The sequence below is a fragment of the Cryobacterium sp. Y57 genome, from assembly GCF_002929505.1.
GTDB lineage: Bacteria > Actinomycetota > Actinomycetes > Actinomycetales > Microbacteriaceae > Cryobacterium.
Map to the genome: position 1 here is coordinate 115,344 of NZ_PJJL01000068.1, position 84,886 is coordinate 200,229.

Genomic DNA, 84,886 nt, shown 5'->3' on the forward strand with positions numbered 1-84,886 from the left:
TTTTCGGCGGACTCCCGCTCCCCTACCTCCTCGGCCGCCTGGTTCCCCCGCCCGGCCAGGCCATATGACGAACCGGATTCCGCGTCATCTCCGGCGGCGTGAAAATAGGAGAGGCGATCGTTGTCGAGGACGGCCGAACCTCGATCGCCATGCACCTGCAGCCTCGCGGTGAGTCCCGGGTAGGCGGCCGTGGTGCAGTGGATGACGGCAAGGGCACCGGATTCGAAACGCACGGTGGCCACAGCGGTATCTTCAACCTCGATGCGTTCGTGCGCCGAGAGCGCGGTGTGGGCGTGCACCTCGACCGGCGTGCCGAGAAACCACAGCAGCAGGTCGACGGTGTGCACGCCCTGGTTCATCACAGCACCACCACCATCCAGGTCCCAGGTTCCCCGCCAGTCCCCTGAATCGTAGTAATCCTGGGCGCGCCACCACGCCAGCGACGCCACCGCCGACGTGACTCGGCCGAACCGGCCGCTCACGATGGCGCGTGATACCGCGACGCTGCCGGCGTCGAACCGGTGCTGGCTGATCACGGAGGTGACCTGCCCGCGCAACCGGGCAGCATCCGCCGCCCTCATCACGGCACGGGCACTGGCAAGGTCGACGTCAATCGGTTTCTCGATGATAACGTGCGCGCCGGCCTCGAGGGCTTGCACGGCGAGCTCTGCATGCAACCCGCTGGGTGTGCAGATGGCCACGAGGTCGATCGTCTCGTGCACCAGGGCAGCAGCCAGATCGGTGTAGAGCTCTGGCCGCGGATATCCGTCGACCTGCGCCGAATCGGCGAGCGCGGTGCCCACCATTGACAGCGGATCGACGAGGACGACGAGTTCGAGGCCGGGATTGGCTGCGATGACACTGGCGTGTTGTCGCCCAATGACTCCGCAGCCCACGATGGCCACGCGCAAAACCGACTCACTCATTTTGTACCCACCCCGGCTTCGAGCAGGATGCGATCGAAGGCCCGCCCGGCCACGCCGAACGCCACCGGTCCGGAGAATCCGCCGAGCTGGTGCGTGTCGGCCAGGTGGGGTTCGAGCGAGGCGAAACCGTCGAAACCGTCGTCCCGAAGCGCATTGATAGTCTGCTGAATCTCACCGTCACCCTTCCCGGCCGGGGTGACCTGCTGGTCGTTCATGCGGGCATCCTTCACCTGCAGATACTCCAGGTAGGGCCGCAGTTTGGCGTAGCCCTCGGTGAACGGCTTGACGCCCACCTGCACGAAGTTTGCAGCGTCCCAGGCGAGTCGGAGCGCCGGGGAGTTCACGCTCTGCACGATATCGAGAACGCGGTCGGGAATATCGCCGAAGATGTCCTTCTCGTTTTCGTGTAGGAGGATCACCCCGTTGTCTTCCGCCTCTTTTGCGAGAGCCCGCATACGCACCATCACGGCGTCGCGAATGGATTCGGGCGTGGTTCCCTGGGAACGATAGAAGGAGAAGATGCGAATATAGCGGGTGCCAAGTACGTGCGCGGCACGGATTGCACGTTTCAGCCGAGCAACCTCGACGGCCACTGGCTCGGTCACATCGACCTTACCAACGGGAGACGCGATGGCTGAGACACCCATTCCACTCTCACGCAGAATCGTGTCGAGACGCGTCAGTTCAGCCTCGCTCAGGTCCACGATATTGATGCCCCAGGCGCTCCGCACTTCGATATGGCGGGCTCCGAGCGCCTGCAGCACGGCGATCTGCACCACAGGGTCTGGGCTGATCTCATCGCCAAATCCGGAAAGAGTCCACTGCGTTGTCTCTGTAGTCACGATCAAGCCTCACTTACATGTTGGGTTGGGCGAAAAAACGGTAGCCGGACGCCGACCGAACGAATCACCAGCGATCTTCTCCGCGCTGCATCATTCGCGGCTTCTCATCGATTCGTCGTCCAGGGCGCGCCGAGCTCGGCGAAGGTACGGTGCTCTCTCCCGGCCCGTGCCACCCACTGTTCAATGTCGCGCACCACGGCGTGGGCGTCACCCCCCTCGCCGGCCCAGACAACGGATGCCTCCGGCATCCGTATCGGATCCGACGCACGGCGCACCGCGTCGAGCACCAGGGTGAAGCCTTCCGTATCGGCGAAATCGCACACGAGCGCACCTGCGACGCCTTGCCGTTGCGCCACCAGATCATCGAGCAACTGCGTGCGGTCGTGCTCGGTGGTGGTCGGCTCTATGCGATCTTCGCGAAAGACCTGCACTAGGTCGAGGGTGTAGTAAAGCACGATGCGACCAGCCGTACCCTGCACCGTCACGAAGGGCTCGGACCGTTCGGCCGCGCAGAGAGTGAGCGCAAGAGTCACGGGCAGTCCCGACACAGTACGGATATGCACGACAGAGGTATCGTCAGCGTCGATGTCATTGGCTCGGTATTGGTCGAGGTCAATGGATGCCACTTGCCCGGCCCGAGTCGCCCCGGCGAGCGTGAGGGCGGTCGCCACCGCATGGGCCAGTGGGTTGGTCACGACCCCGTCGACGACCTCGACGCCGTCCAGCACGCGCTTACCGGCCCAGGCCGCTCGCCGCCAATAGTCCCGGGTTCGCACCCAGCATCCGCTCGCACTGACGCCCACGACATCGCCGATTTCGTCGGCCGCGATCCGCTCGCGGATAGCGGCTATCGCATGCGAGCCAAGGCTCTGGAAGCCAACCTGGCAGAGTCGGCCGGTAGAGCGAAGTAGCTCAGCGAGCGCGCTGAATTCCTCGAGGGAGCGCACGGGGGGCTTCTCAAGGAGTACGTCCACACCGGCGTGAAGGGCCAGCGCGGTGAGCTCAAAGTGGGTGTGGATGGGCGTGCAGATTACGACGACATCCACGCTGACCTTCGCCAGCAGGTCAGCGAGGGAAATAAATTCGCGCACACTCGCATCAAGGGTGCCGGGGTGCGCCGGGCGCAGGTCAGCGACAGCGACCAGCACGGCCTCGCCCTTGCTCTGCAGGTGTTGGGCTCGAACCACGTGGGAGTGGCCATGGCCATGGATACCTACGATCGCCAGGCGCACGGGGTCTGGGCTGCCGGGCTCACTCATGCGCGGCACTGTCCGCTGAGGCCAGCAACGCCGCGGCATCCGTTTCATCTTCGACCCATCGATCGAGTACGATGCCGCGCAGGCGCGTGGTCAGATCGCCACAGTGCTCGATCACCGTGCGCTCGGTTGGCGCGAGCATGGGGCCGCCCCCCACATATTCGGTGGCGCGCAGAAACCAGGGCCGATTTGTTGTTGCTGGCTGGCTCAACAGCAGGCCGACTCGCAGCCCGGCATCGCTCTGGTTGATTGCGAGCCAGGGCGACTCGGATTGGTGTGCTCGGTCTTCGCCAGCTCCGTCGATGCTCAGGATGTGGTTACGCTCGCGCGTGGGCAGTCGCCAGAAGATCCCGCCATAGCCGGCGCCGGGTCGACCGTTGGTGGCCGGTGAACCGAGGGAGACGGTGCGTTCCGTGGCCCGCAGGACACTGGTCCAGGTGAGGGCCCACGCTTCGCCACCCGGAAGGAGTTGCGTGTCGATCGTTCGCAATTCGGCGAGCAGGCGGCTTCCGCGTTCGTCACGCCAGAGTATTTCTTCGGTCAGCAGACCGCCGGTGGTTACGAGCGCGAGGCTCTCTTGCGTTCCGTGATTCGGGAGCAGAGTGGAACCGTGGTCGCGCACGAAAGTGCGTCCGCCCCAATACGATGTTCCGTCTACGTCGGGCACTGCCATGGAGACGCCGTAGTGGTGTCGATGATCGGCGGGGGCAGTCTCGGACATCAGTCGACCACGCAGGGTGCCGACGGGGTTCAGAAACGGGCGAGGCGAATCTTCCGGCGCCAACTCCGCGGCGGTTCGATATTCGGCGACGGGCCGGCCGAGGAGACTGAGGCAGTGCCCGCCAATCTCGGGCGACCAGCGGGGTGACTGTGCGGCGATTCCTGCACCGGCGGCATCCGTTGCCTGCGTGCTAGACAAAGACGCGGCCGAATTCGAGTTCGTGAATATTCACGGGCAGACCGGTTTCGAGGGACTGGTTGCCAGCGATTCCTACCGACACCGCACGTACTCCGTCGAGAAAACCGGCCGGACGGTCGAGGGAGTCACTGGTCACGCGACCAAAGACATCGAAGAGCATCTGCTCGTCGCCACCACCGTGAGCGCCGGCTCCCGCGGAGATGGGCACGATGACCGCTGATTCCCAGTGCCGCTGTACGGTGAGTGTTTCGGACGCCGGACGCACCTCGTCGTCACCGCTCGCGCCCGGCTGCGCACTCGGATCGAGGATCACGACGCCGTTTGCGTCGATCAGTGCCGCGCCCCGCTCGACCACGTTCAGTTCGGCCCGCCCCTGGGTTCCATTGATGACAACCCGATAGCCCTCCCACGGGCTGTGGGCATTGAGCGAGTAACTCATGGTCGCCCCGGTGTCATAGTCGACCAAGAGGGCGAGGTTGTCTTCGATCGTGATCCCACTGTCGAACACGGAACGGTCGCGCAGGTAGCCATCTACGTGTTCAGCATCGAGGTAGAGCGCCTTGAGCCGCTCGTCGCGGGTCAGGTCGAGGGCGAACGGGTCGTGCTCGGCATGCCCGGTGCCGCGCTCGGGTGACGGAGCCAGTCCCCGGGCCGCGGCGTTGTCTGCCCCATAGAAGCGCAACCCACCGCTTGCGTAGACCCGGGTGGGGCTAGCTGCGATCCACCAATTCACGAGGTCGAAATGATGGCTCGCCTTATGAATAAGGAGTCCGCCCGACTTCGTTTTGTCTCGGTGCCAGCGACGGAAGTAGTCGGCACCGTGGACGGTGTCGAGCACCCATTCGAAATGCACCGAGGTGACCTCGCCGATCCGGTCGGATTTGATGACCTCCTTCAACGCGCTGTTGCGTGGGCTGTACCGGTAGTTGAACGTCGTCAGCACCTGCTTGCCGCTCTCGGCAAGCGCGGACTCGATAAGCCGAACCCCGGCCGCGTTGATCGTGATCGGTTTCTCCACGACGACGTCGACGCCGGCCAGCAGGCACCGTGAGACGATCTCCGCGTGGGTGAAGTCGGGCGACGTGACGATGACCCGGTCGAGTTTCTCGTGCGAGATCATCCGCTCGATCTCGTCGGCATCATATCGAGCGGGCAGCAGATGCCCCGCGGCACGCAGCCGTTTCTCGTAATAGTCGACGCGCACCGGGTTCGTGTCACTCCAGGCCATGAGCTGGCCAGCCTGGGCATGAGTGCCAGCAAGCGCGTCGATGTACATCTGGGCGCGGTGTCCGGTTCCGATGAGTCCGTATCGTTCCGTGCGTGCTGCGTGAGGCATGTGCTTCTTTCTAGGGTATTGAACGGGATTGGTCGAACCGGGACTACCCTGCCGCGACTGCACTCTTGAGAGCTGCGACGAAGCCTTCTGCCGCCTGGGCGGGGGTGGCCTGCCCGAACAGCACCTGCTCGGTGAATGGCGATAGCAATCCCTCCATGGCGCTGGCTCCGGCGGGAGTCACGGGCTCGACCTCACCGATGCCGTCGGCGAGGTCGTCGAGGAACTCCACCACGGAGACGTCGTTCGGGGAAAGTTTCGGCTTGATATGTTCCCGAATCTTCTCGTTGGCCGGAACCCCTCGTTCGGTGAGCATGATGTCCCCCGCAGTTTCGCTGTTGGCGAGGAAATCAAGAAAGAGCGCAGCCTCGGCGGGATGTTCGGTGCGGCTCGACACCGACCAGAACATGCTCGTCTTGTAGTACGCGGAACCGTCGGCGCCGCCATCCGGCGTGGGTACGCGCATGATCCGCAACGGCGCGCCGCTCGAATCCGCGAGAGCGGTCAGTTGACTATTCCACCAGGTCGCCATGCCTGCCCGATTCGTCGCCGTCATGGATTCGGCCTGACCCGCACTGAGTTTTTCTACAACGGTTGAGGCCGGAGGCATGACGCCGTCGTCGACCATAGCGAGCATATACTCGAACCAATCCTTCACGGTTTCCGTTTCGATCGACACCTCGCCGTCAGTGTAGAGCGCGTCACCGGCCTGGCGTGCCCACGTGCGCAAGCTTCCGTCCTCGAAGCCCCAGGTCTGCACCCCGAAAGAATCGCCACCTCCACCGGCCGAGAGCTGAGCTCCGAGCGTTGTGAAGTCTTCCCAGGTCCAATCTCGGTCGTCGGGCAGAGCAACTCCGGCCTGTTCGAACAGGTCAGGATTGACCACGATAGCCTGACTGTTGAGCGCCGTCGGGATGCCGTAGCGCCCACCATCGATCTCCCCGGTGGCAAGGGCCGACTCCGGAAAGTCCGACAGGTCGATCGCGTCGCCCGTGCCATTCAAGTCGAGAAGAGCGCCGCGCTCCCCGTACGTCGCGATGTACTTCTCGTCCATTTGCATAATGTCCGGCGTGTCGTTCGCAGCTGTAGCGGTAGCGAGCTTGTCCCAATAGCCAACCCAGTCGCTGAACTGCCCCTCGATGGTGATGTTGGGGTTTTCCTTTTCAAAGGCCGCGATCACCTCATTTGTCGCCGCGGTGCGCAGGTCATTGCCCCACCAGGTGAAGGTGAGTGTGACGGGCTCATCCGACAGCGTCGCTGCGTCAGTCCCTCCTCCGCTTCTGACGCACGCCGTCAGCATCAGGGCAGTTGTGGCGGCGAGGGCGATAAAGACCATGGTATTTCTGGTCGATCGGGTGACTCTCAAGGTAAATCCCTTCGTTGCGATTCGGGGGAACGACCGTCCCATGGTGTAAGGCGGTTGCCGTACGGTCGGTCCGAGCTGTGCGGACCTACGGTACGGATCAGCCGGCCGCTATGGCAGCTTTCAGGTCTCTGATGAAGCCCTGGGCCGCCTCGGCGGGAGTCGCCTGCTTGAACAGGACTTGTTCTGTGTACCGCTTGACGATTGCCTCTATAGCGCTACCACCAGCCGGGGTAAGCGGTGGCGCCTCGCCGACCACGTCGGTCAGCGAGTCAAGGAATGCGACGACACTCTTACCTGATTCAGGAAGCGTCGGTTCCAGGTAGGAACGGATCGCGTCGTTGGCCGGCACTCCGCGGTCGGTACCCAGCAAGGTGGCAGCTTCCTCGGAATTCACCAGGTAGTCGAGAAAGACGGCCGCTTCGGCCGGATGGGCGGTGCGGGCGGATACCGACCAGTACATGGATGGCTTGAAGTAGGCGGAGTCCGAAGCGGCATCTGCCGAGGTGGGAATTTGCAGAAGCTCAAGGGGCGAACCGCTGGCGTCTTGCAGGGCGGTGAGCTGGCTGGCCCATCCGGTGGCGAAACCGGCCGAATTCGTCGCAAGGAAGGATTCAGCCAAGCCGGCATTCTGACGTTCGGTGGTGGCGGATGCCGCCGGGCTGACCCCGGATTCGCTCAGCTCAAGCATGTACTCCCACCAGCTCGTGAGAGTGTCAGCTTTGATCACGACGTCACCGGCATCGTTGTAGAGCGCATCGTCGTGCTGGCGGGCCCAGTTGTTGAGTCCACCCTCCTCGAAGCCCCAAGACTGCACGCCGAAAACGTTACCGGCGCCAGCCGCGCTCACAGCCGCCCCAGCTTTCTCAAGGTCGTCCCAGGTCCACGACTTGTCATCCGGCAGGGTGACTCCGGCGGATTCCAGTACGGTCGGGTTCACCATCACCGCGTATGTCGTCAGGCCCACCGGAATACCGTAGAGCGCACCCTCCGCGGTGCCTAGATCCAACGATGACTTCGAGAAGTCCGACAGGTCAAGCAAGTCGCCCGTGTCGTTCAGATCGAGAAGTGCCCCCCGACCACCATAGGTACTGATGTATTTCTCGTCCATCTGGATGATGTCGGGAGAATCATTTGCGGCAGTCTCGGTTGCGAGCTTGTCCCAGTAGCCGTTCCAGTCCGCGTATTGCGGCTCAATGGTGATGTTCGGGTGTTCCGCTTCGAAGGCCGCGATGACGGCCTCGGTATTAGCGGTTCGCACGTCGTTGCCCCACCACGTGAACCGAAGCGTCACGGGCTCATCCGACAACGCCGCCGGGCCGGAGGTAGCGCCTCCGCCGGCACAGGCAGAGAGCGCAAGAACCGCTGCCGATGCAATCGCGACCAAGCCGATGGCCTTCCTCGCGTGTCGTTTGCCTGTCATGGTGAATCCTTTCAAAGCTGTCTGCGTTGTCATGTCATTTGCCGCCGGTAGTTGAAATGCCGGCGATGAGGAATCGTTGGCCGAATAGGAAGATGAGGAAGATGGGAATGAGCGAGACGACGCTCATCGCGAAGAGTGGACCCCAGGACGTCGACGATGTGGCGTCCATGAAGGCGCGAAGAGCCAAGGGCACCGTGTACATCTCAGGCTTCGTGAGATAGAGGAGCTGGCTAAAGAAGTCGTTCCAGGTCCAGATGAACGTGAAGATTGCCGTTGTCGCCAGGGCGGGTGTCATGAGCGGCAGGATCACTTGGGCGAAGATGCGCGGATGTCCACAGCCGTCGAGCCTTGCGGCCTCGTCGAGTTCGCGAGGAATGCCGCGAATGAACTGCACCATCAGGAATACGAAGAACGCGTCGGTTGCGAGCACCTTCGGCAGGATCAGGGGGATGAACGTGTTCACCCAGCCCAGTTGCGAGAACAGGATGTACTGCGGAACGATGATCACGTGGATGGGCAGCATGATTGTGGTCAACATGATCACGAACCACCACTTCTTGCCGGAGAACTTTAACCGGGCGAAGGCGTAAGCCGCCATGGAGCATGAGACGAGATTTCCGACAATGCAGCCCAGCACCACGAGGGTGGAATTGAGCAGGAACATACTGAACGGATGCGAGAGCGTGGTCCAGCCATCCGTGTAGTTGCTGATCTCAAAGCTGCCGATCACCAGGCCCGGATTGCGGAAGATCTCGTCGGTTGGTCGGAGTGAACTGACGACCAGCCAAAGCACCGGGTAAAGCATAAGGAGGCCAGTCCCCAGGAGCAACAAATGCTTCAGGAACGGACGGACCCAGGACGGGCGGCGTGGGTACCTGCTTCGGGAACGCCGTGGCGTCGGAAGGTCACTTGCAGTTCGCTCGTTGTCAGAGGTGCCCAGCACCCGAATCTGCGTGTCAGTCATCGTAGAACACCCAATACTTTGAGGCCCAAAAGTTGATCGCGGTGAAGACACCGATGATCACCAGGAGGAACCAGGCCATCGCCGAGGCATAGCCCATGTCGAAATTTGCGAAACCCCGGTTATAGAGATAGAGCGTGTAGAAGAGCGTCGAGTCCGCCGGGCCACCATTCCCACCGGAAATAATGAACGCCTGGGTAAAGGACTGAAACGCGTGAATGATCTGCAGCACGAGGTTGAAGAAGATGATCGGAGACAGCAAGGGGAGAGTGATCTTGACAAATGTTTGCCATCGACTCGCGCCGTCGACCTTGGCCGCCTCGAGATACATGGCTGGAACCTGTCGGAGCCCGGCGAGGAAGATAATCATCGGGGCCCCGAACGTCCAGACGTTAAGAGTAATCAGCGTGGATAGGGCCGTCGCCGGATCGGAAATCCACCCATGCCCGGCAATGCCGAACAGTCCAAGAAAGTCGTTCATCAGGCCATTGGTTCCGAACACCTGCTTCCAGAGCACGGCGATGGCTACGCTGGAGCCGAGCAGGGACGGCAGGTAGAACACCGACCGGTAAAATGACAGGCCACGAAGGCCCCTGTTCAGCAACACGGCCAGCGCCAGTCCCATGGCGAGTTGGATCGGCACGGAGACGAAGACGTAGGTGAAGGTGACACCGAGCGAGTTATGCAGCCGCTCGTCAGTCAGCATGCGAGCGAAGTTTCCCAGGCCGATGAACTCGGGAGGCTGCAACAAGTTGTATTTTGTCAAGGACAGGTAGAGAGAGGCAAGCATCGGGCCCCCCGTGATCACCGAGAGGCCAAGGAACCAGGGCAGCAAAAAGAGGTAGGCGGCTTTGTTCTCTTTTTTCTCTTTCGAGCCGCCGGCTATCTTTTTCTGTCCCAGTGTGCGGAGTTCTCCAAGGGCGCTCATGTCGTAATCACTCGCGAGTCCCGCCATCGGGATCCGCGCGTGACGCGATCAGGTTCGTGTTTCACCAAGTACCTCCTGGGCAATCGCCATTGATGTCCTAAATTGGGAAAGCGTTATCCTCACGCTTCGTCTTTTGTATCACTCCTCAAGACTCCGGCGCAAATATTTTTTAGGATGTCGACCTGGATGTAGCCGAGACAAGATCGCTGTTCCTGCCGCATTCCCCGGGAAACGACCGGAAAATTCCACATTTCGACTGTCGAATCCGAACAACTGAATCATTTCGGAATAGGCTTTCCAACGTAGAGCACCTCTCTCGGTCACGAAAGGACACAGCGCATGCCGGAACGGCCGAAGACAGCACCCGCCACCCTCCATGATGTCGCCCGTGAAGCCGGCGTCTCGCTTGCCACTGCATCCCGATCGCTTAACGGAAGCGCGCGCAAAGTCAACGACGATTATCGACAACGCGTGCACGAGGCGGCGGCGCGGCTCGATTACAGTCCCAATCTCTCCGCCCAAGCCGTAGCAAAGGGCGCGTCTTCTACGGTGGCTCTGCTCGTCAGCAACATCGCTGACCCGTATTTCTCGTCCATTGCTGCCGGCGTCATTCGCGGTGCCGAGGCTCAGGGTCTGATCGTGACGATGGCGGTCACTGAACGCAGCTCCGCACGGGAACTTCAACTCGTTCGCACGCTGCGCGGACAGCGACCGCGCGTAATTATTCTCACCGGCAGCCGCTTCGAAGGGCCACGATCTCAGGACGCGCTGGTGGCTGAGCTAACTGCGTTTACAAACACGGGTGGCCGGGTCGTGCTGATCAGCCAGCGCGAGCTCCCATTCAGCGCCGTGGTCGTCGACAACTACGCGGGGGCGCGGCGGCTCGCCAACGTTCTCTTCGAACAGGGATATCGACGATTTGCCGCGATCGGCGGAGACCGCGGCCTCATGACGAGTGGCGATCGGCTTTCCGGGTTCGCCGACGGACTCGCCGAGCACGGCATCGCGATCCACCCTGATCACATCACCCGGGGCGAGTTCACCCGAGACGGCGGGTTCGCGGCAGCTCAGGAGCTGCTCACAAAGGGCATCGAGGCGGTGCAGCTGGTCTTTGCCGTAAGCGACGTCATGGCCGTCGGAGCGATGTCCGCCCTCCGTGAAGGCGGCCGTAGCGCACCAGACTCCATCGCCGTTGCCGGGTTCGACGACATTCCGATGGCTCGGGACGTAACGCCAGCCCTCACTACGGTGAACATCCCCCTCGAAGAGGTCGGCATGCGAGCCGTGGAGCTCGCGCTGTCCTCCACGGCGACAACGAGCGATTCGGTGGTGACCGTTGGCACCCGCGTGATCGTGCGAGCGAGCACGCCGTTAGTACGCGCTGGGGACTAACCCCGACCGTGTCTGTTGACTTCTTCGAGTGGCACTGACAGGGTGGGAAAGCGTTTTCTCCGATGACGACGCTTACTCAACGAAGAGGAGCTTGCTTCATGCACAAGGCAGGAATAACTGCGCTACTCGCGGTCGGACTGACCGCCGCCACGATCACCGGTCCCGTGCAAGCGGAGCCAACCGTGCGGCCTCCCCAACCGCAATCCAGGGAGGCCGCCACCCCGTCCCAGCATGACCTCGGCCAGCAAGTCCTGTCCGACAGTGACGGCTGGGCATCCGCCGAAGGGGGCACGACCGGAGGTGCAGCCGCCGCCCCGGAAAACATCTACCGAGTCAACACCTGGCAAGGCCTGCGCGATGCTCTGGGTGGCGACAGCGCCCGTGGCGATACCACCGATCGCATGATCTACCTCGACAGCACGGTCAACGCCAACGAGACGACGAACGGCGGCCTCCTCACGTGCGCCGCCTACGCCGACCCCAGCTATAGCCTCGAGGCCTACCTGAACCAATACGATCCGGCCACCTGGGGCGCGAACAACCCGACAGGGCCGCTTGAAGAAGCCCGTGACCGTTCCAACGGAATCCAGGACGACCAGGTGCGCCAATACATCGGCAGCAACGTCACCCTCGTGGGCGTCGGAGACACCTCGGGCATCGTGAATGGCTCCTTGACCATCCGCGGCTCCGACAACGTCATCGTGCGCAATCTCGAGATAGCAGATGCCTACGACTGTTTCCCGGCCTGGGATCCCAACGACTTCGGCGGCAACTGGAACTCGGAATTCGACAACATCTCCATCTTTGAGTCGACCCACGTCTGGATCGACCATGTATCCCTCAACGATGGAGAAAACCCGCCAGAGTCCCTGCCGACGTACTTCGGCCAGAAGTACGAGGTACACGACGGCCTTCTGGACATAACGAACGAATCCGACCTCGTGACGGTGTCCTGGAACACCTTCACAGACCACGACAAGGTCATGATCATCGGCAGTTCTGATAGCCGCACGACCGACCGCGGAGCACTGCGGGTCACCCTGCATCACAATTTGTTCGAGAACACCGGCCAGCGCACGCCCCGAGTGCGTTTCGGTCAGGTCCACATCTACAACAATTACTACAACGAAACCAACGAAGGCGGGTACTACCAGTATGGCTGGGGGGCCGGCAAGGAATCAGAAATCCTGGCCGAGAACAACTACTTCGAGCTCGGTGACGGGCTTGAGGCGTCCGCTCTCATCCACAACTGGGGCGGCACCATGCTCGAAGAACGCGGCTCGTTCGTGAATGGCTCGTCGAAGCATCAGCGGGTCGACCTGCTCGCCGCCTACAACACAAACGCCGACATACCTCTGGGCGACTCGGTCACCTGGGATGCGACGCATCACGAGCGCATCGAGCCCACCCAGAGTGTTCCGAAGCTGGTCTTGAAGCACGCGGGGTCCGGCGCCCTGGAGTAGTCCGCTCGAACTCATCGTCCGACCATGGGTCGCAGCCTCCATTCCCCTGCGGCATCACGGCCGCGGCCCCTGGGCGACGAATTTCGACTAAGTTCAGCCATCGCGTTGCCCTCGAGTTACCCGCAACTCCCCCCTCGCATTGCGGCAATTGAAAACGCACTCTAGAGTGTGGGTAAACGCTTTCCAGTCAGCCCGATGCCGCAGAATAGGCCTTCTCGGCCTCGTTCATTTCCCAAGAGAAAGAGGACCCCGTGTCAGAGACGACCATCGGCATCATCGTAAACGGCGCCACCGGGCGTATGGGCTACCGCCAGCATCTCGTGCGTTCGATCCTCGCCATCCGCGAGCAGGGCGGCGTGCTGCTCAAAAACGGTGACCGCCTGCAGGTCGAGCCCATCCTCGTGGGCCGCGATGAGAAGACCCTTCGGGAGCTCGCCGCCAAACACAGCATCGAGCACTATACGACCGACCTCGACGAGGCCCTCGCCGACCCGCGCTGGCAGATCTACGCCGATTTTCTGGTGACAAAGGCCCGCGCCTCCGCCCTCCGCAAGGCCATCGCGGCCGGCAAGGCGATCTACACCGAGAAGCCCGTAGCAGAGACCTTTGAGGAAGCCCTCGAACTGGCCGCACTGGCCGAGGCTGCGGGTGTCAAGAACGGCGTCGTGCACGACAAGCTCTATCTGCCCGGCCTCCAGAAACTCAAACGCCTCATCGACTCCGGCTACTTCGGCCGCATTCTGAGCGTGCGCGGCGAATTCGGCTATTGGGTGTTCGAGGGAGACTGGCAGCCTTCCCAACGTCCTAGTTGGAACTACCGCAAGCAAGACGGTGGCGGCATCATCGTGGACATGTTCCCGCACTGGAACTACATACTCGAGAACCTGTTCGGCCGGGTTGAATCGGTCTATGCCCGCGCCATCACGCACATCCCCACCCGGGTCGACGAGAGCGGCGATCTATACGAGGCCACCAGTGACGACTCCGCCTATGCCATCTTCGAACTCGAGGGCGGTATCGTCGCCCAACTCAACTCGAGCTGGACCGTGCGCGTCAACCGCGACGAACTCGTCGAATTCCAGGTGGACGGCACCCTCGGCAGCGCTGTCGTCGGCCTGTTCGGTTGCAAGATTCAGCCGCGCAACGCCACGCCGAAGCCGGTCTGGAACCCTGACCTGGCCGAAACCCACGACTACGCGACCGATTGGCTCGAGGTGCCCGACAACGACGTGTTCGAAAACGGCTTCAAGACCCAGTGGGAGGAGTTCATCCGCCACGTCGTCGAAGACGGCCCCAACGAGTTCGACCTACTCTCCGGCGCGCGCGGCGTGCAGCTCGCCGAGCAGGGCCTGGTGAGTTCGGCAACCCGCCGTCGCATCGACCTGCCCCTCGTCACCCTGCCCGAAGTAGCCCCGAGCCTCGTCCAGTCATGACCGACCTCGTACTGCTCGACGCGCACGGGGCTACCCGGCGCACGCCGCTGCATTCGTCATCCGCGTTCGCGAAGCCACGCGCGCCGCTCAGGTCGCGCGTGGCGTACGCCGCAGCGCACGTCATTCCACGGAACTGGGCCGACAACGTTCCAGGCTCCCCCGCCGATATCGATTGGGATGCCACCCTCGCCTTTCGCCACCACGTTTGGTCGTGGGGGCTCGGTGTCGCCGACGCCATGGACACGGCGCAGCGCAACATGGGCCTCGACCCCGCAGCCACCCGCGAGCTGGTCACCCACAGCGCGGCCGCGGCCCGTTCGGTCGGCGGCGCGCTCGTGGTCGGCGTCAACACCGACCACGTCGAAGACGAGCAGATCTCCCTCGACGCCGTCATTGACGCCTACAAGCAGCAACTGCACTTCACGGAGGATGCCGGTGCCGGCGTCGTCTTGATGGCCAGCCGTCACCTGGCCCGCGCCGCGACATCCGCTGACGACTATCGCCGCGTGTATCGCGAGGTACTGGGGGCGGCGAGCACGCCGGTCACCCTGCATTGGCTCGGCGCGGCTTTCGATCCGCAGCTCGCCACGTACTTCGGTTCGGCCGACAGTGCTCCGGCCGCCGAGACAGTGCTGGCGATCATCGAGGAAAACCACGAGCACGTGGCTGGCATCAAGATGAGCCTGCTCGATGCCGATGCAGAGATCGCCGTACGCTCGCGTTTGCCCGCGTCGGCGCGCATGTTCACCGGCGACGATTTCAACTACGTCGGTCTCATCGCCGGCGACGGCACTGCCCATTCCGATGCCCTGCTCGGCGCCTTCGCCGCTGTCGCCCCAAATGCCTCGGCAGCCATCCAAGCGCTGGACGCCAACAACCCGGCCGAATACGCCCGCATTCTCGGCCCGACCGAGGCCTTGTCCCGACAGATCTTCGCGGCACCGACGTTCTATTACAAGACCGGCGTCGCCTTTATGTCGTGGCTGAACGGCCACCAGGCCGCTTTCAGCATGGTGGGCGGCCTGCACGCCACGCGCAGCCTGCCGCACCTGTCCGAAATCGTGCGCCTCGCCAACGATTCCGGCGCCCTCGAACGCCCCGAACTCGCTGCCACCCGCTGGCGCGGCATGCTGACCCTGAACGGAATCGACGTATGAGTCTCGTGATCGCACCCCCGCACCCCCGATTCTCGCTCAACCAGGCCACCATTAAATATGCCTCGCTCGCCGAAGCCGTGCGCCTCAGCGCCGAGTCCGGAGCCGAGAGCCTCGGCCTCTGGCGCGAGCCCGTGGCCGAGGTCGGCCTCGACAAAGCCGTTCGACTCGTGGCCGAAGCCGGGCTCCGCGTGTCGAGCCTCTGCCGCGGTGGGTTCTTCACCATGGCGGAAGGCCCCGCGCGCCGGGCCGCCATCGACGACAACCGCCGAGCCCTGGCCGAGGCCGCAGCGCTCGGCGCCCCAACACTCGTGCTCGTAGCCGGTGGTCTGCCCGATGGCTCCCGCGACCTTGCTGGAGCGCGAGAACGTGTGCGCGATGCTCTCGGTGAGCTCGCCCCCGAGGCCCGCGCGGCCGGGGTCACCCTCGCGATCGAACCTCTGCACCCCATGTATGCCTCCGACCGGGCCGTGATCTCCACGCTCGGGCAGGCGCTAGACATCGCCGAGCAGTTCGGAGCGGATGCCGTTGCCGTCGTCGTCGACACCTTCCACGTCTGGTGGGACCCGCAGCTCTTCGCTCAGATCGCGCGCGCCGGCGCCGGCGGCTACATCGCGAGCTACCAGGTCTGCGACTGGGCCACCCCGCTGCCCGCCGACGTGCTGCTCGCGCGGCACTACCCCGGCGACGGCGTGATTGACTTCGAGGCAATCACGCGAGCCGTGCTCGCGGCCGGCTACACGGGTGACATCGAGGTCGAAATATTCAACCGGGACATTTGGGATGCCCCCGCTGCCGAGGTCGTCGCGCGAACCATCGCATCCTTTGGCACGAGCGTCGGTGTGCACCTGCCGAGCTGAACTCGTCACAGGACGCGTTCGCGAAACCCGTCGTCCGTGCCGGGTCCCACGAACGGGCCCTTACAGGATGGCGCTGATCGTCCACCTCGCCTGATGCACAGCTCCAGCCGTCAGGTTCACCAAACTGTCATGGGAATTGAAAGCGTCCGGAGCGCACGTCATCGGTTCGACGGCGAGGCCTAACCGGTCATGACCTCCGCCCGGAAGGTCAGCGGTGTGAATTTGAACCCACGAGCATGAATCATCAAATGTCATGGCCACGCCTGCCCCGTCGCGTTCCCGCAATTCGACGCTGGCCAGTCCGTCGTGGCGACTCAGTGCGGTGAAAGCATGATCGATTTCAGTCGATCCGATCTCGCGCGGCTGACGAAAATCAAAGGTGCTATTCTGCACCGGAGCCAACGCGAGCGGGAGCAACCGGTCGGCACTGACTTCAAGGTATCGATCCGCGGGAAGAGACAGGGTCCAACTGTTCAGGGGTGAGGCACCGGCGCGCAGGTAGGGGTGCGGGCACACCCCGTATGGCGCAGTGGCTGTACCCAGATTCGTGGCCTCGACCGAGGTGCGCAGCCCGGAGGCCGTCACGGAATACGTCACGCTGAACGCAAGGTGAAACGGGTAGCCGATGCTCGGCAGCAGGTCCAGGCCCAGCGTCACTGCATCGGACGTGTGCGCGACGAGGTGCCAGCGCTGGTTAAAAACCAGGCCGTGCAGTGCGCAATTACGGCTCGGTTCATTGATCGGCAGCTGGTGCACGATGCCGTTGGCCTCATACTGCCCATCCGCAATCCGGTTGGGCCAGGGCGCTGCCAAGGCCCCGCGATAAGCGATCATGGGTTCGTCGACGGCGAAGCTGACGATGAGTTCACGACCCAGAAATTCCAGCTCGCGCAGGCACGTACCGAGCTCGGTGATGACGGCGCGGTAGCCGAAGCCCGCGATCTCATGTTGAATGCCGGTGGCGCCGACGAAGGTCCTGGTCGGCTTCAGTCCCTGCGTCATTTGAGGGCGATCGCTGACCAGGAGACCGGGGGTAGCGTCACGGTCAGCACCCCATCCGTGAGAACAGCACCGGCCAGCGCCTGCAGGCCGACCCTGGTCTGATCTGCCAGCGTGTTCTTGGCATACGCGTCGGAATCGTGCAGACTGACCGCCTCATCGACAACGGATGCGCCCAGCTCGGCCACATCGATCGTCACCTGCAGCGACTCGGTCTGGCTGCGGTTCACCAGGAACACCGCAGCCCGGCCGCTTTCCTCGTCAAAGGTCGCCACGGAATCCACCAGCGGAGCCGCGCCGTAAACGGCAGTCTCATACCTGCCGACGTCGATTCGGGGCCGCAACACCTCGCCGCGGGCCAGCCGCGACGTGACCGAAAATGGGAAGAACGTGGTTTGACGCCAGGATGCCCCACCCGGCTCCGTCATGATCGGCGCAATCACGTTCACCAGTTGAGCCAGCGATGCCGACCCGACCCGGTCGTGATTCTTCAGCAACGTGATCAGCAGGTTGCCCAGCACCACGGCATCCGCTACCGAATAGGTGTCTTCGAGCTGGCGCGGTGCAATGCGCCACTCGTCGTTGACTTCCTCAGAGGCCTGATGCTCGTCGAGGTACCAGATGTTCCACTCGTCGAACGAGATCTTGATCGTTTTCTTGCTCTGCAGCTTGTTCTTCACGTGATCGGCCGTCGACACGACGGTGTCGATGAAATACTGCATATCCAGCGACGACGCGAGATACGAACCCAGGTCCCCATTGCGCTCCTGATAGTAGGCGTGCGCGGAGATATAGTCGACGTGCTCGTAGCTATGCTCGAGGACGGTGCGCTCCCAGTCACCAAAAGTCGGCATCGTTGACCCCGAGGACCCACAGACCACGAGCTCCAGGTTCTTGTCGGCGGCCTTCAGCGCCTGCGCCGTGCGGGCGGCCAACTTGCCGTAATCATCGGCCGACAGATAGCCGGTCTGCCATGGCCCATCCATCTCATTGCCCAGGCACCACATACGAATGTCGTGCGGCGCACTCGTACCGTTGGCAATGCGCTGGTCGCTGAGCGCGGTGCCAGACGGATGATTGGCGTACTCCAGCAGATCCAGCGCATTTTCGATTCCCCGCGTACCGAGATTGACGGCCATCATCAGCTCGGAGCCCGTCAGCTTGCACCAACGCGCGAACTCGTCCAGGCCGACCTGATTGGTTTCGAGTGAATGCCAGGCCAGGTCGCGGCGCACCGGACGCTCGTCCTTGGGCCCGACACCGTCCTCCCAGCGGTAGCCGGAGACGAAATTTCCCCCTGGGTAGCGGATGGTCGATGACCCCAGCTCCTTGACCAAATCAACCACATCCAGCCGAAACCCGTCTTCATTGGCCGTTGTGTGACCGGGCTCATAGATGCCGTCATAGACACACCGGCCCAGGTGCTCGACGAAGGAACCGAAGATGCGGCGATTGATCGGGGCGACGAGCATCGTACGATCGATGGCAATCCGTGCCTGGGGCATTGGTGCGTACTCCCTTGATTCGTGAGGTGGATGGAGGGGAGGTTTTTCGTCGTTCATGTTCAGGCCGACACCGATGATCGCACCAGCGCGTCTTGACGAACATCCACCATGCGCAGATTCGCCGCGGTGACCTCATGAACATCGCCGGTGATCGCAACGATGGCGCGGGCCGTTGACACACCGGGAATGCGTCGCACCCGTGCTGTTTTCTCGCTGACGATCGCGCCGTTGGTGGCCTCTTCTGCCCGCGCACCATCCGAGGCGGCCGAGTGCGAAGCGAACCACACCTCGACATCGCCGGGCTCAACGACCTTGACCATGCGCCGGTCGCTGAAAGCGAATCGACTCGCCGGAACCGAGAAGGTCAAACGCACGGACTCCTCCGCATCGAGTTCCACGCGGGAGTAGCCAAGCATTTGCACCACCGGCCGGGCCACCGTGCCGTGCACGTCGTGCCCGTACAGCTGCACTGTCTCGGAGCCACGAACGGCGCCGGTGTTGGACACCGTCACCGCGGCCGTGAAGACGCCGCCGGCCGCCACGGCAGTATCGACGTCGAGGTCAAAATAGTCGAAGGAAGTGTACGACAGGCCGAATCCGAAGGGGAATAGCGGCGTCGAATCGGTCGCGGTGACGTCGGACGGCCCGCCCAGAATCGGGTGCAGGTACGAATACGGCTGCGCGCCGGCCGAGCGCGGCATCGAAACCGGAAGGCGCCCCGACGGATTCACCCGGCCCGTGATGATGTCGACAATTGCCTGACCGCCGCCCTCGCCGGGAAAGAATGCCTGAAGCACGGCAGCCGGGGCTGCGCCCTCAACGGCCCACCCGATCGCGTACGGCCGCCCGGTCAACAGCACCATGATGACCGGTGTTCCGGTCGCGATCACGGCCTCGACCAGTTGGCGTTGCACACCGGGTAGCTCTAGAGATTCGGAGTCGTTGCCCTCGCCGACGGTGCCTCGACCAAAGAGCCCCGCCTGATCTCCCACGACGACAATGGCCAGTTCGCTCGACGACGCAGCGTGCACTGCTGCATCGAAGCCGGAGTCGTCGTCGTCCTCGACGGCGCAACCTTCGGCGTAGACGAACGCCGGAACGGCGAGGCCGGCCGCTTCGAAGGCACCGGGGAGCGAGTCCAGTACCGTCGGGATCTCGAAGCCGAGCGGGAGATCGGGATAGCCGGAGAGAACATGGTTCGCAAAGGAGTAGCAGCCCTGCAGCGCCTCAGCACGATGCGCATTGGGGCCGATGACCGCAACCTTCGAGAGTGGTCGTGCCCGACCTTCCAGGGGGAGAACGCCGTGGTTCGACAACAACACGACGGATTCCTCGGCGAGCCGGCGGGCCAGCTCGCGGTGCCGCGGCGAGTCGAGGTCGATGTCCGTTGGCGCATCACCCTCGAAGGCATCAGCATCGAGCAGCCCCAATTCTTCCTTCTGCGCGAGAGCACGCAACACCGCGCGGTCGACATAGGCCACATCGAACTTTCCCGCACGGATGCGATCAGCTAGGGGCTGCAGGTAGGCGTCGGCGGTTGGCAGTTCGATGTCGATGCCCGCTTCGAGCGCTAGCGCCGCTGCCTCGCCTCGATCGGCCGCGACGGCATGCATGACCTCAAGGAAAGCCACTGCGAAGTAGTCGGCGACGACAACGCCGGTGAATCCGATTTTCTGGCGAAGTACACCGGTGAGGTAGTCGCCATTGGCCGCCATCGGAATTCCATCGATGTCGGTATACGAATTCATGACGGACTTCGCGCCGCCGTCGAGGATCGCCATCTCGAACGGCGGCAGGAAGACGTCCGCGATCTCTCGTGGGCCGGCGTGTACCGGCGCATGATTACGACCGGCGCGCGATGCGGAGTATCCGAGGAAGTGTTTCAACGTCGCATGCACCCCAGCTCCCTGAAGGCCGCGCACGTACGCCGTGCCGACGGTGCCGACGAGATAGGGATCCTCTCCGATGCACTCATCGACCCGACCCCAGCGGGGGTCACGGATCACGTCGAGCACGGGGGCCAGCCCTTGGTGAATGCCCAGTTCTTTCATTGACTCGCCGATGACGCCGGCCATCTCCTGTACCAACGCTGGGTCGAACGAGGCGCCCCAGGCGAGCGGCGTCGGGAACGTGGCCGCCTTCCATGCGGCGAGTCCGGTCAGGCACTCTTCGTGCACGAGCGCGGGGATTCCCAGTCGCGTCTCGCGCTTGAGGCGGCGCTGCTCAGCCCACAGCCAGGCGGCGCGTTCCGCCGGCTCAACCGGGCGTGTGCCATAGACGCGGGTGTAGTGCCCGATGCCATGCCTGGTCACCTCGGCGAGGTCGGTAGACGCCTTCTGCCCCGCAGCCATCTCACCCTGCATGGGTGCGACGACGCCGTTCTGGTCCAGCCAGTAGCCGACGATCTGAGCGAGCTTCTCTTCGAGAGTCATCCGAGCATGGAGCGCGCGTACGCGTTCCGACACCTCGGGCATAGCTAAGACTGTTTCAGTCACGAATTCATCACTTTCATTCAGGGTCAAATATGCGGTTAGTCCACCGCGCGCAAGCAGCACGTCACGGCCAGCACTGCGCGTACGGCTCAGCCCTTGACCGCCCCGGTCAATCCGCCGACAATGCGGCGCTCGAACAGTGTGAAGAAAATGAGCGCCGGAATCATGGAGAGGGAGGTGAAAGCCAGGACGCTGGCCGTATCCACCGAATACTGCGAGGCGAACGCCTGCACACCCAGTGGCAGGGTGTAGGTCGATTGGTCGCTCAGGATGAACAGCGGCAGTAGGTAGCTGTTCCAGCTGGCGACGAAGGCGAGGATGCCGGTGGTCACGACGCCAGGAATCGACAACGGCACGACCATGCGAAAGAAGAAGCCGAGGCGGCTCGCACCGTCAATCGATGCGGCCTCCTCAATCTCATCGGGAATCGCTTTGAGGAACGGCACCAGGATAATGACGGTCACTGGCAGGCCGAACGCAATTTGCGGCAGGATCACACCGGCCAGGCTGTTCATCAGCCCGAGGTCCTTGACCAGGATATAAAGCGGCGTGATTGCAACGGTCATCGGAAACATAAGGCCGGCCGCGAACAGGGAATACATCGCCGCGCGCCCCTGAAAGTGGTAGCGAGCAAGTACAAAGCTGACCATCACACCCAGCACCACGACGCCGATCGTCGTCGTGAGACCGACGATGGCCGAGTTGCCGATCTGCTGCCAGAAGGTCGCACTCGACAAGACGTTGAGATAGTTGTCGAAACGCCACGGAGTCGGAAACCCTGCGGGCGACGAGGTGATCTGGGAATTGTCGCGGAAGCCCCCGGTCACGATGTAGAGAACCGGACCCAGGCTCAGGGCGATGAACAGGAAGGCGATGAAGTAGGTGACGGGGTTGCCCCACTTCTGGCGTTCGCGAGTGCCGCGCACCTCGGGCAGTTCCTCTTCGAGCATTGGCCTCACACTCGTCATTGTGGACATTATTTCTGCCTCTCAGTGAGCGCGCCAGCCGTGTCGCGTCGCAATACGAAGCGCTGATAGGTCAGCGCAATGACGAGTGAGATCAGGAACATGACGACCGCGACGGCGCTGCCGTAGCCGAAGTTGCCCGACGTACGACCGTTCGCGACCATATATGTCGCCATGGTCGATGTTCCCGCTGTCGAAGCGACGTACTGGCCCCAGATAATGAAGACGAGATCGAACAACTGGAGCGACCCGATGATCGAGAGGAATGCCCAGATTCGCAGTGTCGGGCCGAGCAGCGGCAGGGTGATGTGGCGCTGCACCTGCCAGTAGGTCGCCCCGTCAATCGACGCTGCCTCAAAAAGCTCCTCGGGGATGCTTTGAAGTCCGGCGAGGAACAGGATGACCGCAAAGCCGACGTACTTCCAGGTGATGATGACCATCAGCGACCAAATGGCGATCTTGGGATCCGAGAGCCAGTCGGCCCTGAACGCCCCTAGCCCGACAGCGGCCAGGAGGTCGTTCACCGCGCCATTGGTCTGGAGCATCAGTCCCCACCCGATGCCGACGATAACCTCCGAGATGATGTACGGCACGAAGATCAGAACTCGTATAAGGGATCGTCCTCGGATTTTCTGGTTGAGCAGCAGTGCAAGAAAGATCGCGACCGGCAGCTGGAAAACCAATGACAGCACGACGATGATGCCATTGTGCAGCACCACTTCGTGGAATGCGCTGTCTGCGAAGATGATGAAATAGTTGCCCCAGCCGACGAAGTCGGTTGCCGGCCCATAGCCCTTCCAGCGAAAAAAGCCGTAGTACGCGGCCAGGATGACGGGAAGGATCACGAAGCTGACGAAGACGATGATTGCCGGCCCGGAGAGGATCGTGATCTCCAGGCGCTTACGCCAGTCTGCCGTCTTTCGTGTGGGGCGCGGTGTGGCCGGGGACGACGCACGAGGTGCGCCATCCCCAACCTTCTTCGTGCCCGGCATCGGCCGCTCGTCGGTCAACGACGCGGCGCCTGCGGACTCTTTTCTCATGGGTTCGAGTTATCCCTTGGCTGCTGCCGCGTTGACGCCTGAAACCAGGTCCGCTGCCCCACCCTTGCCGGCAAGCATGTCGACGACGCCGGTGTTCAGCGCGGTGCCCACGTTTTGTCCGAACAGAGTGTCCAGCCACACCGTCACGTATGGTGCGTCGTTGTAGGCAGCCAGGATGGACTGCAAAGCGCTATCAGAAACGACGCCCTGGGCTTCGGTGTTGGCCGGAAGAGTGTGGAACGCGTTTGCGTACCCCTCCTGCTGTTGCTTCTGCATGAAGAAGTTGAGGAAATCGGTGCACTGCTGCTTGGGAGCCTGTGCTGAGCAGGTGAATCCGTCCACGCCACCCATCATCGCGCCCGGCGTACCGTCGCCGCCTGTCACCTCGGGGAAGGGGAACCAGCCGAGGTCGGGTAGCGGCTTCTGGTCAGGGGTCAGGCTGGCGATCACACCCGGGTTCCAGGCCCCCATGAGCTCCATCGCTGCCTCGTGATTGGCCAGGAGGCCAGCCGAACTGCCTGCCCCCTGCTGCGCCGAGGTGGTGAGGAAGCCTTGGTTGAACGGCTCGGTCTTCACAAATGTTTGCATGTTCTCACTCGCCTTCAGCCAGCACGAGTCGTCGAACGTCTTGGTCTTGGCGGCCTCGTTCATAGCGTCCTGCGAGCACGCTCGCTGCGCGAAGAAGTAGTACCAGTGCGCAGCGGGCCAGGCGTCCTTCGCACCCACGGCGATCGGCGCCACACCAGTGGCCTTGAGCTTGTCCACCGCAGCGTCAAGCTCATCCAACGTCGTTGGCACCGCATCGATGCCGGCCTCCGCGAAGAGGTCTTTGCTGTAGAAGATGCCACCAGGGAGCACAGCGGTCGGCATGCCGTAGATCTTGCCGTCAATCGCGAACGCGCTGAGTACGCCTTCGGGGACTGCCGCTTTGGTGGCGTCGGCAATGGAATCGGTGATGTCCATGGCCTGTCCGGCCGCTACAACGTCCGCCAGCTTGCCGCCGCCGCGAGCCATGAAGATGTCCGGTGCATCGCCGGAGTTCAGCGCGGTCTGGAGCTTTCCATCCATCTCTTCGTTCTGGATGGACTGCATCTCGATAGTGACCTTCGGGTTTACAGCTTCGAACTCGGCGATCGTCTTTTCCCAGTAGGCCTTGCCTTCTCCGGTCGTTGAGTTCTGCCAGAAAGTCAGGGCGACGGTGTCGCCCTGACCGCTGTCTCCGCCGCTGGCGCAACCGGAGGCGAGCAGTGCGGTACTTGCGGCCAGCGCGAGAATACCCGCGAATCGATTTTTCCGCTTCATTGTGGAATCTCCTTGATAGGGATAGGTGACATTCGTTACTTACCTGGTGCACACAGAGCCTCTCAGGATGGCTCCGTCGTTGTCAATCGATATCGATATCGATTTCGATAACGTTTTCTACTTCGACGACAGCCCACAAAGAGACTCTGCCGACCGTGACTTTGCGGCCGGACCGATGTCCATCGGCGACCACGATCAACTCGGGACCGCGACAGACCTGGGCGGCAAAGCCACCAGGTACACGCCCGGATGGATGTGCCCCCGTGCGTTTCGAATCGACTGCTGCTGAACGTGAACTGCTGCCTTATGAGGTATTCAAGCGGCGTTCCGCAGTGCCTCACGCAGCGCCTCGTACTGCGGCTTGGGATTGGAGTGCACGTCGAAGATCAGCCCGGCACCCTGTCCGGTGAACCAGCCCGGGATCCACGAGTTCGCGTCCGAGACACCCCACGCCGTGAAGGAGTTGCACGCCTCGACGGCCAGGCACGCCTCGAGGGTGCGCACCCAATACTCCACCTGCTCGGCGCCCTCCGCTGCGTCCGCCGGTGTGTTGGTGTAGGTACCGTTCGACTTCTGGGTAACGAAGGTGCGCACATCCACCTCGGTCAGTGCGACCTCGATGCCCTGGTCAGCGAACCGCTGCAGGTTGCTCTGCAGGTCGGGGAAGCCATATTGGGTGTCCAGGTGGCTCTGGAAGCCAACACCCTGGATCGGCACGTCGTCGGCCAACAGTTCCTGGACGAACGCGTACGCGGCGTTGCTCTTGGGCCCCGTGAACTCGAGGTTGTAGTCGTTGTAGAACAGGAGGGCCGCGGAGTCGGCCTCGTGCGCCCAGCGAAACACGTCGGCGACGTATTGCTCGCCAGGCAGACCCAGCTCCTCGTACGCCTGGTACCAGAGCGTCTCGCGAAAGCTCCCCGTGGCATCGTCGTTGAAAATCTCGTTGACGACGTCCCACTGCTGGATATCGCCGGCGAAGTGCTCGGCAACGGTCCGGACGTGGTTTTCCAGGATCGCGCGCAACTCCTCAGCGCTGAACTGGCCGGTCGTGAGCCAGGCCGGCAGCTGGTTGTGCCACACGAGGGTGTGCCCGCGGACGACCTGGCCGTTGGCCTCAGCGTTGGCGATGAGCGCCTCCGCCGGCGCCCAGTCGTACACGCCAGGCGCCGGGTTGACGGCCTCCCACTTCATGACGTTCTCGGCCGTCACGCTGGAATACTGGGTGTTGACGATGTTGCGATACTTGCCGTTCTTCGCCAACAGGTCCGCGTTCACGGCGACGCCGAACTCAATGCCGGCCTCTTCGGCGAGGCCACGCAGGGTGTCCTCCCCTATGACGGCCGAGTGCTGCGAGGCGCTCGGGTCCGCCGGCGGCGCGGGCGCAGCGAACGCTCCGGTGGGGACGACCACCAGTGAAGCCACCGCCAGGGCGGCGACGGTGAGGAGATGGGCAGTGCGCACTTTATGCTCCTTTGCATAGGCCGCCGGTGGCACTGTTTGGATATCGTTATCCACCGGTCAGGTGAAGGCTAGCAGGGTATGTTTAGCGGGTCAACAAATTCTCACGGCGGCAGTGAGTCGGGGGTGTCCCACCGCGCTGTACCCTGAGCATTATGAACAGCGATGTCAACCGATCCCCCCTGCTCGGGCGAGTGACAATCGCCGACGTCGCTCGCGAAGCCGGCGTTTCCGTGCCGACGGTGTCAAAGGTTGTCAATGGGCGCTACGGTGTCGCGCCCGCGACCTTCAAGCGAGTGACAGAAGTCGTCGCCGCACTCGGCTATGAGACCTCCCTCGTGGCGGCGAGTTTGCGGCGACAGCGCACCAACGTGATCGGAATCCTCGTCCCTGAATTCGAGTCGTTCTCGGCCGAACTTCTCAAGGGCATCTCGACGGCTGCCACCGGGACCGGCTATGAGTTACTCGCGTATTCGGCCCTCGCTCCGGGCGGGATCAGTGCTGGCTGGGAACGCCGATCCCTATCCCGCCTGGCCGGCACGCTCATCGACGGTGCCATCATCGTCACGCCGACGTTGCTCATGCCGACGACCTCGATCCCGGTCGTCGCTATTGACCCGCATGACGGGCCGGGCGGACCTTCCACGATCGACTCGGACAATATCGGTGGCGCCCGGGTCGCCACCGGACACCTGATCGAGTTGGGACACCGCCGCATTGCCCATATCCGCGGGCGCACCGACCTTGCATCGGCCCAGTTGCGTGAGGCCGGCTACCGCGAGTCTCTGGAGCAGGCCGGCATACCGTTCGACCCAACGCTTGTCTGCGACGGTGAATACCAGACTGCCTTGACAGCCAAGACGGCCCGCGAATTGCTGATGCGTCCGGATCGGCCGACCGCGGTGTTCGCCGCCAACGATATGTCCGCACTCGGCGTGCTGAACGCGGCACGCGACCTCGGACTTCGGGTACCGGAGGACGTTTCCGTCATCGGGTTCGACGACGTTCCCGAAGCCGCGAGCTCGAAGCCGCCGCTGACGACCATGGCCCAGCCGCTGCACGACATGGGAGCACAGGCCCTGCGCATGCTCGTGAAGTTGCTCGACGGCGAGGACATACCCAACCATGTCCAGCTGCCCGCTGAACTCGTGGTCCGGGCGAGCACTGGCCCCGCGCCAATCGCATTCTAACTTTTCATTTGACACAGAGCTAGATATGTTTGGCGGGACAACATTCGATTCCAGAAAGTGACCCTGCAATGATGCGCTCCACTGCTTTCTCGGCGGCCTCGGCACCCACCCATCGGATCTGCGCATCCGTCGTGACCGTGACGGATGCCTCGGGTGTTCCCCTCGCGCACGCCGAGGTCGTCGTCTCGCAGGTGAGCCACGCCTTTGGTTTTGGCAATATCGGATTCGATTTTCTCCGCCTTGCGAACGGCGAGCCCGACGAGATCGGCACCGAGAGCCTGGCCGAGCTGTATGCCGACCTCTTCAACACGGCAACACTCCCGTTTTACTGGGGCCGCTTCGAGCCCGTGCGCGGGGCACCAGACACCGCTCGACTGCAACAAGCCGCGCGGTGGTTTCGCCAGCGGGGCGTGACCCTCAAGGGGCATCCGCTCGTCTGGCACACGGTGCAACCCGACTGGCTGCTCGGCCTGTCGCTGCAGGAGGTCGAGCGGCTGCAGCGCGAACGCATCCGCCGCGATGTTGCCGACTTCGAGGGGCTCATCGACACCTGGGACGCCATCAACGAAGTCGTCATCATGCCCGTGTTCGCTAACGGCGACAATGGCATCACGCCGCTGGCTCGCGCCAGGGGGCGCGTTGCGATGATCCGCATGGCGTTCGACGAGGCGCGAGCGGTCAATCCCCAAGCCAGGCTGCTGCTCAATGACTTCGATCTCTCAGCCGCCTATGAGGACCTCATCGAGGAGGTTTTGGAGGCCGGCATTGAGATCGATGCCCTCGGGCTGCAGACCCACATGCATCAGGGATACTGGGGCGAGGACGGCATGCTCGAGATGGTCGACCGCTTCGCCCGGTTCGGCCTGCCGCTGCATTTGACCGAGTCATCGCTTGTCTCAGGCCACCTCATGCCGGCCGACATCGTGGACCTGAACGACTACGAGATTCCCTACTGGCCATCCACTCCCGAGGGCGAGGCGCGTCAAGCGGACGAGCTCGTGCGGCACTACCGCTCGCTGGTGTCGCACCCCTCCGTCGAGGCCATCACCTACTGGGGCATCACCGACGCAGGTGCCTGGCTCGGCGCACCGATCGGGCTGGTGCGTGCCGACGGCACTCCCAAGCCGTCATACCAAGCGTTGCACGGGCTGGTCAAGGGCGAGTGGTGGCTGGCTCCCACGACCGTGGTGACCGACGCAGAGGGCAGGGTCACGGTCCAGGGATTCTCCGGCGAATACCAGCTCACTACTGGTGTCAGCTTCGCCGCTGGGGCAGGCCCCACCCGATTCACTCTCGGTTCACCGGAACAACAAATTCGCGTCACCCGTCCATCGATCGGTTGATCTCTCGGGGTCAGGGTGCGATGGGATCCAGCACGTCTTTCACCATGAGGGGTGCCGAGTGCGTAAATCCATGTAGTTTGCCAAATCGTGGTGTCGTGAATTGGCCAGGCTCGCAGACGCGCGATCAGCCCCCGAACACCGTTCGCTCCAAAAAGTCGTTACGAAACGTGCTCGCCGGGTCGAGCCGATCAGCGAGGGCGCGAAAATCGTCGAGTCGGGGGAAGCTGGCCGCGAGCGTCTCGGCATCCGTCTGAAAGAGCTTGCCCCAATGCGGCCGAACCGCAAACGGGGCCAGTGCCGCTTCGAGCGCGGGCAGCAGCGCCTCAACGGCGGCCTGCTCGGGCTTCCAGGTGAAGTGCAGTGCCACGCCGGCCCGTTCGAAGTTCGGGCTGAGCCAGAGGTCGTCGGCCGCGATGCTGCGAATCTCGCTGACCAGCAGCAGCGGCGCGATCCGGGCGGAGAGAGCGCGCATCGCCTCGATTGCTGCGGCGGCATGCTCGCGCGGCACGTGGTATTCGCTCTGCAGCTCCTCGCCATTGCTCGGGGTGAAGGCCAGGCGAAAGTGCGCGAGTCGCTCCGACCACGGCCCGGCGACGCCGAGCTGCTCCGTGCAGTTGACCGCTGAAATACCGGGCAGCGGATGCCGCCCCACGGTCGCCGCCGTCCCCCCGAAGAACTCGCCCGCACCCGTGAAGTCGCCGCCCCGGCTCTTCACCCAGGCCTGATCCACGTTTTCGCCGAGCCAGTTGGTGAACAGGCTCACGCTGTAGGCGCTGCTCATCACGGCGTCGAAATGCTGCAGCACTTTGCTCCACGGCAGGTTCTCGTAGACGAACTGTTGCACCTCAAACGTCGGCTGAATATCGAGCGTGACCCGGGTGACGATGCCGAGGGCGCCGAGTGCCACCACCATGCCGGCGAAGTCGGGGGTCGACCGATCAACCCGCAGCAGCTCCCCGGAGCCGGTGACGATCTCCAGGGCCGACACCGCGGTCGCGAGGCTGCCGTTGCGGTCGCCCGAGCCGTGCGTGCCGGTAGCGATAGCGCCGGCCACGCTGATGTGCGGCAACGACGCGAGGTTGTGCAGGGCGTAGCCCTGCCGTTGCAGCTCGACGGCGAGCGTGCCGTAGGTCGTGCCGCCGGAAACCTCGACGCTCAGCAGGGTCGGGTCGATGACGATGGCATCGTCGACGCGGTCGAGCGCGATCAGCGTGCCCGGGGAATCCGCGATCGCATTGAAGGAGTGGCGCGAACCGAGGGCGCGCACCCGGGTGGCCGCGGCGACGAATTGCTGCACCTCGTCGATGCTCCCCGGGTGCGCGACGGGTGCCGCGTAGCGGTAGTTACCGGCCCAATTGTGTTCGCTCGTCTGGTTCATTCGGACCGCCTCACGGTATTTGGTGTTTAGGACAACATACCAAGGTCGGGGCGGCCCCGCACATACCCGGCCGGGTCGTCGAGCAGCCCGGCAAAGGCCAGCTCGGCCGACCCGACCATCATGAGCCTGGAGCGCAGCTGCGCCCGCTCGAGCAGCACCGCGTGCCCGAGACTGCCGATGGAACTCACACTCACGGCTTCAGCCAGGCGCTCGCGTCCCACCGACAGCAAGGAACCGAGAAAGCCGCCGAGCACGACCATTTCTGGGTCGAACATGTTCACAAAGTTCGAGATCGCCACCGAGAGAAAGTCGATCTGCCTGGCCACTTCGCGCAGCACCGCCGGGTCGCGCGAGACGCCGAGGGCGATGTCGAGTTCGTCCTGATCAGCCCGGGGCAGGCCGAGCACCCTGAGCAGGCGCGGCATGCTCACCTCGGTTTCGAGGCAGCCGATGCGTCCGCAGTGACAGCGCACCCCGGAGGAATTCACCAGGGTGTGGCCGAGTTCGCCGGCATACCCTCTCGTTCCGCGCAGCGGGCTGCCGCCGATGATGAGGCCGCCGCCGATACCGCTCGCACTGCCGTTGAGGTAGACTAGGTCGCTGGTGCCGCGGGCCGCCCCGAACAGGCTTTCGGCGATGGCACCGAGGCTCGCGTCATTGCCGGCGAACACGGGGTAGTGCAGGGCCTTAGTGAGGGCGCCGGTGAGTGCACTATCCCGCCAGCCCAGGTGGGGAGCGATCAGTACTCGGCCGTCGACCGTGTCGACCAGGCCGGGAACGGCCACGCCAACGCCGGCAATCTTGTAGTTGTTCTCGATCTCGCCGCGCATGCCGTCGACGATGGCCTTGACCGCGTTCACCGTTTCAATCACGGTGGGGATACGGGCCGTATCAAAGCGGATGCGACGAATGACCTCACCGCCAAGCCCCACCAGTCCCACGGTGATCGCGTCGACGTCAGGGCTCACCGCGATCGCGGCGATTCTGGGGCTCGGAAAGACTTGCAGGCTCGGGCGTCCGACCCGACCGGGCACGTCTTCCGGTTCACCCTCGAACGCCATGCCCAGGTCGACCAGTTCGGCCACGAGGGCTGAAATGGTCGACCGGTTCAGGCCGGTGCGTCGCGTCAATTCGGCGCGCGAGCATCCGCTCGAATGATGGATCATCGTCAGGATCATCGACAGGTTGAACCGACGCAACTGATCATTGCTCGTGCCACCCCGAAGGCCGAGGGGTGGCGAGGCCAGTCTGGTCACGACTCACCACCCCTCAGGTTTGGTTTCACCGGGCAGAGCACCGCAGGAGTTGGACGAAGTTAACGGCCGCCAGCCCGGCGCTTGTTGAAGATGTCGAAGGCAACGGCGAGCAGCAGAACGAGGCCCTTGATGGTCATCTGCCAGGCAGCATCCACCGAGAGAATCGACAGGCCCATGTTGAGCACACCCATGACCAAGGCGCCGATAACAGCGCCGACGACCGTGCCGACACCACCCGTCACCGCGGCGCCACCGATAAACACCGCGGCGATCGCGTCGAGCTCGTAGTTTTGCCCGGCCGAGGCGACAGCGCCGCCGGCGCGGGATGTCGAGACGATGCCAGCCAGACCGGCGAGCACACCCATGTTGACGAAGATGAAGAAGTCGACCCACTGGGTCTTGACGCCACTCATTTTGGCAGCGAACAGGTTGCCGCCCATGGCGTAGACGTGGCGGCCGAACACGGTCTGGTTGAGCAGGAAGGTGTAGCCGAGAATGAGCATGGCAAGCACGATCAGAATGATCGGGGTGCCGCTGTAGCCCGAGAGCAGCCAGGCAAACCAGACGATGGCCACGGCTGCGATGCCGTTCTTGACCCACAGGCTCACGATCGGTTCGCGCGGCAGGTCGAGCTTGAGCAAGGTAGCGCGGGTGCGCAGCTGCTGCACGATCAGGGCGAGCGCGGTGAGGACACCGAGGGCGATGGTGAGCACGTCCCGGCCGCCGACTTCTCCGAGCCAGGCGGGCAGCCAGCCGGCGCCGATGGCGGTGAATTCGGAGGGCAGGCCGCTGATGGTTCCGCCGGTGAGGAGAACCAGGGTGAGCCCGCGAAAGATCAGCATGCCGGCGAGGGTGACGATGAACGCCGGGATGCCGACGAACGCAACCCAGAAGCCCTGCCAGGCGCCGACCAGGGCGCCGACCAGAAGCGCGATGACCACGGCTGCCCACCACGGCAAACCCCAACTACCCATACTGATCGCGGTGACGGCGCCGACCATGGCGACGACCGAACCGACAGAGAGGTCGATATGGCCGGCGATGATCACGATGACCATACCGATGGCCAGAATCAGTACGTAGGCGTTCTGCTGAATCAGGTTGTTGACGTTGCCGGGCAGCAGCAGACGTCCGTCGGTGAGAATCTGGAACAGCACGATTATGATCGCCAATGCGGCGAGGATTCCATACTGCCTGAGGCTGACCGTGAACCTGGGTTTAGCGCGCTTCACGGGGGTTGTGGTACTCATCGGGGTCAGTCCTTTCCCGCGGTCATGTAGTGCATGAGTGTTTCTTGGGAGGCATCCGCTGCGGCGACTTCACCGGTGAGTTTGCCTTCGGAGATGACGTAAATGCGGTCGGAGAGTCCGATAAGTTCGGGCAGCTCGGAGGAGATCACGACGACGGCTTTGCCCTGGGCGGCCAGCTCGTTGATGATCCCGTAGATCTCGTACTTGGCGCCCACGTCGATGCCGCGGGTCGGTTCGTCGAGAATGAGAATGTCAGGGCCGGCAAAGATCCATTTCGACAGCACGACCTTCTGCTGGTTGCCACCAGAGAGCTTGCCGGTGATCGACGAAACGCTCGGCGCCTTGATGTTCATCTTCTCGCGATAGGAGTTGGCGACCTTGTATTCGCGGTTTCGGTCGATGACGCCCCACTTGGCGAGTTTGCCCAGTGCGGCGGCCGAGACGTTGACGGTGATGTCGCCGATGAGGTTGAGACCGTAGCGTTTGCGGTCTTCGGTGGCATAGGCGAAGCCGTGTTTGATGGCTTCGTCTACCGTGCGCATCTGAATTTCGTTGCCGTTTTTGAAGATGCTGCCGCTGATCTTGGTGCCGTAGGAACGACCGAAGATACTCATGGCCAGTTCAGTGCGGCCGGCACCCATCAGTCCGGCGAAGCCGACGATCTCGCCGGCGCGCACGGTGAATGAGGCGGCATCGACAACTTTGCGCGCCGTATCGACCGGGTGGTAAACGGTCCAGTCCGTCACACGCAACACTTCGTCGCCGATTTTGGGTTCACGTGGCGGAAAAAGGTTGTTGAGTTCGCGACCGACCATGGAGCGGATGATGCGAGCCTCGGTGGCATCCGGCCCATCCATTGCAATGGTTTCGATGGTCTTGCCGTCGCGAATGACGGTGACGGTGTCGGCGATGCGCTTGATCTCTTTGAGCTTGTGGCTGATGATGATGCAGGTGATCCCCTGCCCGCGCAGGTGTTCGATCAGGCTGAGCAGGTGGGCTGAGTCCTCATCATTGAGGGCGGCGGTCGGCTCGTCGAGAATGAGCAGTTTGACCTGCTTGGAGAGCGCCTTGGCGATTTCCACGAGTTGCTGCTTGCCGACCCCGAGTTCGAGTACCTTGGTGGCCGGATTCTCGACGAGACCGACCCGGGCGAGCAGCAGGGCGGCTTCGCGGTTGGTCTTGTTCCAGTCGATGACACCGCGAGTGGAATTCTCGTTGCCGAGGAATATGTTTTCGGCGATCGACAGGTACGGGCTGAGCGCCAGTTCCTGGTGGATGATCACGATGCCGTCGGCTTCGCTGTCATTGATCGTCTTGTAGAAGACCGGCTTGCCCTCGAACTCGATGGTGCCCTCGAAGCTGCCGGCAGGGTAAACACCACTGAGCACTTTCATCAGCGTTGATTTGCCGGCGCCGTTCTCGCCGCAGACCGCGTGCACCTCGCCGCGAACGACATCGATGGACACGCCGTTGAGCGCTTTCACTCCATTGAAGTCCTTCACGATGTTGTGCATCCTGAGGATAGTCGTGTGCTCCAAGGGCAGCCTCCTGCTCATCTAATGCGTGCTGTTACTGGTGGCCCGGACGGGCAGAATGGTCGGCCCCGCTCTCGCGGGGCCGACTGAGAGGGCTCGTTAGAGTCCGACGTCCGATGCCTTGATGAAGCCGGAGTCGACGAGCTTGGACTGCACATCGTCTTTCACGACGACCTCAGGGTCGAGCAGGAAGGAAGGAACGACCTTCTTACCGTTGTCGTAGGTCTCGGTGTCGTTGACGGTGGCGTCTTCGCCGGCCGTGATTTGCTGGATCATGTCGAAGACCTGCTTGCCGAGCGTGCGGGTGTCCTTCCACACGGTCATGGACTGTTCGCCGTCAAGGATGGCGAGCACGTTGGCTTTGTCGGCGTCCTGGCCGCTGATGAGCGGGTAGCTCTCGCCGGGAGTGTAACCGGCGCTCTTGAGCGAGGCGATGATGCCGATGGCGAGGCTGTCGTTGGGCGAGAGCACAACGTCAACGACTTCGGAACCGGAGTAGAACGACGAGAGGCGGTTGTCCATTTCGGCCTGCGCTGCACTCGAGACCCAGCCCTGGATACCGATGGATGCCCAGTCGTCGTTGGACGACGGCGACTTGCCACTGGGCACAACCAGCTGGCCGCTCTCTACGTAGGGCAGCAGAACGTCCCATGCGCCGGAGAAGAAGAACTTGGCGTTGTTGTCATCTGGGCTACCGGCGAACGGCTCGAGGTTGAACGGGCCGGCACCGTCGGCGAGACCGAGCTGCTCTTCGATGTACTGGCCCTGCAGGGTGCCGACCTTGTAGTTGTCGAACGTCGCGTAATAATCGACGTTCTCGGTGCCGTTGATCAGGCGGTCATAGGCGATAACCTTGGCGTCCTGGCCAGCAGCTTCGGCGAGTACCGGCGCCAGTACCTCGCCGTCGACGGCTGCGACAACGAGAATCTTGGCGCCGCCAGCGACCTGGTTCTGAATCTGGCTAATCTGCAGGTCGGTCTTGTTGTCGGCATACTGCAGGTCAGCGGTGCAGCCCGCGTCTTTGAGGAGCTTCTGCAGCTGCTCGCCGTCGTTGATCCAGCGCTCGAGGCTGCGGGTCGGCATGGAGATTCCGACGTTGCAGTCGGCGCTGGCTGCTGCGCCATCATTCGCCGGTGCGGTCGTTCCGGCACAGGCCGCGAGCGACAATGCCACGGCTCCGGTCGCCGCGACGGCGAAGATCCTCTTGGTAAGGGACATCATTGGTGCTTTCCTCTCTGAATGCTGCCGGGTGCAGGGCGGAGTACCGCACGCTGCTGCAACGAGGTGCACTCCGCGTAATCGCCGCGCTGACGCGAAGAGAAGAAGCGGACGTTACCTCGTTGTAAGGGTGTTATGACGTGGGTTCACACCGTCAGGCGTAACGAACCCGGTGCAGGCCGAGCTGTGCGGCTCGTTCTGCGGGGCGGTCTGAATCAGTCGCGGACGACTTTGTTCACGGACAGAACATATCGAATTTGCGCCTCGCTTACTAACTTTTTTTTGATAATGCCTGAAATGTCTCGAAATTGAGAGCTATTCGTTACCAAATCGTACGGTCCACCCCCTGAACGGGGGGTGCCAGATTGCACAATAGTTCTGGCCGCAGGCAAACGGCGACAGTTTCTGCAGACCGTGCTTTTTCATCCGCTCGTGATATATGTTTGAGTAATCAACAAATCATCGACGAAGCTGAATCGGAAGTAGTGATATGACCCTGAGTGACGTGAGCCTGACCCCCACCCGCGACGACAAGTTCTCCTTCGGCCTCTGGACCGTTGGCTATAACGGCAGTGACCCGTTCGGCGGCCCGACGCGTCCCCAGCTCGACGTCGTCGATGCCGTCACCAACCTGGCCGAGCTCGGCGCCTACGGCCTGACCTTTCACGACGACGACCTGTTCGACTTCGGCTCGACGGATGCCGCGCGCCAGTCCCAGATCGACCGCCTCAAGCAGGCGCTCGCCGACACCGGCCTGATCGTGCCGATGGTCACCACCAATCTGTTCAGCGCACCGGTCTTCAAGGACGGTGGCTTCACCTCCAACGACCGCGCGGTGCGCCGGTTCGCCCTCCGCAAGGTGCTGCGCAACATCGACCTTGCTGCCGAGCTCGGCGCCAAGACCTTCGTCATGTGGGGCGGCCGCGAGGGCGCCGAGTATGACGCGGCCAAGGACATCCGTTCGGCGCTCGAGCGCTACCGCGAAGCCGTGAACCTGCTCGGTGACTACGTCACCGACAAGGGCTACGACATCCGTTTCGCCATTGAGCCCAAGCCCAACGAACCGCGCGGCGATATTCTGCTGCCGACGGTCGGCCACGCGATGGCGTTCATTGAGACCCTTGAGCGTCCCGAAATGGTCGGCGTGAACCCCGAGGTCGGGCACGAGCAGATGGCCGGGCTGAACTTCGCCGCCGGCATCGCCCAGGCGCTGTACCAGGGCAAGCTGTTCCACATCGACCTCAACGGTCAGCGCGGCATCAAGTACGATCAGGACCTCGTCTTCGGCCACGGCGACCTGCAGAACGCCTTCGCGCTCGTCGACCTGCTCGAAAACGGCGGCCCGAGCGGCGGCCAGGCCTATACCGGGCCGCGCCACTTCGACTACAAGCCGAGCCGTACCGAAGACGTCGCGGGAGTGTGGACGTCGGCCGCGGCCAACATGCGCACCTACCTGCTGCTCAAGCAGCGGGCGGCGGCGTTCCGCGCCGATCCCGAGGTGCAGGCGGCCCTCGCCGCGTCGAAGGTGCCTGACTTGTCGAACAACACCCTCGCATCCGGCGAAAGCTACGACGATCTGCTCGCCGACCGCAGTGCCTACGAAGACTTCGACACCGACCCGTACTTCGGTGGCAAGGGCTTCGGCTTCGTGCATCTGCAGCAGCTCGCCCTCGAACACCTGCTCGGTGCCCGCTAGCCCCACCGCACCCCGGCAGCTAATTCAGGAGATCCGCACGCGTTCGTGCCGCCCAGCCCCGACAAATAGGGGCTGGGCGGCATTGGCATCCCCACTCTGCTGAATCAGCCACCTGCACCGCGCATAACTCCTGCACATTGGCGACAGGCCGCCCCGGCACCCGCACTAATACGCGGAAGTCGGCCGGTGGCTGCTCAGATTGCAGGAGTTATGCCTCGTATCTCTGCACGGGACGGGTCAGAACGCTGGCGTCAGAGGGCGAGCGACACGACCATGGCCTCAATACGCTCGGGCGAGAGCGCGTGGTGGATGGCCAGCATGCTCGCACCCAGGATGGCGGCATTGGGCCCGGCGCTGGACTGGGTGATCTGCAGGTGCTGGGTAGCGAGCGGGTTGGAGCGCGAGTAAACGATCTCCCGCACGCCCGCGATCAGGTGTTCCCCGGCCTGTGCCATCGACCCGCCGAGCACGATGACCGAGGGATTGATCAAGTTGACACACATGGTGAGCACCTCCCCCATATCCCGTCCGGCCTGACGCACGGCCCGAATAGCCTCGAGGTTGCCCTGCTTCACGAGGTCGACCACGTGCTGGCTCGTTGTCACCGGCAGCCCTTGGGCGGCCAGTAATCGCGTGAGCGCCGCCCCGGAGGCCACGGCTTCGAGGCAGCCATCATTGCCGCAGCGGCACGGCACGCCCAGGCCGCGGGCAATCTGCACGTGCCCGAGGTCGCCGGCAATCCCCTGCGCGCCGCGCTGCAGGTAGCCGCCCGAGATGACGCCGGCGCCAATGCCGGTGGCGACCTTCATGAAGATGAGGTGGTCCGTGCCCGACCAGGCGAATTCCCGTTCGCCGAGCGCCATGAGGTTCACGTCGTTGTCGACGAGCACGGGAACCCGAAAGTGCTGTTGCAGCCAGCCGGGAACATCGAAGCGGTCCCAGCCCGGCATGATCGGCGGGTTGATCGGCCGGCCGCTGGTGTGCTCAACCGGGCCGGGCAAGCCCACGCCGATCGCGAGCAGGTCGGCCGTTGACCGCCTGCTGTCACTGAACAGTCGCGCACCGGCCTCGATGACCCAGTTCAACACGATCTCAGGCCCGTCCGAGATTTCCAGAAAGGCGGAATCCTGCACGAGGCTTCTTCCACCCAGGTCGCTCAGCGCGATCCGAATATGGCTCGCGCCGATGTCCACGGCCAGCACGAATTTGTTGCCGGATTGCAGGGCGAACTGCGACGAGGGTCGGCCACCAGTGGAGGTGGCGTTGCCGGCCGGACCGACGAGACCGAGACGCGTGAGCGCGTCGACGCGCAGGGCGACGGTGGAGCGGGCCAGTCCGGAGAGGTCGGCGAGTTCCGTGCGCGTGCGCGGCTGACCATCGCGCAACACTTGAAAAAGGTCACTCGCGCCAGCCGGACCGAGGGCATTCACGTGACTTATGTCGACCATCAGGCAATTCAACCATACGAATCATTCGAACTTTGGACCATTTTCAACGGATGCGCAGTGGCGACCCACAGAAGACCAGGCACACTCCCACAAGGCTAGCCGGAGTCAACGCCAGGGCGCCGCCACTGACCGCTGGTCGGCGGCAGAGCACGGCGTCGGCTATGAGACACTGCTGCCCGGTACGGTCACTTGCTGCGGCTGCCGCGGGAGGCGAAACGCTGTTGCAACAGCACGGCGGCCACGATGATGACGCCCTTCGCCACGTTCTGCACCGAGATCGAAAGGTTGTTCTGGGTGAAGACGTTGGTAAGCGTGCTGAAAATGAGAATCCCGAGCACGGATCCCACGATGGTGCCACGCCCGCCGATCAGCAGCGTACCGCCCACCACGACGGCGGCGATCACGTCGAGTTCGAGGAGCGTGCCGTGAGTCGAGGTGCCAACCGTGGTGCGGCCGAGGAACATCACCCCGGCGATGCCGGCGGTGAGGCCGGAAAGCATGTAGACGTACACCATGTGGCGCTTCACCTTGATGCCGGCGAGGCGGCTCGCCTCGGCATTGCCGCCGACGGCCACTGTACGTCGACCGAAGGTGGTGCGGTTGAGCAGCACCCAGCCTGCCACCGCCACGACCACGAAGATCCAGATCAAGATCGGCACCCCGAGCAGGTCGGCGCGGAAGAAATCCAGGAATCCCTGGTTGTTCACGATCTGCGTCGACCGGTTCGAGATGAGTTCGGCAAGGCCGCGCGCGCCCACGAGCATGGCGAGCGTCGCCATGAAGGCCACGACGCCGCCGTACGCAATCACCACGCCGTTCACGAAGCCGGCCAGGGTACCGACGGCCAGCGCGACCACGACGATCAGCAGCCAGGACGACTGCGCGGAGGCGAGCTGCACCGCGGTGAGGCTCGCCACCACGCTCGACAGGCCCACCACCGAACCCACCGACAGGTCGATGCCCCCGGCCGTGATCACGAAGGTCATTCCGACGCAGACCACGCCGACGATCGAGGCGAAGCGGATGATGGTGACGAAGTTGTCGAAGCTGGCGAACCGGTCGCCCGCCGTGAGGGTTCCCACCAGGAACAGCAGCGCGAAGGCGATGACCAGCCCGAGGTTGCGGCCCACCGAGCCGCCCAGCGCCCGTTTCAGGCGTCCGGGCGGGGCTACGTGTGTCTGCGGGATCGGCGGGGCCGCCTGAGTGATTTGCTCGCTCATGCGGCACTTCCTCTCATGACCAGATCGAGCACACCGGACTCGTCGATTTCGTTGGAATCGGTAGTGGTGAGAACCTCGCCGTCGCTGATGACCAGCACGCGGTCGGCCAGGCCGAGCACCTCGTCGATCTCGCTCGAAACCACGATGATGGCGGTTCCAGCCTCGGCGAGACGCCGAATGAGACCGTAGATCTCGGCGCGGGCACCGACGTCCACTCCTCTGGTCGGTTCGTCGAGCAGGAGCACCGCGGTACCGTGCACGAGCCAGCGCGCGAGCAGGATTTTCTGCTGGTTTCCACCAGAGAGCGTTCGAGTCACCAGGTCAGGATCGGCCGGCCGCAGCTCGAGCGCCTCGATCTGCTCCCGCGCGGCCTGGCGCTCGCGCCGCTCGTTGAGGAACCCGCCGCGGGCGAAGCGCCCGAACGACGACAGCGTGACATTCTTGAAGATTGGTTCGTCGAGGATCAGCCCCTGGCTCTTGCGTTCTTCGGGAGACAGCCCGATGCCCGCGCCCACCGCGGCCTCAACCGAGCCGGCGCGCAGTACGGTGCCGTTCACGCTCACGGTGCCGCTCGTGCTCCGGCGAGCGCCGTAAATCGCCTCCAGAATTTCGGAGCGGCCCGATCCCACGAGCCCGGCGAGCCCCACGACCTCCCCCGCCCGCACCTCGAGGGAGATATTGCTGAACACGCCGCGCACTCCGAGCCGGTCGCAGGCCAGCACCACCGGCGCATCCGCTGCGATCGGCGTGGCGGCCGGAAAAACGTTGGTCACGTCGCGGCCTGTCATCAAACGGATGAGTTCGGGAGTAGACGTGTCGGACACGCTCAAGCCGTTGGCCGTGCTCTTGCCGTCCTTGATCACGGTGATGCGGTCGCCGATGCGTCGAATTTCGGCGAGTCGATGGGAGATGTAGACCACGGCGATGCCCTGGGCAGTGAGCTCGGCGACGACCCGGAACAGATTCTCCACTTCCTGGGAATCGAGCACCGCACTGGGTTCGTCCATGATGATCAGCCGTGTGTCCCAGCTGAGCGCCCGGGCCATGCTCACGATCTGCTTGTTCGCCGCCGAGAGCTGGCCGACCTCCATGCGCGGCGAGATTTCGCCGTGACCGAGGCGGGAGAGGATTTGCTCGGTTCGGGCATTGGCCGAAGCTACGTGAAGCAACCCGCCCGTGGCCTGCTCGTGGCCGAGAAAGACGTTCTCCGCGATCGTGAGGCCATCGACCACGTCGAGTTCCTGGTACATGGTGGCGATGCCGAGTTCGAGGGCGGCCACCGGGCCACCGATGGTGACCGGGTTACCCTGCCAGAAGATCTCACCGGAGTCGGGCTGGTAGGCACCGGACAGCGTCTTGATGAGGGTGGATTTTCCCGCGCCGTTCTGGCCGAGCACGCAGTGCACCTCGCCGGGCCGCACGACGAGATCGACGCCTTGGAGGGCCTTTACGCCGGCGAAACTCTTTCTCAGCCCGCGCACTTCGAGTAATGGTGCGAAATGGTCGACAGTGATCATGCGGAAAATCTAACACAACGATGGCACTTACGTCGATCAACAGCAATAAGTTGCATGCAAACCGCCATCATCTGCTATCGTTCAACTCGTCAGCGTCGACCACACCTCAACTGATCGACAATTGCTCCGCATCCGTCGCTGGCCGCCATCACAGCGCCATTCCTACTACCGCAGCAATTACCGAGCCAGAGGGAAACACATGCTTGCACCACGCACTGTTCGTCGCAGAATTCTTTTCGCCGCCGGCACCTCGCTGGCCGTCGTCGGCCTCATCACCGGTTGCACCGCGGGCGGCGCAACCACGAATGCCCAGCCCACGAACGCGAGCGTCGAGGGCAACGAAGCCCAGGGCGACACCATCACCATCGGCTATTCGGGCCCAGCCTCCGACCACGGCTGGCTCGGCGCGATCAACAACGCGGCGATCGCCGAAGCGGCAAAGTACCCCGACATCGACCTCAAGATCGCCGAGGGAACCGACGATGCCAACCTGCAGATCAGCCAGGTTGAGGGTTTCATCAACGACAAGGTCGACGCCATCGTGCTGCTGCCCACCGACGGCGCAGCACTGACGCAGGTGGCCATCCGCGCTATGGAGGCCGGCATCCCGGTGATCAACGTGGACCGGGAATTTTCGAGCACCTTCGCCGCCCGCGCCACCATCCTCGGCGACAACTACGGAATGGGCGTCAGCGCCGGCACCTACATCTGCGAGGAACTCGGCGATAACCCCGACGCCGTGATCGCCGAGATCGCCGGCATCGATTCCCTCCCGCTCACCCAGGAACGCACCGCCGGCTTCGCGAAGGCGCTCTCCGATTGCGGACTGTCCGTCACCAACCGCGTCTCTGCCAACTTCACCGTGGCGGGCGGCGAGGCCACCACGAGCCAGTTGCTCGCCGCCGCTCCGAAGATCGACGCGCTCTGGAACCACGACGATGATCAGGGAATCGGCGTGCTTGCGGCCATCGACGCCGCCGGACGCGACGAGTTCATCATGGTCGGCGGCGCCGGATCCGCTAACGCCATGCGCCTGATCCAGGCCGGCGACAGCGTGGTGAAGGCCACCGTGGTGTATCCGTCCACCCAGGCAGCCGACGGCATCCGCCTGGCCCGCCTGCTCGTGCAGGAGAAAGCCATGAGCGACCTCGTCGAGGTGGAGATCCCCAGCCGAATCGTGCTGAACGCCCCCGTGGTGACCAGTGAGAACGTGGAGAAGTACCTGCCGACCGCCTTCGAGTCCTAAGCACCAAGGCGCATCTCACGGGGAGCACGCGAGTCGTGCTCCCCGTGACCATCAACAGGAAGAGACTTCACATGAGCGCACCCCTTCGCGTCGCACTGATCGGCCACGGGTTCATGGGCGCCGCGCACTCCCAAGGCTGGCGCGTCGCCCCCCGCTTCTTCGACCTGACAGCGCAGCCCGAGATGAGTGTTCTCGTGGGGCGCGACGCCGCTCGCGCCAAGGAGGCCGCCCAACGCTGGGGCTGGGCCGAATCCTCCACCGACTGGCGGGCCGTGATCGACCGGCCGGATATCGACGTGATCGACATCGTCACCCCGGGGACCTCGCACGCCGAGATCGCGATCGCCGCCCTCGACGCCGGAAAACATGTGTTGTGCGAAAAACCACTCGCGAACACGGTTGCCGAGGCCGAGGCGATGACGGATGCCGCCGCTCGCGCCTTCGACCAGGGCGTGTACGCCATGGTCGGGTTCACCTATCGGCGAATCCCGGCAGCCACACTCGCCCGCGATTTTGTCACCGCCGGCAAGATCGGCGATATTCGCCAGGTGCGGGTGAACTACCTGCAGGATTGGCTCGTCGACCCGCAGTCCCCGCTCACTTGGCGCCTGCAGAAGGAGCTCGCCGGCTCCGGGGCGCTTGGCGATATCGGCGCCCACGCCATCGATCTCGCCCAGTTCATCACCGGCCAACGGCTCGTGAGCGTTTCGGGCATCATCGAGACGATCGTGGCCGAACGCCCGCTTCTGGGCCTCCGGCAGGGACTCTCGGGTACGGGCACCACCGAGCATGGCCCCGTGACGGTCGACGATCTGGCCCTGTTCACGGGTCGGTTCGAGGGCGGCGCGCTGGGTAGCTTCGAGGCCACGCGTTTCAGCACCGGACGCAAGAATTCCTTCCGCATCGAGGTGGCCGGCTCCCTCGGCGCGATCTCGTTCGACCTGGAAGACCTCAACGCCCTGAGCTTCTTCGACGGCACCACCGCGAGCGGCCAGCAGGGGTTCACCAAAATTCTGGTCACCGAGCCGCAGCATCCGTATCTGGCCGCCTGGTGGCCACCCGGGCATACGCTCGGCTACGAGCACGGTTTCACCCATCAGGCCAAGGACTTCGTCGAGGCCGTCGCGGCCGGCGTGCAACCGACCCCGTCGTTCGCCGACGGCCTGCAGGTACAGCAGGTGCTCGCTGCCGTGGAGGCCAGTTCCGACAATGGAAGCGCTTGGACGCCCACCCTCGCACGCGTACTCGCCTCACAGAAATAGGAGAACTCATGCCCCGCCCAATCACCCTGTTCACCGGCCAGTGGGCCGACCTTCCCTTCGAAGAAGTAGCGCGGCTCGCCGCCGGCTGGGGCTACGACGGGCTGGAGATCGCGTGTTGGGGTGACCATCTCGACCCGAATCGGTGGAACGACGCCGACTATGTCGCCGGCAAGCTGGCCGTGCTCGAGAAGTACGACCTGAAGGTGTGGGCCATCTCCAACCACCTCAAAGGCCAGGCCGTCTGCGACGACCCGATCGACCAGCGGCACCGCGATATCCTGCCCGACTCGATCTGGGGCGACGGCGATGCGGAGGGCGTGCGCCAGCGCGCCGCCGAGGAGATGAAGAACACGGCCCGGCTCGCCGCGAAGCTCGGAGTGAAGACGGTCATCGGGTTTACCGGCTCGTCGATCTGGAAGTACGTGGCCATGTTCCCGCCGGTGTCGCAAGAACTCATCGATGCCGGCTACCAGGACTTCGCCGACCGGTGGAACCCGATCCTCGACGTGTTCGACGAGGTCGGTGTGCGCTTCGCCCATGAGGTCCACCCGAGTGAGATCGCCTTCGACTATTGGACGACGGTGCGCACCCTCGAAGCCATCGGGCACCGACCCGCGTTCGGCCTGAACTGGGACCCGAGCCACTTCGTCTGGCAAGACCTCGACCCGGTCAGCTTTCTCTGGGACTTTCAAGACCGCATCTACCACGTCGACTGCAAAGATACGAAGAAGCGCCTGAACAATGGTCGAAACGGCCGCCTCGGCTCGCTGCTGGCCTGGGCCGACCCTCGCCGCGGCTGGGATTTCATCTCGACCGGCCACGGCGACGTGCCGTGGGCAGACAGCTTCCGCATGCTCAACACCATCGGCTACGACGGTCCGCTCTCGGTGGAGTGGGAGGACGCCGGCATGGATCGGCTGGTCGGCGCACCGGAAGCGCTCGCCTTCGTGCGGGCGCTCGCTTTCGACGCGCCGACGGATGCCTTCGATGCGGCCTTCAGCACGCGCCGCTGACCAGCCGAATCCGTACTGCGCACTGGCCGACCTTCTGCTGTACTCTGCCCGCATCCGAACGGGCAGAGCACAGCTCCCAGTCAGCTTTCAGCCAGTTGGAACCGGACCGTTAGTCGGGGTTGCTAACGTCGTAGGCAACGGCCGCTCCGGTGGCATTGCATCGAACGAATGGTGAACTCCCGCATGGGTACTTCCGGTCAGGCCCGTCCGCCCAAAAAAGACCGCCGCGAGGAAGCCCGCGAACATGCTCGACTGCTGCGGGTCGAACAAGCCAAACGGACTCAGCGCCGTCGCCTCTTTCTACGCGGCGGCATCGGTGTCGGCCTGCTCGCCGTCGTCACCACCGTGACCCTCGTCATCGTGAACAACGTGAATGCCCCTGCAGCATCGGGCCCGGCCAACATGGCCAGCGATGGCATCCTGCTCGGCAGCGACGGCGCCACGGTCTCCGCCGCCACGACGGCCGCCCTCGCCGCCGACGCCGATCCCATCGCGACCGACCAGACCGCCCTGACCGACACGGCCAATATTGTGCTGTACCTCGACTACCTGTGCCCGATCTGCGGCAACTTCGAGGCCACCAACGGCAAGCAGATCACCGACTGGGTGACCGCCGGCAATGCCACGGTCGAAATCCACCCGATCTCGATTCTCGACCGCCTCTCGTCGGGCACCAAGTACGCCACGCGAGCCGCGAATGCGGCCGCCTGCGTGGCCAACTACGACCCCAACAACTTTCTGGCGTTCAATACGGCAATGTTCGCCGATCAACCCTCCGAGAATTCAAGCGGCCGAACGAACGCCGAACTTGCCAGCCTCGCCCAGGGAGCCGGGGTGACGTCCAGCAGTGTCGCCAGCTGCATCACCGACCAAACCTATGCCGGCTGGGTCGAAGCGTCGACGCAGCGTGCGCTCGCGGGGCCGATCCCCACCTCCGATATTGAAAATATCAAGGGAACACCCACAGTGCTGGTGAACGGCGTGAGCTACACCGGCTCGTTTTCCGACCCCGCCGCCTTCGAAGCGTTCGTCACCGCACAGCTGACCGCTGCGCCCGGCAAGTAGCCGCGCGCGTTGTGATGAGCGATTCTGACGAAACGGCCCCAACGGAACTGGGCGTGACGGAAATGGGCGCGCCGACCGTGTACGGGGCGGTTCTCGATGCGGCGACCCGATGCATCCACTTTCACTCGGAGCGCGACATCGTGGCGATCAAATTTGCCTGCTGCCGACGGTATTACCCGTGCTTCCAGTGCCACGACGAGGCCGTGCGGCGCGAGCCCACCCCGCACACGACCCGGCGATGGCCGCAAGTCCAGTGGTCGGAGCTCGCAATCTTGTGCGGTGCGTGCCAGCGCCAGCTCAGCATCTTCGAGTATCGCCGAGTCGATCGCTGCCCGCACTGCAATGCCGAATTCAATCCCGGCTGCCGGCTGCACGCCCACCTGTACTTCGACGAGCCCCAATGAGTACTCACCTTCGCTCCACGTTCCGGGGCGTGAACGCCGGCCCCGCCGTGCTAGCCCGACCCGAGCCCAAGCCCGAGCCCAAGCCCAAGCCAGAGGCCGAGCGCGGCAGCGCCCACGGACACCCCGAGCATGCCGATTCCGTTCAACAACGCCGCCCGGTAACGGCGCACCTGGATCAGCCGCACGGTTTCGAAGCTGGCCGTGCTGAACGTCGTGTAGCCGCCCAGCAGACCGGCACCGAGCACGACGCTCCATTCCGGAACGAGCAGGTGGTTCATTGCCAGGCCGGTAATGAGTCCGAGCAGTAGCGAGCCGCTCACGTTGATGATCATCGTTCCAAACGGAAACGCATCACCCAGCCGGGATCGCACGAGGCCGTCGAGAAAAAACCGAGCGGCCGCGCCCGCGCCGCCGGCCGCGGCGATTGCCAGGAACAGGAGAGGAGTCATGCGGTCTCCTCCCCAGCGACTGCGGGGCCCTCGTGCGTGCGCCGATGCAGCGCCGCACCGATCAGGATGCCGAGCCAGGTGGCGACGCCACCGAATAGAACGGCACCAAGACCAGAGGAAAGGGCCACTCCGGTCGCACCATCCTGCAGCAAAAAAGCGCTGTCGGTTGCGAGGGCGCTATAGGTGGTGAATCCACCGAGCAGTCCGGTGCCGAGCAGCAGGCGCACGGTGCGGCGGCGGCCATCGTCGGTTCCGCGACGCGCGAGGGCCTCGAGAAGCAGCCCGAGCAGCAGGGCACCGAGCAGGTTGATGCCGAGGGTGGTCAGCGGCAGTCGAACCCCGGCGGCGAGATCAACGGGGGGCAGCGCGAGTGTGAGTGCTTCGCGGAGGGCGGTGCCCACGGTTCCGCCGAGAAAGACGAGGCCGAGGTAACCCCAACGCCGGTGCACGGCGCCCGGCGTGATCGTGTCGATGGTTCACCTGTCTCATCGTTGCTGGTTCCGTCACACTCGGTGGGAACCATTGGCCACGGCCAAGTCGAGCGGATGCTCCGACAGGATCGGGTGCCGTGGCCAGAATACAGGTCCAATTCGGCACGCTTTCACGGCAGCGCTGCACGGCAGCGCTTCGGTCGAACGGAAGCGGCCGGTCAGATGGCGGCCGGTCAGATAGCGGACAGCACCCCGGCGACAGAGCCCAGCGAGCCGGGTACCAGGCTGTAGTACGACCAGGTTCCACGTTTGACGCGGCTGACAAACCCCGCCTCCACGAGCACTTTGAGGTGGTGCGAGATGGTGGGCTGGCTCAGAGTGAGCTGGTCGGTCAGGTCGCAGACGCAGGCTTCCTGGTTGGCATGGGCTGAAACGATCGAGATGATGCGCAGCCGGGCCGGATCGGCGAGGGCTTTGAGCGAGTGGGCGAGGGCGTCGGCGTGCTCCGGGGAGGTGGCCGCGCGCGTCGGCGGAGTGGAGCAGGCATCCGCTCGCGAAATGTCGGTCAGGGGCAGGATCTGGGTAAACGTCACGTGAATACACTCTCCTTAGATTGACATTGGTCGATGTATTGCTCTAGCGTAAGTATCGACAACGATCAATGTTAGCGCGAATCGCTGTCATCAATACTTGGAGATTCGTGAGCAACACAGCACTAGCGCCCACCCGGCTCGGCGCAATGGACCGGCTGCTGCCGGTCTGGATCCTCGCCGCCATGGGCCTCGGCCTGCTGCTCGCCGTGTTCGTTCCGGCCGTCGGTGACGTGCTCCACGCCTTCACCATCGGGTCGATCAGCGTGCCGATCGCCATTGGCCTGCTCATCATGATGTACCCGGTGCTCGCCAAGGTGCGCTACACGGACGCCCGGACCGTCGCCGCCGACAAACGCCTGCTGGTCTCCTCCCTGCTGCTGAACTGGCTGGTCGGCCCAGCCCTCATGTTCGCCCTGGCCTGGATTTTCCTGCCCGACCTGCCGGAATACCGCACCGGGCTCATCATCGTCGGCCTCGCCCGCTGCATCGCCATGGTGCTGATCTGGAACGACCTCGCCTGCGGCGACCGCGAAGCCGCAGCCTTCCTCGTCGCCGTGAACTCGGTCTTCCAGGTCGTCGCATTCGGCGCCCTCGGCTGGTTCTACCTGCAAATACTGCCGGGTTGGCTCGGCCTGCCGACCACGAGCGCCGAATTCTCGATCTGGGCCATCACCGCGAGCGTTCTGGTGTTCCTGGGCATACCGCTCCTGGCCGGTTACCTGTCCCGTCGCATTGGCGAGGCTCGGCGTGGCCGCGACTGGTACGAGGCCACGTTCTTGCCCCGGGTCGGCCCGTTCGCCCTCTGGGGCCTGTTGTTCACGATCGTGATGCTCTTCGCCCTGCAGGGCCAGCAGGTCATCGACCACCCCGGTGACGTGGCACGCATCGCCCTGCCGATGCTGGTCTACTTCGCCGTGATGTTCTTGGTCGGGTTTTTCACCGGTCGCCTGCTGCGCATGACCTACGAGCGCACCACGACCCTCGCCTTCACGGCCGCCGGCAACAACTTCGAGCTCGCCATCGCCGTCGCGATCGGAACCTTTGGCGCCCTCAGCGGCCAGGCCCTCGCCGGCATCGTCGGTCCGCTCATCGAGGTCCCCGCCCTCGTCGCCCTCGTCTACGTCGCGCTCTGGCTCAAGCCCCGTCTGTTTCCCGAGCGGATGCCCGCGGCCGACGCGCCGACGACGCCCGCGGCATCCGCTCTCGTTTAGACCACACTCAAGGAAGAAGCGTTCTATGAAACCCTCCGTACTATTCGTCTGCGTGCACAACGCCGGCCGCTCGCAGATGGCCGCCGGCTATCTGACCGCGCTCGCGCAGGGACGAGTCGACGTGTTTTCGGCTGGCTCCGAACCGAAGGATCAGATCAACCCGGTAGCGATCGCCGCGATGGCCGAAGAGGGCATCGATATCGCCGGCAACGTGCCGAAGATTCTCACGACCGAAGCCGTCCGGCAGTCCGACGTGGTCATCACCATGGGCTGCGGCGACGCCTGCCCGATCTTTCCCGGCAAGCGCTACGAGGACTGGCTGCTGGACGACCCGGCCGGCCAGGGCATCGAGAGCGTGCGCCCCATTCGCGATGAGATCAAGGCGCGCGTCGAGGCGCTCCTCGCCGAGATCCTGCCGGTCAAGGCCTAACCATGCTTCCCGGCCTCAGCTATCCCGAAGAGTCCCTCAAACGACTCGCCGGTGACCTGGCCGAGCGCTTTCACGGCGTTTTCGCTACCGAAACTGTCGAACGGTACGTGCTCGAGTCCTACACCGGGTTGCTGCGCACCTCGAGCGTGAAGGCGCACCTCACCACCCGCACCGCGCGGTTTTCGCGTGAGCGCCTCACCGCGCTCGCCCAGGCCAAGGGAGCCATCGAGCGTGCCGTGCCCGAGGTACTGTTCGTCTGCGAGCAGAATGCCGGTCGGTCGCAAATGGCTGCGGTGTTCACCAACGTGCTGTCTGGTGGGGCCGTGCACGTGCGCTCGGCGGGATCGATGCCGTCGTCGGAGCTGGACCCCACGATGGTCGCGGTCATGACCGAGCTCGGCCTGTCGCTCGACGAGTCGTTCCCGAAGCCCCTCACCGACGACGTCGTGCAGGCGGCCGACGTTGTGATCACCATGGGCTGCGGCGACGCCTGCCCGATCTATCCCGGCAAACGCTACGTGGACTGGAAACTCGTCGACCCGGCGGGCCAGCCGATCGACGAGGTGCGGCGCATCCGCGACCAGGTCAAGGCCAATGTCATCGAGATGCTTGCCGACCTCAAAGTGTCCCCCGCGGTCTGAGTCCCGCCTGTTCCAGCTCCGGGGAGCGCGGGTCACTTCTGCGGACGGGGCCCGGGCCCCGTCCCCGGGCCCAGTTTATAAACTGGGCCCGGGGCTACAAGGTGGGCCCAGCGAGTGGATACCCGTCGCCCCGCTCTCTACGCGAGCGTCAGGAACAACTTCTCCAGCTCGGCGACCGTGAGCGAGTTCTCGTCGTCGGGATTCGCGATGCAGTCGCGCATCGCGGTCGACACGATGACGAAACCCGCTTTGTCGAGCGCACTGGACACGGCAGCAAGCTGGGTGACGACGTCGCGGCACTTGCCACCGCCCTCGACCGCGGCAATGACGGCCGTCAGCTGCCCCTGCGCCCGGCGGAGCCGGTTCAGGATCTTCTTCTGCTCGGTCGCCCGGGCATCGTGTGAGATCGTCATCTCAGGCCCCCTGCTCGGTCGGAAGCCCGGCCTGCTGCCAAGCCTTCGTACCCCCGGCAATGTTCACAGCGTCGTGGCCGTGGGCCGCGAGATATTCGGCCACCTGCGCGCTGCGACCGCCGACGGCGCAGATGACATGCACCGGAACATCCGCTGGAATCTCACCCATGCGCTCGACGATCTCACCCATCGGAATGTGCATCACGCCGGGTACGTGGACGGCTTCGTACTCCCCCGGTTCGCGCACATCGAGGACGACTGGCGCATGGAGCACCGAGAGTTCGGTGACGGTGATCTCTTTCATACGGGGACCCTTTCAACAGTGGGGGAAACAACAAGATTAGACGTTCCGGCAAGCCAGGTGCGGTAGCCGCCGTCGAGGTTCTGCACGTCGAATCCGTGCTGGGTGAGAATGCGCGCGGCGGTGTGGCCGCGCTGGCCGACCTGACAGTGCACGATCAGCGGCGCCCGTGGCAACTCGACGAGTTGCTCGCGCAGGTCGTCGAGCGAGAGGTTGATCGCGCCCGGAATGCTGCCCGCGGCAAATTCGCCGGCGGAGCGAACGTCAACGAGCACGGCGCCCGCCGCGCGCGCCGCCGCGAGCTCATGCCACTGAAGGTTCGCGCTCGTGCCCCGCGCCAGGTTGTCGGCGACATAGCCGAGCTGGTTGATCGGGTCCTTGGCCGAGGCATACTGCGGCGCGTAGGCGAGTTCCAACCGGGTCAAAGCGGATGCGCTCAGCCCGGCCGCCATCGCGACCGCAATCACGTCGATGCGTTTGTCCACCCCCGCGCCGCCCACGATCTGCGCTCCCAGAATTGCATCGGACTCGGCGTCGATCAGAAGCTTGATCGACATGCCCTCGGCCCCGGGGTAGTAGCCGGCGTGGTTGGCCGGATGGGTGTGCACGACACGGTGGGCGCGTCCCGCCTCGACAAGGCGCTTCTCACTCCAGCCGACCAGGGCGACGGTGAGGCCGAAGATCCCAAGGATTCCCGCGCCGAGGGCCGGGGCGGCCTGCTCGGCGGTGCCGGCGATGCTGTCGGCGACGGAGCGGCCGTGACGGTTCGCGAGGCCGGCCATGGTGACGAGCGTGCCGAAGCCGTTGACGGCATCCGCTTTCTCGACGCCGTCGCCGACGGCGAAGATGTGCGGATCACTGGTGGCCTGGGTGCCGTCGACCCAGACACCGCCGCTCCGGCCGATGCGCAGGCCCGCCTGCTCGGCGAGGGTGACGTCGGGCCGCACGCCGCTCGCGTCGATCACGAGGTCGGCGGGCACGGTCGTGCCGTCGCTGAGGGCGACAGTGCCTGGCGCGGTGGAACCGGTCACGGTCGTGTTCAGTCGCACGTCGACGCCGCGTTCACGCAGGCGATCACGCACGGGCGCGGACATTTCGGGGTCGAGCGGGGTGAAGATCTGCGGCCCGCGCTGCACGAGGGTCACGTGCACGCCACGGTGCACGAGGTTTTCAACGGCTTCGAGACCAATGAAGCCGCCGCCGACCACCACAGCGCATGCCCCGCTCGTTTTCGCGAGTACCGCGGTGATGTGGTCGACGTCGTCGACGGTGCGGAGGGTGTGGGTGGGGATGGCCGTGTCGTCAATCGCGGCGGAGCGGGCCGAGGCACCGGCGGCGAGCACAAGGCGGTCGTAGCGTTCGACGCTGTGTTCATCGGTGATCAGGTTGCGCACCGAGACGGTTTGGGCGGTTCGGTCGATCTGCACGACCTCGGTGTCGATGCGCACGTCGAGCGCGAAGCGGGCCTCGAGGGATTCCGGGGTCTGCAGCAGCAGTTCATCGCGATTACGGATGACTCCCCCCACGAAATACGGCAGGCCACAGTTCGCAAACGATACGTAGTGTCCACGCTCGAATACGATGATCTCGGCGCTCTCGTCGAGCCGGCGCAACCTGGTCGCCGCCGACATTCCGCCCGCAACTCCGCCTACAATAATGATTTTCACGTGTGCCTCCACTGCAAATATACCCCAGAGGGTATTTGCGCACAAGGTGACGGAGTGGCGGCGGGCGCGGCATCCGCTCGCGCCGGGCCCACCTTATGAACGTGGGCCCGGTCTATAAACTGCGCCCACGTTCCGGGCCCAGGCCCCGTCCCACACGAACCCACCCACTCCGGGCACTCCTCAGGCGGTCGGCAGCGCCCGAAACCCGCGCAGGCGCAGGCTGTTGGTCACCACGAAGACCGACGACAGGGCCATCGCAGCGCCGGCGATCAGGGGGTTGAGCAAACCGGCCATCGCCAGCGGAATCGCCGCAACGTTGTAGGCGAAGGCCCAGAACAGGTTGGCTTTGATCGTCGCGAGGGTACGCCGAGACAAGCGGATGGCGTCGGCTGCGGCCAGCAGATCGCTGCGCATGAGGGTGAGGTCGCTCGCCTCAATGGCCACGTCGGTGCCAGACCCCATCGCAATGCCCAGGTCCGCTGTAGCCAGGGCGACGGCGTCGTTCACCCCATCACCCACCATGGCGACCACATGCCCGTTCGCCTGCAACTCACGGATCACCCGCGCCTTGTCGGCGGGCAGCACCCCGGCGGTCACGTCGGTGATGCCAACCTCAGCCGCGACACTCTGCGCGACCGCGAGATTGTCACCGGTCACGAGTAGGGGCGTCAACCCGAGAGCGCGAAAGCGCGCGACGGCAGCGACGCTCGTGGGCTTCACCGTGTCGGAGACGGTGAGCACGCCGCGTACCCGTCCCTCCCAGGCCACCAGGACGGCCGTCTTGCCGTCCCCCTCGGCCGTACCCAGCACGGCCTGCATCTCGCTCGGCACGTTCAACCCCCACCGGTCTAACAGCCACACCGGACGCCCGACCAGAATCTGCCGGCCGTCAACCGTGGACTGCACCCCGAGCCCTTGTTCCGACGCAAACGCCGACGAGGCTGGCAATGGCCCAAGCCGCGACACGGCGCCCGCCGTGATAGCCCGCGCAATCGGATGCTCCGACCCGCTTTCCGCAGCCCCCGCCAGCCGCAGTAACTCGTCTTCAGAACCATCTTCGTATGCCACCACGGTCGCCAGCGTCATGCGCCCGGTGGTGATCGTTCCGGTCTTGTCGAGAACGATCGTGTCGACACGACGCGTGGACTCGAGAACCTGCGGCCCCTTGATCAGAATGCCCAGCTGCGCGCCACGCCCGGTGCCCACCAGCAGAGCGGTCGGCGTGGCGAGCCCGAGCGCGCATGGGCAGGCGATGATGAGTGTCGCCACGGCCGCGGTGAATGCCATCGCCGGCCCGGCGCCGACCAGTAGCCAGCCGGCCAGCGTGGCCAGGGCGAGCCCGATCACGATCGGCACGAAGATGCCGGAAACCCGGTCGGCCAGGCGCTGCACCTCGGCCTTGCCGGTTTGCGCCTGCTCGACCAGTCGGCCGATCTGGGCCAGCTCGGTATCGGCGCCGACCTGCGTCGCCCGCACCACGAGCCTCCCGCCGGAGTTCAGCGTGGCCCCCACAACGCTGTCGCCGGGCCCCACCTCAAGGGGCACCGATTCGCCAGTGAGCAGGCTCGCATCGATAGCGCTCGCGCCGTCGACGATCACCCCGTCGGTCGCGATCTTCTCGCCCGGCCGCACGACAAACTGGTCACCCACCACGAGCAGGGAGGTACTGATGCGGCTCTCGACGCCGTCCCGCAGCAGGGTGGTCTCCTTCGCGCCGAGCTCCAGCAACGCCCGCAGGGCCGCGCCGGAGTTGCGCTTGGCCCGTGCCTCCGCGTAGCGACCGGCCAGAATAAACACGGTGACAGCGGATGCCACCTCGAGATAGATCTCGTCGGCGCCACTACCCGGGGTGGCCGAGAACGTGAAGCTCATGGTCATTCCGGCCATCCCGGCCATGCCGAGGAATAGGGCGTAGAGCGACCAACCGAGGGCGGCGAGCACGCCGACGCTGACCAGGGTGTCCATGGTGGCGGCGCCGTGGCGGGCGTTCACCCAGGCAGCGCGGTGGAACGGCCAGGCACCCCAGATCGCGACGGGAGCCGCCAGGGTCAGGACCAGCCACTGCCAGTTCGTGAATTGCAGCGCGGGAATCATCGACAGGATGACTACCGGCAGGGTCAGTGCGGCTGAGATCAGCAGGCGCTGGCGCAGGGACGCGACCTCGAGGGAGGCGGCATCTTTTTCGATGACAACGGCCGGCAACGCGGCCGTGTAGCCGGTGGCTTCGATGGTCTTGATGGCATCGTCGACGCTCGTCCCAGCGGGCACGAAAACGCTCGCTTTCTCCGTGGCGTAGTTCACCGTGGCGGCGACTCCGGGCATCCGGTTGAGCTTCTTCTCAATGCGGACAGCGCACGAGGTGCAGGTCATGCCCCCAACGAGCAGGTCAACCTGTTGGCCGGCGGCCATCAGGCAGCGGCTACCAGCTGGTAGCCCGCCTCCTCAACGGCCGCGGCGACCAGGGCTTGGTCGAGTTCCGACGTGCTTGTCACGGTGACCTGCGAAGTGCCGCCCTTGACGAGTTCGACGGTGACGTTTTCGGCGCCCGCGACAAGCCCAATCTCTTCGGTCACGCTCGCGACGCAGTGGCCGCAGGTCATTCCGTCAACGCCGTACACGGTCGTGATGCTCATGGTGATTCCTCACTGTTTGGACCTCGAAAGGGTATTCATTCGAGCATACCCCTTGGGGGTACCGTTACTCCAACTATACCCCGAGGGGGTACAATTGAGGCTGGGGTTCACGAGCAACGCAGAGGATAGGGTCATGAGCGATTCTGAGACCCACGACGGTCCACACGGCTACATCTCGAACAAGGATGCTTACCTCAAGCGCCTGCGCCGCATCGAGGGCCAGGCTCGCGGCTTGCAGGGCATGGTCACCGACGACAAATACTGCATCGATATTCTCACCCAGATTTCCGCCATGACGAGCGCCCTCGAATCAGTCGCGCTGGGCCTCCTCGATGATCACCTCACCCACTGCGTATTGCACGCGGCCATGGCCGGTGGCGCCGAAGCGGAAGCCAAGCTGCAAGAGGCCTCGGCGGCCATCGCTCGGCTGGTGCGTTCTTAGAGGACCGGACCTTTGGCCCTAGTCGCCGGGCCGAGCGGCGCGCGACACTGATGATACGCATGGAGCCAGCGTGCCCACTCGGGAAGGACCATTATGAATCTGCCGCACAGCGCGCCCCAGACGACGGCCGGGGCAACGCCCGGCATTCCCATCCGCGTTTTCATCCTCGACGACCACGAGCTGGTGCGTCGCGGCCTGCGTGAACTGCTCGAGGGTGAGGGTTTCGACGTCGTCGCCGATACCGGCCTGGCGGCGGAAGCCACCGTTCTGATCCCGAAGCTGCGCCCCGACGTGGCCATTCTCGATGCCCGCCTGCCCGACGGCACCGGCATCGAAGTCTGTCGCGACGTGCGCTCGGTCGATCCCGCACTACAGTGCCTCATTCTCACAAGCTACGACGACGAGCAGGCCTTGCGCGGTGCGGTGCTGGCAGGCGCGGCTGGCTACGTCCTGAAAGAGATTCGCAGCACCGACCTGCTCGGCAAGATCCGCCGCGCTGCCGACGGTGAATCCCTGTTCGATCCCGCGGTCAAGGCGGGCATCATCGCCGGCCTGGCCGATCCACAAGACGCCCGCCTCGCGTCGCTCACCGCGCAGGAGCGCAAGGTGCTCGACCTGATCGGCGAGGGCTTGACCAACCGTGAGATCGGTCAAACCATGTTTCTGGCCGAAAAGACCGTCAAGAACTACGTGTCTTCGATGCTGGCGAAACTGGATTTTCAGCGCCGAACCCAGGCTGCCGTGTACGTTGCGAAACGTGGAGACGAACACCAACGGTAACTTCCGGAACCGGTGCCGACCAACGCAGCCGCGTTCCCTCGCCTAAAACGCTGCGCACGGAGAACTTTCCGCCGAGCAGCGTCGCGCGTTCCTTGAGGTTGTCGAGGCCGCTGCGGCGGATGAGTTTACTGAAACCGCAGCCGTTATCGGCGATGACCAGCTTGAAACGATCGCCCTGGGCGTCAACCGAAATGTCGATCGTGCTCGCCTGGGAATGCCGCGCCGCGTTGCTGAGCCCCTCCGAGATCACGGCCAGCAGGTTGCTGCTGAGGTCATCGGACACCGGCGCATCGATCGGCCCCGATAAGCGGATGCGTGGCGCGAACGGTAGGCTCGCCGCCCCCTCTTTGATCACAGTCAGAATGCGACTGCTCAGCGTGTCGGTGTCCTGCGCCATTCCGCGCAGCGAATAAATCGTGTCGCGCAGCTCCCGAATGGTGTCATCGAGCTCCGTCGTAACCGCGTTGATGCGGTCCAGCGCGATCGGGTCATTGGTGAACCGCCGCAGGCTCTGCATGCTCAGCCCGGCGGCGAAAAGCCGCTGAATGACCAGGTCGTGCAGGTCGCGGGCAATACGGTCACGGTCACCCAGCACGGCCTGCTCTTCACGCATGCGATGCACCGAGGCCAGTTCGAGGGCGAGCGACAGCTGGGTGCCAAAGACCGCGCTCATCTCGACATCGGTAAGACTGTATGCAGCGGATGCTGGTGCCCGCGACAGCAGAATCACGCCCTGCCCGTTTCCGGCTGGTCCCAGGGCGGCCATGAGCGTTGACCCCAGGTGCGACCACGCGCCAACCGAGCCGGGCGCGGCATCCGCATTCTGCAGGGGCGGCGCGACAAGCGTGACAGACCGGCCGGTGGCCTGCAGTTCGCGCAGCACGCCGGCCTGCAGCAACACGGTCGTACCGACCAGTGCTGACGCGACAGCACCGGTTTGCGTTGTGCCAGCCGCGGCTGCGCAGTACAGGCTGTCGTCGGTAGGAAACCCGATCACGGCCAGGTCGGCGCCGGACGCCGCGAGTGCCCGCTGAACGACAAGGTCGAGGCCGTTGTCTTCGCCGTCAACGGGTCGCAGCAGGTCGCGGCCCATCGCAGCGACCGCCTCGAGCCACCGTGAGCGGGCGCGGGACTCATCGTAGAGACGCGCGTTCTCGATCGTGACACCGGCGGCCGCGGCGAGCGCGACGGCCAGAGTCTCGTCTTCGTCGGTAAAGTCGCCACCGCCCTGCTTCTCGGTGAGATACAGGTTGCCGAAGACGGTGTCGCGCACCCGCACCGGAACGCCGAGAAACGATTTCATCGGCGGATGATGGGCGGGAAAACCGAAGGAATCCGGGTGGTCGTGCAGGTCATGCAGACGGAGGGGGTGCGGTTCCCGAATGAGCAGCCCGAGCACACCGTGCCCGACCGGAAGCGCCCCGATCTGCCGAACGGTCTCCTCGTCGAAGCCCACGGTGATGAAGTGGCTCAGGGCCTGACCCGTGCCGATTACGCCCAGGGCACCGTACCGCGCCTGCACGAGCTCGCAGGCCGCGATGGTGACGCGTTCCAGCACGGCCTCCAAACTGAGGTCTTCGGCCACCGAAACGACGGCATCGAGCAGACCGCGCATGCGGTCCTGGGTGAGGGCGAGTTCGGCGGCGGTCGGATCCGTCATAGTCGCCCCCGCCCTAGTGCCGCCTGGTGGTCTAACTGTGGCACGACTTCAGGGCGGTGAAGCTATTTACGGGTGGTTCTGGTGACAATTGTCGGGCAGGTGATGTGCAGCAGCACCTCGTGGCTGACCGACCCCATCAGCAAGCGCTGCAGCGAGCCCCGGCCCCGGCTGCCCACCACGAGCAACTGGGCCGCGCGGGCGGCCGCAACGAGCGCCCTGGCCGGCGATTCGTCGGTCTCGAGAACCTGGTGCACCACCAAGTCGGGGTACTGAGTTGTCAGACCCGCGACGGACTCGGCGAGCACCACACGTTCCTCTTCCATGCGCTCGGTCACAGCGTCGGCGGGGATGCTGCGCAGCACGCGGCGATTCGGCAGGTGCACCGCGTAGAGGGCATAAAGTTCCTGACCGGTCCGATCGGCCTCGGCGGCGGCGAACGCCACGGCGGCGATCGAATCAGCGGAGCCGTCGACGCCGACGTAGACGCCGGAGCGTTCGGTGGCAGGCAGCGAGGGGATGACGGCGACCGGACAGGTGGACAGTGCCGCGATCTGCAGGCTCACACTGCCAAACAATTCGCCTTCGACCCGGCCCTTTTGATCCGTTCCGACGACGACGAGGCCGGCGTCTTTCGACAACTCGCTGAGAACGCGCGGCGCACTGCCCGTGCGCAGCTCGGTCTGGGTGGTGACCGCGGGCGCGAGGACCTCGGCGCGGGCAGCGGCCTCGGCGAGCAGTTTCTTCTCGGCATCGAGAATGCTGTCGTAGTAGCCGTAACCGTCGGCCAGCCAGGTTTCGTACACGGTGTGCATGAGCATCACCGGACTTTTAACGTTGGCGGCTCGGGCCATAGCCCACGCGAGGGCGGTCTCGCCGGCAGCCGAATCATCGATGCCGACCACAATCATCCGGTTCATTGCTCTACCTCGTTCTTGATCGCAGGTCGCAGCGGCGGAGTCCCCCGCCACGAAGGAGGAGCTGATGCCCCATCGCCTCGTCTTCATTCTGTCAGCCGCCCGTACCAACACATAGGGCCGGAAGTCCCGATTGGGTGCCCATTCTGAGGCCGCGCCGGGGCGGGACTTTCGGCCCTAGTCGCCGGCGGCCGTTCGGTCATACCGTGACTCCAAGGGGTTTTCACCCGCCCACATTCTTGAGAATCGAGGAGGAACTCGTGAAGGCACTCGTTTATGGTGGCCCTGGCCAAAAAAGCTGGACCGACGTTCCCGACCCGACGCTGCACAGCCCGACCGATGCTATCGTGCGCGTGGACACGACCACGATCTGCGGCACCGATCTGCACATTCTCAAGGGTGACGTTCCCGCTGTCACCGTCGGGCGCATCCTCGGCCATGAGGGCGTCGGCACCATCACCGAGGTCGGTTCAGCGGTCAGTAACCTGAAAGTCGGTGACCGCGTCATCATCTCCTGCATCAAGAGCTGCGGACACTGCAGTAATTGCAGCAACGGCCTCTACTCCCACTGCCTCGGCGACGAGGGCGCGTCGGGCATCGGCTGGGTCTTCGGCCACCTGATCGACGGCACCCAGGCCGAGTTCGTGCGCGTGCCCTACGCCGACAACTCCCTGCACAAGCTGCCGGAGGGCGTCAGCGACGACCAGGGCGTCATGCTCAGCGACATTCTGCCGACCGGTTTTGAAATCGGCGTGCAGTACGGCCGGGTCAAGCCCGGCGATGTCGTCGCCGTCATCGGCGCCGGCCCGGTCGGCCTGGCCGCCATGGCCACCGCCGGCCTCTACGGCGCAGCGAGCATCATCGCGATCGAACTGGACCAGAACCGTCTCGAGCGCGCCCGCGACTTCGGCGCGACCGACACCGTCGTCTCCGGCGCCGCTGATTGGAAAGACCAGGTGCTCGCACTGACCGACGGCGCCGGCGTCGACGTCGCGATCGAGGCCGTCGGCATTCCGGCGACCTTCACCATGGCCACCGAGATCGTGCGCCCGGGCGGCAACATCGCCAACGTCGGCGTGCACGGCCAACCGGTCGACCTCCACCTCGAAACCCTCTGGATTCAAAACATCAACATCAGCATGGGGCTGGTCAACGCCAACACCACCAAAATGTTGCTCAAGCTCGTCGCGAGCAAGAAGCTGCCGGCTGAGAAACTCGCCACGCACCACTTCAACTTCGACCAGTTCCTCGAGGCCTACGACACCTTCAGCCGCGCCGTCGAAACCAAGGCACTCAAGGTGGTCAACTCCCGCTGACCAGGTTTTCCCGGAAGGTTTTTCTGCGCACACTGTTCGCCCACGAATCGATATCCGGCGGCCCCGCCTCGAGGCGCGGGCCGATCGCGTGAGTTTTCTGATGACCAGGAGGATCGCCATGGTGCCGGGCGCGGTTCGCCGCGTGAATCACCACCAGACGTGACTTTAGGCCCTACTCGCAGGCACCGGCGATGACTAACGTGAAGAACACTCGTTTGTGACGTTCACACGACATTCCCGCTCGTGGCCCGCCACCGTAGAAGGGATTGAGCTCATGACGCACACGCTCACACGGAACCAGACAGTGGTCGCGTGGGATGGGTCTGACCCCGCTCGGGCGGCCCTGGATTGGTCACTCGCCCGCTGCAACGATGGCGAGCTCACCCTGGTGCGCATCCTCGACCGCACGGTATCGTCGGCGGATTACTTCGCCGAGGAGTCCACCACCGTGCACGCCCGCGAAGTACTCAAGGATGCTGCCGACCGGGTGAGCGCAAAATACCCGGATCTCACCGTGCACGCCGATCTACGCTCGGGGGACCCGGTCACCGAACTGCGCGCGTTGAGCGAAACCGACACCATCGTTGTGGTCGGAACGCACCGTCGTCGCGGATCGACGCTGCGCTACGAGTGGTCGATGGGGGCCCGACTGGCCGGTTCGGCCCGGGGACCGATCGCGATTATTCCGGAGGGCGACAGCACACACCATGCGGGCGTCGTGGTCGGCGTCGACGGATCAGCGGCGTCGAACGCCGCCGTGGGCTTCACCGCGAAGGAGGCCGACCGCACCGGCCAGGAACTGCACGCGATCCACGCGTGGCAGGAGCCGCTGGTCTGGCGCGACACGACCGAACCCGACGCTCGGTTTCTGCAGACGCTGGAGAAGTCCCATCGGCGCATTCTCGACGAAGCGCTGGTCACCGTCGCCCGCCGTTATCCGGCGCTCTCGATTCGGCCCTCACTCGTGCGCGGCGCCCCGCAATCGGCGCTGCTCGACGCTTCCCGTGGAGCCGCGCTGCTCGTCGTGGGCGACCACGGGCAGAAGGGCATCTCGAAACTACTGCTCGGCTCGGTGAGCCACTCGATTGTGCTGAACATCCAGTCGCCCATGGTGGTCATTCCCGCTCCGCGCATCTGACCCGCCAGCGCGCTCGTGGCACTCGTCCGGGAAGCGGGCACCCCGAGGAACGCGTGCCCGCTTCCCTAACCGGTGCCGGGACGCGACCTACCGCGGTTAGGGTTTTGGTATGAGCACTTTCGCGCTGCCCCGTCGTCACCTGCGCATTCTGGCAACCGGGATGGCCCTTATCGGGCTTGCGGCGACGCTCATCGCTTTGCCGCCGGAGCCGGTCGCCGCCGCACCGCTGTCGGCCGCCACGGCTGACCCGGCCGCCACGACTGACCCGACTGACCCGGCAACCACCGACCCCGCTGTGTTCGACCCCGGTCTCATCATCAGCGACTTCAACTTCTTCAACCCGGACGCCCTCACCGAAAGCGGCATCCAGGATTTTCTCGAGCATCGTTCCTGCCGGCCGAGCGATGGAGTGCCCTGCCTCTGGGAGTTTCGCGAATCGACGACCAGCCAACCGGCCAAGGGTGACGGGCACTGCCAGCCCTACATCGGCGCCGAGAACGAAACAGCCGCCCGGATCATCGCGAAGATCGCGGCGGCCTGCACGGTCAGCCCCAAGGTCTTGCTGGTGTTGCTGCAGAAGGAACAGTCCCTGCTGACCCGGCCGAGCGCATCCGGTTATCTGCGCGCCACCGGCTACGGCTGCCCGGATACCGCGGACTGTGACGCCCAATATTTCGGTTTCTTCAATCAGGTCTACAACGCGGCCTGGCAGTTTCGGCAGTACACCCAGGAGCCCGACCGGGCGTTCAAAATCGGCAGTGTCGACGTGGGCTTCAATCCCAACGCCGAATGCGGGGCCTCCACCGTCCGCGTCAAGAACCAGGCCACTGCCAACCTCTATAACTACACGCCCTATCAGCCCAACGCGGTTGCCGTCGCGAATGCCGGCGACGAGGGCGACGGATGCTCGACCTACGGCAACCTCAATTTCTGGCTGTTCTATAACGACTGGTTCGGGGATTCGACCCTCGAACCGTTCCCGGTGATGTTCGACGACTGCCTCAACTTCGTCGGCGGCCAGGACTGTGCGCCCGTGTCGCTCCTGCCCGACGTCACGACTGCCGGCTAGCTCACGCTGTACACCCACGGCACCTGGCCGACTTCCAGGCGGTGACGACCGCCGGCCTGCTCGGCGAGCGCATCATCGGCGTGAGCGACATCCCCCGCCCAGAACAGCGCCGGCCCCCGCTCGCTCGTACCGAGCCGGGTTTCGTAGTGTGCCAGGGCGCGCCTGTGGGCACGCGCCATGATCTCGGCCACCGACCCGTCACCCTGCAGCCCGTGCAGGGTGACCCAGGTCGGCGCCACGAGGGTCATAAGAGCGGATGCGTGCCGCTCCAGCGCCTCGGCCGGCCGCAGCCAGGTGTAATCGATGACCTCATCCTCGGCGAGCACGATGGTGCCGGGCGGCGCGGTCGTGAGGTAGAACCAGGTGCGTAGTCGCTTCGGGGCGCTGCGCGGAGGCACCCACACCGCCGTCGCGATCAGCGCCTCGGGAACGACCTCGAGCCCGGTCTCTTCCCGAACCTCACGCACGGCAGCCCGACGGGCGGCGAGCTGTTCGACGGCCTCCGCCTTCGCAGCCGGGCCCGGCCCGTCGGGCAGGCCCGGCCCGTCGGGCAGGCCCACCGCGCCGCGGTCGGCGGGCTTCACCCCCGCGGTGGCGAGGCCAGCCGNGGGCAGGCCCACCGCGCCGCGGTCGGCGGGCTTCACCCCCGCGGTGGCGAGGCCAGCCGGCGCCGCCTCATCCGCTGCGCGCCGGTCGCCCGGGTCGACGCCGCCGCCGGGAAACACCCACGCACCGGCGAAAGACCCTCGGTGACGGGGGCGTTCGAGCAGCAGCACCTCGGGCCCCGTGGCACTGTCACGCAACAAGACCACCGTGGCAGCGACTCCAATACATGCTGGCACTGGCTCGGTGTCTCGCGTCATCTCTGGTCCTCCGGGTGTCGAGTGGGGCAGGCTTTTCCCACCCTAACGCCGGGCCTTCACCGCTACCCGGCGAGTAGGCTGCCAATACGCCGAAGCGCATCGCCGGTGCCACGAGGGTATTGTCGCTGTTTCGGTGCAAGGAGTAGTGAGGCATCATGAAGGCAGCGCGTTTTCACGGCCCAGCAGACATCCGCATCGAAGACATTCCCGCACCCGAACTTCGACCAGGAGCCGTCACCATCGACGTGGCCTGGTGCGGAATCTGCGGAACAGACCTGCACGAATACCTCGACGGGCCGATCTTCATTCCGGCTGAGGGGCACCCCCACCCGCTCTCCCACGAAGAGGAGCCGGTCACGCTCGGCCACGAATTCTCCGGCACCATCAGCGCGCTGGGCGAGGGAGTGACCGACCTCGCGGTCGGAGACCACGTCGTGGTCGAACCCTACTTCGTCTGCAACGAGTGCGCTCCCTGCCTGGTCGGCAACTACCACCTGTGCACGAAGATGGGTTTCATCGGGCTGGCCGGCGGAGGCGGAGGACTCAGCGAGCAGGTCGTCGTCGACCGCCGCTGGGTACACGCCATCGGCGATATCCCCCTCGACGAAGCCGCGTTGATCGAACCACTCTCGGTAGCACACCACGCCTTCGTGCGTAGTGGGGCCAAAGCCGGCGATGTTGCCCTCATCGGCGGGGCCGGCCCGATCGGCCTGCTCGTCGCCGCCGTACTCAAGGCCGAGGGCCTCACGGTGATCATGTCCGAACTCAGCGAGGCACGCAAGGAGAAGGCGCGGGGCACCGGCGTGGCCGATCACGTGCTCGATCCGAGTAAGGAAGACGTCGTCGCTCGGGTGCGGGAACTCACCGGGGGCAACGGCGCCGACGTCTGCTTCGAATGCACGAGCGTGAACGTTGTACTGGACCAGCTGTTCGACGCGGTGCGACCCGCCGGCGTCATCGTCAACGTGTCGATCTGGGGTAAGCCGGCCAGCATCGACATGCAGAAGCTCGTGCTCAAAGAGATCGACCTGCGTGGAACGATCGCCTATGTGCGCGACCACCCGGCGACCATCAAGCTCGTGCAGGACGGGCGGGTCAAGCTGGCGCCGTTCATCACCGGTCGCATCGCACTCGATGACCTCATCACGCAGGGCTTCGACACCCTGATCAACCACAACGAGACCGCGGTCAAGATCATCGTTCACCCTTGACCGGTGCCGAGTGGCGCCTCGAGCCTCGGGGCGCTGCCACTTGCGGCAGTAAGCTGCCAGCTATGCCCGACGACATCATGCGCACGAGTGCGCTCACCCGCAGCCTGCTCGCGCCAAATGCCGGTCCGATGACGCTCGACGGCACCAACAGCTACCTCATCAAGGCGCCCGACGCGCACACGATCGTCGTCGTCGACCCGGGGCCGCTGCATGAGGGACACCTCGCAACCCTTGCCGCCGCCGGCCGGGTCGAACTCGTGCTGATCACCCACCGGCACGCCGATCACACGGCGGCAAGCGTTCGATTCGCGCAGCTCACCGGGGCCCCGGTGCGGGCCTTCGATCCGGCCTTCTGCGTGAATGGCGACCCGCTGGGCGACGGGGAGCAGATTGCGGCCGCCGGCACCAGCATCCGCATTCTGGCAACGCCGGGACACACCGACGACTCGGTCTGTCTGCACCTGCCCGGCGACGGCGCCACCGGCTCCGTCCTGACCGGCGACACCATCCTCGGCCGGGGAACGTCGATCATCGACGGCGCCCTCGCCGACTACCTGGCCTCGCTCGAGGCTCTGCGCATGCTCGGGCCGGCCATCGCGCTGCCCGCGCACGGCCCGGTACTGCCCGACCTCGCGGCCATCTGCTCGGCCTACCTCGCGCATCGCCACGAGCGTCTCGACCAGGTGCGCGCCGCGCTCGACACCCTCGGTTCGACGGCGACCGTCGCGCAGATCACCGATCTGGTCTACTCACAAACGGATGCCGCGGTGCGGTTCGCCGCCGAGGCATCGGTTCGCGCGCAGCTGGCCTACCTGCGCGCGGCGCGCTGACCGAGCTGGCGCGGCTACCTGCCGGGCTTCTTGTTTTCCAGGGCGCGGGCCGCCAGGGCGCGGGCTCTGGCACCGGCAGTGTCTGCTGCAGCGCTGAACCGGGCATTTTTAATGCCCGAGCTGGCCGCTCGGGCAACCTTGTTGCTCTGTTTAGGGTTTTGAGCCATGGTGCATTTTCCAATCACGGGAAACCGGGAGGTGACTCCTTAGTGAACCTTATCCGTACCTCACACCCCGTTCCACGCCATAACTCCTGCAATCCGTCTCGACGATATTCCACTCGCCCGTCATTACGCGGATCTGATCATCACGGGTTAGAAATTGCAGGAGTTATGCGCGCAGCCTCACCGAGCAGTCTTCCGCTCGAGCACCGGCCCGAGCCGACAAGTTGCAGACAAAACAGACCAAGCAGTATGGTTCTTGTGGCGCTGCAATTTGGCGTTCACCCCAGCCGTTCTCGCAGTGCGCTAACGTATGGGGAGATCGAGGGCGGCGATCGATCATTGGCGCAGCCCAGAGAATGCTCAAAGGGGAACTCCATGCGCCATCGCTCACTGCTCACGGCCATCGCCGCCGCCGCTCTTCTGTCGCTGACGCTCGCGGGGTGCAGCGGCGAGAAAGCGGCCGAGAAGCTCGATCCGGCCGAAGGCCCGCTGGCGAAGTACATGTCGGGTATCTATGCAGGCTTCGACGAAGACTCGGTGATCGCTCAGCAGAACGAGCAACAGGAACTTGTCGCTGTCTGCATGTCCGACGAAGGCTTCGAGTACACGCCCATCGACGCCGCGCAGTACAGCGGCATGATGGGCGACAGCGGCGAGGAGTACGGCACCGAGAAGTGGGTGGCGGAAAACGGATACGGAATGGTCCAATCCCCTGAGCAGCTGGCCGCCCAGCAAGAAGAGAGCGAGGCTTACGTCGACCCGAACCAGGATTACCTGGAGTCGCTCTCCGCGGGCGAGCAAACCGCCTACAACGAAGCGCTCAACGGTCCACAGCCCTCGGAAGAAGAGATCGCCGACGGTTCCTACGTGGACAGCTACGAAGCCAAGGGCTGCTATGGCGCCGCCTTTGAGGAAGTCAACGGCGACCAGCCGTCACCCGAAGATCACGCTGCGCTGTACGAAGCGATGGGCGCCATGTACGAAACGGCGCAGGCCTCTCCCCTGCTCGTCAAGCTCGACGCCGAGTGGGCGACCTGCATGGCCGATGCCGGTTACGCAACCTTCACCAAAAAGTCCGAGCCGTCAGAATTCATCATGAATGAGATGACCGCCCTCTCCGAAACCGAGACCGGCGTCGATGATCAGGCGCTCGCCGCCCTGCACGAGAAGGAACTCGCGATGGCCATGGTTGACTACACATGCGCTGAAGAGCTCAACTACGACGAAGCAACAACCAAGGTGCAGTTCGAGCTGGAGGAACAGTTCATCACGGATCACAAGTCCGAGCTCGACGCGCTCATTGCGGACTACGAGCAAGGCAAGTAGGTGTCGCGCCTGTTCGGGCGACGAGCAGCGACAGAGCCGGATGCGACCGAGGTGACAGACCTCGACGCTGTCGCGCCGCCCACCCGCTCGGGTAGCCAGGGCTGGCGCCGCCTGTTCGTCGGCAATCGGGTGATCTGGGTCATGGCCACCGTCGCCATCGTCGCGCTCGTGGCCGGCCTCGGGCTGGGCCAGTTGATCGTCTCGCCCGGGCAGGCTGCAGCGGATGCCGATGCTCCCGCCGGCGGCCTCATCACGGTCCCCATCGAAAACCGGCAACTGGCCAACGACGTCACTATGCGCGGTGACGCCACCTACGCCGACTCGGTGGAGGTCAGCATTGAAACCGGCGAACTCGCCGGGGCGCCCATCGTCACCGGGCAGGTGCCCGAAGTCGCCGCCATCTTCGACACCGCCTCGATCGCGCTCGAGGTCACCGGTCGTCCGGTGATCGTACTGCCCGGCGACCTGCCGGTCTACCGCACCCTGCGCGTCGGCGTCTCCGGCCCCGACGTGCTGCAGTTCAAGCAGGGCTTGAACGCGGCCGGAATCGATGCCGGCGCGCTTGACTCCGACGTGTTCGACGCGCAAACGGCGAAGGCGGTCACCGCGCTCTACGCCAAGGTCGGCTACCCAGCGCCCACCGGCGGCGGCGACGTCGCGACCGCGGTCAGCGGCGCCGAAGCCGGAGTCACGAGCGCGCAGGCATCCGTCGACAGCGCCAACGGCGCCCTCACCACGGTGCAGGGCGCCGCGTCCAACGTCGACGTGGTCGAACAGGGTAACCTCGTGCGCAGCGCAGAGCGGGCGCTTGCCCTGGCCAGAACCGAGGGAACCTCCAACGAGATAGCGGATGCCGAGGAGTCCGTCACCCTGGCCGTCGCCCGCCAGGCCCAAGCTCTCGCGCCACGCGACGCGAGCGCCGAAAAAGCCGCTGTCACCGCGGCCAAAGCCGAACTGACCCGTGCCAACGAGACCCTGAGCGACGCCCGTGACGGCGCGCTCGCGTACCTGCCGGCCGGCGAAGTGCTCTACCTGCCCGGCCTCCCCCGCCGGGTCGACGAGATCAGCGTCAAACGTGGATCGAGCATCACCGGCCCCGTCATGCGGGTCTCCGGCGCGACACTCGTGATCTCCGGCTCGGCGACCGCGAGCGACGCAGCACTGCTCGAAGTCGGCGCCCCTGCCATTCTCGCCATGCCCGACGGCGACCAGCCCGCCACGATCACCTCCGTGCTCCCCACCGAACCGGCCACTGGTGAGACCGCGAGCGGCCGCTTCACCGTATTGTTCGCTCCCGACGCCCTCACCGACGAGCAGATCCAGGCCGTGCAGGGCAGCAACGTGCGTGTGCGCGTGCCGGTCAGTTCCACCGAGGGCGACGTGCTCGCCGTTCCGCTCGCCGCTCTGACCGCGGGGCCTGGCGGCGAATCCCGCGTTGAATTCGCTCCCGGCGGCTCCGCCGACACTGTGCTGGTCGAGGTCACGACCGGGCTTGCTGCCGAAGGTTTCGTCGAGATCACCGCCGTCGATGGCTCGCTGGGCGTCGGAGATCTCGTCGTGGTGGGCCGGTGATCGCGGCCCCGGTCGTCGAACTGGTCAACGTCACACGGTCTTTTCCCGGCCCACCCGAGGTGCAGGCGCTCAAATCGGTCAACCTGCGGGTAGAACGAGGCGACTACCTGTCGATCGTCGGCCCGAGCGGATCGGGCAAATCCACAATGCTCAACCTGCTCGGCCTCCTCGACCGACCGAGCGTCGGCGAATACCACCTCGACGGCACCTCGACGAGCCTGCTCGATGAGAAGCAGCGCGCCATCGTGCGCGGCGGCACCATCGGCTTCGTCTTTCAGGCCTTCCACCTGCTGCCACACCGCACCGTGCTCGACAATGTGCTGCTCGCCACGCTGTATAGCGGCGTGCCGCGCGCCGAGCGCGAGGACCGCGCCCGAGCCGCCCTCGACCGCGTGAAACTCGATCACCGGCTCAATTTTCTGCCCGGCACCCTCTCCGGCGGTGAACGCCAGCGCGTCGCCGTCGCGCGCGCCGTCGTCGCTTCGCCCGAACTCCTGCTCGCCGACGAACCCACCGGCAACCTCGACGAGGCCACCGGCGGTGAGGTCATGGACCTGTTCGAAGAGCTGCACGCCGACGGCCTCACCCTCATCGTCATCACCCACGACCAGGCCGTGAGCGATCGGGCCGAACGCCGCGTGCGCATCACCGACGGTCGCCTGAGCGAGCTGTCATGAAGGCCCTCGCCAAGCGGATGCCGCGCCGCCGCTCCCGCGCCGCCGCGGTCTCCGGCGCTGAGCTGACGGCATCCGCTGAACTGACACCCAGCATCGTTCCGGTCATTCGCCGAGCCGACCGGTTCTCGGTGCAGGACCTGCTGGTCGAGGCGAGTTACGGCGTGGGCGCCCGCCCGAGCCGACTCGTGATGACGACCCTCGGCACCGTGCTCGGCATCGCCTCGCTCGTGGTCACCATTGGGTTCGCACAGACCGCCGCCGGGCAGATTTCCAACCAGTTCGACGCCGTCTCGGCGACCCAGGTCATGATCGAACCGGCCTCGACCCGCAATTCGAGCGGCAACGAACAGGCCACCGGGCGGCTGCCGTGGGATGCCCCGGAGCGGGTTGATCGCCTCGCCGGGGTGGAACGCGCGGGCCTCGTGGCCGAGATCGATGTCGAAGGCCGGCTCGTGACATCCGTTCCCGTCAACGACCCCTCGGCCGCGCAAACCCTGAGCCCCTCCGTCATAGCCACCTCGCCGGGCCTGCTCGCCGCAGTGCGTGGGCAGGTCGTCACCGGGCGCTACTTCGACGTCGGCCACGACGAGCGCGCCGACCGGGTCGTCGTGCTCGGCGCTCGAGCCGCCGAAACGCTCGGCATCAACCGGGTCGACTCGCAGCCGTCGATCTTCATCGGCGAGGTTCCGTACACGGTCATCGGCATCATCGACGGAGTCGAGCGCCGCGCCAACCTGCTCGACGCCGTCATTGTTCCGCTCGGCACCGCGCGCGCCGACTTCGGCCTCACCGCCCCGACCGAGCTGCACGTCACGATCGATGTCGGCGCCGGCACGCTCGTGGCCCGGCAGGCACCGATCGCGCTCGACCCGAACGCACCCGAGAACTTCACGGTGCAGGCGCCCGCCGCCGCGTCGTCGCTGCAAGACAATATCCAGGCCGACATCAACATCGTCTTTCTCACGCTCGGCATTCTCGCCCTGCTCGCCGGCGGTCTCGGCATCGCCAACGTCACCCTGCTCTCGGTGATGGAACGGGTCGGCGAGATCGGCCTACGCCGGGCGCTCGGCGCGACCAAGCGCGACATCGCTCGGCAGTTCATCGTGGAGTCGGCCGTGATCGGTCTGCTCGGCGGCCTGATCGGCGCGGCGCTCGGGGTGTTCGCGGTCGTCGTCGTGTCGCTGCTGCAGGGCTGGACGCCCATACTCGACCCCTTCGTCGCCATCGGTGCCGCGCTGCTCGGAACCGTCGTCGGGCTCGCCGCCGGCGCCTATCCCGCCGTGCGGGCCTCCAACATCGAGCCGATCACGGCCCTGCGCGGCGGCACCTAGGAGCCAGTCACGGCAGTCCGCATACCGAATACCGTTCTGGCCTGTGGCCCCGGATCTAGAATCAGTGGACCATGCCGAACACCACTCCTCCCTCCTCCGAACATGCCGACCGGCTGAAGCGGCAAGCCTTCTGGGTGTGCGTGGGAGTTGCTTCGCTGACAATTCTCGACCTGTCCAAGATCAATGTCGGGTTACCAGCCATCGAGCAGTCGCTCGGCGGCGGTACCACCGAACTGCAGCTCATCGTCGCGGGTTATGCACTCGCCTTCGGGCTCGCGCTGGTACCGTCCGGTCGGCTGGGTGACATTCATTCCCGGCGACTCATGTTCATAGTCGGCCTCAGCGCATTCACGGCCGCAAGCATCCTGTGCGCGCTCGCGCCCACGATCGAATTCTTGATAGTGGCGCGTATCGCGCAGGGAATTGCTGCGGGAATTCAGATGCCGCAGGTACTCGGACTCATCCAACAGCTGTACCAGGGCGCGGCACGAGGGCGCGCCTTCGGCTTGTTTGGCGCGGTCATCGGAGTTTCAACGGCCTTCGGGCCGACCCTCGGTGGCCTCCTGATCGCCGTCGGCGGCCCCGATAACGGTTGGCGCCTGTCGTTTTGGATGAACGTGCCGCTGGGTCTTCTGGCACTCTTCTTCGCGATGCGGGTGCTTCCGAAACGCCAGAGTCATGAACGAGAACGCACGGAGCTCGACCTTGTCGGCATCCTGTTGCTGGGAATTGCCACTCTCGGCCTCATGCTTCCGTTCGTGCTGACGACCGGCGCCCCAACGGATGACCCCCGGCGCTGGTTCTGGCTGATCGTGTTCGGTCTGTCCAGCGCCACGTTCTTCTGGTGGGAACGGCACTACCAGCGCAGCGGCAAGTCACCCGTTGTGAATTTCGGGCTCTTTCGCACGGCGTCCTATCGCAACGGGATATTGATCACTACGGCCTACTTTGCGGCAATTCCGCCGTACTTTCTGCTGGTCACCCTTTTTTTGCAACAGGGCCTTGGGCTTGAGCCCGTCTTCGCCGGAATGGTGAGCATCTCGTTTGCCCTCACCTCAGCGGTGACGTCGTGGATCGGCGGTCGCCTGGTCTTCCGTTGGGGCCGCCAGCTCGTCGCTCTCGGCCTGGTCACCGTCATGATCGGCTTTGTACTCGTCCTCTTGGCGGGATTATTCGCCTCGGTAAGCCTCGCACCGTGGCTGATCGCCGCTGCCATGACGATGACCGGCGCTGGCGGTGGCCTCGTCATCTCACCGAACCAGACGCTCACCTTGAGCGAAGTTCCCGTCACTCAGGGCGGCGTCGCCGGGTCGATGGCCCAAGTGGGTCAGCGGGTGGGAACGGCCATCGGAGTCGCTGCGATAATCTCGACCTTCTACGCGACGTTGTACGCGGAGGCGAGCCATCCTGACCGCGTGCAGGTGTTTCGTGATGGTTTCCTCAGCGGCATCCTGGTCGCGCTGGTACTGATCGCCGTTGCCCTGGTGTTCGCCCTGGTCGACCTGTTCGAACACCGACCTGAAACGTCGGCCCGACCAAACGCCTGAACGCGGACGTGTCCTCGTCGGTGAACGAAAATTTCCGCCTTGGTTTACGGCTAATTGGGGCACACTCTGCCATGCTGGCCGTGACGCGAGGCGCGACAGTGGATCCTGTCCGTCTGCCGGGCGCCATAGACATGGGAGTGCAGCATGATCGCGTACGTGATTGTTGGGGTGGTGCCTGGTCAGCCGGACACCGTCGTAGAGCAGGCGGCCGCGTTCGCGGCGCGGTTCAACGCGCAACTGGTGTGTGCATCCGTGGACGCCGGTCAGTACCGGGTCTATGACCTGGGCGACGGCACGATGATGAGTCGGCCATTCACTGCGGACTCGCCCGAACGTGCAGAGGAGAGATTCGACCCGGATCTCGCATCGCGCCTGGCCGCGCTCCTCGACGGACGCGGTCTGACCTGGAGCACCCGGGCATTGGTCGGCAATCCCGCCCAAGCCCTCGGCGACCTGGCCGACACGCTCAATGCGGCGATGATCGTGGTCGGCACCAGGGAAGCGACGTTGCGGGCCAGCCTGCAGGAGTTCCTCAACGGTTCGGTGGCGGCGCAACTGGCGCACCGTCAGCATCGCCCGGTGGTCGTGATTCCGCTCGCCCCGATTCCGTCTGATCAGGCCCTGCCCTGGGACCCCGCCTGATCATCCGCGCGACAACCCTTCGCGTTCACGCGAACCGCGGGCCGTCGTCGCCAGCCGGCCCGCCGCATCCGCTCTCACCGAATAGAGCTACGGAGTCCACCACGGCCGCAGCGGCAGCGGCAGTCCACCGACACCGTCACCCTCGTCGGGCTTGGCCATCAACACCTGGTACAGCTGGATTCCGTTACTCTCGAACCCGAGCCGTGAGCAGTGATTGAGCAGGAGACCGCCGGGGCGCAGCCTGGATTGCAGAAAGCCGAAGTACGACGCGTAGTTGCGCACTCCGATGTGCTCGAGCAGCCCGATTGACGACACCGCGTCAAAGCCGGTTTCGGTGATGTCGCGGTAGTCGCCGTGGCGAACCTCCGCGAAATCGTTCAGGCCCTCCTCGGCGATGGCCCGCTGCGCCCACGCGGCCTGCTCGCTCGACAGCGTCACTCCGGTGGCCAGCACGCCGCGGCGGGCGGCGTAACGCACCATGCCGCCCCAGCCGCACCCGACGCCAAGCAACCGGTCACCCGGTAACAGCCGCAGCTTCTCGAACACGAGCCGGTACTTGTTCTCCTGGGCCTTTTCGAGGGATGCGTCACCATCTGGGTAGCAGGCGCAGGTGTAGGTCATCGACGGCCCGAGCACCCACTCGTAGAACCGGTTTGAGACGTCGTAGTGGTGTCGGATCGCCTCGGCGTCGCGGGTCTTTCTGTGTCGGAGCCCCCCGGCGACGCGGCGCCAGCGCGGCATTGCTTCCTCCGGCGGCGGCGCGATCGGGCGCAGCTGCCGCACACCGATAGAGCGGATGATGTCCACCATCATTCGCGCCGGTGGCCGAGTGAAGTTCAGGCTGTCGGCGAGCGCCGTGAGCAGTTCATAGGGATCACCGGGGTGTACCCCGTGCAGGTCGAGGTCGCCGGCGATATCGGCGCGGGCCAGGCCAAGGTCGCCGCGACCCGTGGCGAGGTAGGTCGTGCCGCGCGGGGTCAGGAGATCCAGCCCGAATAGTGCGCCCTGCGGGCCGGCTGCGCTCCCGTCGTAGGCGGTGAATCGCACCGGGAGGCGACCGCCGGCCAGAACCTCCAGAACCTCCAGCACCTCCAGCACCTCCAGCACCTCCAGCACCTCGGCGAGGGTGAATTTTCCCGCCGCCGCACCTGTCGAATTCGTCACATTCGTCGCATTCGTCGCACGATCCTTGAACGTGGTCATCGTCGTTGCACCGCCTTGGAGTAGAGGTCGAGGAGACGGGAATCGGGGTCGTATCGCTTCTTCGTGGTTCGGTAGCTGTCCCCGCCGTAGAGTTCGTCGAACTCCGGCCGCGAGTAATACGAGTCGGAGTACAGCGACTTGTGCCCGTCGAGTTCGCCGACCTTGCGTTCGATCAGCCGGTTCGTCGCCCCGTCGCTGGACCCAACCGGTACCGTCGACCAGAAGCCGACGTTGACGTAGTTCTGCCCAGGCCGGATCGGGTAGAGCGGCCAACGGTCGTCGCCTTTCAAGCGCAGCGGGCACAGCCAAATCGGCGTGATCGGTACGGCGCGCAGAAACCAGTCCAGAAACTCCGCGCATCGCGCGATCGGTACCTCGACGTCTTGGACGATTCGCTCGCAGGGCGGCCGGCCGTTCAGTTTCTCGATACGGTCGCCGATCTGGAACCGCTGTTCGATCCTCATCAGCTTTCCGTAGAAGCTGCTGCGCCGATAGCGCCCGGGCCAAACCCTTCGAATCAGCGGATGCTGCGCGCCGAACGCCTCGGAGCACCAGAACCAGTCTGTGTCCCAGCGCCACAGGTCGTCGTGAATGGTGAGGCGGTCATCCGTCACGCCGCGGTCGTGCTGGATGGAGCGGTAGTAGATCTGCTGACCGGTGTAATCGCTGACGGGGCCGGGCGCGCTGGTCTGCCGGCCGACGCAGACGTAGCCTTCGTCGGCGCTGAACACCACGCCGTCGAGATAGTCGACGAGAACCCCGTCAAGGCTGCCAGTCGCCATGATGCCGTCCATGGCTGCGACCAAGTCGATTACCGAGTGGAACCGCACCTGCGTGAGCGCGACAAACGGCTTGACGGCTTCGAGCTCGATGCGCAGGCGCACCGCATAGCCCAGCGTCCCATAGGAGTTGGGGAAGGCGCGGTACACGTCGGCGTTCTGGCCGGGCGACGCGGTGAGTATCTCCCCGGCGCCGGTGAGGATGTCCATCTCCAGCACCGACTCGTGCGGCAGGCCGTTGCGAAACGACGTCGACTCGATGCCGAGGCCGGTCACCGCGCCGCCGAGGGTGATGGTCTTCAGCTGCGGCACGACCAGCGGCGCCAACCCGCGGCACAGCGTCGCAGCCACGAGGTCGTCATAGGTGCACATGCCGGCCACATCCGCCGTCCGCGCCTCTGCGTCAATTGCGATGACGCCGGTCAACCCGGACGTGTCGAGGCCCCTGCCATTGTTCGCAGCCCGCGTGCGGAACAGATTCGAGGTGGCCTTGGCCAGTCGAATCGGGGTCGTCGCGGGGGCAGCTTGATAGCTCTGCACAAGGCGCTGCACGCCAGCGGCGTGAGCGCTCTGGGCGTCAACCACAGCAGCGGGCACGCCTTCACGTTAGTCTCAGTCGGAGCGATCGCACCAGTGCCCGCTTTCACTCCATCGCTGGCCCGTTGCGTGCGCCACAATCTGGTGCGTTCTGGCAGACTCAGGCCATGACCACGACGATCGGCACCCCGGGCGGCACGCCAGAGCGGCCGGCGATCTTCTTCGCCACGCCCGAAGAGTTTCGCAGCTGGCTGGAGGCGAACCATGCCACCGCGGCGGAACTCTGGATGGGCCTGTACAAAAAGCACGTGCCCGACGGCGGGCTCACTTGGAAGCAGGCCGTTCCCGAAGCGTTGTGCTTCGGCTGGATCGATTCCGTGGCCCAGCGCATCGATGAAGACGCGCGGCGCCAGCGGTGGACTCCGCGTAAATCGGCGAGCATCTGGTCGAGCGTCAACATCGCGTTGGTCGAGAAGCTCACCGCAGAGGGGCGCATGCGCGAGGCCGGGATCGCGGCGTTCGAGCACCGCCGTGAAGACAGAACGGGTGTGTACGCCCACGAGAATCCCGACCGGGAACTACCGCCCGAGGCAGCGACGCGGCTGGCGGCAAGCCCCGCCGCATCCGCTTTCTGGGAGGCAGCCACACCGACATACCGCCGCCAAGTTATCCACTGGGCGCTCACCGCCAAGCAGGAGGCCACCCGCGAACGACGGTTGGCCCAGCTCATCGACGACAGCGCCGCCGGCCGGCTGGTTCCCTTCCAACGCAATGGCGCAGTGCCGAAGTGGGCTGAGCGCGCCGCCGACGCGGCGCGAGCGGCGGCATCCGCTTCACCAACCGGCTCCGCACACCTATGAAATTATCGACAAAACGCTATATTTCACTCGTGTCGACATCCGCTGCATCCATTCTGCTGCAGGCCCGATTAGGGGCCGGTCTCACGCAAGCCCAGTTAGGCCGAAGCGCCGGGGTCACACAGAGTGTGATCAGCGCTTACGAGGCGGGTAAGCGAGACCCCGCCATGTCCACCCTGCAACGTCTCGTGAGAGCCAGCGGGTTCCAGCTCGACCTGACGCTCACGCCTCGGCCGACCCTCTCGCCGCACCAAAAAATACTCGCTACGCACCGAGATGAACTGGTGAGCAGGCTCGCAGAGCTCGGAGCCAGCAACGTTCGCGTGTTCAGAAGCGTCGCCCGCGGCGATGACACGGCCAACAGCGACGTCCACCTGCTCGTCGACCTTGACGTGGGCGTCGGGCTATTCGGCTTGGCCCGACTCCAAAGTGAGTCCGAGCGCATCCTGGGAGTGCCCGTCGTCATTGTCCCGGCAGATAGTCTCAAGCCACGAATTGCCCACAAAGTGATGACCGAGTCGAGGCCCTTGTGAGCCGTTCCGATCGAGAACGCGTCACAACGCCTTTGATCCTGAGCAACACCGCGCGCAATGACATCCCGGCCCTTCTGGAAGCCACAGAACGCCCTACCGCCCGCTTCCCTCTCTGAGAACACCGAGGCCGGGCCCGTGTGCACGGCTGCGATCGGGCCCGCCAAAGCAGAAACCCCCGAGAACTATCTCGGGGGTTTCTGCAAAAATAACTCGGGAAGCCTAGAAGTCCCAGTCGTCGTCTTCGGTGACGACGGCCTTGCCGATGACATACGAGGAACCCGAGCCCGAGAAGAAGTCGTGGTTCTCGTCGCCGTTCGGTGAGAGGGCGGAGAGGATCGCCGGGTTCACGTCGCAGACGTCCTTGGGGAAGATCGCCTCGTAGCCGAGGTTCATCAGAGCCTTGTTGGCGTTGTAGTGCAGAAACTTCTTGACGTCTTCGGTCAGGCCGACCTCGTCGTAGAGGTCCTGCGTGTACTGCACCTCGTTCTCGTACAACTCGAACACGAGGTTGAAGGCGTAATCCTTGATCTCATCGCGACGCTCCTGCGTGGACTTCTCGAGACCCTTCTGAAACTTGTAGCCGATGTAGTAGCCGTGCACGGCTTCATCCCGAATGATCAAACGGATGAGGTCGGCCGTGTTGGTCAGGCGCGCCCGGCTGGAAAAGTACATAGGCAGGTAGAAACCCGAGTAGAACAGGAACGACTCGAGCAGAACCGAGGCGACCTTGCGCTTGAGCGGGTCATCGCCCTGGTAATAATCCATCACGATCGAGGCCTTGCGCTGCAGGTACTCGTTCTCGGTCGACCAGCGGAACGCCTCGTCGATCTCCTTGGTGGAAGCGAGCGTCGAGAAGATCGACGAGTAGCTCTTGGCGTGCACCGACTCCATGAACGCGATGTTCGTGTAGACAGCCTCTTCGTGCGGGGTGATGGCATCCGGAATCAACGACACGGCGCCGACGGTGCCCTGGATCGTGTCGAGCAGGGTCAGCCCGGCGAACACGCGCATGGTGAGCTGCTGCTCGACCGGCGTGAGCTGGTTCCACGACTGGATGTCGTTGCTGAGCGGAATCTTCTCCGGCAGCCAGAAGTTGTTGGTCAGCCGGTTCCAGACCTCGACGTCTTTCTCGTCTTCGATCTTGTTCCAGTTGATCGCATCAACGTGCGACACCAGTTTGAGCTTGTCAATCATGGGTTCCTCCGGGAGCCGTACCACTACAGTCAATCAAAAATTTACAGTGAACTCACTCGAGCGCTTGATGTGCTCACAGTGCGCAGGACACGCAACCCTCAATTTCCGTACCCTCGAGCGCCATCTGGCGCAGACGGATGTAATAGATCGTCTTGATGCCCTTTTTCCAAGCATAGATCTGGGCGCGGTTGATGTCGCGGGTAGTCGCGGTGTCCTTGAAGAACAGAGTCAGTGAAAGCCCCTGGTCGACGTGCTGCGTCGCCGCCGCGTACACGTCGATGATCTTCTCGGAGCCGATTTCGTAAGCGTCCTGGTAGTACTCGGTGTTGTCGTTCGTCATGAACGGCGCCGGGTAGTACACGCGGCCCAGCTTGCCTTCCTTGCGAATCTCGATCTTCGCCGCGATCGGGTGGATCGACGCGGTCGAGTTGTTGATGTACGAGATCGACCCGGTGGGCGGCACGGCCTGCAGGTTCTGGTTGTAGATACCGTGCTTGACAACGGATGCCTTCAACTCGGCCCAGTCGGCCTGCGTCGGAATCGACACCCCGGCCTGGGCGAACAGCTCGGCGCCGCGAGCGGTCGCCGGCTCCCACACCTGGTCAGTGTACTTGTCGAAGAACACCCCGGACGCATAGGTGGAGTTTTCGAAGCCCTCGAAAGCGCGACCGCGCTCGATGGCGATCGCGTTGGAGGCACGCAGGGCGTGGAACAACACCGTGTAGAAGTAGATATTGGTGAAGTCGATGCTCTCTTCACTGCCATAGTAGACGCGCTCACGGGCAAGATAGCCGTGTAGGTTCATCTGGCCGAGGCCGATGGCGTGCGAGCGGTCGTTTCCGTCTTCGATCGACCGAACTGAGCTGATGTGGCTCTGCTCCGATACCGCGTTGAGGCCGCGAATGGCAGCATCGACGGTGCGGCCGAGGTCGCCGGAATCCATGGCCAAGGCAATGTTCATCGACCCCAAGTTGCAGGAGATGTCCTTACCGATCTCGTTGTAGGAGAGGTCTTCGTTGTAGGTCGTCGGGGTGTTCACCTGCAAAATCTCGGAGCACAGGTTCGACATGTTGATGCGGCCCTCGATCGGGTTCGCCGCGTTCACCGTGTCTTCGAACATGATGTACGGGTAGCCCGACTCGAACTGAATCTCGGCAAGGGTCTGGAAGAACTCGCGCGCCTTCATTTTGGACTTCTTGATGCGGGGGTTGTCGACCATCTCGTGGTACTTCTCGCTCACCGAGATATCGGCGAAAGGCACGCCGTAGACGCGTTCCACATCGTAGGGCGAGAAGAGATACATCCAGTCGTCGTTCTTGGCCAGCTCGAAGGTGATGTCGGGAATGACGACACCGAGCGAGAGGGTCTTGATGCGAATCTTCTCGTCGGCGTTCTCCCGCTTGGTGTCGAGAAAGCGCATGATGTCGGGGTGGTGCGCGTGCAGGTAGACAGCGCCGGCGCCCTGGCGGGCACCGAGCTGGTTGGCGTAGCTGAAGGAGTCTTCGAGCAGCTTCATCACGGGAATGATGCCGCTGGACTGGTTCTCGATCTGCTTGATCGGTGCGCCGGCTTCGCGAATGTTGGAGAGCAGCAGGGCCACGCCGCCGCCGCGCTTGGAGAGCTGCAGCGAGGAGTTGATGCCACGCGAGATCGATTCCATGTTGTCTTCGATGCGCAGCAAGAAGCACGAGACGAGTTCGCCGCGCTGGGCCTTGCCGGAGTTCAAAAAGGTCGGGGTTGCCGGCTGAAAGCGGCCGGCGATGATCTCTTCGACCAGGGCAACGGCAAGCTTCTCATCACCGGATGCGAGACCGAGTGCGGTCATAACTACCCGGTCTTCGAAACGCTCGAGGTACCGCTTGCCGTCGAAGGTCTTCAGCGTGTACGAGGTGTAGTACTTGAACGCGCCGAGGAAGCTCTGAAAGCGGAACTTCTTCGAATACGCCAAATCGTTCAGGCTTGTGATGAACTCGAAGGAGTACTGGTCGAGCACGGCCTGCTCGTAATATTCCTTCTCGACCAGGTAGTCGAGGCGCTCGCGCAGCGAGTGGAAGAACACCGTGTTCTGGTTGACGTGCTGCAGGAAGAACTCGCGGGCGGCCTCGCGGTCCTTGTCGAACTGGATCTCCCCGTTCGGGCCGTACAGGTTGAGCATCGCGTTGAGCGAGTGATAGTCCATGGCCGACGGTGCGTCCATGGGCGTGACTTTCACGGCTGTTGTTTCCAAAATTCTTCCAATCCGTCGTGAACGATGCGCACATCATCCGGTGTTCCAAATACTTCAAAGCGATAGAGGTACGGCACCTTGCACTTGGCGGCGATGATGTCGCCGGCCAGGCAGTAGGCGGTACCGAAATTCATATTGCCGGCGCCGATGACGCCGCGAATCAACGACCGATTGGTCTTGTTGTTCAAAAACTTGATGACCTGCTTGGGCACCGCCCCACCCGCACTGCCGCCACCATAGGTGGGCACACAGAGCACGTACGGCTCCGTAGCGATGAGCGGCTCTTCACGCGTATGCAGAGGTATGCGCGCGGCCTTCCGACCGAGTTTCTCGACGAACCGGCGAGTGTTACCCGAGGTGCTCGAGAAATACACGATGTCAGTCATCTGCTGTGGCGATTCTGATCGGCAAGACTTCCGGGTGGGTGGGGTGTGCTGGTTGGGGTGAACTACGCGAGGCGAGCAGCGAGTGCGTTGATCTTGTCGGGGCGAAAGCCCGACCAGTGCTCTTCGTCGGTGATCACGACGGGAGCCTGCAGGTAACCCAAAGCCTTGACGGCCTCTAGGGCGTTTTCGTCGACCGAGAGGTCGAGCACCTCGTACTCGATGCCCTTGTTGTCGAGGGCACGGTACGTGGCCGCGCACTGTACGCAGGAGGGCTTCGTGTAAACGGTGATTGCCATGGTTATGGCCTTTCTTCTTGGCTGGTAAGTCTAAATCTGTTCAACATACTTCGCAAGTATGTTCGATGAAACTCCTTGATCACCGGCAAGTAACCCGTCAGGGACCGTCGTACAAAGTGAGCAAGTGTACTGTCTGGCCGTAGCGCCTGACTAGACTTCCAATACTACATCTAGTGATGGCCACACTCAATAGCCACTACATGCAGTAATTACAATTGTGTAGTTATCCACCGACATTCCACATTTTGCTCACAGTTTGGCCGCGCGAAAGTGCCTGAATTCCGCGGAACCGCAACCAGTTATCCACAGGCTTCCCGCGCGGCCCTATTTTGTCTGTGGAATCACCGGCGGCGTGTCGCGCGGCCGGTCGCCGGGCGCACCACAGCCCCGACGTCTACAGACAGCCGGGGCTCCATCGTGATTCGATTGGGTCAGCGAGAGCCCGAACGACGCTTGTTGTAGACGTCGAAGGCCACAGCACCCAGCAGCACGAGCCCCTTGATGAGCTGCTGGAACTCCGTACCCACGCCCAGGATCGACATGCCGTTGTTCAGGATCCCGATGATTAATCCGCCGATGATGGCACCGGTGACTGTGCCGATGCCGCCCGTGACCGCCGCACCGCCGATGAATACGGCGGCAATGGCATCGAGTTCGAAACCATCACCGGCCTTCGGATTGGCGAGGTTGAGCTGGGCGGTGAAAACCAACCCGGCGAGGGCAGCGATAACGCCCATGTTCACGAAAAGCAGAAACGTGACGCGCTTGGTCTTGACGCCCGAAAGCGCTGCCGCGTGCGCGTTACCGCCCAGTGCGTACACGTGACGCCCGAATACGCTGCGTGACATCACAGCCGAGTAGCCCACGGTGAGGATGCCGAGAACGACGAGCACAATCGGGGTGCCACGGTAGCTCGCAAGCAGGAACGTGATCAAGAGGATCATGCCTGCGGTGAACACGAGCTTGACCAGGAACCACGGCAACGGTTCGTCTTCTACGTCGTACTTCTTGCGAGCCAAACGAGACCGCACGCCCTGAGCTACCAGAAGCACCGTTGCGAGCACTCCCAGCCCCACGGTGAGCGGTTCCAGCACGCTCGTACCGCCCCCGAGGTCGGGCAGGAACCCACTGCCCAGCGCACGGAATTCGTCAGGGAACGGAGAGATCTGCTGGTTTTGAAGTGCGATTTGGGTCAGTCCGCGAAAGGTGAGCATGCCGGCCAATGTGACAATGAAGGCCGGAATGCCAAAGTACGCGATCCAGAACCCCTGCCACATTCCCACCAGTGTGCCGACGATCAGGCAGAGGACGATAGCCGCCCACCAGGGGATATGCCACTGGGTGATCATGACCCCCGCCATCGCACCGACGAACGCCACAACGGAGCCCACAGACAGATCGATGTGACCGGCGATGATCACCATGACCATTCCCACGGCGAGAATGAGAATGTAGCTGTTCTGCACGATCAGGTTGGAGACGTTGATCGGCTTCAGCGTTATTCCAGAAGTCACCACCTGGAAGAAGATGATGATCGCGATCAAAGCGATGAACAGACCGATCTGACGGAGCTGTCCGGCGAGATAATCGAGTGAGGATTTGAAGGCAGTCATCGGTTTTCCTTGTCCCTTTCCTGGGTCATGTGGTGCATAAGATATTCGGCTGTGGCCTCGCTGCGTGGCACGTCTGCGGTAATGCGCCCCTCGGCCAGCGTATAAATTCGGTCGCAAATGCCGAGCAGTTCGGGAAGCTCTGAGGAGATGACGATGACGCCCTTGCCTTCATCGGCGAGCCTGTTGATGATTCCGTAGATCTCGTACTTGGCGCCCACGTCAATGCCACGGGTGGGCTCGTCCAGAATGAGCACGTCGGGGTCTGAGAACATCCACTTCGACAGCACGACTTTTTGCTGATTTCCGCCCGAGAGCTTGCCGGTGATCGCCTCCACACTTGGCGCCTTGATGTTCATGCTCTTACGAAAGCTTTCGGCGACGGTGGCCTCGCGGTTTGCATCGACCCAGCCGTTACGGACCAGCTTGTGCAGGGCGGCGAGAGAGATATTGCGTTGAATATTTTCGATCAGATTCAGACCGTAGTGCTTGCGGTCTTCGGTGGCATAGGCGAGGCCGTGACCGATGGCCGCCGTGACCGTGTTGGTCTTGACCAGCACGCCATTCTTGAACACACGCCCGGAGATTTTCGCCCCATAGCTGTGCCCGAAGACACTCATCGCCAGCTCGGTGCGTCCGGCGCCCATGAGCCCCGCGATACCGACGATTTCACCCGCTTTGACGTGGATGTTGGCTTTCTTGACGACCATCCGGTCATGGTGCAGCGGATGATAAACGGTCCAGTCCTCGACGCGCAGAATCTCCGCACCGATGTGCGGCGTGTGGTCCGGGTACCGACTCCCGAGGTCGCGACCAACCATGCCCTTGATGATGCGCTCCTCCGAGATCTCGTCCTTTTGCATATCAAGGGTCTCGATGGTTTTACCATCGCGGATGATCGTGACCTTGTCGGCGATGGCTTTGATCTCGTTCAGCTTGTGGCTGATCATGATCGAGGTGATGCCCTGGCCCTTGAGGTGTTTGATCAAGTCGAGCAGGTGCGCGGAGTCCTCATCGTTGAGGGCGGCGGTCGGCTCATCCAGGATGAGCAGCTTCACCTCTTTCGAGAGCGCCTTCGCGATCTCCACGAGCTGCTGCTTGCCAACGCCGATGTCGGTCACCTTGGTGATGGGGTTGTCTTTCAGCCCCACTCGAGCCAGGAGTTTCGACGCCTCACGGTTGGTCTTATTCCAATCTATCCAGCCGTTGGTCTGCTGTTCGTTGCCGAGATAAATGTTCTCGGCGATGGACAGATAGGGGCTCAGCGCCAGCTCTTGGTGGATGATCACGATTCCCGTGGCCTCGGACTCGTTGATGGTCTTGAACGCGACGGTCTCGTTTTCGAAGACGATCTCGCCGTCGTAACTGCCGTGCGCGTAGACGCCGCTCAGCACCTTCATCAAGGTGGACTTTCCCGCACCGTTCTCGCCACAAATAGCGTGAATCTGGCCGCGCTCGACGGCGAGGGACACATCCTGAAGCGCCTTGACACCGGGGAACGTCTTCGTGATGCCGCGCATCTCAAGAATGTTGGTTGTCACCGTTGCTCCTTCTTCCGTGCGGTGAGAGATTGCCGTGGCGGCGGATTGGCGCCGCCACGGCGTGTTGGGCGGGGTACTTACTTCAGGTCAGCGTCGGTGTAATACCCGCTGTCGACTAGGACCTTCTTATAGTTATCGATGGTGACGACGGTGGGCTGGAACAAAAAGGTCGGGACATCCTTGACCTTGTTGTTGTAGCTCTTCGTGTCGTTGACCTCCGGAGTCTTACCGTTCAGGAGGTCATCGGCCATCTTCACGGCTTCCTTGCCCAGCTGGCGAGTGTCCTTGTAGATCGTCGAATACTGCTGGCCCGCGATGATCGACTTGACCGACGCCGCTTCGGCATCCTGACCGGTGATGGTCGGCAGCGCGTTCGCGGCATAACCCGAGCTGGTCAGCGCCGAGATGATACCGATGGAGAGGCCGTCATACGGGGACAGCACGCCGTCAACTTTGCTGCCGTCCGAGTACGTGCTGGCGATGAGGTTCTGCATGCGCTTTTGTGCGGTCGAGGGGTCCCAACGCAGCGTGGCAACCTGCGTAAAGCCGGTCTGGCCGCTCTTGACGTTCAGAACACCCTTGTCGATGTAGGGCTGCAGGGTCTTCATGGCGCCGTTGAAGAAGAACGTCGCGTTGTTGTCGTCAGGGCTCCCCGCGAACAGCTCCACGTTGAATGGGCCGGCCTTGCTGGTCTCTTTCCCGTCAGCATCGAGCACACCAAGGCCGGTGAGCAGGCTGGAGGCTTGGTCGACACCCACCTTGAAGTTGTCGAACGTGGTGTAGTAGTCGACGTTCGCGTTGCCATTGATCAGACGGTCGTATGCGATGACCTTCACGCCGGACTTGCCGGCCTCGTCCAGCTGATCACTCAGTGCCGTGCCGTCGATCGAGGCGATGATTAGGATCTTCGCGCCCTTGGTGAGCATGTTGCTGATCTGCTGCACCTGAGTGGGGATCTTGTCATCCGCATACTCGAGGTCGACCTTGTAGCCAAGCGCCTCCAAGTCGGCTTTGACGGCGTCGCCGTCTTTGATCCACCGCTCGGAGGTCTTGGTGGGCATGGCGACCCCGATGAGCGCGCCCTTGTTGGATCCCGCCGCGTCCGTCGTGGTGGTCGAGCCACCACGCGTTCCCGAGCAGGCCGCGAGCGAGAGTGCGAGTCCAATGGCAGCGATGCCGATCAGGACCTTCCGTGTTTTCACTGTATTTCCCTTCGATTTTCTTGTTATCGACGATGATGTCAAGTCGGTTTATGAGGTGGAACCGGTTCCGCTACAGGCCGTGCGCCAATCGGTAATAGGCCTGGTTCCAACGCACTTCGCGCGCAAAATCACGCTGGGTGGTGGTCTTATCGATCACGAGCAGCTCGGTGCGAGCTATCTCGGCGAAATCATGGAACACTTCGATGCCGACGGCG

Annotated in this window: 76 protein-coding genes (1 of these 76 running past the window's edge); 31 read left to right on the forward strand and 45 right to left on the reverse strand. The window is 64.1% G+C overall.

What is annotated here, in order from left to right:
* From CXY72_RS11060 to CXY72_RS11100, 9 genes are all read right to left on the reverse strand, one after another.
* Positions 1 to 926, reverse strand: partial view of a Gfo/Idh/MocA family protein gene (locus CXY72_RS11060; protein WP_104127734.1) — the 5' portion only. Its footprint begins 232 nt before the window's first position; 926 of the gene's 1,158 nt are visible here — the first part of the coding sequence; the start codon lies at positions 924 to 926; the stop codon falls past the left edge of the window.
* Entirely contained in the window at positions 923 to 1,771 is an 849-nt protein-coding gene (locus tag CXY72_RS11065; protein ID WP_370446255.1) for a sugar phosphate isomerase/epimerase family protein, read from the reverse strand. The genes CXY72_RS11060 and CXY72_RS11065 overlap by 4 nt, the downstream gene beginning before the upstream one ends.
* 101 nt (positions 1,772 to 1,872) lie before the next feature.
* On the reverse strand, positions 1,873 to 3,027 hold the full coding sequence (locus CXY72_RS11070; protein ID WP_104127813.1) for a Gfo/Idh/MocA family protein: 1,155 nt from the start codon (positions 3,025 to 3,027) through the stop codon (positions 1,873 to 1,875).
* Positions 3,020 to 3,943: a DUF6807 family protein gene (locus CXY72_RS11075; protein ID WP_158252547.1), complete on the reverse strand. Its 924-nt coding sequence runs from the start codon at positions 3,941 to 3,943 to the stop codon at positions 3,020 to 3,022. Before CXY72_RS11075 ends, CXY72_RS11070 begins: the two co-directional genes overlap by 8 nt.
* Positions 3,936 to 5,279, reverse strand: a complete 1,344-nt coding sequence (locus CXY72_RS11080) for a Gfo/Idh/MocA family protein (RefSeq protein WP_104127737.1) — start codon at positions 5,277 to 5,279, stop codon at positions 3,936 to 3,938. Before CXY72_RS11080 ends, CXY72_RS11075 begins: the two co-directional genes overlap by 8 nt.
* 43 nt (positions 5,280 to 5,322) lie before the next feature.
* Positions 5,323 to 6,642 (reverse strand): ABC transporter substrate-binding protein, encoded by a 1,320-nt coding sequence (locus tag CXY72_RS11085; RefSeq protein WP_233197779.1) that lies wholly within the window; start codon positions 6,640 to 6,642, stop codon positions 5,323 to 5,325.
* A 97-nt stretch (positions 6,643 to 6,739) separates the two neighbouring features.
* Complete coding sequence (locus CXY72_RS11090) at positions 6,740 to 8,062, reverse strand: ABC transporter substrate-binding protein (protein WP_104127814.1); 1,323 nt, start codon at positions 8,060 to 8,062, stop codon at positions 6,740 to 6,742.
* A gap of 34 nt (positions 8,063 to 8,096) precedes the next feature.
* Positions 8,097 to 9,026: a carbohydrate ABC transporter permease gene (locus tag CXY72_RS11095; protein WP_104127739.1), complete on the reverse strand. Its 930-nt coding sequence runs from the start codon at positions 9,024 to 9,026 to the stop codon at positions 8,097 to 8,099.
* The gene (locus CXY72_RS11100) at positions 9,019 to 9,951 is read right to left on the reverse strand and encodes a carbohydrate ABC transporter permease (RefSeq protein WP_104127815.1); all 933 of its coding nucleotides are present in this window, start codon (positions 9,949 to 9,951) and stop codon (positions 9,019 to 9,021) included. Before CXY72_RS11100 ends, CXY72_RS11095 begins: the two co-directional genes overlap by 8 nt.
* A gap of 339 nt (positions 9,952 to 10,290) precedes the next feature.
* On the opposite strand from CXY72_RS11100, the gene CXY72_RS11105 reads away from it, so the two are divergent.
* From CXY72_RS11105 to CXY72_RS11125, 5 genes are all read left to right on the forward strand, one after another.
* The gene (locus tag CXY72_RS11105; protein WP_104127740.1) at positions 10,291 to 11,343 is read left to right on the forward strand and encodes a LacI family DNA-binding transcriptional regulator; all 1,053 of its coding nucleotides are present in this window, start codon (positions 10,291 to 10,293) and stop codon (positions 11,341 to 11,343) included.
* A gap of 98 nt (positions 11,344 to 11,441) precedes the next feature.
* Entirely contained in the window at positions 11,442 to 12,806 is a 1,365-nt protein-coding gene (locus tag CXY72_RS11110; protein ID WP_104127741.1) for a polysaccharide lyase family 1 protein, read from the forward strand.
* Between the two features lie 299 nt (positions 12,807 to 13,105).
* Complete coding sequence (locus tag CXY72_RS11115) at positions 13,106 to 14,239, forward strand: Gfo/Idh/MocA family protein (protein WP_104127816.1); 1,134 nt, start codon at positions 13,106 to 13,108, stop codon at positions 14,237 to 14,239.
* On the forward strand, positions 14,236 to 15,396 hold the full coding sequence (locus CXY72_RS11120) for a dihydrodipicolinate synthase family protein (protein WP_104127742.1): 1,161 nt from the start codon (positions 14,236 to 14,238) through the stop codon (positions 15,394 to 15,396). The genes CXY72_RS11115 and CXY72_RS11120 overlap by 4 nt, the downstream gene beginning before the upstream one ends.
* Positions 15,393 to 16,253, forward strand: a complete 861-nt coding sequence (locus CXY72_RS11125) for a sugar phosphate isomerase/epimerase (protein WP_104127743.1) — start codon at positions 15,393 to 15,395, stop codon at positions 16,251 to 16,253. The genes CXY72_RS11120 and CXY72_RS11125 overlap by 4 nt, the downstream gene beginning before the upstream one ends.
* Before the next feature lie 60 nt (positions 16,254 to 16,313).
* Here the strand turns inward: CXY72_RS11125 and CXY72_RS11130 are convergent, their stop codons facing one another.
* The 7 genes from CXY72_RS11130 to CXY72_RS11165 all read right to left on the reverse strand — a co-directional run bounded on the left by CXY72_RS11130 (position 16,314) and on the right by CXY72_RS11165 (position 26,017).
* Complete coding sequence (locus CXY72_RS11130; RefSeq protein ID WP_104127744.1) at positions 16,314 to 17,255, reverse strand: aldose 1-epimerase family protein; 942 nt, start codon at positions 17,253 to 17,255, stop codon at positions 16,314 to 16,316.
* Positions 17,252 to 18,757, reverse strand: coding sequence for an alpha-N-arabinofuranosidase (locus CXY72_RS11135; RefSeq protein ID WP_104127745.1), 1,506 nt, complete (start codon positions 18,755 to 18,757; stop codon positions 17,252 to 17,254). The genes CXY72_RS11130 and CXY72_RS11135 overlap by 4 nt, the downstream gene beginning before the upstream one ends.
* A gap of 59 nt (positions 18,758 to 18,816) precedes the next feature.
* On the reverse strand, positions 18,817 to 21,231 hold the full coding sequence (locus CXY72_RS11140; protein WP_104127746.1) for a glycoside hydrolase family 3 N-terminal domain-containing protein: 2,415 nt from the start codon (positions 21,229 to 21,231) through the stop codon (positions 18,817 to 18,819).
* Between the two features lie 107 nt (positions 21,232 to 21,338).
* The gene (locus tag CXY72_RS11145) at positions 21,339 to 22,226 is read right to left on the reverse strand and encodes a carbohydrate ABC transporter permease (RefSeq protein ID WP_104127747.1); all 888 of its coding nucleotides are present in this window, start codon (positions 22,224 to 22,226) and stop codon (positions 21,339 to 21,341) included.
* Complete coding sequence (locus tag CXY72_RS11150; protein WP_104127817.1) at positions 22,226 to 23,206, reverse strand: carbohydrate ABC transporter permease; 981 nt, start codon at positions 23,204 to 23,206, stop codon at positions 22,226 to 22,228. The genes CXY72_RS11145 and CXY72_RS11150 overlap by 1 nt, the downstream gene beginning before the upstream one ends.
* A gap of 57 nt (positions 23,207 to 23,263) precedes the next feature.
* Complete coding sequence (locus tag CXY72_RS11155; protein ID WP_104127748.1) at positions 23,264 to 24,556, reverse strand: extracellular solute-binding protein; 1,293 nt, start codon at positions 24,554 to 24,556, stop codon at positions 23,264 to 23,266.
* Between the two features lie 315 nt (positions 24,557 to 24,871).
* A complete protein-coding gene (locus tag CXY72_RS11165) occupies positions 24,872 to 26,017 on the reverse strand; it encodes an endo-1,4-beta-xylanase (RefSeq protein ID WP_104127750.1) in 1,146 nt (381 codons plus the stop codon).
* A gap of 152 nt (positions 26,018 to 26,169) precedes the next feature.
* Between CXY72_RS11165 and CXY72_RS11170 the strand changes: the two genes are divergently transcribed.
* Positions 26,170 to 27,204, forward strand: coding sequence for a LacI family DNA-binding transcriptional regulator (locus CXY72_RS11170; protein ID WP_104127751.1), 1,035 nt, complete (start codon positions 26,170 to 26,172; stop codon positions 27,202 to 27,204).
* A 68-nt stretch (positions 27,205 to 27,272) separates the two neighbouring features.
* On the forward strand, positions 27,273 to 28,547 hold the full coding sequence (locus tag CXY72_RS11175; protein WP_199184013.1) for an endo-1,4-beta-xylanase: 1,275 nt from the start codon (positions 27,273 to 27,275) through the stop codon (positions 28,545 to 28,547).
* Between the two features lie 124 nt (positions 28,548 to 28,671).
* Here CXY72_RS11175 and CXY72_RS11180 read toward each other — a convergent pair whose 3' ends face one another.
* The 5 genes from CXY72_RS11180 to chvE (CXY72_RS11200) all read right to left on the reverse strand — a co-directional run bounded on the left by CXY72_RS11180 (position 28,672) and on the right by chvE (CXY72_RS11200) (position 35,184).
* On the reverse strand, positions 28,672 to 29,925 hold the full coding sequence (locus CXY72_RS11180; RefSeq protein ID WP_104127752.1) for an FAD-binding protein: 1,254 nt from the start codon (positions 29,923 to 29,925) through the stop codon (positions 28,672 to 28,674).
* A 26-nt stretch (positions 29,926 to 29,951) separates the two neighbouring features.
* A complete protein-coding gene (locus CXY72_RS11185; RefSeq protein ID WP_233197780.1) occupies positions 29,952 to 31,181 on the reverse strand; it encodes an ROK family transcriptional regulator in 1,230 nt (409 codons plus the stop codon).
* Between the two features lie 59 nt (positions 31,182 to 31,240).
* Positions 31,241 to 32,431, reverse strand: a complete 1,191-nt coding sequence (gene mmsB, locus CXY72_RS11190) for a multiple monosaccharide ABC transporter permease (RefSeq protein WP_104127753.1) — start codon at positions 32,429 to 32,431, stop codon at positions 31,241 to 31,243.
* A 5-nt stretch (positions 32,432 to 32,436) separates the two neighbouring features.
* Complete coding sequence (mmsA, locus tag CXY72_RS11195) at positions 32,437 to 33,987, reverse strand: multiple monosaccharide ABC transporter ATP-binding protein (protein WP_233197781.1); 1,551 nt, start codon at positions 33,985 to 33,987, stop codon at positions 32,437 to 32,439.
* 78 nt (positions 33,988 to 34,065) lie between these two features.
* Positions 34,066 to 35,184, reverse strand: a complete 1,119-nt coding sequence (chvE, locus tag CXY72_RS11200; RefSeq protein ID WP_104127820.1) for a multiple monosaccharide ABC transporter substrate-binding protein — start codon at positions 35,182 to 35,184, stop codon at positions 34,066 to 34,068.
* Positions 35,185 to 35,674: 490 nt separating this feature from the next.
* Here chvE (CXY72_RS11200) and xylA point away from each other — a divergent pair, with 490 nt between their 5' ends.
* Positions 35,675 to 36,880, forward strand: a complete 1,206-nt coding sequence (gene xylA / locus CXY72_RS11205; protein ID WP_104127755.1) for a xylose isomerase — start codon at positions 35,675 to 35,677, stop codon at positions 36,878 to 36,880.
* Positions 36,881 to 37,131: 251 nt separating this feature from the next.
* On the opposite strand, the gene CXY72_RS11210 is transcribed toward xylA, so the two are convergent.
* The 3 genes from CXY72_RS11210 to CXY72_RS11220 all read right to left on the reverse strand — a co-directional run bounded on the left by CXY72_RS11210 (position 37,132) and on the right by CXY72_RS11220 (position 41,065).
* On the reverse strand, positions 37,132 to 38,328 hold the full coding sequence (locus tag CXY72_RS11210) for an ROK family transcriptional regulator (RefSeq protein WP_199184014.1): 1,197 nt from the start codon (positions 38,326 to 38,328) through the stop codon (positions 37,132 to 37,134).
* 185 nt (positions 38,329 to 38,513) lie between these two features.
* Positions 38,514 to 39,548: an ABC transporter permease gene (locus CXY72_RS11215; protein ID WP_104127756.1), complete on the reverse strand. Its 1,035-nt coding sequence runs from the start codon at positions 39,546 to 39,548 to the stop codon at positions 38,514 to 38,516.
* Positions 39,545 to 41,065, reverse strand: coding sequence for a sugar ABC transporter ATP-binding protein (locus CXY72_RS11220; protein ID WP_199184015.1), 1,521 nt, complete (start codon positions 41,063 to 41,065; stop codon positions 39,545 to 39,547). The genes CXY72_RS11215 and CXY72_RS11220 overlap by 4 nt, the downstream gene beginning before the upstream one ends.
* Positions 41,066 to 41,264: 199 nt before the next feature.
* On the opposite strand from CXY72_RS11220, the gene CXY72_RS11225 reads away from it, so the two are divergent.
* The 5 genes from CXY72_RS11225 to CXY72_RS11245 all read left to right on the forward strand — a co-directional run bounded on the left by CXY72_RS11225 (position 41,265) and on the right by CXY72_RS11245 (position 46,055).
* Complete coding sequence (locus tag CXY72_RS11225; protein WP_104127757.1) at positions 41,265 to 42,311, forward strand: substrate-binding domain-containing protein; 1,047 nt, start codon at positions 41,265 to 41,267, stop codon at positions 42,309 to 42,311.
* A 71-nt stretch (positions 42,312 to 42,382) separates the two neighbouring features.
* Positions 42,383 to 43,573, forward strand: coding sequence for a Gfo/Idh/MocA family protein (locus tag CXY72_RS11230; RefSeq protein ID WP_199184016.1), 1,191 nt, complete (start codon positions 42,383 to 42,385; stop codon positions 43,571 to 43,573).
* An 8-nt stretch (positions 43,574 to 43,581) separates the two neighbouring features.
* A complete protein-coding gene (locus tag CXY72_RS11235; protein WP_104127758.1) occupies positions 43,582 to 44,586 on the forward strand; it encodes a sugar phosphate isomerase/epimerase in 1,005 nt (334 codons plus the stop codon).
* Positions 44,587 to 44,769: 183 nt separating this feature from the next.
* Complete coding sequence (locus CXY72_RS11240) at positions 44,770 to 45,651, forward strand: thioredoxin domain-containing protein (protein ID WP_158252548.1); 882 nt, start codon at positions 44,770 to 44,772, stop codon at positions 45,649 to 45,651.
* A gap of 14 nt (positions 45,652 to 45,665) precedes the next feature.
* Entirely contained in the window at positions 45,666 to 46,055 is a 390-nt protein-coding gene (locus CXY72_RS11245) for a CHY zinc finger protein (protein ID WP_233197782.1), read from the forward strand.
* A 50-nt stretch (positions 46,056 to 46,105) separates the two neighbouring features.
* Here CXY72_RS11245 and crcB read toward each other — a convergent pair whose 3' ends face one another.
* The 3 genes from crcB to CXY72_RS11260 form a co-directional block, all read right to left on the reverse strand.
* Positions 46,106 to 46,504, reverse strand: coding sequence for a fluoride efflux transporter CrcB (gene crcB, locus CXY72_RS11250; RefSeq protein ID WP_104127760.1), 399 nt, complete (start codon positions 46,502 to 46,504; stop codon positions 46,106 to 46,108).
* Positions 46,501 to 46,953, reverse strand: a complete 453-nt coding sequence (locus tag CXY72_RS11255; protein WP_233197783.1) for a CrcB family protein — start codon at positions 46,951 to 46,953, stop codon at positions 46,501 to 46,503. Before CXY72_RS11255 ends, crcB begins: the two co-directional genes overlap by 4 nt.
* A gap of 215 nt (positions 46,954 to 47,168) precedes the next feature.
* Positions 47,169 to 47,528: a helix-turn-helix transcriptional regulator gene (locus CXY72_RS11260; RefSeq protein ID WP_104127762.1), complete on the reverse strand. Its 360-nt coding sequence runs from the start codon at positions 47,526 to 47,528 to the stop codon at positions 47,169 to 47,171.
* 146 nt (positions 47,529 to 47,674) lie between these two features.
* On the opposite strand from CXY72_RS11260, the gene arsB reads away from it, so the two are divergent.
* The 3 genes from arsB to CXY72_RS11275 are packed head-to-tail and all read left to right on the forward strand — an operon-like array spanning position 47,675 to position 49,810.
* Positions 47,675 to 48,739, forward strand: a complete 1,065-nt coding sequence (gene arsB, locus CXY72_RS11265) for an ACR3 family arsenite efflux transporter (RefSeq protein ID WP_104127763.1) — start codon at positions 47,675 to 47,677, stop codon at positions 48,737 to 48,739.
* Between the two features lie 25 nt (positions 48,740 to 48,764).
* Positions 48,765 to 49,169, forward strand: coding sequence for an arsenate reductase ArsC (locus tag CXY72_RS11270; protein WP_104127764.1), 405 nt, complete (start codon positions 48,765 to 48,767; stop codon positions 49,167 to 49,169).
* 2 nt (positions 49,170 to 49,171) lie between these two features.
* On the forward strand, positions 49,172 to 49,810 hold the full coding sequence (locus CXY72_RS11275; RefSeq protein WP_104127765.1) for an arsenate reductase ArsC: 639 nt from the start codon (positions 49,172 to 49,174) through the stop codon (positions 49,808 to 49,810).
* 137 nt (positions 49,811 to 49,947) lie between these two features.
* Here CXY72_RS11275 and CXY72_RS11280 read toward each other — a convergent pair whose 3' ends face one another.
* The 5 genes from CXY72_RS11280 to CXY72_RS11300 all read right to left on the reverse strand — a co-directional run bounded on the left by CXY72_RS11280 (position 49,948) and on the right by CXY72_RS11300 (position 54,824).
* The gene (locus CXY72_RS11280) at positions 49,948 to 50,223 is read right to left on the reverse strand and encodes a metal-sensitive transcriptional regulator (protein WP_104127766.1); all 276 of its coding nucleotides are present in this window, start codon (positions 50,221 to 50,223) and stop codon (positions 49,948 to 49,950) included.
* Between the two features lies 1 nt (position 50,224).
* The gene (locus CXY72_RS11285; protein WP_104127767.1) at positions 50,225 to 50,527 is read right to left on the reverse strand and encodes a rhodanese-like domain-containing protein; all 303 of its coding nucleotides are present in this window, start codon (positions 50,525 to 50,527) and stop codon (positions 50,225 to 50,227) included.
* Positions 50,524 to 52,191: an FAD-dependent oxidoreductase gene (locus tag CXY72_RS11290; protein WP_104127768.1), complete on the reverse strand. Its 1,668-nt coding sequence runs from the start codon at positions 52,189 to 52,191 to the stop codon at positions 50,524 to 50,526. Before CXY72_RS11290 ends, CXY72_RS11285 begins: the two co-directional genes overlap by 4 nt.
* Positions 52,192 to 52,371: 180 nt before the next feature.
* Complete coding sequence (locus CXY72_RS11295) at positions 52,372 to 54,600, reverse strand: cation-translocating P-type ATPase (RefSeq protein WP_104127769.1); 2,229 nt, start codon at positions 54,598 to 54,600, stop codon at positions 52,372 to 52,374.
* The gene (locus CXY72_RS11300) at positions 54,600 to 54,824 is read right to left on the reverse strand and encodes a heavy-metal-associated domain-containing protein (RefSeq protein ID WP_104127770.1); all 225 of its coding nucleotides are present in this window, start codon (positions 54,822 to 54,824) and stop codon (positions 54,600 to 54,602) included. The genes CXY72_RS11295 and CXY72_RS11300 overlap by 1 nt, the downstream gene beginning before the upstream one ends.
* Before the next feature lie 133 nt (positions 54,825 to 54,957).
* Between CXY72_RS11300 and CXY72_RS11305 the strand changes: the two genes are divergently transcribed.
* Positions 54,958 to 55,266: a metal-sensitive transcriptional regulator gene (locus CXY72_RS11305; RefSeq protein ID WP_104127771.1), complete on the forward strand. Its 309-nt coding sequence runs from the start codon at positions 54,958 to 54,960 to the stop codon at positions 55,264 to 55,266.
* 93 nt (positions 55,267 to 55,359) lie between these two features.
* The gene (locus CXY72_RS11310; RefSeq protein WP_104127772.1) at positions 55,360 to 56,046 is read left to right on the forward strand and encodes a response regulator transcription factor; all 687 of its coding nucleotides are present in this window, start codon (positions 55,360 to 55,362) and stop codon (positions 56,044 to 56,046) included.
* Here CXY72_RS11310 and CXY72_RS11315 read toward each other — a convergent pair.
* Both CXY72_RS11315 and CXY72_RS11320 read right to left on the reverse strand, forming a co-directional pair.
* A complete protein-coding gene (locus tag CXY72_RS11315) occupies positions 55,946 to 57,706 on the reverse strand; it encodes a GAF domain-containing sensor histidine kinase (protein ID WP_104127773.1) in 1,761 nt (586 codons plus the stop codon). The two genes, CXY72_RS11310 and CXY72_RS11315, sit on opposite strands and share 101 nt — an antisense overlap.
* A gap of 62 nt (positions 57,707 to 57,768) precedes the next feature.
* Positions 57,769 to 58,623 carry a universal stress protein gene (locus CXY72_RS11320; protein ID WP_104127774.1) on the reverse strand — a complete coding sequence of 285 codons (855 nt, stop codon included), beginning with the start codon at positions 58,621 to 58,623 and terminating at the stop codon, positions 57,769 to 57,771.
* Positions 58,624 to 58,880: 257 nt separating this feature from the next.
* Here CXY72_RS11320 and CXY72_RS11325 point away from each other — a divergent pair, with 257 nt between their 5' ends.
* The 3 genes from CXY72_RS11325 (at position 58,881) to CXY72_RS11335 (ending at position 62,143) form a co-directional block, all read left to right on the forward strand.
* The gene (locus CXY72_RS11325; RefSeq protein WP_104127775.1) at positions 58,881 to 59,936 is read left to right on the forward strand and encodes a zinc-dependent alcohol dehydrogenase family protein; all 1,056 of its coding nucleotides are present in this window, start codon (positions 58,881 to 58,883) and stop codon (positions 59,934 to 59,936) included.
* A gap of 274 nt (positions 59,937 to 60,210) precedes the next feature.
* On the forward strand, positions 60,211 to 61,074 hold the full coding sequence (locus CXY72_RS11330; protein ID WP_104127776.1) for a universal stress protein: 864 nt from the start codon (positions 60,211 to 60,213) through the stop codon (positions 61,072 to 61,074).
* 109 nt (positions 61,075 to 61,183) lie between these two features.
* A complete protein-coding gene (locus CXY72_RS11335; RefSeq protein ID WP_104127777.1) occupies positions 61,184 to 62,143 on the forward strand; it encodes a hypothetical protein in 960 nt (319 codons plus the stop codon).
* On the opposite strand, the gene CXY72_RS11340 is transcribed toward CXY72_RS11335, so the two are convergent.
* Positions 62,140 to 63,006, reverse strand: a complete 867-nt coding sequence (locus CXY72_RS11340; protein ID WP_146071147.1) for an NUDIX hydrolase — start codon at positions 63,004 to 63,006, stop codon at positions 62,140 to 62,142. The genes CXY72_RS11335 and CXY72_RS11340 overlap by 4 nt on opposite strands.
* A gap of 155 nt (positions 63,007 to 63,161) precedes the next feature.
* Here CXY72_RS11340 and CXY72_RS11345 point away from each other — a divergent pair, with 155 nt between their 5' ends.
* Complete coding sequence (locus tag CXY72_RS11345) at positions 63,162 to 64,217, forward strand: 2,3-butanediol dehydrogenase (RefSeq protein WP_104127779.1); 1,056 nt, start codon at positions 63,162 to 63,164, stop codon at positions 64,215 to 64,217.
* A gap of 62 nt (positions 64,218 to 64,279) precedes the next feature.
* Positions 64,280 to 65,047 carry an MBL fold metallo-hydrolase gene (locus CXY72_RS11350; protein ID WP_104127780.1) on the forward strand — a complete coding sequence of 256 codons (768 nt, stop codon included), beginning with the start codon at positions 64,280 to 64,282 and terminating at the stop codon, positions 65,045 to 65,047.
* 14 nt (positions 65,048 to 65,061) lie between these two features.
* Here the strand turns inward: CXY72_RS11350 and CXY72_RS19555 are convergent, their stop codons facing one another.
* A complete protein-coding gene (locus CXY72_RS19555; protein WP_158252549.1) occupies positions 65,062 to 65,214 on the reverse strand; it encodes a hypothetical protein in 153 nt (50 codons plus the stop codon).
* A 246-nt stretch (positions 65,215 to 65,460) separates the two neighbouring features.
* Here CXY72_RS19555 and CXY72_RS11355 point away from each other — a divergent pair, with 246 nt between their 5' ends.
* From CXY72_RS11355 to CXY72_RS11380, 6 genes are all read left to right on the forward strand, one after another.
* Positions 65,461 to 66,537, forward strand: coding sequence for a hypothetical protein (locus tag CXY72_RS11355; RefSeq protein ID WP_158252550.1), 1,077 nt, complete (start codon positions 65,461 to 65,463; stop codon positions 66,535 to 66,537).
* On the forward strand, positions 66,538 to 68,109 hold the full coding sequence (locus CXY72_RS11360) for a hypothetical protein (protein WP_233197784.1): 1,572 nt from the start codon (positions 66,538 to 66,540) through the stop codon (positions 68,107 to 68,109). It begins immediately after the preceding gene.
* Positions 68,106 to 68,786, forward strand: a complete 681-nt coding sequence (locus CXY72_RS11365; RefSeq protein WP_104127782.1) for an ABC transporter ATP-binding protein — start codon at positions 68,106 to 68,108, stop codon at positions 68,784 to 68,786. The genes CXY72_RS11360 and CXY72_RS11365 overlap by 4 nt, the downstream gene beginning before the upstream one ends.
* Complete coding sequence (locus tag CXY72_RS11370; RefSeq protein ID WP_233197785.1) at positions 68,783 to 70,117, forward strand: ABC transporter permease; 1,335 nt, start codon at positions 68,783 to 68,785, stop codon at positions 70,115 to 70,117. Before CXY72_RS11365 ends, CXY72_RS11370 begins: the two co-directional genes overlap by 4 nt.
* Before the next feature lie 71 nt (positions 70,118 to 70,188).
* The gene (locus CXY72_RS11375) at positions 70,189 to 71,664 is read left to right on the forward strand and encodes an MFS transporter (protein WP_104127783.1); all 1,476 of its coding nucleotides are present in this window, start codon (positions 70,189 to 70,191) and stop codon (positions 71,662 to 71,664) included.
* A 144-nt stretch (positions 71,665 to 71,808) separates the two neighbouring features.
* Positions 71,809 to 72,306 carry a universal stress protein gene (locus CXY72_RS11380; RefSeq protein ID WP_104127784.1) on the forward strand — a complete coding sequence of 166 codons (498 nt, stop codon included), beginning with the start codon at positions 71,809 to 71,811 and terminating at the stop codon, positions 72,304 to 72,306.
* Between the two features lie 87 nt (positions 72,307 to 72,393).
* Here CXY72_RS11380 and CXY72_RS11385 read toward each other — a convergent pair whose 3' ends face one another.
* Both CXY72_RS11385 and CXY72_RS11390 read right to left on the reverse strand, forming a co-directional pair.
* Positions 72,394 to 73,509 carry a class I SAM-dependent methyltransferase gene (locus tag CXY72_RS11385; RefSeq protein WP_104127785.1) on the reverse strand — a complete coding sequence of 372 codons (1,116 nt, stop codon included), beginning with the start codon at positions 73,507 to 73,509 and terminating at the stop codon, positions 72,394 to 72,396.
* A complete protein-coding gene (locus tag CXY72_RS11390; protein WP_104127786.1) occupies positions 73,506 to 74,885 on the reverse strand; it encodes an FAD-binding oxidoreductase in 1,380 nt (459 codons plus the stop codon). The genes CXY72_RS11385 and CXY72_RS11390 overlap by 4 nt, the downstream gene beginning before the upstream one ends.
* Positions 74,886 to 74,992: 107 nt before the next feature.
* Here CXY72_RS11390 and CXY72_RS11395 point away from each other — a divergent pair, with 107 nt between their 5' ends.
* Both CXY72_RS11395 and CXY72_RS11400 read left to right on the forward strand, forming a co-directional pair.
* Positions 74,993 to 75,685 carry a YdeI family protein gene (locus CXY72_RS11395; protein ID WP_104127787.1) on the forward strand — a complete coding sequence of 231 codons (693 nt, stop codon included), beginning with the start codon at positions 74,993 to 74,995 and terminating at the stop codon, positions 75,683 to 75,685.
* Positions 75,686 to 75,714: 29 nt separating this feature from the next.
* Positions 75,715 to 76,215, forward strand: coding sequence for a helix-turn-helix domain-containing protein (locus CXY72_RS11400; protein WP_199184017.1), 501 nt, complete (start codon positions 75,715 to 75,717; stop codon positions 76,213 to 76,215).
* Positions 76,216 to 76,434: 219 nt separating this feature from the next.
* On the opposite strand, the gene nrdF is transcribed toward CXY72_RS11400, so the two are convergent.
* The 7 genes from nrdF to chvE (CXY72_RS11435) form a co-directional block, all read right to left on the reverse strand.
* On the reverse strand, positions 76,435 to 77,409 hold the full coding sequence (nrdF, locus tag CXY72_RS11405; RefSeq protein WP_104127788.1) for a class 1b ribonucleoside-diphosphate reductase subunit beta: 975 nt from the start codon (positions 77,407 to 77,409) through the stop codon (positions 76,435 to 76,437).
* Between the two features lie 73 nt (positions 77,410 to 77,482).
* Entirely contained in the window at positions 77,483 to 79,606 is a 2,124-nt protein-coding gene (gene nrdE, locus CXY72_RS11410) for a class 1b ribonucleoside-diphosphate reductase subunit alpha (protein WP_104127789.1), read from the reverse strand.
* 11 nt (positions 79,607 to 79,617) lie between these two features.
* The gene (gene nrdI, locus CXY72_RS11415; RefSeq protein WP_104127790.1) at positions 79,618 to 80,022 is read right to left on the reverse strand and encodes a class Ib ribonucleoside-diphosphate reductase assembly flavoprotein NrdI; all 405 of its coding nucleotides are present in this window, start codon (positions 80,020 to 80,022) and stop codon (positions 79,618 to 79,620) included.
* Between the two features lie 62 nt (positions 80,023 to 80,084).
* The gene (nrdH, locus tag CXY72_RS11420) at positions 80,085 to 80,318 is read right to left on the reverse strand and encodes a glutaredoxin-like protein NrdH (RefSeq protein WP_104127791.1); all 234 of its coding nucleotides are present in this window, start codon (positions 80,316 to 80,318) and stop codon (positions 80,085 to 80,087) included.
* Between the two features lie 431 nt (positions 80,319 to 80,749).
* Positions 80,750 to 81,931, reverse strand: a complete 1,182-nt coding sequence (gene mmsB / locus CXY72_RS11425; protein WP_104127792.1) for a multiple monosaccharide ABC transporter permease — start codon at positions 81,929 to 81,931, stop codon at positions 80,750 to 80,752.
* Positions 81,928 to 83,469, reverse strand: a complete 1,542-nt coding sequence (gene mmsA / locus CXY72_RS11430) for a multiple monosaccharide ABC transporter ATP-binding protein (RefSeq protein ID WP_104127793.1) — start codon at positions 83,467 to 83,469, stop codon at positions 81,928 to 81,930. The genes mmsB (CXY72_RS11425) and mmsA (CXY72_RS11430) overlap by 4 nt, the downstream gene beginning before the upstream one ends.
* A 77-nt stretch (positions 83,470 to 83,546) precedes the next feature.
* Positions 83,547 to 84,671, reverse strand: a complete 1,125-nt coding sequence (gene chvE / locus CXY72_RS11435) for a multiple monosaccharide ABC transporter substrate-binding protein (protein ID WP_104127794.1) — start codon at positions 84,669 to 84,671, stop codon at positions 83,547 to 83,549.
* Positions 84,672 to 84,886 lie beyond the last annotated feature (215 nt).

What these genes read in the sequence shown, in the direction of transcription:
- CXY72_RS11070 (WP_104127813.1), bottom strand. Translation starts at nt 3,027, where the DNA reads ATGAGTGAGCCCGGCAGCCCAGACCCCGTGCGCCTGGCGATCGTAGGT.
- CXY72_RS11080 (WP_104127737.1), bottom strand. Translation starts at nt 5,279, where the DNA reads ATGCCTCACGCAGCACGCACGGAACGATACGGACTCATCGGAACCGGA.
- CXY72_RS11090 (WP_104127814.1), bottom strand. Translation starts at nt 8,062, where the DNA reads ATGACAGGCAAACGACACGCGAGGAAGGCCATCGGCTTGGTCGCGATT.
- CXY72_RS11095 (WP_104127739.1), bottom strand. Translation starts at nt 9,026, where the DNA reads ATGACTGACACGCAGATTCGGGTGCTGGGCACCTCTGACAACGAGCGA.
- CXY72_RS11100 (WP_104127815.1), bottom strand. Translation starts at nt 9,951, where the DNA reads ATGAGCGCCCTTGGAGAACTCCGCACACTGGGACAGAAAAAGATAGCC.
- CXY72_RS11105 (WP_104127740.1), top strand. Translation starts at nt 10,291, where the DNA reads ATGCCGGAACGGCCGAAGACAGCACCCGCCACCCTCCATGATGTCGCC.
- CXY72_RS11110 (WP_104127741.1), top strand. Translation starts at nt 11,442, where the DNA reads ATGCACAAGGCAGGAATAACTGCGCTACTCGCGGTCGGACTGACCGCC.
- CXY72_RS11115 (WP_104127816.1), top strand. Translation starts at nt 13,106, where the DNA reads ATGGGCTACCGCCAGCATCTCGTGCGTTCGATCCTCGCCATCCGCGAG.
- CXY72_RS11120 (WP_104127742.1), top strand. Translation starts at nt 14,236, where the DNA reads ATGACCGACCTCGTACTGCTCGACGCGCACGGGGCTACCCGGCGCACG.
- CXY72_RS11125 (WP_104127743.1), top strand. Translation starts at nt 15,393, where the DNA reads ATGAGTCTCGTGATCGCACCCCCGCACCCCCGATTCTCGCTCAACCAG.
- CXY72_RS11130 (WP_104127744.1), bottom strand. Translation starts at nt 17,255, where the DNA reads ATGACGCAGGGACTGAAGCCGACCAGGACCTTCGTCGGCGCCACCGGC.
- CXY72_RS11135 (WP_104127745.1), bottom strand. Translation starts at nt 18,757, where the DNA reads ATGCCCCAGGCACGGATTGCCATCGATCGTACGATGCTCGTCGCCCCG.
- CXY72_RS11140 (WP_104127746.1), bottom strand. Translation starts at nt 21,231, where the DNA reads ATGCCCGAGGTGTCGGAACGCGTACGCGCGCTCCATGCTCGGATGACT.
- CXY72_RS11145 (WP_104127747.1), bottom strand. Translation starts at nt 22,226, where the DNA reads ATGTCCACAATGACGAGTGTGAGGCCAATGCTCGAAGAGGAACTGCCC.
- CXY72_RS11150 (WP_104127817.1), bottom strand. Translation starts at nt 23,206, where the DNA reads ATGCCGGGCACGAAGAAGGTTGGGGATGGCGCACCTCGTGCGTCGTCC.
- CXY72_RS11155 (WP_104127748.1), bottom strand. Translation starts at nt 24,556, where the DNA reads ATGAAGCGGAAAAATCGATTCGCGGGTATTCTCGCGCTGGCCGCAAGT.
- CXY72_RS11170 (WP_104127751.1), top strand. Translation starts at nt 26,170, where the DNA reads ATGAACAGCGATGTCAACCGATCCCCCCTGCTCGGGCGAGTGACAATC.
- CXY72_RS11175 (WP_199184013.1), top strand. Translation starts at nt 27,273, where the DNA reads ATGATGCGCTCCACTGCTTTCTCGGCGGCCTCGGCACCCACCCATCGG.
- CXY72_RS11180 (WP_104127752.1), bottom strand. Translation starts at nt 29,925, where the DNA reads ATGAACCAGACGAGCGAACACAATTGGGCCGGTAACTACCGCTACGCG.
- mmsB (WP_104127753.1), bottom strand. Translation starts at nt 32,431, where the DNA reads ATGAGTACCACAACCCCCGTGAAGCGCGCTAAACCCAGGTTCACGGTC.
- mmsA (WP_233197781.1), bottom strand. Translation starts at nt 33,987, where the DNA reads ATGAGCAGGAGGCTGCCCTTGGAGCACACGACTATCCTCAGGATGCAC.
- chvE (WP_104127820.1), bottom strand. Translation starts at nt 35,184, where the DNA reads ATGTCCCTTACCAAGAGGATCTTCGCCGTCGCGGCGACCGGAGCCGTG.
- xylA (WP_104127755.1), top strand. Translation starts at nt 35,675, where the DNA reads ATGACCCTGAGTGACGTGAGCCTGACCCCCACCCGCGACGACAAGTTC.
- CXY72_RS11210 (WP_199184014.1), bottom strand. Translation starts at nt 38,328, where the DNA reads ATGGTCGACATAAGTCACGTGAATGCCCTCGGTCCGGCTGGCGCGAGT.
- CXY72_RS11215 (WP_104127756.1), bottom strand. Translation starts at nt 39,548, where the DNA reads ATGAGCGAGCAAATCACTCAGGCGGCCCCGCCGATCCCGCAGACACAC.
- CXY72_RS11220 (WP_199184015.1), bottom strand. Translation starts at nt 41,065, where the DNA reads ATGATCACTGTCGACCATTTCGCACCATTACTCGAAGTGCGCGGGCTG.
- CXY72_RS11225 (WP_104127757.1), top strand. Translation starts at nt 41,265, where the DNA reads ATGCTTGCACCACGCACTGTTCGTCGCAGAATTCTTTTCGCCGCCGGC.
- CXY72_RS11230 (WP_199184016.1), top strand. Translation starts at nt 42,383, where the DNA reads ATGAGCGCACCCCTTCGCGTCGCACTGATCGGCCACGGGTTCATGGGC.
- CXY72_RS11235 (WP_104127758.1), top strand. Translation starts at nt 43,582, where the DNA reads ATGCCCCGCCCAATCACCCTGTTCACCGGCCAGTGGGCCGACCTTCCC.
- CXY72_RS11240 (WP_158252548.1), top strand. Translation starts at nt 44,770, where the DNA reads ATGGGTACTTCCGGTCAGGCCCGTCCGCCCAAAAAAGACCGCCGCGAG.
- CXY72_RS11245 (WP_233197782.1), top strand. Translation starts at nt 45,666, where the DNA reads ATGAGCGATTCTGACGAAACGGCCCCAACGGAACTGGGCGTGACGGAA.
- crcB (WP_104127760.1), bottom strand. Translation starts at nt 46,504, where the DNA reads ATGACTCCTCTCCTGTTCCTGGCAATCGCCGCGGCCGGCGGCGCGGGC.
- arsB (WP_104127763.1), top strand. Translation starts at nt 47,675, where the DNA reads ATGGACCGGCTGCTGCCGGTCTGGATCCTCGCCGCCATGGGCCTCGGC.
- CXY72_RS11270 (WP_104127764.1), top strand. Translation starts at nt 48,765, where the DNA reads ATGAAACCCTCCGTACTATTCGTCTGCGTGCACAACGCCGGCCGCTCG.
- CXY72_RS11275 (WP_104127765.1), top strand. Translation starts at nt 49,172, where the DNA reads ATGCTTCCCGGCCTCAGCTATCCCGAAGAGTCCCTCAAACGACTCGCC.
- CXY72_RS11280 (WP_104127766.1), bottom strand. Translation starts at nt 50,223, where the DNA reads ATGACGATCTCACACGATGCCCGGGCGACCGAGCAGAAGAAGATCCTG.
- CXY72_RS11285 (WP_104127767.1), bottom strand. Translation starts at nt 50,527, where the DNA reads ATGAAAGAGATCACCGTCACCGAACTCTCGGTGCTCCATGCGCCAGTC.
- CXY72_RS11295 (WP_104127769.1), bottom strand. Translation starts at nt 54,600, where the DNA reads ATGGCCGCCGGCCAACAGGTTGACCTGCTCGTTGGGGGCATGACCTGC.
- CXY72_RS11300 (WP_104127770.1), bottom strand. Translation starts at nt 54,824, where the DNA reads ATGAGCATCACGACCGTGTACGGCGTTGACGGAATGACCTGCGGCCAC.
- CXY72_RS11305 (WP_104127771.1), top strand. Translation starts at nt 54,958, where the DNA reads ATGAGCGATTCTGAGACCCACGACGGTCCACACGGCTACATCTCGAAC.
- CXY72_RS11310 (WP_104127772.1), top strand. Translation starts at nt 55,360, where the DNA reads ATGAATCTGCCGCACAGCGCGCCCCAGACGACGGCCGGGGCAACGCCC.
- CXY72_RS11315 (WP_104127773.1), bottom strand. Translation starts at nt 57,706, where the DNA reads ATGACGGATCCGACCGCCGCCGAACTCGCCCTCACCCAGGACCGCATG.
- CXY72_RS11320 (WP_104127774.1), bottom strand. Translation starts at nt 58,623, where the DNA reads ATGAACCGGATGATTGTGGTCGGCATCGATGATTCGGCTGCCGGCGAG.
- CXY72_RS11330 (WP_104127776.1), top strand. Translation starts at nt 60,211, where the DNA reads ATGACGCACACGCTCACACGGAACCAGACAGTGGTCGCGTGGGATGGG.
- CXY72_RS11335 (WP_104127777.1), top strand. Translation starts at nt 61,184, where the DNA reads ATGAGCACTTTCGCGCTGCCCCGTCGTCACCTGCGCATTCTGGCAACC.
- CXY72_RS11345 (WP_104127779.1), top strand. Translation starts at nt 63,162, where the DNA reads ATGAAGGCAGCGCGTTTTCACGGCCCAGCAGACATCCGCATCGAAGAC.
- CXY72_RS11350 (WP_104127780.1), top strand. Translation starts at nt 64,280, where the DNA reads ATGCCCGACGACATCATGCGCACGAGTGCGCTCACCCGCAGCCTGCTC.
- CXY72_RS19555 (WP_158252549.1), bottom strand. Translation starts at nt 65,214, where the DNA reads ATGGCTCAAAACCCTAAACAGAGCAACAAGGTTGCCCGAGCGGCCAGC.
- CXY72_RS11355 (WP_158252550.1), top strand. Translation starts at nt 65,461, where the DNA reads ATGGTTCTTGTGGCGCTGCAATTTGGCGTTCACCCCAGCCGTTCTCGC.
- CXY72_RS11370 (WP_233197785.1), top strand. Translation starts at nt 68,783, where the DNA reads ATGAAGGCCCTCGCCAAGCGGATGCCGCGCCGCCGCTCCCGCGCCGCC.
- CXY72_RS11375 (WP_104127783.1), top strand. Translation starts at nt 70,189, where the DNA reads ATGCCGAACACCACTCCTCCCTCCTCCGAACATGCCGACCGGCTGAAG.
- CXY72_RS11380 (WP_104127784.1), top strand. Translation starts at nt 71,809, where the DNA reads ATGATCGCGTACGTGATTGTTGGGGTGGTGCCTGGTCAGCCGGACACC.
- CXY72_RS11385 (WP_104127785.1), bottom strand. Translation starts at nt 73,509, where the DNA reads ATGACCACGTTCAAGGATCGTGCGACGAATGCGACGAATGTGACGAAT.
- CXY72_RS11395 (WP_104127787.1), top strand. Translation starts at nt 74,993, where the DNA reads ATGACCACGACGATCGGCACCCCGGGCGGCACGCCAGAGCGGCCGGCG.
- nrdF (WP_104127788.1), bottom strand. Translation starts at nt 77,409, where the DNA reads ATGATTGACAAGCTCAAACTGGTGTCGCACGTTGATGCGATCAACTGG.
- nrdE (WP_104127789.1), bottom strand. Translation starts at nt 79,606, where the DNA reads ATGGACGCACCGTCGGCCATGGACTATCACTCGCTCAACGCGATGCTC.
- nrdI (WP_104127790.1), bottom strand. Translation starts at nt 80,022, where the DNA reads ATGACTGACATCGTGTATTTCTCGAGCACCTCGGGTAACACTCGCCGG.
- nrdH (WP_104127791.1), bottom strand. Translation starts at nt 80,318, where the DNA reads ATGGCAATCACCGTTTACACGAAGCCCTCCTGCGTACAGTGCGCGGCC.
- mmsB (WP_104127792.1), bottom strand. Translation starts at nt 81,931, where the DNA reads ATGACTGCCTTCAAATCCTCACTCGATTATCTCGCCGGACAGCTCCGT.